Source organism: Actinomyces sp. oral taxon 170 str. F0386 (assembly GCF_000195595.1).
Taxonomy (GTDB): Bacteria; Actinomycetota; Actinomycetes; order Actinomycetales; family Actinomycetaceae; genus Actinomyces.
Window position 1 is genome coordinate 230,028 of sequence record NZ_GL882544.1, and the last position, 113,117, is coordinate 343,144.

Below are 113,117 nucleotides of genomic sequence, written 5' to 3' on the forward strand. Positions count from 1 at the left end.
CTCTTTCCTCCTCCAGCCTGTCCTCTGATGCACTTGCGAACGACGTCGTACGTCTCGAACCGCTGACTCCCGAGCACGTTCCCGGACTGCAGCTGGCCGCCGAGGCGGCTGCGACGAGCCCCTTCGCCACGGTGCCGACGCCGGAGACGGTCGAGGACTACGTGGCCCGCAGCCTGGCCCGTCGGGACACGGGTACCTACGTGCCTTTCGCGCAGGTGGAGGTCACCACTGGTCGCGTCGTCGGGCACACCGCGTACCTGACGCCGCGGTGGATGCCGGATGGGCGGCTCTTCGCGGTCGAGATCGGCTCCTCCTGGCTCTCGCCGGCGGTTCGCGGTACCGCCGTCAACCCGGCCGCCAAGCTCCTGCTTCTCGCGCAGGCTCTTGAGGAGTGGGGCGTGGACCGTGTGGACATCAAGACCGATGCGCGCAACGAGGTGGCTCGCGGCGCGATCGAGGCGCTGGGCGTGACCTTCGAGGGGGTCCTGCGCGCCTGGCAGCCCTCGCTGGCACCCGGTGAGGAGGGGAGTACGCGCGACACGGCCATGTTCGCCATCACCCCGACGCAGTGGCCTGGAGTCAGAACCCGTCTAGTGGAACGCATCGAGAGGCGCTCCACGTCGCCGAAAGGATGAGAGGAATGACTGATCTGCGTGATCCTGCTGAGGTCTTCGCCGCGGAGATCGGCTGGCAGCCGGCGCTGGAGCGCACCGACCTGCTCGCTGACCCGGTGGCTGCGGCGCTGCGGGCACTGAAGACCTCCTCCCCCGACGGTGCGCACCTGGCCCGCCAGGCTCAGGTGGTTCCGATCGACCCGCAGTACTCCGACACCGACGCGCTCAACGCCCACTACGCTCTGGATCCCGAGGCGACCGGGAACTGCGTGCTCGTGGCCGGCAAGCGCACGGGCGAGGAGCGCATCGCCGCCTGCGTCGTGCGGGCGCCCGACTTCGCCGACGTCAACCACGTCGTCAAGAAGCGCATGGACGTGCGCAAGGCCTCGTTCCTGCCGGTGGAGCGGGCCGTGGAGATGAGCGGCATGGAGTACGGCGGGATCACGCCGGTCGGTCTGCCCGAGGACTGGAGGCTCTTCATCGACGGCGCTGTGGCGGACCGTGCCACGGTGCTCATCGGCTCGGGCGTGCGTCACTCCAAGATCCTCGTTCCTGGGGCGCTGCTGGTGGCGCTGCCGGGAGCCGAGCGCGTTGAGAACCTGGGCATGCGCCCCGCCTGAGCAGGTCCTTCAGACCGTCCAGGCGAGGCCCGGCCTCAGGTTCTCAGCCCAGGGAGTCCAGGACGATGTTGAGTCCCTCGCTCATGGTGGGGTGGGTGATGACGGCGTCGCGCACCTGCTGCCACCTCAGGCCTCCCAGCATCGCCATCTGGATGCTGGTGATGACCTCGCTGGCCTCGGCGCCGATGATGGCGGCCCCCAGCATGAGGTCGGTGTGGGCATCGATGACGATCTTGAAGAAGCCCTCGGTGCGGCCCAGGGTCTTGGCTCGAGGGACGGCGGCCGTGGGGGTCTTGGCGATGCGCACCTCGTAGCCGGCCTGGCGGGCCTCGGCCTCGGTCAGGCCCACGTGCCCGAGCTCGGGCGTGGTGAAGACGGCCCACGGGATGAGGCGCCCTGAGGTTGAGGCCTCCTTACCGGCGAAGAGGTCGCGCAGGACGCGGAAGTCGTTCCAGGAGGCGTGGGTGAACTGGGGAGTGCCGGCCACGTCCCCGGCGGCGTAGACGCCCTCGGCGGTGGTGCGCAGGTGGTCGTCGACGCGCACGAAGCCGCGCTCGGTCAGCTCCACGCCCGTGGCCTCCAGGCCGAGACCGGCGGTGACGGGGGTGCGCCCCAGGGCGACGAGCAGGTGGGAGCCGGTCGCCTCGCGCCCGTCGGCGGTGGTGACGACGATGCCGTGCCCTTCGGGGGCGGCGGCGACCTTTGAGGCGCGTGCGCCGGCCAGGACCGTGACGCCCAGGGCCTCCAGGCCGGCGGTCACCTCGGCGGCGACGTCGTCGTCCTCGCGGTCCAGGATGTGCTGCCCGGCGTGGATGATGGTGACCGGCACGCCGAGGAGGCCCATGAGGGAGGCCATCTCGACGCCGATGACGCCGCCGCCCAGGACCACGAGCCCGGTGGGCAGCTCGGGCAGGGTGAGCAGGTCCTCGCTGGTCCAGTAGCGCACGTCGGCCAGGCCCTCGATCGGGGGAACCGACGGCGTGGTGCCAGTGTTGATGAGGACCTTGGCGCCGCGTACTCGCCTCAGGCCACCGTCGTTCAGGGCGATCTCGACGGTGCGCTCCCCCACGAAACGGGCGGTGCCCCTGACGAAGTCCATGCCGGAGGCGGGGAACATCTTCTCGTGGGCGGCCACCATGCCCGCCACGACGGTCTCCTTGCGGGCACGGAAGGAGGCCAGGTCGATGCGGGCCTGGGCCAAAGCATCGGTGTCACCGTCCTGCCCGGGCAGGGTGACGCCGTAGGTGCCCGAGCCCTGGACCTCGTGGAGGACCCGGGCGGCGGAGATGAGGGTCTTGGTGGGGATGCAGGCGACATTGATGCACGTGCCGCCCACCTTGTCCCGCTCCACCATGACGACCTTGTCTCCGGCCTTGGCGCGCAGCATCGCCAGGGACTTGCCGGCCTTGCCGCCTCCGACGACGAGGAGATCGATTTCCTCGACCGGGACGTCAGCCTGGCTGAATGAATCGCTGTTGACGGTGGACTGGGACATGGATGCGCATCTCCTTCGGCGGTTGCCGGTCGGCATGATCTGGACGCCAGGGCAACGAGGAGCGAAGGCTCGCTATTCCAGCGCGACTGCGGAAGCCCTCAGCGGCGCACCGCTCACACGTGAGGAATCCTCATACGGTTGCCGTCCCTCCCAACCGGTCATTGAGTCAACTTATTCTTTTGTTCCCGCCAATAAGGCGCACCGCCCTACCGTCCACCCATCGCGGTCAGGGCAACATCCAGAGAGCCGACAAGTATGGCGAAACTCATATCAATGGGTGCATCCATGGCAAAGCCCCCGTGGACCTCGATATCCACGAAGCCGTGAAGTGACGCCCGGGTCATTCGCACCGCGTCAACCATTCGCTCATCCGGGATGCGATAGCCGGCCAGCGCCGCGGTGACGATGTCAACCGTACGTCGAGCAGCCATCGAACGCATCGGGTCCGATTCTCCTTCGAGCGTCTCCACGGGGGCCTGAGTCATCGGGTAGAGCCCGGGGTGCTCATGAGCGAAGGCCCGGTAGGCATTGGCCAGGGCCTGCAGTGCGTCACGTCCAGCTCTCCCCATAACGGAGGCCGCCAGGCAGTCGGCGAGCTCCCCCACTGCCCGCACGGAGACCTGCTGAACCAGGTCACTCATACCTGCAACGTGCTTGTACAGGCTCGGGGGTGCGACTCCGAGATCTGCGGCCAGACGGCTCAGGGACAGCACCTCGAGTCCGTCGGCATCGACGATCTGCGCCGCCCGCTCCACCACACGTTCGGTACTCAGTCCTGCTCTCGGCATCTTGCTCTCCTTACCTCTCCCCCGCCGGCCTCGGCGCAGCGTTGTCAGCGACGACACGCCGGATGAAGTCGACCACGCGCGGCCCGACGACGTCGGGACGCTCCAGCATCGGGGCATGTCCTGCGCCGGGAACCATCATGACCTCTCCCGAACCTTCACCAACGGCACGAGCCGCCCAGGCGGCCTCGGCAACCGGGTCCCTCCAGTCGGGATCCACCTGCCCCATGACCACGAGGGACGGGCAGCCAACCTTTTCCAGCCATGGGGCAACCACGCGATGGTCGGTGCGGGTCGTGGCCCAGAAGGCCCGCCAGCGCCCCGAACGGCGCAGTAGACCGGCCAAATGGGCGGCTCGCTGCCGGGCGTCAGGCAGACCGGGCCACAGACGGGCCGAGTAGCTGCGCCACACGGCCGGCCCCCAGGGGCGCAGCAGCGCGATCCCAAGCATGGTGCGCTGCACGAGAGTCTTGACTCGACTCTGCGGCCCACGCAGAAAGGGGCAGACGAGCACGAGCCCGCACACCAGGTCGGGGCGGCGCCCGGCTGCGATCACCGCAGCAGCCCCGGACATGGAGGCTCCTACGACGACGGCGGAGCCGGCGTCGAGAGCCTCGATCAGGGCAATGAGGTCGGATGCTGTGGCCTCGTCACCATAAGCGGTGAAGGTTGCCGAGCTGTCCCCGTGACCGCGCAGGTCCGCAGTGACAACGCGGAAGCCCGCCTCGCTCAGGGACTGCGCCAGCGGTGCGTAGACGTCCCGCACGTCCCCCATGGCCGGTGAGCAGACGACGAGCGGCCGACTCGCTGCAGCCGATCCAGCACCTGCACCGACAGGCTCATGCACCTCGTAGGCGATGGTGCCGCCCGGCACCCCAAGTTGGCTAATAGTCATAGCTATAAAGTTACTGACATTCACGCCCGAGGGCAAGTACTCCTTGCACAGCCGCTCAAGATCAAGAACAGTGCACTCGAGACCTCATCGACACTGCACGAGCACCCTTCTCAACACACCAACCACACCTGGAGGTCACCAAGTTGACCAATTGGCAAGAGACAACTGCGACAATTGCCGCAGGTCTGAGCCCGCAGCCGGTCGAGTGACTCGACGATGAGGACGATGAAACGGTCGTCGACCGCCCCTGATCATATCCAAGAAGAACATGGTTCCACAGCCGGCGAGGAAGTCGGAGTACATCTTGAAATACACCACGAAGTAGTCCGAGAAAGAGCGGCTAACCTCGTGGCCGCGATAAGGAATCCCATGAGCGACGCCTGAGACTCCCTGAGTTACTCGCCTCTCACGATAACCCCGACCAACTAACAGCTCGAAGGACCCCTATGTGCGACGACCCTAGGTGGTCGCACTTTTCAGCACTGGCACACAAACCTGCCTTGAAGGGCACAGAATAGGTCACACAGACACTGCAGAGGAGTAGACCACCCGCAAGAGATGACAAAGTTGATCATATTCCGCATCAGAGAGACCACGAAAAAATTTCGCCCGAGACGGAGCTAACATAATCTGGACAGTGTCGAGCAGATCAGCTCCCTCAACACTCAATCTAATCTGTTTCACGCGACGATCCTCCAACGCAGGCGCCACCTCAACGAGACCTCGATCAGTTAGAGAAGCTACAACAGGAACGATGTTGCGAGGATCACTTCCAACGTGGATCGCAAGATCTCGCTGTCGAACCATCACCCCGTCAGCAAGAGTTGCAAGAATCGCGAACTCAGCCTGAGTGAGCCCAACATCTCGCAACAAAGACCCCCACTCCTTCTCAACCATACCCCCCAATCGCGAGATCAGGAACCCGGCCCCTTCACGAAAACTGACAAGCGACGAACGACTCGATGTGGTAGACATGTTTCATGTCTACCACGATCAGCACTCACGACGTCACCCTCGACGACCGCGTCTTCCGTATCCTTCGCGCTGGAGACCCTTGCGCGCCCACTATAATTTTTCTTCACGGGTGGCCGCAGGACAGCACAGCCTGGAAAGATATTCTCCTTCTGGCCGCTCACGACTATCAATGCATAGCAGTGGACCTACCTGGTATCGGCGCTTCAAAAACAACAGGACCCTGCGGCAGTAAGGTCTTGCTGGCACGACAAATCCACGACTTCCTCGAATACCTAGGCCTGGAGAATGCCGCTATGGTCGGTCACGACGTTGGAGGCATGATCACCTTCTCCTACCTACGAGAGTTCGGAGACCTGACCAAAGCCGTCATCATGAACACAGTGATTCCTGGAATTGCGCCATGGGATGATGTCATCAGAATTCCCTGGTTATGGCATTTCGCCTTTCACTCCATCCCAGACCTACCAGAACAGGTCACCGTAAATAATCTGCCAGCATACTTCGACTACTTTTACGACACAACGAGCGCCACCCCAGAGAGAATCAGCAGAGCCTCACGTAGGCAGTTCGTCTCTTCCTACCAGTCCCCTGACTCTTTGCGCCAGGGATTCGAATTCTACCGAGCACTTTGGGATGATGCCCAAGAGAACGCAACATCAAGTGATGTGATTAACATTCCATTACTTTATTTACGAGGCGACCAAGAACACGGGGACATCAACACCTACATTGCCGGTTTCAAACAAGCAGGGTTGACCAATATTCAAAGTGCCCTCGTACCTGGATCAGGACATTTCACCTTACAGGAAAATCCTGCAGATACCTGGAGTGCTATCCGAAACTTCCTCTACGGGTAGAAACGCCATGCGTCTCACATCCTTATTCACCCCGAGCGAGGCTGCGCAGCACGTACTGCAGGATGCCGCCGTGGCGGAAGTAGTCGGCCTCGCCAGGGGTATCGATGCGCACGACGGCGTCGAAGGAGATCACCGAGCCGTCGGTCTTCTCGGCCCTGACGGCGACGGTGTGCGGGGTGGTGCCCTCGTTGAGCGCTGTCAGGCCCGTGATGAAGAAGATCTCAGTGCCGTCCAGACCGAGCGACTCAGCGCTCTGCCCTGCCGGGAACTGGAGGGGCACCACGCCCATGCCGATGAGGTTGGAGCGGTGGATGCGCTCGAAGGACTCGGCGATGACGGCCTTGACACCCAGCAGGGCCGTGCCCTTGGCGGCCCAGTCGCGTGAGGATCCCGAGCCGTACTCCTTGCCGCCCAGGACCACCAGCGGGATGCCGGCCGCTTGGTAGGCCTGGGAGGCGTCGAAGATCGACTCCTGCTCGCCGGTGAGGAGGTTGCGGGTGTAGCCGCCCTCGACACCGTCGAGCAGCCGGTTGCGCAGGCGGATGTTGGCGAAGGTGCCGCGGATCATGACCTCGTGGTTGCCGCGGCGCGATCCGTAGGAGTTGAAGTCCGCGCGGGCCACGCCGTGCTCGGCCAGGTAGCGGCCGGCCGGGGAGTCGGCCTTGATGGCACCGGCCGGGGAGATGTGGTCGGTAGTCACCGAGTCGCCCAGCAGCGCGAGCACCCGGGCACCCTCGATATCAGTGACCGGGGTGAGCTCCATGGTCAGGCCCTCGAAGAAGGGGGCCTTGCGCACATAGGTGGACTCCTCGTCCCAGGCGAAGGTGTCCCCCTCGGGAGTGTCCAGGCCCTGCCAGCGCTCGTCCCCGGCGAAGACGTCGGCGTAGTCGCGCGTGTACATCTCGCGGTCAATGGTGGCGTCGATGACGGCCTGGACCTCGGTGGGGTCGGGCCAGATGTCGGACAGGAAGACGTCACGCCCCTCGGGGTCCTGCCCCAACGGCTCGGTGGCGAAGTCGATGTCCATGGTCCCGGCCAGGGCGTAGGCGATGACCAGCGGCGGGGAGGCCAGGTAGTTCATCTTGACGTCGGGGTTGATGCGCCCCTCGAAATTGCGGTTGCCCGAGAGCACCGAGACCACGGCGAGGTCGGCGTCGTTGACCGCCTGGGAGACCTCGGCCGGCAGCGGCCCGGAGTTGCCGATGCAGGTGGCGCAGCCGTAGCCGACGACATTGAAGCCCAGCTCGTTGAGGGCCGGCCACAGTCCGGCCTTCTCGTAGTAGTCGGTGACGACCTGGCTGCCCGGGGCGGTGGAGGTCTTCACCCAGGGCTTGGAGCGCAGGCCCCGGGCCACGGCGTTGCGGGCGAGCAGACCGGCGGCCATCATCACCGAGGGGTTGGAGGTATTGGTGCACGACGTGATCGAGGCGATGGCGACGTGCCCGTGGTCCAGCTCGGTGGCGGTGCCGTCGGCCATGGTCACCGGCGTCGGCTTGGAGGACTGGGAGGCGTAGGTGGGCAGGACCTCCTGGAAGGACTCCTTGGCCCCTGACAGGACGATGCGGTCCTGGGGGCGCTTGGGGCCGGCGATCGAGGGCACCACCGTGGACAGGTCCAGCTCGAGGTACTCGGAGTAGACGGGCTCGCGGGACGGGTCGTGCCACATGCCCTGGGCCTTGGTGTAGGCCTCCACGAGGCGCACCCGCTCCTCGGAGCGGCCGGTCAGGCGCAGGTAGTCCAGGGTGACGTCATCGATTGGGAAGATCGCGGCGGTGGAGCCGAACTCAGGGCTCATGTTGCCGATAGTGGCACGGTTGGCCAGCGGCACCTCGGCAACGCCCTCGCCGTAGAACTCGACGAACTTGCCCACCACCCCGTGGGTGCGCAGCATCTCGGTGATGGTCAGGACCACGTCGGTGGCGGTGGCGCCGGCGGGGATGGCTCCGGAGAGCTTGAAACCCACGACCTTGGGGATGAGCATGGAGACGGGCTGGCCCAGCATGGCGGCCTCGGCCTCGATGCCGCCCACGCCCCAGCCCAGGACGCCCAGGCCGTTGACCATAGTGGTGTGGGAGTCGGTGCCCACGCAGGTGTCGGGGTAGGCCTGGGTGACGCCGTCGGCCTCGTGGGTGAAGACGATGCGGGCCAGGTACTCGATGTTGACCTGGTGGACGATACCGGTGCCCGGCGGGACGACGCGGAAGTTGGACAGTGCTCCCTGTCCCCAGCGCAGGAACTGGTAGCGCTCGGCGTTGCGCTCGTACTCGCGCTCCTTGTTGCGCTCCAGGGAGCCGGGAAGGCCGAAGGAGTCGATCTGCACGGAGTGGTCGATGACCATTTCGGCGGGGTTGAGGGGGTTGATGACCTCTGGGTCGCCGCCGAGGTCGGCGACCGCCTCACGCATAGTGGCCAGGTCGACGATGCAGGGAACACCGGTGAAGTCCTGCATGACGACGCGAGCCGGGGTGAACTGGATCTCCGTGTCCGGATCAGCGATGGGATCCCAGGAGGCCAGGGCGCGCACATGGTCGGCGGTGATGTTGGCGCCGTCCTCGGTGCGCAGCAGGTTCTCGGCCAGCACCTTGAGGCTGTAGGGCAGCCGTTCCAGGCCGGGAACGGCGTCAAGGCGGTAGATCTCGTAGTCGCGGCCGTCGACGTCGAGGATGGAGCGGGAGTGGAAGGTGTCGAGGCTTGTCAACGTCGTTCCTGTTCTGCACAAGGGGGCGGGCCGCCAAGCGCCCGCGGGGTGCGGGAGCCGGCCTGCCCGGTCAGGCCGCGACACACGCTAGACGAAGCTCCGTCATCCCGCGTCAACATGCCGCAGGGTCTGAAGGATCCCCGGCAGGGTACCGATCGCGCTGCCGGGCCCGCCGCGGGGGCGGAGCCGATTAACGTGCGGTCACCCGTACCTATCGCCGGCCGGGGCTCCGCGCTCACGCAGGGCCGGGCTTCCAGTGCGCCAGGTGCAGCGCGCCGGAATCGTCCAGGTCCATGACCCAGAAGGCGGACCCCTGCTCTCCCAGGGCGGAGTCAATGGCCACGACCGCACCCGGGCGGGCCTCCAACGGAACCGACCACAGCTCCTCACCCGAGGTGTGCTCCGCCCTGTAGCCCGCGTCGTTCATTCTCTCCCGCGGCATGAACGCACGGACCGCGACCGCTGTCCCGTCGTCGTCGACCCCCACCCGCATCCTCCTGCCGGCCTCAGTGTCGACGGCGAAGACCCCCTCCCGGGGCCCGATACGACGGAAGTCCACCAGCACCAGGTTGTACTCGCCGCTGTCCAGGTCGTAGCGGTCCGATAGCCCGATGGAAACCTCATTGCCTTCGTAGTCGAGCGTCAGTGACGCCGCACCCGGGTCGTCGATCCCAGTGCACCACCTCTCCGAGCAGCCACGGGGCTCCAGGCAGACGAGCTCACTCCTGTCGCCGTAGCCGGGCACGACGGTCACGACGACGCCCTCACCGGCCACCAGGTTGACCGCCCGGGATACCGCCTCGGGCGCCCTCCTCACCTCACCGGTCCCCAGATCCACAGCACCCGCATTGGTCCACACCAATCCACGCGACACGCCCCCGGCCACCACGCCCTGAGGAGCCTCCAACACCACCGACCAACGCACCCGCTCATCGGCACGCTCAAGCGCACACACCCCTGCCCCCGCCTGAACCACCACACAGTCGTCATCCTCATGCACCAGCTTGGGCATCTCCGCAAAATCCTGGCGGGACGAACTGAGCCCCTCAGGACCGTCGTCGTCGAGGTAGTCCCCGCTTAAGGAACCGGTGAACCGCAGCCCCGTGTCCGTCCGCCAGCTCGCCGCAGTCGCCGTCTCCCACAGACGACCGTCCACGTCATCACGATCGTTGCGAATCTTGGTCTCAACCCCCGGATCTTGCCCTGGCCGAGGACAGGAACCACCACTATCCCGGCGGAGCACCACGCCGGCACCGCCGAGCGCGACTAGCCCCGCAAGCGCACGACGACTCACCACCATGGAACTCATGGCGTCACGATGAACGCAGAACCGTGCCGGGGTCTATGGAGATATCTCCCCGGCGGCCGGAACCCGTGGGCGGCCGCGCGGGCCCGAGAAAACTGCGCACACCCAAGCATCCGATCAGCAAATATACCAATACGGCAACGCAATGGTTACAAAACGTAAATGGTACGCCCGCCGTTGGAGTCAACATCATAGTATCCCGACGAATTCCTGCACTTCCCCCAAAACACAGGAACATCCCCATCAAGACGGAGATAAAGAATGCACTTACAGCACCTCTCTGTGCATCGCAAGCACGTGGCGACTCTGCTCGCCGGCGTACTGCTGATCGCACTGGGTAGCTTTGCTGCGCTAGTGGCACCTCGTGCGAGCGCGGATCAGAATACCGGGGTGAAGGTTTCCTTCAGTCCTCTCATCCTGGCGGACAAGGATGGAACGGAGTTTCCGGGCAAGCCTGCGCACCTCGAGGACCCGGTTCGCATGAAGTTCGCCTGGGACGCATCTACCGCCAATCCACAGCCGGGCGAGTCCTTCAGCATCGGTCTTCCGGCGGAGTACCGGTACCGTGAGATCGGTCGACACGACGATCTTGTTCTCGGGAACGGCACCAAGGTGGGCGACTGCGTCACGACCACCGAGACCCTCACCTGCACCTTCAACGCCTCGATCAGCGCCGCCACCGAGCTCAAGGGCTCGGGAAACCAGATGATCGTGGCCCAGAAGGTGACCCAGGACAACAAGACCACCTTCGACGCCAACGGCACCAAGGTCGAGGTCTTCCACCCCAACAACGAGCGGATTCTACCTATCGCATGGGTTGAGAAGGACCTTGGCAAGTACGCCAACTCCCTCAAGCGCGAGTCCAGCAGCCTGACCTGGCACATCCAGTTCAGTGGTACGACCATCGCCAACCACCTGAAAGCGGAGGCGGGTAGCGTCAACAGCGTCACCTTCAACGACGTCTCCGGGGGCGGGCAGAAACTCAACCCGGATCTCGGCTCCTGGTACGTGCGGGTCAACCCCGAGGAGTTCGGCGGTGGCGCCGACGGTTACTTCGACGTCGCCAAGGCCGATGGCACAGCCATGAACACCGACCACGGAAAGTTCGTCCTGAAGCCGACCATCGGCGCCGACGGGACCACTGCGTCCATCACCCTGTCCCGTACGGACGGCAACTTCGCCAAGAACGCGAACTACGAGATCGTCTACCAGTCCCTGGCCGAGGGCGGCAAGATCGTCCCAGGCAAGGTCTACACCAACAGCGCCACCCTGAACGGCGGTAAGAACACCACGGTGTCCGCTCAGATGGCCTACAAGGACCCGATCTCCTACGACGTGCAGCTGACGCAGGGATTCGGATCCTTCGGGGTCAAGAAGTACGTCACCGGCGCCCACCAGAATGACGTCCCTGCGGACACCAAGGTCCGTGTGAACGTCTCCTACGAGCTTCCCAACGGCACGACCGAGGCCGACTACCCGTCCTGGGCCAAGAAGCCGGCGTCGAACCCCTACACCGTTGAGGTGGCTGCGGGCCAGCAGCAGGCCGGGGATACCCTGCGCGAGTTCCCCAAGGGAACCAAGATCACGCTGACGGAGGACACGTCCGCAGCAGCCCTTCCCGGGGCCCTTGGCTGGGGAGGCAAGACCTTCTCCGTCAACGGTACTGAGACGCAGGAGACCGCGACGTTCTCGGTCGATTCCTCCGTGCAGGCTGTGGGCCTGTACAACGAGGTCATTCAGAAGACCGGTTCCTTCTCCGTCGTGAAGAAGGTCGAGGGAAGCAACAAGGAGGCTTTCTCCAAGGAGACTTTCCAGATCGCCTACACGTGTGAGAACGGCTCTGAGGGAACCCTTGACGTGAAGGGCGACGGCACGCCCGTCAACGGCCCGTCCGTACCGGTAGGTACCAACTGCGAGGTCACCGAGAAGGAGAAGCAGGCTGACGGCGGCGCTGAGCGCGAGGGCTACACGGTCGACACCAAGATCGACAACGGAGCCTTCACGATCAAGGAGGGCGCTGCCAGCGCCACCCTTGTCACGGTGACCAACACCTATTCGGAGGTCCCGAAGCCCACGCCGACGCCGACCCCCACCGAGGAGCCCACGCCGACGCCCACTCCCACCGAGGAGCCCACGCCGACGCCGACCCCCACCGAGGAGCCCACGCCGACGCCCACCCCCACCGAGGTCCCCGCGCCCGGTACCTCGGCCAGCGCGCCATCGGGCAATGGCGGCAGCAACCTGGCAAGTACTGGTACCAGTGCCATGCCGGTGGTCGCGGCCGTTGCCACCCTCCTGGCAACGGGATATGTGATCCTGGCAGTCCGTCGTCGCGCATCGTGACCGATCACCGGCTGACTAGGCTCCTTCCCGGAGCATAAGATGGGCCCCAGTCCTTCACGGACTGGGGCCCATCTCCATGACCTCAGGCTCTGTCAAGCACGGCGATCGTCTCGAAGTGGTGCGTGTGCGGGAACATGTCCAGCGCGCTCATGGCACCCAGGCCGTAGCCGGAGCGCAGAAGGGTTCCCAGGTCCCTAGCCAGGGCCGCCGGGTCACAGGCCACCAGGACGATTCGCTCGGCCCCGAGGGCGGCGACGGCCTCAATGACCTCACGACCGGCACCCTGGCGCGGCGGGTCGAGGACGACGACGTCGGGGCGGCCTGCGGAGAAGGAGCCTGCAAGCTCGCGCACCGAGCGGGCGCTCACGCGTCCGGCAGCCAGGCGGGCGCCGGGATGCTCGTGCAGGGTGCGGCGGGCGTCGCGGACGGCCTGCTCACTGCCCTCCAGGGAGAGGACCTGTCCGCCGCTGCCCACGAGGGCGGCCAGCGGCAGGGTGAACAGACCGGCCCCCGAGTAGAGCTCTAGGACGCGACTGCCCGCGGCCCGTTCGAGGTTCTCCCCCAGAGCGGCGCGCACGACGCGCTCGACCAGGACCCTAGGGGCATCGACGTGGACCTGCCAGAAGCCCCCGGCGTGGACGGAGTAGGTCAGCTCCCCCAGGCCCAGGGCCGAGGCGTCAACGATCTCCTGGACGCGGCGCCGCCCGGTGCTGCGCGCCTGAGCGGTCAGAAGCCGGTCGTCGAGCAGGACCACGGGCTCGCCGCCGCTGGGGGCGATGGCCTCGATGCGCATGCCGGGCCGGTAGTGGGCGCGCCAGCGGGAGCGCTCCAACAGGCCGATCTCGGTGATGGCGAGCACGGCCAGGGGCAGGCGGTGAAGGGGCAGGACCGTCCCGGAGCGGAAGGCGTGCATGCCGGGCTCACCGTCGTCGGTGACCGTCAGGCTCACGCGGGTGCGGGTGGCGGTTCCGGCCAGGGCGCGCCTGCGGGAGCTAGTGGATGCCTGGGCGGCGACGTCGGTGGGCATCGGCTCGATCGGCACAGCGGCCCCGGCGGAGGCCTCGGGCAGGGAGGCGACGGCATCAGCCACCTCCTGCCCGCCGATCCGGCTCAGGCAGTCGGCCAGGACCCAGCGCTTCCAGGTGCGCTGGGCGTCCAGGGCGACGTGGGCGAGTTCTCCCCCACCCACGCCCGCGGGGCCGGCCTCGGGCCAGACGGACTCGACGCGGTCAGGGGAGGCCTGGAGGATCTCGACGGCGTCGGCCCGCCAGGTCCGCGATGTCATCTCGGTCAGCCGGGCCCGCACCGTCTCACCGGGCAGGGCGTGGCGCACGAAGACGACACGGCCGGCCGGGTCGTCCACGGGCCGGGCCACGCAGTGCCCACCGTGCGCCGGGGACCCCACTGCCAAGATGAGCTCCTGGGGCCGCCCGCGGCCGAGAAAGGGCTGATCGCTGGACTGCGAGGTCATCGGGTCTCCTGGTGGTCGGTGCCGGCACCACCGGCATCGGTACTGCTGAGGTGGCTGAGGTGATCGTCGACGTGTCGGCGCATGGCGACGTCGGCGTCGAGGATGCCTTCGGCGGTGCGTGCACGCACGCCGTGGTGGAAGTGCCGCTGACCGGGAAGGCCCAGCTGCCAGGGCACGGAGGCGACGACGACGCCGGGGGTGAACAGCAGGACGGTCTTGAGGCGCAGGGCGGTCTGGTTGTGGAGGATCTGCTCCCACCAGTGACGCACGATGTACTCGGGCAGGAAGACGACGACGAGGTCGCGGGGCGACTCCCGACGCACTGAGCGCACATAGTTGATGACCGGGCGGGTGATGTCCCGGTAGGGCGAGTCCAGGACCGTCAGCGGCACTGCGATGTCGGCCTCCTCCCAGGCGTCCAGGAGATGCTCAGCGCTACCGTCACCGGTGTCTACGGTCAGGGCCTCCAGGGCGGTCGGGTGGGTCGACTGGGCGTAGGTCAGGGCCCGCAGCGTCGGTTGGTGGAGGCGTGAGGCCAGGACGATCGCGTGGACGTGGGCCGGCAGGACGCGCGCGTCGTGGAGGTCGGAGATGGCCACCTCCTCGCTGACTCGCCGGTAGTGGCGGCGGATCCGGTTCATCACCAGGTAGAGCAGCGCCATGATGGTCAGGGTGATCCAGGCGCCGCGGGTGAGCTTGGTGAGCAGGACGATGACGAGGACCGTCCCGGTTCCCAGGACGCCGATGGCGTTGATGAACCGGGCGCGGTGCATGCGCGAGCGGGCCTTGGAGTCAGTGGCGATGGTGAGCTCGCGCGTCCAGTGGCGCACCATGCCCACCTGGGAGAGCGTGAAGGAGATGAAGACGCCCACGATGTAGAGCTGGATGAGGCGGGTCGTGTTGGCCTCGAAGCCGATGAGGAAGGCCACGGCCCCCAGCCACAGGACGATGATGCCGTTGGAGAAGGCCAGGCGGTCACCGCGCTGGGAGAGCTGGCGGGGCAGGAACTCGTCTCGGGCCAGGACGCTGGCCAGGACCGGGAAGCCGTTGAAGGCGGTGTTGGCGGCCAGGACCAGGATGAGGCCGGTGACGGCGGCAACCAGGTAGAACATAGGCCGGAAGCCGGAGAAGACGGTGGCGGCGATCTGTCCGATCGCGGGATCCTGGTGGTAGCCGTCTCCAACCGGGACACCGTTGCGCAGGAGCTGGTGGGCCGGGTCCTCCACCATGCGCACGCCGACGGCACCGGCCAGGTGGATGACGCTCATGAGCATCAGGGTGGCGATGGCGCCCAGGAGCAGCAGAGTGGTGGCCGCATTGCGGGACTTGGGACGCTGGAAGCTGGGGACGCCGTTGGAGATCGCCTCCACGCCGGTCAGGGCCGCGCAGCCTGAGGAGAAGGCCCGCAGAACCAGGAACCCTCCGGCCAGGCCGGTCAGACCCTGCTCCCAGCCGGAGTGGGTGACGACCTCGAGGCCGGCCGACTCGGCCTGTCCGAGTGTCCCGGTCAACTCCTGGATGAGGCCGACAACGGCCATGATGCCGATGACGCCCATGTACAGGTAGGTGGGAATGGCGAAGGCCCGACCCGACTCGCGTGATCCGCGCATGTTGAGCACGGCCAGGACGGTGACGACGGCGACGGCGATCTCCACCTTGTAGGGGACCAGCGCGGGCAGGGCGGCAGCCAGGTAGGCGGTGCCGGAGGAGACGGAGACCGCGACGGTCAGGACGTAGTCGCTCAGTAGGGCCGAGGCCACCAGGAGGCCGGCGTGGGAGCCGAGGTTGGCCGAGACCACCTCGTAGTCTCCACCGCCTGACGGATAGGCGTAGACGGTCTGACGGTAAGAGGCCACCACCACCACGAGAACCCCGACGACGGCCAGGGCGACCCACGGCGACAACGACGTGGCGGCGACTCCGGCCACGGCCAGGGTGATGAGGACCTCATCAGGGGCGTAGCCGACGGAGGACAGGGCGTCGGAGGCGAATACCGGAAGGGCGATCCTCTTGGGTAGGAGCGTCTCGCCCAGGGCTCCGCTGGGGACGGGACGGCCAACGAGAAGCCGCTTGATGCGGTCTGCGAAGTCACGCACGTCTCCAGATGTTACGTCCGCGGCCCGACAACGGAGTACCGTCGTCCTCGTGCACTTCGTCATCATGGGTTGTGGTCGCGTCGGAGCGTCCATGGCCGTACAGCTCGACCGCATGGGGCACTCGGTGTCCGTCATCGACCGTTCCTCGGACTCCTTCCGCCGTCTGCCCTCGGACTTCAACGGCCGCAAGGTCAAGGGAGTCGGTTTCGACCGCGACGCCTTGGAGCAGGCCGGCATCGACGAGGCCTACGCCTTCGTCGCCGTGTCCAACGGGGACAACTCGAACATCGTGGCTGCGCGCGTGGCCCGGGAGAGCTTCGGCGTGGACAACGTCGTGGCCCGGATCTACGACTCTCGCCGGGCCGACGTCTACGAGCGTCTGGGCATCCCCACGGTGGCCACCGTGCGTCAGACAGCCGATCAGATGATGCGCCGGATCCTCCCCGGCTCCAGCGCCCGTGAGCTCGAGGACCCCTCGGGCACGGTCGCCCTCATCCAGCCCAGTGCCTCCCCTCAGTGGGTGGGCACGACGATCGGAACGCTCGAGGACCGACTGGGGGTGCGTGTCGCCTGGATCTCACGTGATGCCACCGCTCTGCTGCCGGAGTCCGCCACCGTCATCCAGGAGCACGATCGTCTGCACCTGGCGGTGAGCACCGACCGCATCGGCCAGGTGCGCCGCGCGCTGTCCCACGCCCCGACCCAGGAGGTCTGAGCCATGCAGATCGTGATTGCCGGAGCCGGATCAGTGGGCCGTTCCATCGCCCGCGAGCTCATCAGCCACGGCCACGAGGTCACACTCGTCGACCGCTCCGCCGAGGCCATGCGCATCGCCTCGGTGCCGGAGGCCGACTGGCAGCTGGCGGACGCCTGTGACATCGAGGCCCTCGAGCGCGCCGGAGCCGAGAGCTGTGACGTCATCGTGGCCGCTACCGGTGACGACAAGGCCAACCTGGTCATCTCCCTGCTGGCCAAGACCGAGTACGGGGTGCCCCGTACCGTCGCCCGGGTCAACAACCCCAAGAGCGAGTGGCTCTTCGATGAGACCTGGGGGGTGGACGTGGCCGTATCGACACCTCGCTTCATGACGGCGCTGGTGGAGGAGGCCGTCAGCGTGGGCAGCCTGGTGAGCATCTTCCACTTCCACCAGTCTGGCGCCTCCATGCATGAGCTGACCCTGCCGGAGGACTCGCCGGTCATCGGCGAGCTCGTCTCCGACATCGAGCTGCCGCCCCACACAGTGCTGGTCGCGATCCTGCGCGACTACCGACCCATCACGCCGGACCGCGACGAGCGCTTCGAACGCGGGGACGAGCTCATCTTCCTCACAGCGCGCGAAGGAGAGTCCGGCCTGGAGGAGCTGCTCCTCATCTTCACATGACCATCAGCCGCTCTCACCGGCTCTGAGCCGGGGCTACTGCTCGGCACGGGTCAGTGCCGGTCAGTGTCAGTGCCTTCCTCAGCCTGAGCGATCCGGTTGGGGGCGACCAGTAGCCAGATGAACCACAGGGTCACGGCGTACAGCGGCACCCCCAGGATGAGACGGGCGGCGCCCAGATAGGACACGGCGTGCTCACCCGCAAGGTAGAGAGGCACCTCCACGATGAGCCTCAGGGCGAACAGCAGCGTCAGGACCCAGGTGCCGGCGTGGTAGCGGCGCCTCACGTTGCGCAGGGCCGGTTCGGTGCGCCAGGCGGACGGGCGTGCAGCGGGATCGTCACCGGTCCCCTCAGACTCCTTCGACTCCCCGGACTCCCCCGGATCTGCGGGCTCATTGGCAACCCGGTGCCACAAGGTCATGAGGGCTCCCACGATCGGCCAGCCGATGAGCAGGGAGACCAGGCAGACGACTAGCCAGGCGGCGTTGATCATGAGGCCGGCGGCGTAGAAGTTGGAGGCCTCACCACTGCGCCAGGCCCACAGGGCCGAGATGAGGACCAGCACGATCCCACTCACGACCTGGGCCGGCGACTGTCGCTGCACCAAGCGGGCCACGAGGCCGACGGCGCTGACGGCCAGTGAGGCGGCCAGGGCTGCCGCCAGGGCGGTGGGCCGCACCGCCATCACGAGGACGAACACGAGGGTGGGAACGACGGACTCGAGGATACCGCGCCAGCCGCCCACTGCGGCCATGGCGTCGAAACGCTCGGAGTCTATGGCGCCCAGACCCGTGCGGGTGGTATCAGCAGAACGGCCGCTCATTCGTCAGTCCTTCTTCCCCTGAGGTCGCTAGCGGTTGCTACTGCCCCGGTCCCAGCAGCTGGTACGCGGGGTTGTGGATCTGCTGGCGATGGATGCCGTCAGCGACCCGGCCCTCGGCCAGCAGGTGGGCGCCCGGTTTGATGCCGGCGATACGTCGCCGGCCCCACCACACCAGATCAATGCTGCCGGTGCCATCGTAGAGCTGCCCGACGAGAATGGGCTTGTCCTGGCTGGAACGGTAGGTGACCGCCTGCAGAACACCTGAGACTCGGGCCCGTTGACGCGACGCCAAAGACCCGATCGGGTCAGTGCCCCGGCGGCTGGCGGAGCGCTCCTCGTCCTCTGCCTCCAGGTGCTCGCGGCTGGTGCGCAGCGACTTGGACAGCCGCCTCAGTCGGGCGGACAGAGCCGGCATCTAACGCACTTCGGCGATGGTCGGGCCGGGGGCCAGCGGGTCGATGCCGGGCAGGTCCTCGGCCTCGGGGCCGGCCACGGCTCCGGGCGCGTGCAGCGGCAGGATCTCCCTGGGAGGGCGGGCCTGGCCGTCGCGAACGACGACGACGCCGCGCAGCACCTCCCGCAGCGCCTGGGCAGACTGCTCGGAGGAGGCGGCATGCCCCTGGAGGACACCTCGCAGGAACCAGCGGGGGCCGTCGATCCCCAGGAATCTGATCGTGCCGGTCGTCGTGGTGCCGTCAGGGCCTCGCATGGGCAGGTGGGCGACCAGCTCGGTGCCGTACTCCCCGTAGCTCTCCTCATAGCGGGCACCGTTTCCGGCGAGCTCATCGGCGATGTCGCCTCGCAGCTCGTCCCATATGCCGGCGGTGCGCGGTGCGGCGAAGGCACGCAGCTCGAGCGCAGAGCCGCCCAGCGCGAGGACAACGGCGGTGACGGTACCGTCAGGGGCCTGCTCCATGCGCAGCTGCATCCCATCAACGGCCGGGATCTGCAGCGACCCCAGGTCGATGCGGGGCACGTCCTCCTGGTCGGCGGGCAGCTCGCTGAGGTCCCAGGGACCGGAGGCTGCGGACTCGTCGGGGTCGTCGACGTCAGCCCCGGTGTCGCGCTCGAGGGCGAAGTCGTCGATATCAGTGGATGCGTCGTCACGGCGGCGCGAGAACAGTCCCATGGGGTTCTCCTGAGTTGTGATAGGAGCGTCAGCCGGCGCAGTCGGCGCACACCGGAAGACCGGTCGCCTCGTCGACGAAGGCCAGCTGACTGCGGTGGTGAACGAGGAAGCACTCCGAGCAGGTGAACTCGTCCTCGAGCTGGGGAACGACATGAACGCTCAGCTCCTCACGGGACAGGTCCGCTCCGGGCAGCTCGAAGCCTTCAGCCGCCTCGTTCTCGTCCTCCTCGATCGCGGCGGAGGACTGGTCCTTCTGCCGTGAGGTCAGCTCCTCGATGGAATCGGCCTCGGGCTCGTCATCATTCTTGCGCGGGGCGTCGTAGTCGGTCGCCATGGCCTCGTCACTCTTTCTGTCGACGGCTCTCGGGTGACCTCCGGAAGGCGGGAGTCGAGTCGCGCACGCGTCACTGGCGTCGCGGCGACGATCGGTACATCCGTCCCGGAAGGCACGCGCACAATAGCACCGACAGGCGGCTCGTCAAGCCAAATCGCCCGACGAAAGAGCACAGTTCGCTTGCAGTGCGCTCAGCCCAGGGGATTCACGAGGGTATTCACACGTGCTTCACATGTGGCACACCGCTGCGCCTCCCACGGCTTGACGTCTGCGGATGGCAGGCTGTGAAACATAGTGGAGCATATCGTGCTGACATCGGGATGAAGGAGGCCCCGCCCATGGTCGAACTCGAGCTGCTGGGTGCCAACGGTGACACGATTGTCATGACAGACGAGGACGGCGAGCGCTACAGCATCGTCGTCGACGACGCCCTCAGGGCCGCGGTACGCCGAGACCGTGGAGCGATTGTGCCCCCCTCGGGGACGACGACCGAGGGACCGGCACCCCTGCGTCCCCGCCAGCTCCAGGCGTACATGCGTGCCGGCGCCACCGCGGCCGAGGTCGCGATCAGCACGGGCATGGACGTGGAGCACGTACGCCGCTTCGAGGGACCAGTGCTCGCAGAGCGTCAGTGGGCCGTCTCGCAGGCCCAGTCCTGCCGCATCGGCTGGGAGAAGGACTCCCCCCTGCTCGGTGAGCTGGTGGTGGACCGGCTGGCCACCCGAGGCGTCGATCCCTCCAGCCTGGAGTGGGACGCGCTGCGCGAGGGCCGCGACCCCTGGCTCATCATGGTGACCTTCGTGCAGTCCGCCGAGGAGAAGCAGGCGCGCTGGTCACTGGACCTGACAGCCCGAGCGGTGCACGCTCTGGATGACGAGGCGCGCTGGCTCACGGAGGCGGGAGCGGGATCCAAGCGCCCTGCCGTCTTCGACCAGGACTCGAAGGCCCCCGGAGCCTCGGCCACTGCTCCGTCAGCCCAGTCGGGGAGCTCACCCGTCACCGCCGGCTCTCCCAGCACAGGCGTGGTGTCGGCCGTCTCCGCTCCGGCCGCCGTCTCTGCTGAGCCTGCGGGTCTGGCTGTCGAGATGCCCGCCGGGATGCTGCCGGTGCGGGAGTACTCCCGCCCCACAGGTGGGGCCATGTCGGCGGATGACACCGACGCGCTGCTGGCAGATTTGGCCTCCAGCCGGGGCCGACGAGTCGAGGTCGAGGTCCCCCGCGATGACGGCATGGATGACTTCCTCGGGCCGGAGCAGAGCGACGAGGACGCCTTCACCGATCCTCACGGCATCGACTACACCAGCAGCCCGGAAAGCCCCGAGGTTCCCTCTCCCCCGGCCAGAGGGATTGAGGAGCACCGTACCGAGGCCCGCCGTGCCGAGGCGGCCGACGAGTCCTTGGAGCAGGCTGCGGGTCTGAGCGCCCAGGTCTACTCCATGTCGGAGCGTCGACGTCTACACACAGGCAACCACCCGGCCGGGAGCAGGCTGGTGACGGCCTCCAGCGCACCCTCCGCAGCGCCGTCGGCTCCGAGCCCCGCCGTGGAGCGGGTACCGGTGGGGAGTCAGGCTCCTGCGGGTGCGGACAGTCCTACTGAGCCGGTGCCGGAGATCCCCATGCCCTCGCGCTCAGAGGTCGTCGCCAAGGCCTCGCCGGGAGCGTCGGCCGCCCAAGGAGCGGGCACGCAGGAGCCACTGCCCGACATGCCCAGGACGACCACCCCGGCCAAGAAGAAGTCGCGTCGGCGCTCGCGCCGTTCCGTGCCCTCCTGGGACGAGATCGTCTTCGGTGCCAGGCCCGAGTAGCCGGATCGCGCACAGAGTCCACAGGGTCCGGAGCCTCTCAGAACGCTTGGGCTCTCGGAGCTCCGGGCCGCGTCAGGCCTCGGTGACCAGCAGCGGCACCTCGGTCTCCGCCGTTGTGAAGGAGCCGTGGACGCCAGTCATGGAGATGGCCGACTCGGAGTGGACCCTGGGGTCCACGAGCACCCAGGTGCCGGCCATGGCTACGACGACGTCACCGACCACGCCTCGCGCCCGTGCCCTGAGAGCCCCCAGATGCTCGGCGGCCTGCTCGCGGGTGCCGATCCACGCCGCCCGCTCCCCCAGTACGTCACGGTACCGGCGGGCCACCTCCGCGGCGAGGTCGGCGTCTCCGTCGGCAACGTGCAGGTGCGTCAGGCGGGGCTCGCCGGCCACGGCGACGACGTCGCGCGCGAGCTCGCGGTGGGCGCTCAGGTCGATACGGTGGTCGGCATCGGTATCGACCATGCCGTGATCAGCACTCAAAATGAGTCTTGTGCCAGCGGGGACTCGGCGGACCAACTCGGCCATAGCGGCGTCGAGGCGCTCGAGCTGGGCCAGCCACTGCGCACTGAGCCAGCCGTGCCTGTGGCCAGTCTTGTCCAGCTCGCCGACATAGAGGTAGACCAGGGGTGTTCCACGGCGCAGGGCGCTCGCGGCCAGGCCGGGCCGGTCCTCCATGCGGTCGGCCCCCAGGTGCTCGGTGCCCCGCAGGGCTGCCTCGGTCAGGCCGGAACCGGCGAAGCGGGCCGGCCCGATGCTCACCGCGCTTCCTGCCGGGAGGCGCTCGAAGATCGTGGGAATGTCCTGCCAGGTCCGGGGGCTGGGGACGCCATCACCCTTCCAGGTGATGAGACTGAGGACCTGGTCGGAGCGGGGGGCCGTTGAAGCGGGAAGAGTAGGCCCCAGATGGGGCTTGAGCACCGAGTAGCCGACCATGCCGGTGGTGCCGGGCAGGGCGGAGGTTCCCAGCATGGTCAGGGCCGCAGCCGTCGTCGAAGGACGACAGGTGAGGATCCCGGCGCCGTCATTGCCGTCGCTGTTGTCCTGCTGAGCCAGCCAGCGTCGCAGAGTGGGGGTGTGCCCGCGACGCTGACGGAGCATCTCCAGGCCCAGCCCGTCCACGAGGACGACAACGGTTCCGGGGCTACCGTCGGGAGCCTCGCCGGGGCCGTCACCCACCTTGATCCCCCAGCTGCGGGCGACCAGACGGGCCTGGGAGTCGGAGACGACTGAATCAGCGACGACGTCGCTGTCGCACTCGATGTCGCCGAGGGTCAGCCCGGCACTGACAGCGCCAACCGCCAGGACGTAGCGCAGAGCCGGTTCCTGGACGGGTTTCGAAGCGGAAATCGGCGAGGTTTCCTCGGCAGCGGTCTGGAGCCTCATTACCGGTGCCGTCACAGGGAGGCGGCGCGGGCCGTCATCTGCGAGAGCCGGCTGGCGAAGGTCTCGGCCCGGGCCAGGGCCGCCGCTCCCTCGACGCCCGCGGCCACACGGATGACGACGTCGTCGGGTACGGAGACGCCGGTCATGCCGTGGTCGGCCTGGCAGTCGGGATCCCCGCAGGTGGCCGGTTCCATGTCGATGCGGCGCACCGATCCCCAGGAGACCGCGATCGTCATCTCGGTCAAGGTGCCGCCTCCCTGGGCGGGATCGGACACGCCCCGGGTCAGAGCCATGGAGCGGATGCGGCTGAGCGGAACGGCCTCGCTGGTGGCCAGGGCGCCGGGGCTGCCGTCGTCACGAGGGGCGTCGTCGACGTGGACGATGATGAGGCGGGTCGAGGTCAGGGACAGGACGGTCAGGTGCCGGTGGACGGCCTCGGCGAAGGTGGTCTCAGCCTGGACCATGCCGGAGATGATCTCCTCCTCGCCCGAGGCCAGCCGGAGGGTGTCGAGCACCAGCTCGGGATAGTAGCCGGCGAGCTCCACCTGCTGCGCCAGATCGACGGCCGCGTCCTGCAGCGCCTCAGAGGTAGCCGAGCCAGGGGCCGGGCTGGCGGCCGAGTTCTGGCGTGAGTGGGTCGTCATGGTCGTCATTGTGCCATCGTCGTCGAGTGCCGGTAGCCCGGCCCTGGCCTGGAGCGATCGCTCTCAGCGGGGGCGTCTGACCTGTCACGCCCGGGTGTCGTGGTTTGTTTTCGGCTCGGTTCCTCGGAGAATGCGCTCATGCCGAAGTCTGCCTCCACCCAGGCTCCTCCCCCGACCGACGGGGAGATCGTCGACCTTGACCTGTCCACGGAGATGCGTACCAGCTTCTTGGAGTACGCCTACTCCGTCATCTACGCGCGCGCCCTGCCCGACGCGCGCGACGGGCTCAAGCCGGTTCAGCGTCGCATCCTGTTCCAGATGGACCGCATGGGTCTGCGTCCCGACCGACCGCACGTGAAGTCCTCCCGGGTCGTGGGCGATGTCATGGGGCGGCTACACCCCCACGGCGACACCGCGATCTACGAGGCGCTGGTACGCCTGGCGCAGCCCTTCACGATGCGTCTGCCACTCATTGACGGGCACGGCAACTTCGGCTCCCTGGATGACGGTCCGGCGGCCCCCCGCTACACCGAGGCGCGTCTGGCCGCGTCGGCCCTGACGCTGACGGCGGACCTGGATGAGGACACGGTCGACTTCGCCCCAAACTACGACTACACACTCACCGAGCCCGAGGTGCTGCCGGCCGCCTTCCCGAACCTGCTGGTCAATGGCGCGGCAGGCATCGCGGTGGGCATGGCCACGAACATGCCGCCGCACAACCTCGTGGAGGTGGTTGCCGCTGCCCGGCACCTGCTGACCCACCCGGAGGCGAGCCTGGAGGAGCTCATGGCCTTCGTGCCGGGGCCGGATCTGCCCGCCGGTGGCATGATCGTGGGCCTGGACGGGATCCGGGAGGCCTACCGCGTGGGACGCGGCAAGTTCCTCACGCGGGCCACCGCCCACGTGGAGTCCGTCTCCCCACGCCGCAAGGGCATCGTGGTCACTGAGCTGCCCTACATGGTGGGGCCCGAGAAGATCATCGCCCGGATCAAGGAGGCGGTGGGATCCAAGAAGCTCCAGGGCATCACCGACGTCGCGGACCTGACCGACCGCAGGCACGGAACCCGCCTGGTCATCAGCGTCAAGAACGGTTACAACCCCGAGGCCGTCCTGGCCCAGCTCTACAAGCACACGCCGCTGGAGGACTCCTTCGGCATCAACAACGTCTCCCTCGTGGACGGCCAGCCCCACACCCTGGGGCTGCGCGAGCTGCTGGAGGTGTTCGTGCGCCACCGTCTCACGGTGGTCACCCGGCGCACCCGGTTCCGCCTAGGCAAGCGCCGCGAGCGCGCCCACCTGGTGGACGGCCTGCTCATCGCCATCCTCGACATTGACGAGGTCATCGCCGTCATCCGCTCCTCCGACGACGCCGCCACGGCGCGCTCTCGGCTCATGCAGGTCTTCGACCTCACCGAGCCGCAGGCCAGCTACATCCTCGAGCTCCAGCTGCGCCGGCTCACGAAGTTCTCGGTTATCGAGCTGGAGAAGGAGCGCGACGAGCTGGCCCGGGAGATCGAGGCCCTCGAGGCGATCCTGGCCGACGAGGTCCTGCTGCGGCGCGTGGTCTCCCGTGAGCTGGCGGCCGTGGCCGAGCAGTTCGGCACCTCGCGGCGCACGGTGCTGCTGGAGACATCCGGCGAGCGTGTGACGTCGTCGGCCAGCGTCGCGCCGCCCGAGGACGACGCCTCGGGGGCCACCGGTGGCAGTACGGTCAAGCAGGCCAAAGCCTCCGCAGAGCCGATGACGCTCATGCCGGGTTCGTCCCCGGTCCCGCTGACCGTTCCCGACGACCCGTGCCGGGTGATGCTCTCGGCGACCGGCCTGGTGGCGCGCACCCCTGGCGCTGAGCCGGTCGCCCGCACCGGTGGGCGCCGGCCCCATGACGCCCTGACGTCTCAGGTGGCGACCACGGCGCGTGGGCGGATCGGTGCGGTCACCGACACGGGGCGGCTGGTGCTGCTCGATGTCGTCTCCACCTCGGAGGTGCCCCGCACAGAGGAGGCTCCGGGGCTGGCCGGTGCGACTCAGGTGCGCCAGCTGGTGGACACCGAGCCCGAGGAGAAGGTGGTGGGGCTGGTCCCGGTGGGCTCGGCCGACAACCCACCGATCGTTCTGGCCACGGCCGACGGTGTCATCAAGCGGGTCAAGCCCGGTGATGAGCCCAGGAACGCCGAGAGCTGGGAGGTCATCTCCCTGTCCGACGACGACCGGGTGGTCTTCGCCGGCACCGCGAGGGATACGGACTTCCTGGCCCTGGTGACCTCTGACGCCCAGCTGTTGCGGTTCCAGGCCGCCAAGGTGCGCCCGCAGGGCCGGGGCGCCGGTGGCATGGCGGGGATCTCGCTGCGCGAGGGCGCCCGGGTCATCGCCGGTGCGGCAGTTCCCGAGGATCTGCTGGCCGAGGCCGTGGTGGTGACGGTGGCCGGGTCCGAGAGCTCGCTTCCGGGCACCGGCGGTGGCAGTGTCAAAGTGACCCCGTTGGACCGGTACCCGGCCAAGGGACGGGCCACGGGCGGGGTGCGTTCCCACCGCTTCCTGCGCGGTGAGGACGAGCTGGTGGCCGCCTGGGTGGGAGTGGCGCCGGCGCGGGCGCTGCGCGAGGGCGGTAAGCCGGTCGCGCTGCCGGAGGCCGACGAGCGGCGCGACGGCTCCGGCTCACCACTGCCCTCCCCCATCATCGGCATCGGCTGAGCGGGTCGGACCTGGGCGGAGCGCCCCGGAAAACCGTCCGTGAACATGCCGGATGTGCCTAGAGTGACTCATGGCTGATCGACCGCCCGCAGACCTGCTGCTCAGGGACGTGCGTATCGTCCCCTTCCGTTCCCGCACCGAGCTGGGCAGGCTCCGTCGCGGCGGCTGGGGCCCGGGTCTCTTAGACGTTCCGCTCTGCCCGGGCGAGCCCGTGGACGTGCGCGTGGAGACCGGCCGCGTCGTCGAGGTGGGGCGGGGGCTGAGCACATATGGAACGCAGGTGCTTCAGGCCGGTGGCGCCTTCCTCATCCCAGGCCTGTGGGACGCCCACGCCCACCTGGACATGGAGGCGGCGCGCTCGGCTCGCATCGACACGCTGGCCACCGGCAGCGCCGAGGAGGCCCTGGAGCTGGTGGCCCAAGCGCTACGGGATCTGCCTGCGGGGTCGCGGCCGGCCACGATCCAGGGCTTTGGGCACCGCCTGTCCAACTGGCCTCGGGTGCCCACTGTGGCCGAGCTCGATGCCGTCACCGGTGAGATCCCCACGCTGCTCATCTCCGGGGACGTGCACTCAGGGTGGCTGAACTCGGCGGCGCTGCGTATCTTCGGTCTGCCGCAGGCCAGCGCCCAGGAGCTGGGGGCGCCGATGAAGGAGGATCCCTGGTTCGCTCTGCTGGACCGGCTCGATGAGGTCCCGGGCACGCGCGAGCTGCGCGAGTCCGGCTATCGGCAGGTCCTGGCCGACATGCTGGCCCGAGGGGTGACCGGGGTAGTCGACATGAGCTGGTCGGAGGATCCCGACGACTGGCCGAGGCGTCTGCAGGCCATGGCGGCTCAGGGCGTCCTTCCCGAGGCGCTGCCCCGCATCCGCATCGCGGTCTACCGCGACAAGCTGGAGCACTGGATCACCCGGGGCCTGCGCACCGGGACCGAGATGGCGGGCTCGCCGCACCTGCCCGATGGCTCCCCGGTACTGGTTCAAGGTCCGCTCAAGGTGATCGCCGACGGGTCGATGGGCTCGGGCAGCGCGCACATGTGCGAGCCCTACCCGGCCGAGCTGGGTCTGGAGCACGCCTGCGGCGTGGTCAATATCGACCGGGCCGAGCTCACCGATCTCATGGCCCGGGCCGGGCGGCAGGGTTACGAGATGGCCATCCACGCCATCGGGGACGCGGCTGTCGACGACGTCGCCGCCGCCTTCGCGAGCTCGGGGGCCGTCGGGCGCCTGGAGCACGCCCAGCTGCTGCCCGCCGACGCCCTCAATGACCCTGACGGTGCTCTTAGGCGCCTTGTGGCCTGCGGCGTTGAGCTGTCGGTTCAGCCGGCCCACCTCATCGACGACTGGGCGGCGGTGGGCCGGGTATGGCCGGGGCTGGAGGAGCGCACCTACGCGTTTGCGGACATGGTGGCCGCGGGGGCTCTGCTGCAGCTGGGATCGGATGCCCCGGTGGCGCCGCTGGACCCGTGGCTGGCGATGTCGGCGGCTGTCGGGCGCAGGACGCCGGACGGCTCGGTATGGTCGCCCGCTCAGCGGCTCACGGCCGAGGAGGCTCTGGCGGCCAGTGTCGACGGTGCCGACCCGGTGGCGGTGGGTTCACCGGCCGACCTGGTACTCCTGGCCGAGGACCCTCTGCGTCTCGGGGCCGAGGCGCTGGCCCGGGTGAGGCCTCTGGCCACGATCGTGGCCGGCGCCGTGGCCCACCAGCGGGCCTGAACCGCCCGGGTCGACGCTGGGTAGGCTGCTCAGACGTCGAGGGCGTAGAGGATGGTGCCGCGGGTGGGGACGTAGCCCAGGGACTGATACAGGTCGACGGCGCCGCTGGGGTTGTCGGTGTCGACGCCGGCGGCGGCGTACTCCATGCCGTCGGCCGCGTAGGCTCGCATGGCGGCCACGAGCAGCGCGGGCCCGATCCGGCGGTGGCGGTAGTCGCTGAGGACCCCGAGCACGTCGGTGTACCCCTCGCGCCAGCCCAGGGCCTCCCAGTCCTGCTCGTAGCGGCCAGAGCGCAGGTATCCGGCCACGCGGGCCCGGTCCCCGGAGCGGTCCATGGCCACGAAGCTCCACTGCGGGGCGAAGTAGGCGCTGCCTGCGGTCCAGTCCTCCGGGGTGATGTTCTCGGCCTTCCAGGTCTCGGCCATGGCCTGGTCGTAGGCGCGCCGAACATCGCTGTCGATCTCGGGGATCCACGGATCGATGGTGATGAACCCGTCCACGTCCACCTCGGGGATCTCGTCGCCGAGGAAGCGGCGCACCTCACGGTACCAGCGCATCGGTTCGAACCCCATGTCCTTGAGGTGTCCCTGCATGCGCTCGTCGTCCTCCATGACGGTGGTGACCACGTGTGCGGGAACCTGAGCAGCGCTCCGCCCCGGGACGGAACCGGCCCGCTCGGCACCCACGAGGTGGCGGGCCCGCTCGGCCTGCCAGTGCAAGAGGGCGCGGCCGATGCCGCGCTTGCGCAAGGCCGGGTCCACGGTGCCGGTCATGGAGGCGTAGATCTCGCCGGCCGGGCGCAGCCGTACCAGTCCGAAGGCGCGCATGATGCCGTCGGTGTCGCGGCCGGCGACCCCGGAGTAGGTGGGGTCGAGGAAGTACTCGGCTGTCTCCTGCTCGCTGGTGCGGTAGGGAGGGTTGTCGACCTCCTCGGCCCGGGCGATGAGCGCGGCCAGCTCGTGGTTGTCCTCCGGGCCCAGCGGCCGCCAGGACAGCTCGCGTGACAACGCCGAGCGGGGCCCCGGGCGCAGGATGGGCCACGGTGAGGAGCCCGCCCGGCGGATGCCGTAACCGGGTGCCATAGCGCACCTCCCTCATGAGGACGAAGAATGACGATCAGTCAACGAGTACCTGCCTCGGCCTCTGACGGGCCGTGACGCGAAGGCTACCGAGACTACCTGAAGGAGCTGTCGAACCTCCGATCGTTGGTCAGGCGTCGATGCGCTCGCGATCAACGTCACGGGCGCCCTCGACGATGAAGTCGCGGCGGGGCTCGACCGACGAACCCATGAGAAGCTCAAAAATGGATTCGGCCTCCATGACCTGGGCCTCGTCCCCCAGCGTGATGCGCCGCAGAGTGCGGTGCTGGGGCTCCATGGTGGTCTCGGCGAGCTGGTGGGCGTCCATCTCCCCCAAGCCCTTGTAGCGCTGGGGCTCCTTGAAGCTGCGGCCCGAGCGCTCCAGGCGGCGCAAGGTGGTGATGAGCTCCTCGTCGGAGTAGGTGTAGATGATCTCCTTCTTGCGCCGCCCCGAACCGGACACCTCGATGCGGTGCAGGGGCGGGACGGCGGCGAAGACCCGCCCCGCCTCGATCATGGGACGCATGTAACGGAAGAAGAGAGTCAGCAGGAGGGTGCGGATGTGGGCGCCGTCGACGTCGGCGTCGGTCATGAGAATGACCTTGCCGTAGCGGGCGGACTCGAGGTCGAAGGTGCGTCCGCTACCGGCACCGACCACTTGGATGATGGCCGAGCACTCGACGTTGCGCAGCATGTCGGCCTGGGAGGCCTTCTGCACGTTGAGGATCTTGCCGCGGATAGGCAACAACGCCTGGAACTCGGAGTTGCGCGCGTTCTTGGCGGTGCCCAGGGCGGAGTCGCCCTCAACGATGAACAGCTCGGAGGCGGCGACGTCGTCACTGCGGCAGTCGGCGAGCTTGGCCGGCAGGGAGGAGGTCTCCAGGGCGGTCTTGCGACGGGTGATCTCCTTGTGCAGCCGGGCCGAGACACGGGCGCGCATCTCGCCGACGATCTTCTCCTCCAGAGCGCGCGCCTGGGTCTTGAGGTCCCGCTTGGAGGAGGTCAGCAGGGTGGTGAGCTCGCGCTCGACCACCTTGGAGACGATCTGTCGCACGGGCCCGGTGCCCAGGACCTCCTTGGTCTGGCCCTCGAACTGGGGCTCCGGCACGCGCACCGTGATGACGGCGGTCAGGCCCGCCATGATGTCGTCCTTCTCGACCCGGCCGTCCTTGGAGGTGATCTTCAGGGCCCGGGAGTCGGCCTCGATGCGCTTGCGCAGCACCTTGGTGAGAGCCTGCTCGAAGCCGGTCAGGTGGGTGCCGCCCATGGGGGTGGCGATGATGTTGACGAAGGAGCGCTCGGTGGTCTCGTACCCGATCCCCCAGCGCAGGGCGACGTCGACGGTGCAGGTGCGCTCGACCTCCACGGGTCGCAGGTGTCCGCTGGCGCGGTCGAGCTGCTGGACGGTCTCGGTGTAGGTGCCCTCGCCGGTGAGGCGGAAGGTGTCGGTCACCGAGCCGTCGGAGGCCAGGAAGTCGACGAAGTCGGCCGTGCCTCCCAGGGCCTGGAAGACCTCGACGCCGTCATCGTCTCCGGTATCGAACAGGTCGCCGCGGTTCTCAGTGGCGTTCTTCGCGGCCGCCCGCAAGGTGACCTCGTGGACGGCGTCATCGGTCTCCCCGGCGTCGGCGGCGGGTGTGTTGGAGGCGGCGATGGCCTCGGCCTCGGGGCGCTTGTCCTCCAGGCGCAGGGTGAGTCCGGGCACGAGGAAACTGGTCTGGCGCAGCCGGGCGCGCAGGGCGGCGGCGTCGTACTCGGTGGGGCGGGGGAAGATCTGGGGGTCGGCCCAGTAGCGCACGCGGGTGCCGGAGACGCCGCGGCGCACCTTGCCGATGACGCGCAGCTCGGAGGCCTTGGTGAACTCGGTGAAGGGCGAGGAGGGACCGCGCCCGGAGGAGTCGTCGAAGATACCGGGCTCACCGCGGTGGAAGCTCATGGCGTAGGTCTTGCCGCCACGGTCGACCTCGACGTCCATGCGCTCGGCCAGGGCGTTAACGACGGAGGCGCCCACGCCGTGAAGACCGCCGGCAGCACCGTAGGACCCGCCTCCGAACTTCCCGCCGGCGTGCAGCTTGGTGTAGACGAGCTCGACGCCGGTCAGGCCGGAGGAGGGCTCGATGTCGACGGGCACGCCACGCCCGTTGTCGCGCACCTCGATGGAGCCGTCGTCGTGAACGGTCACCGAGATGTCGTCACCGTGTCCCTCGAGGGCCTCGTCGACGGCGTTGTCGACGATCTCCCACACGCAGTGCATGAGGCCGCGCTGGTCGGTGGAGCCGATGTACATTCCCGGGCGCTTGCGCACGGCCTCGAGCCCCTCCAGGACGGAGAGGTGGCGGGCGGAGTAGTCGCCCCGGCTGGTCTTGTTCTCGGATGACGGCACGCTGGGAATCTAGCCGATCAGCGCCGCCAGCGCCTCGTGCCCCGCCGTGAGGAGGCGTGTGGCGTCATACGTCATGCAACCGCAGAGCTCCCCAATGCCACTGGGCCACTCACGTCACAGGAGCGGGAGCGCGGGGCACACCCGGGCGCTGCCGATACCGCGGTCCGCCTTGCCCAGCCGGAAGCGCACCCGCCGCTTGAGCACAGTGCCTGAGACGGCCCGTCCGCCCACCAGGCCCTCGGCCGGGAAGAGCGTGAAGGTCCACCGCTCGGCGTAGTCGGAGTCGGGGACGAGGCCGGGCGAGCACTGCAGGAGGCGTGCGCCCCAGACCTGACGGGTCATGAGGGTGCGGGTATCGACGCCATCGACCTCGAAGCGCTCGGCGGAGGCACCGGTGATGTCCTCATAGCTTCCCGCGGAGATACCGTACTGGCCGACGACGCCGACCACCACCGCCCAACCGTCCCGCTCCAGCGTGAGTCCGTTGACGTCACCGAGCCTCGCTCCCTCCCCCAGGGCCGGATCGACGAGATCGTCGACCAGGTCAGGCTGCTGGCCACGACGGATATCAGGGTCGATGGCGCCCCGGGTGTCGAGCCGGTCGATCGCCGGGATCGTGAGCAGTCCGTAGTCGACGTCGTCGGCGAAGCGGAAGGAGGCGAAGTGCTCGCGCAGATGGGTCACCGCGCGCGCTGCCCGCTCCCAGCGGCTGCCGGTGCTCCCGCTGCGCCCCGTGCTCTCGTCCAGGCACTCGGCCACCACCTGAGCGGGCGGCCGCAGACCTTTGGCCTCCAGCGCCTGGAACAGGGCCGTGTTGGTTACCCAGCCCGAGCGTTCAAGGCGCGCGATCTCACGATCGCGGAACTCCTGCACCACCGACATCCTGACTGCTCCTCTCCCGAGCTTCCAGCCGTTGGCAAACCGCCGGTACCGCCTCCAGCATTCACCTGATCGGTCGGCCTCACGGTGAGGTGAGCCATGGCGGCGGTGCGCCGTGGGCGAAAGCGCGTGCGCCTCAGGCGGAAACGGCTCTTTCGGACGGTCGGAAGCACCTGCGTCATGATGCAATGCGGGCCATGAGCACAACCGGAATCTCGACCGCCGCACAGGCGGTGACCACCCTGGACGAGCAGACCACCTCTGCCGCCGACTCCACCAAGCGCCCACTGACCACCGCCGACCGCTGCGACGTCTGCGACGCGCAGGCCTATGTCCGAGTTGTCATGCTGACCGGCGAGCTCTTCTTCTGCGGTCACCACGCCCGTCAGCACGGTGAGAAGCTCAAGGAGGTCGCACTGCTGTTCCAGGACGAGACCGCGAGCCTGACCGCCGGCAACTGACGTGGACTTTTTCACGGAAATCCACGCCATCGTTCACTGAGTATCACTGCCGGTTCCCACCAGCCGCCGCTTATCCTCACTTCTGAGGCCCTGCCCCCAGTTCCCGCCCCGAGTCTCCCAGGCACAGAGCCTTACGCTGATCCAGCATCCCACCCGCTCCCAACCAGGCTCGACGAAGCCGCGTGACTCCCGAAGGAACTGTCTGTGAAACGCCCTATCCGCGCCCTGGCCATCTCTATCCTGCTTGTCTCCTGCGGTGCGCTGGCACTGACCGGCTGCTCAGGATCCTCCGGCTCTGGCGCGTCCGCCTCGGCGCACACCGCCCCGGCGGACGCGAAGGCCACCGGTCCTGTGGTCATCATCGACCTGCGCTCAGCCGAGGAGTACAAGCAGGGGCACCTGGAGGGAGCCGTCAACTACGACTTCTCCTCCGGCGACTTCTCCAAGGAGATCTCGGGACTGGACCGTAATTCCCAGTACCAGATCTATGGGACGGACGACCAGCCCAAGATGGCCAGTGCCGTCATGCGCAATGCCGGCTTCCCCAGCGTCACCGACCTGGGGACCCTCGACGCCGCCAAGAACACCACCGGCGCCAAGGTCATCACCGACTGACGCCCGTCGCCCCGGAGGCGAGCTCGGGCGGCCTCGTCCCAATCGCTCATAGAAGCGGCAGCTCCTCCAGGAGGCGGGCGAGATAAACGACCTGCCGGGGCACGTACTCGGCGATCGTCAGGCCGACGACGTCGGCCGCCCGCCCCAGATCCCTGGCCACGCGGTTGGTCTGGGTCACGCTCAGGCCGCCGCGATCGTAGCCCAGTCCCAGCCGGACCTCGTCGGCGTCCACGGTGTCGACGTCCAGATGGACGGCTACGCGGCTGCACCCGGTGGTCTCCAACCATTTCAGCAGGGGCGTCGTCGAGTCGCGCAGGTCGGCCGGGCCGAAGGCGTGCAGCCCCCACTTGGCGATGTTCGGGTAGTCGTCCTCGGTCCAGGAGTGCAGGCCCGCCAGGGCCAGGCGACTCGGGGAGACGAAGGCCGCCAGCTCATCCATCACCTCGACGTCACCGGTACCGATGATGTGGGAGACCGCCATGGCATGGTAACCGGGGTACTGGGAGTGCGAGGTGCCGATGTCAGGGTGGGAGTCGATCCAGACGACGGCCAGATCGTCTCCGTAACGGGCGGCGAGCTCAGTGAAGGGGACGACGGAAACAGCGCAGTCCCCGCCCAGGGTGAGGATCCTGGGAGCATCGTGCCGGGCGATCGCCTCGCGGGCGTCACGGATCCCAGCCAGGATCTGGGCGCGCGACTCCATGCCGTCGGTGACGAGCACCTCCTCGCCGATAGGCCCGTCGCTGACGGGAACGATCTCTGTGGGACCGGCGTGCTCGGGCAGGAGCGCTGTCAGCACCCGGGTTCCCAGTGCGTAGACGCGCCGCGCCTCCCCGTAGGGCAGCTCGGGCAGTAGGCTCCGCACCGAGGACTCCCCCGCCCCCTGCCACTGGGGCCAGACGAGGCGGAGGGTGTCGGACTGGGCGAGGGCAGTGCGTGCGTGAACCATCTCAGTACTCCCGGGCGAAGACGTCTCCCGGTCCTCAGTCTACGAGCCCGGGCTGTGCGCCACCCGAGTCGGTCCTGAGCCGCACGGGCAGAAGTGCCCGGTGGGAGCAGTCACGACCGCGGAAGAATCTCAGAAGGCTTCATCTGAAAGACTCAGGCCTCGCTCTGGCACTCGGCAGGGACGGGTTTCACCATGGGCAGCGGCCAACCGAGCCGAGGAGACGAGTAGGAGAATCGCCGTGGACCAACAGCTAAAGGCCAAGGCCGGCCTCGGCCGCTCTCTGACTGTCAGCGCCCTGACTGCTGCGACCGCAGGTGCGGTGTGATTCCGCTTCCCTTCCTCGGGGTACCGCTGTCCTTTATCGCCCTCGTCATGGGCGTCGCGCACCTGCGCAGCTCGAGCCAGTATAGGCGACCGGCGTGGGCGGCCGTGGTGATCGCCTCGGTGACGCTGGTCGCGACACTCGTACTCGCCATGACTCTTCTGGCCGTTAGAACGGAGCCCACGACAACGACACCGCGGCAACCGGTTCCAGTGCGGACCGCACCGTCGGCTTCGGAAAACAGCCGAGGCTGAGGCCCGGTCTCATCAGTCCCCGGCGGTCGCGTCCAGCATGGTCTTAACGGCCTCGGTGAAGTAGGGACCTCGGTTCACGCCTCCCTGAGACCGCCACAGGGCGGTCACCGACCGCACGTAGCCGAGCCCAGTGGCCTCGTCGTACCGGTAGAGCCAGGGTCCTCCCGAGGCACCCTTACCGAAGTCGCATCCCTCGGTCCTCACTTTGCCCTCCGACTCCTCCGTGGTCCTGACGCAGGAGTAGATGGTGCCGCGGCCGTCGGGGGTTGTCTTGTTGGTGGGGTATCCGAAGATCGTGGCCTGGAAGACGTAACTGCCTCCCCAAGCCAGACCGTGGCCGCCTACGACGTCGACGACCGGCTTGTTCGCGTCTCCGCCATTGTTGAGCGTGGCGTAGGCGACGTCGTTGCTGTAGTCGGTCTGATCGGCTCGCCAGCCGTCAGAGGTGCGCATCGACCGGATCGTCCAGACTCCCACCGGGTCCGGGTCGGCCTGGGTGCGGTCGTAGTCGGGGACGAAGACCGCGTCCTTCGCCCAGCCGTTCGCGGAGCTGTAGACGCAGTGGGCCGCAGTGATGATCACACTCTTGGACGGAGTATTGAGGACCGAGGCGCTGCAGTAGGCGTTGTCAGGGTCGTAGCCGTTGAAGAACAACTTCCCCTTGGCCCTGGCCGGCGGGGTCGCACCTCCGTCGGCAGCCGGGGCAACGGGCTCAGTCGTTCCGGCCGGATCCGTCGAGCTGAAGCTGTCGCCGCCGTTCTCAGCGGCCACCGGCTGCTCCTGAGCAGAATCATCAGCCGCGTCGGCGTCCAAGGGCTTGGCTGCGGCCATGCGCTCGTGCGTCCAGTACCTCAGAACATCCTGGTCCGCCTCATGACTTACCTCGGCCGCCGGCCGCTCATCGGGGATCGGCTCGGCGTTCTTACCGAAGCTGGTGGGCGCGGTCACCGCTGTCGAGGACGCGCTGGAAGCTTCACCTCCGGCCTGTGGGGACTCGGCAGCATGGGTCGAGGTGGCCAGTGGCGACAGCGGAAGAAGCCCTGTTACCGCTAGCATGAGGACCGCAACCAGTGCGGCGTAGCCGCGTGAAGAAAGGGAAGAGTTTGTCATGGGTTGACTCCTGTGGAGGCGGATGCGCTGTTCGGCAGCGGACACACGCTCCGCCTCGTTTCAGCAGGTGCACCGCAGTGAGATCAGGTCGCCGACGACAACCACATAATTTACCATCCAGTTCTAATCCAGGCTCGGTAAAAATGGTGCACTGGTCCGTGTCCGTGCCCGATGCCCAGGGCGTCGGCGTGCTCGATGGCCCCGGTGAGGTAGTCCTTGGCGTCCCGCACCGCCTCCAGCCAGGTCGCCCGGCGCGGTCGCAGCGAGGCGATCGCTGAGGACAGCGTGCAGCCCGTGCCATGGGTGTTGCTCGTAGTGACCCTGCGACCGTGCAGGATCTCGACGGCGCCGGCATCGGCGTAGACGTCAATGGCCTCACTCGTGCTGCCCGAGTCGTCTGCGTCCCCGGTGAGGTGGCCACCCTTGACCAGCACCCGCCGCGCCCCCAGGTCCAGCAGGCGCCGCGCCTGGGTGCGCAGCTCCCCGAGGGTCGCAGCGGGCTCCTCGCTCAGCAGGACGGCCGCCTCGTGAAGGTTAGGAGTGATGAGTTCGGCTTTGGCGCACAGACGGCGCACGGCGCCGACCGCCTTCTTATCCAGGAGACGGTCTCCGGAGGTGGCGACCATGACCGGGTCGAGCACCGTGCGGGAGAGCCCGGGAAGGTACTCCCCCACGGCGTCGGCCAGCTCAGCCGTGGCAAGCATGCCGATCTTCGTGGCATCGGGGACGATGTCATCCAGTAGCGTGTCCAGCTGGAGACGGACGAAGTCGACCGGCACGGCGTGTACACCGGCCACACCGCGCGTCGACTGGGCAGTCAACGCCGTGATGACACTCGTCGCGTAGGCACCGAGGGCGCTCATGGCCTTCATGTCGGCCTGAATGCCGGCGCCACCGCTGGGATCTGAGCCGGCGATAGTCAAGGCGGTCGCGGTTGCCGAACGCTGCTGGCTCATCGCCGACCTCCTTCGTCCCAGGCACGGTGCAGGTCGGCGGCGACGCTCCTGGGGTCCTCGGCCGTGCAGATGGCTGATACGACGGCGGCACCGGCCAGACCACCCGCCCGGAGGGCCGGCAGGTCGCTGACCGTAATGCCGCCAATGGCCACAGCAGGCAGATCGGTCAAGGCAGCCATGCGCGCCACGCCGTTCACCCCCAGGCTCTTCGGGGCGTCGGCCTTGGTGGCGGTGAGGTGAACGACGCCGATGCCGACGTGGTCGCAGGCGCCCTGCTCCTGGGCGGTGCACAGCTCGTCGGGAGTCGCGGCCGACAGCCCGAGGTAGGCGTCCTCCCCGACGAGACGGCGTGCGATGCGAGCGGGCAGGTCCGACTGGCCGAGGTGTACCCCGGCCACGGACGCTCCCTGATCACGCGCCGCCAGGAAGATGTCGACGCGGTCGTTGACGATGACGGGGACCTGATCACCGACCACCTCGGCCACCTCCAGCACCTGAGTCAGGAAGAGTCCGCCGTCGGCCCCCTTGGCGCGCAGCTGAACGCAGGTGACTCCGCCGTCGACAGCGGCCTCAACGGTGGCCAGGACGTCTCTGCCGCGCGAGCGGCACTGGCCCTCATCGGTGATGAGGTAAACCGACAAGTCCGGCACGGCCCTCATACCAGCCCTCCCTGCGCGGCGGTGGTCGCCCCGGTAGCACTGACGCTGACGTTCTGCAGGTCCTGCACCTCAAGGGTGTACAGGGCGTCGAGGAAGGCCGGCGGGAAGGATCCGGGGCCGGTTGATCGAGCCTCCGCGCGCTCGGCAGCAGCGCTGTAGACGGCGTGCGCAGCGACAACAGCGCTCACGTCACCCAGACCCTCCTTCCGCCCCGCCCCGAGAAAGGCCGCGACCACCGCACCCAGAGCGCAGCCCCCGCCGGTCATCCGAGTCAGTAGCGCGGAGCCACCCTGAATATGGACGACGCTCTCGCCGTCGGTGACCAGGTCGACGGGCCCGGAGACGGCGACGACGCAGCCGTGGCTGCGGGCCAGGTCGCAGGCCGGATCGAGCGCCGCGGCGACGTCGTCGGCGGTCTCGACGCCCCGCCCACCGCTGCCGTCACCGGCCAGAGCCAGGATCTCCGAGGCATTGCCCCGTACGACGCTCGGTCCCCGGCTGAGGAGCTCATGGGCCAGCGCAGTGCGGTGCGTCAGCATGCCGATGGCCACCGGGTCGAGGACCCACGGCGTGCCCGCGTCAGCCGCCGCAGCCACGGCCTCGCGGGCGGCGTCCCGCTGCTCGGGCTGAGGCGTGCCGAGGTTGATGAGCAGCGTGGAGGCGACGCGGGCAAAAGGGCCCGCCTCTCCCGTGATGTCCACCATGGCCGGCGCCGCGCCCAGAGCCAGGAGAACGTTAGCGGTGATGTTGGTGACCACCGTGTTGGTGATGCAGGAGACCAGCGGGGCGTGGCGGCGTACCGCCTCAAGCGCCGCTGGGGTAGACATGCCCCAGTGCATGTGACATCCCTTCGTCAGTACTAGCTGGACAGGTTCGACGGGTGTGTTCTCAGCCATGTGGCACCCCGTGTCACGATCGAGACACTAGCACCGACGGCGTCGGCCCCGGAACCCTGATGGTTCCGGGGCCGACGCCGTTGAGATGAGCGAGCCGGTACTGCTGGTCCGCTCAGTCCAGGTAGTCGCGCAAGACCTGGCTGCGCGAGGGGTGGCGCAGCTTGGACATGGTCTTGGACTCGATCTGGCGGATGCGCTCGCGAGTGACTCCGTAGACCTTGCCGATCTCGTCGAGGGTCTTGGGCTGGCCGTCGGTCAGGCCGAAGCGCATGGAGACCACACCGGCCTCGCGCTCCGAGAGAGTGTCCAGCACGGCGTGAAGCTGCTCTTGGAGAAGGGTGAAGCTCACCGCGTCAGCCGGAACCACGGCCTCGGAGTCCTCAATGAGGTCACCGAACTCGGAGTCCCCGTCCTCGCCCAGGGGCGTGTGCAGGGAGATCGGCTCGCGCCCGTACTTCTGGACCTCGACCACCTTCTCCGGGGTCATGTCCAGCTCGACGGCCAGCTCCTCAGGGGTGGGCTCGCGCCCCAGGTCCTGGAGCATCTGGCGCTGCACGCGGGCGAGCTTGTTGATGACCTCGACCATGTGCACCGGGATGCGGATGGTGCGAGCCTGGTCCGCCATGGCACGGGTGATGGCCTGGCGGATCCACCAGGTGGCGTAGGTGGAGAACTTGAAGCCCTTGGTGTAGTCGAACTTCTCCACGGCGCGGATGAGGCCCAGGTTACCCTCCTGGATGAGGTCCAGGAAGAGCATGCCGCGGCCCGTGTAGCGCTTGGCCAGAGAGACCACCAGTCGCAGGTTGGCCTCCAGCAGGTGGTTCTTGGCCCTCTGGCCGTCCTGAGCCACCCAGTGCAGCTCGCGGCGCAGCTTGGCCGGCAGGTCGTTACCCTCCTCGGCCAGGCGGTGCTCGGCGTAGAGACCGGCCTCGATGCGCTTGGCGAGCTCGACCTCCTGCTCGGCGTTCAGCAGCGCGACCTTACCGATCTGCTTGAGGTAGTCCTTGACCGGGTCCGCGGTGGCGCCGGCGGTGACGACCCGCTGAGCGGGCTCGTCACCCTCGTCGGAGTCGGAGACGGTGAAGGAGCCGTCCTTGTCCTGGGACTTGCCGCGCTTGCCGGACTTCTTGGAGGAGGCCTTCTCCGCCTCCTCCCGGCGCATACGCTCGAGCTCACCGGTCAGGGCCGCAATCGAGGGCTGCATCTTGATGCCCTTGATGACCCAGCCGCGGAAGATGTAACCATTCTGGGCCAGGTAGTCGCGCGCCACCATGGGGGCGGAGTCGCCGATGACGAACCGGGGCACCGGGCCGTGGCCGTAGGGCGCCAGGGTGATGGGCTCCTCCAGGGTGCCGTGGCCGGCGATCTCCAAGTTCTCCACAATCGTGCGCGAGCGCACAAAGAGCGTCGCCCCGGGAGCCAGGCGGACGCCTTTGAGCGAGGCGGGGTTGTTGAAGGGACTGCGCTTGGAGCCGTCGCCGTTCTCCTCCAGACTCACGTCCAGGTAGTAGTCGCGCAGCTCAGGGGCGGGGCCGTCATCCTCCTGAACGGCATGCGCACCGTCCTCATCATCCTCGTCCTCATCAGAGTCCTCGTCGTCATCCTCGTCGGAGTCGTCATAGTCCTCATCGTCGTAGTCGGAGTCGTCGGCGTCGTCGTCTCCTTCGTCGTCGAGGTCGAAGTCCTCGTCGTCGAGCGCGGTCTCGTCGACGTCGTCAGTGAGCTCGGCGCGGGAGCGCGTCACTGTGGAAGAAGCCACGGAGTTCCTTTCGCGTGGGCGGGCGGACAGCCGGCGGCGGGGTATGGGGCCCCGTCCCGGCACAGCAGACAACCCCAGAATTGTAGCGTTTATTCCCCAGCAACTTCGCACTGGCGACTTAGTATGACCTAACCTTGATGGCGGTCGGCTCCATACCGCCGAAAGCGATGCCTGATACCGCAGCCGTCCCCCTCCTGCGTCTACCCTGGCGGTCATGAGCGCGCTGCCAGCGGCCCTGAGCCGTGTCCGTCCCGCCGTCGAGCACCGTCTGGAGGAGGTTCTGGCCGGCTGCCACCGACGCTGGGAGGAGCTGGAGCAGGCTGCGCCGGAGCTGCTCAAGGCCGCTGACAGTGTGCTCGGCGGGGGCAAGCGCATGCGCGCCGTGCTGGGCGCCGTCGGCTGCACCATCCTGAGCGCCCCGGAGCACCGGAACAAGGAGCTCACCGGTGCAAGCGCCGTCCACCTGGGGGCGGCGCTCGAGCTCTACCAGGCCAGCGCCCTGGTCCATGACGATCTCATGGACGGGGCCAGCACCCGGCGGGGTCTTCCCGCGGCGCACCACGCCTTCGCCTGGGAGCACGAGACCCGCGGCTGGCTGGGGCACTCGCGGGCGTTCGGCTCCAACGGGGCCATCCTACTCGGCGATCTCCTGCTGTCACTGGCGGGCGAGGAGATGAGTGCTCTGGCGCAGGCGCATACCTCCTCTGGCTGCGGGGACGAAGCAGTCGGGCACGCCCGGGCCGCCTTCGATGCCATGACCACGGAGGTGGCCCTGGGCCAGTACCTCGACGTGCGCAGCGAGAACCTGCCGTTGCCCTGGGGTCAGGACCCGGCGGCCGCCGCGCAACGGATGCGCGATGACGCCCTGTCGGTCGTACGCCACAAGTCGGCACGGTACTCGGTGCGCCACCCGTTGCTCATCGGGGCTCTCCTGGCCGGGATGGCCCCAAGCAGCCCGACCGCCAAGCACCTGGCCGAGTTCGGCGAGGAGATCGGCATCGCCTTCCAGCTGCGCGACGACGAGCTCGGCGTCTTCGGCTCTCCGCGGGTCACCGGCAAGCCGGCGGGAGACGATCTGCGTGAGGGCAAGCGCACAGTCCTGCTGGCTCTGGCCTGGGGGCGCTGTGACGACACCGGCCGAAAACTGCTCGGGAGCGTCCTGGCCAATACCGAGACCACGTCGAACCAGATCGCTGAGGCGTCTGCGCTCATCGAGGACTGCGGCGCGCGCGCCGTGCATGAGGAGATCATCGCCACCCACCGTGACGCCGGGGTCAGAGCGCTGGGACGACTCAGGGACGAGGGCGTGGTGAGTACTGCATCATTGGAGGACCTGGTGGAGCTGGCGGATCTGCTGACGCACCGAGACTCATGACATAGCGGACGAAACAGGCAGAACCCAGCAGAGAGGCAGTACGACCCGTCCGCATCGGTGAGCGGCTGTCACTGCGCCGTTGGCACCGTAGAATCGCGTTCGTGGTCACGGATCCCCTCATCGGTCGGCTGGTCGACTCTCGCTACGAGATCGTCGACCGCCTTGCGCGCGGTGGCATGGCCACCGTCTACCGCGCCCACGACCGTCGCCTGGACCGGACCGTGGCGCTTAAGCTCATGCACGCCCATTTGGCGGACTCTCCCGACTTCGTCTCACGCTTCCGCCGTGAGGCGCGGGCGGCGGCCAGGCTGTCCAACCCGGGCGTCGTGGCGGTCTACGACCAGGGCAGCCTCGACGGAGTGGCCTACCTCGTCATGGAGTACGTCGAGGGGCCCACACTGCGCGACCTCATCACTGCGGGCCCGCTGTCCGTCAAGGAGGCCCTGGGGTTGGTGGCCCAGCTGCTGCGACCGCTCGGGGCCGCCCATCGGGCCGGGCTGGTGCATCGCGACATCAAGCCGGAGAACGTCCTGCTGCCCTCGGACGGCTCGGTGGCCAAGGTGGCCGACTTCGGTCTGGCCCGGGCGGTCACGGAGGTGACGCAGACGACGACGGGCAACGTACTGGGCACGGTCGCCTACCTGGCGCCCGAGCTCATCACCTCGGGCGACTCCACGTCCCGGGCCGATGTCTTCTCCGCCGGGGTGGTCCTCTACGAGCTCCTCACTGGCGAGCAGCCCTTCACCGCGGACTCCCCTATCCAGATCGCCTTCCGCAACGTTCACGAGGACGTGCCTCTGCCCTCCGCACTGGTCCCCGACATGCCGGCCGACGTCGACGAGCTCGTGGCGACCATGACGCGCCGCGAGCCCCAGGAGCGTCCTGCCGACGCCGATGAGGCGCTGGCGCTGCTGCGCAACGTCGTCGACGAGCTCACCGACTCCGAGCTCGCCGTGCGCCGCGGCGGTGGGACTGGCTCGATCCGAACCCAGGAGGTCATGACGGCCAATGCCCAGGCCGCCCGCTCCGCTATCGACAACGAGCCTCAGGACGATGACGACGCACCCTCCGACGAGGAGTCTTCCTCGCTCGCCGGTATGCGCACCGTCTCGCTGCCCATCGGCTCCATCGGCCCGGATGCCAAGGGCAGGACACGCGCGCTGTCGCGCAAGACGCTGGCGGCCGATACCCAGAAGACCACCGCCGTCCCCACCCGAGGGAAGGGCGTCGGCGGCCTCAACCGTCGTACCGCCGTCATCGTCGGGCTGCTGGCCGTGGCCGGAACCGGAGCGGGTGCTACCTGGTATCTGACGGCGGGTCCAGGGCGGCGGGTTCCCGTGCCCAACATCATCGGCATGTCTCAGGACGAGGCGCAGCTCGCCCTGGAGAAGCAGGGGCTCGACTGGGGCGCTCCGGCGCGGACCTACTCCGACACGGTTCCGGCCGGACACGTCGTCTCCTGTCAGCCGAAGGTCGGCCGGAAGGTGGGGCTCGGCCAGGCAGTCACTGCCGTCATCTCCCGGGGCGTGGAGACCAAGACCGTGCCTGACGTGGTCGGAAAGACCAAGGACCAGGCCGGTGCCGCGATCAAGGGAGCGGGTCTGACCCTGGGGGACGTCACCGAGGACTACTCCGCCAGTGTCGCCCAGGGCAAGGTGATCTCCTCCGACCCCAAGGCTGGCAAGGTCATTGAGCACACCGCAAAGGTCTCGATTGTGGTCTCCAAGGGCAAGGAGCCGGCCACGATCCCCGATGTGACGGGTAAGAGCGAGGACGACGCCAAGAAGGCCCTCGAGGACGCCGGCCTCAAGAAGGGAAAAGTCAGCCAGGACTACTCCGACTCCGTGGCCAAGGGACGGGTCATCTCCTCCTCCCCCATCGCCGGGGCCTCGGGCTACTACAAGGGCGACTCGGTGGACCTGACCGTGTCCAAAGGGCCCGAGAAGGTGACTGTCCCCGATGTGACGGGTAAGAGCGAGGACGACGCCAAGAAGGCCCTCGAGGACGCCGGCCTCAAGGTGACGGTCAACAAGCGCCTGGGCGGCCCGTTCGGGACCGTGCGCTCCACCGATCCCGCAGCGGGTTCCAGCGTCAAGCCGGATTCCAAGGTCACCATCAATATCTTCTGACGGTGGCGACCGGCCCGTGAGGCCCGGGCCGGGTTCGGGCCGTGCCGCGCCTCTGGCCGGCGAGGCGGGCAGGCTCCTGGCCGGGGCCTTCAGCCCTTGAGCATCTCGGCGATCTCGAAGGCGACCTCGAGGGACTGCTGGTGGTTGAGGCGTGGATCGACGAGGGTCTCGTAGTGCTCGGCCAGGCCAGCCTCGTCGATGTGCTCGCCTCCGCCGAGGACCTCGGTGACGTCGTCGCCGGTGAGCTCGACGTGGATGCCACCCGGGGCGGTGCCCAGGGAGCGGTGGACCTCGAAGAAGCCGCGGATCTCATCGAGAATCGTCTCAAAACGACGGGTCTTGTAGCCGTTGTCCGAGGTGATGGTGTTGCCGTGCATGGGGTCGGTGATCCAGGTGACGGGTCGGCCGTCGGCGCGCACTGCCTCGACCAGTGCCGGAAGGGCATCGCGGATGCGGTCGGCGCCCATGCGGGTGATGAGGGACAGACGCCCGGGTACGCTGTCGGGGTTGAGCCGGTCCATGAGCCGGACCACGTCGTCGGGAGACGTGGTGGGGCCGACCTTGACGCCCACGGGGTTGTGGACGCCGGCGAGGATCGCCACGTGGGCACCGTCGGCCTCGCGGGTGCGCTCCCCCACCCAGAGCATGTGGGCGGAGGTGTCGTAGAGGCGCCCGGTACGGGAGTCCTCGCGGATCATGGCGTCCTCGTACTCCAGGAGGAGGGCCTCGTGCGCGGCGTAGAAGTCGACCTGGCGCAGGGCGTCGAAGTCGACGCCGGCAGCCTCCATGAAGCGCATGGCCCGGTCGATCTCCTCGGCGAAGGACTCGAAGCGCTTGTAGGCGGGGTTGGCGGTGAAGCCGCGGTTCCAGGAGTGGACCTCACGCAGGTCCGCGTAACCGCCCATCGTGAAGGCGCGGATGAGGTTGAGGGTGGTGCCCGAGCGCAGGTAGGCGTCCAGCATGCGCGCGGGGTCGGGGATGCGGGCCTCGGGGGTGAACTCGTGGCCGTTGACGGAGTCACCGCGGAAGGCGGGCAGGGTGACCTCACCACGGGTCTCGGTGTCCGAGCTGCGGGGCTTGGCATACTGGCCGGCCATACGGCCGACCTTGACCACGGGCGTGGAGGCACCGTAGGTCAGGACCGCCGCCATCTGGAGGATGGTCTGGACCTTGAGGCGGATGTTATCAGCCGTGTTGTGGGCGAAGGACTCAGCGCAGTCCCCGCCCATGAGGACGAAGGCCTCTCCCATACTGGCCTGGGCGATGAGATCGCGTAGAGAGTCAACCTCTCCGGCGAAGACGAGCGGAGGCCGACGGCGCAGGTCAGCCACCACGCCGACCAGCGCGGCCTCATCAGGGTAGGCGGGCTGCTGCAGGGCGGGCAGGTGACGCCAGGTAGAGGCCTGGACGTCCGTGCGGGCGGCGGAGAGCTCGTTCATCACGCCCGTCAGCATAGGCCAGCCGGGAGTATGCCCCGGAATCGGCGCCGCATCGCGAAACGAGTGGGGACGCTCTCAGCGTGGCCGCACTTCACCCTAGGAGAGATCCATCTCTCCATATTTTCTCGGGTAACGAATTCCCCGGTCCAGGAACCGGTTGTCAGCAAGTCTAGGAGCTATCTCAGAACAGAACCAATCACCCTCGAGTGAAGCGCGTTTGAGCAGAACATCAAGGACAACTAAAATGCAATACACAGATCTTGGATCGAACTTACCGTATTCTCGTCCTATCCGCTTCCTAGCCTTTCTTCCGCCGGGAAGCGCTGGCGCATCAAGCACGGAGTGATTCCAGATCCTTGCATGATGAGCTATGCGGTTACGCAGATACACGAGCGATTTAATTTGACCAGGAAGAATTGATTTCGACACATTTATCGAACCGGCAATATCATTGAGTACTCCAGAGTCAACAGAGGCTTCGACGCAGCGAGACAAGACACCAAACGAGAGAACTTCAGCCGCAACCCACACTGGAAGATCACGGTATGCGTCGACAGTGAAGACTCCATGACCATCGACCTCGCGATCATCGCGGTAGCGGCCAACGAATGCCTCTTTGCTCCGGTTGAGGTCTCGTAGAACATGGGCACCGACATCTGAGCGATCTATGCCTGAAGGAGAGGCAAGTCCCTCACCTCGCACAAGATTCCACCCCGACCCCACACGCTCTCCGTAGAAGTATGAAAATCTGGTTCGAAGAAGGATCTCAAAACGCCTTATCGCAGCAAATACGACGTCCGCAACCTCACCCTCCTTGCGATATACATCTTCGATGACATCTACATGCACACCCCCGAGGAACCGATCATCACCATACATCGGATCCTTCTGCCAGTAACGGAAGTAACCCGAAAAACGATAATAACTGACCTCAGAAAGAAAACGCTCACAAGCGTCGGCATTAGCAACAACAAGACCTCGTTCTTGAAGTCGAGAAACTTGTTCCTGGTAGCTCAACCACTCTTTAGCCATACCCACTCCAAAGGAAAAGGCCCCGGCCTAGTCTGCCTCATGACGAGGCCTGGCCGGGGGGCGATTGCCTTGAGTATAGCAACATAGGAGTCTCATGTCATGCGGCGCGCGTCTCGAAGTTGCGCCCCCGTCAGACGGACACTCATTCAGTCGCACAGAAAACTCGCCTTCGAGGTCAGTGATGTTCCTCATGTCACTGACCTCGAAGGCGAGCGCACCACATGACGCGAACTCAGCCTCAGTGCTCGGGGGCGACCTCGGTGGGCTCGACCTTCTGCCCCAGGTCGGCCATGAGGTCGGTGAACCAGCCCTGGGTGATGTCGAAGGGCTTGGCGCCGGCGATGCGCGGGAAGGCGATCGCGGTGAGCTCGTCGTTGTTCTCCTCGTCCTGGCCGATGACGCCGGACTCGCCGCGCAGGGCGCAGTCGACGGCCAGATCGCACATCTTCTTGATGAGGGCCAGGTCCTCGGCGTTGGCGTGGGCGGCACGCGAGTAGTAGCCGGACTTCTGGACCATGACCTTCTCAGCGCCGATGAGCTCGGCGAACTGCTTGGCGAACCACTGGCCGGGGTTGATGGTGTCGAGCTTGACGTGGCCGAAGGGGTCGCGCTGGACCTCCTGGCCGGCGGCCTCCATTTCCGCGATGATCTCGGGGACGCCGGCGCCCTCGGACAGGAAGATGTTGACGTTGCCCTGCTCGTCCATGATGGCCTTGAGGCGCTCGGCCTCGGCGGCGATGGCGAGCTTCATCTCGGGGACGAAGACGGCGTGGACGTCCCAGCGCTCCTTGGTCAGGCCGAGGGAGGGGGCCCACTGCTTGGTCTGGAGCAGGTCGTGGTAGCGGCGGGCGGTCTCGGCGGTGAGGTAGCCGCAGTTGCGGCCCATGCACTCGTGGACGATGAGCATGCGGGGGTTGGAGCGGTGCTCGCCGATGACGTTGAAGGCGAAGCCGGCGCCCTCGTCGGCCGCGGTCCAGGCGCCCAGGGACTGGCGGATCGGGACGACGTCGTTGTCGATGGTCTTGGGCAGGCCGACGACGGTGAGCTCGTAGTCGTTCTCGTGGAGGTAGGCGGCCAGGTCGGCGGCGGTGGTGTTGGTGTCGTCACCACCGATGGTGTGCAGGACGTCGACGCCGTCCTTGCGCAGCTGCTCGGCGGCGAACTCCAGGGGGTTGACGCCCTCCTCGACGAGGCCGCGCTCGACGAGGTTCTTGGCGTTGGTGAGCTTGACGCGGGAGTTGCCGATCGGGGACCCGCCGAAGTCGCGCAGGATGCCGGCGTTCTTGCGGGCCTCGTCGTCGATGACGATGTAGTTGCCGGTGAGCAGGCCGTGGTAGCCGTACTGGTAGGCGATGATCTCGACCTCGGGAGCGACCTGCGTGTAGCGCTCGATGAGGTCGCCGACGGCGGCGGACAGACAGGGGGCGAAACCGCCAGCGGTGAGCAGGGCGACGCGACGAATCGACATCGGGAACCTTTCGGGTTGTGGGTACTCGGGGTCAGCGCCCCGGCCGGATCGTGCGGCACGGGCCGCACCGGGCGTCAGTCTACGTGCCATCGGCAGCGGCAGACAGAGACCGGAAGAACAGATTCAGGAAGGCCGGAGAATCGCTCGGCGCCGGCCGTCACTCGGCGCCGGGCTCAGCCTCGTCGTCGGAGGCCTTGTCCTTCTTCTTGTCCTTGCCGCTCTTGTCCTCGGGCGGCTCGGGCACAGAGACCTCGGGGGCGGGGCGGCCACCGGGCGCGGCCACGGGGGCGGCCGAGGGCCGGGCCTGCGCCTGGGCGGCGAGCATCTCGGTGACGACCTCGTCGGCGGTCTTCTTGTCCGTATCCATGGCCTTCTTGACGTCGGCGGCGTAGAGGTCCACGTACTCCTGACCGGAGAGGGCCATGAGGGCGTACATGATCTCGTCGGTGATGGAGCGCAGTACGAAGCGGTCGTTCTCCAGGCCCTTGTAGCGGGAGAAGTCCAGCGGCTCGCCGATGACGATGCCGACGCGGTGGCGGGTGGAGGGGATGGACTTGCCGATCGGCTGGGCCAGGTTGGATCCGATCATGGCCACGGGCACCACGGGGGCTCCGGTGGCCAGGGCGATGCGGGCCACGCCGGTCTTGCCGCGGTAGAGGCGCCCATCGGGGCTGCGCGTGCCCTCGGGGTAGATGCCGAAGAGCTGCCCCGAGCGCAGGCGGTCGATGCCGGCCTGAAGCGCCGCCTGGGAGGCCTTGCCGCCGGAGCGGTCCACGGGGATGGTGCCGACGGTCTTCATGAAGTTCTTCACCGCCCAGCCCTTGACGCCCTTGCCGGTGAAGTAGTCGGCCTTGCCGATGAAGGCGACCTCGCGATCCACCAGCAGCGGCAGGAAGAAGGAGTCAATGACCGCCAGGTGGTTGGAGGCCAGGATCGCCGCACCCTCGGTGGGAATGTTCTCCTCACCGCGGATCCAGGGCTGATAGAGCATCTCCAGGGCCGGGCCGACTGTTGCCTTGATGGGTCCGTATCCCACTCGGGGCCTCCTGTGATCTGCTGGCTGGGCGGCCACCACACGGTCCTGCACCATCGGAGACGGACGGCACCGGAGCCGGCGGTGCCGCTCGGGTATGGGGATGATTCTAGGGGGCTTGCCACCCTGCTCGCACCGACTTCCCGCCCGGTGAAGACGATGCGTGTCACTGCCATCATCTAGCCTGCGACTGTGAGCACCGTCGGGACCCAGGTGTCCTTCGCCGACATGGGCACGCCCCTGAAGCGGGCGACCTTCGTCGTCGTGGACCTGGAGACCACCGGCGGGGCACCGGGCGCGCAGGCGCTCACCGAGATCGGGGCCGTCAAGGCGCGCGGCGGGCAGGTGCTGACGGACTTCTTCACCCTGGTCAATCCCGGGGTGGCGATCCCCGCCCAGATCACCATGCTCACCGGCATCACCAACGCGATGGTGGCCGGAGCACCCGGCGTGCGCACCTGCGTGGAGGCGTTCCTGGACTGGGCGGATCTGCTGGCCGGCGACGTCGTCCTCGTGGCGCACAACGCCCGCTTCGACGTCGGGCACCTGCGCGGCGCGGCAGCGGCCCTGGGCCTGGAGTGGCCCGAGCCCCGCGTGCTGGACACGCTGGCGCTGGCCCGCAAGGCCTGGACACGCAGCGAGGTGCCCAACCACAAGCTGGGGACGCTGGCCGCCTTCGTGGGTTCCCAGACCCGCCCCACGCACCGGGCGCTGGATGACGCATGCGCCACCGTGGACGTGCTGCACGCGGCCCTGGAGGTCATGGCACCGCTCGGCGTCACGCACCTGGAGGACCTGGCCACCGCCTCCGACCCCGTCCCGGTCAGGCGCCGTGCCAAGAGCCGCCTGGCCGACGACCTGCCCAGCAGCCCAGGTATCTACCAGTTCCGCTCGGCGGCCGACCAGGTGCTCTACGTGGGCAGCGCCGTGGACCTCAGGCGCCGGGTGCGCTCCTACTTCACCGCCGCGGAGAAGCGCAGCAAGGTGGCGCAGATGCTGGACACCACCGTGAGCGTGCGACACATCGCCACACCCACGCTCATTGAGGCGCGGGTGCGTGAGCTGCGGATGATCGCCGAGCTCGACCCGCCGGTCAACCGCCGCTCCCGGGCACCGCGCCGCCAGCCCTGGCTCCACCTGACCGGAGGCACAGGTCCAGGAGTCGAGCCTCGACTGGCGCTGACGACCGTGCTGCCCACTGAGGAGGCCGGCCACGCGATCGGACCCTTCGCCTCGCGCAGCCGGGGGCAGGAGGCCCTGCGTGCCGCCGAGTCGGTGCTGCGCCTGCGTCGCTGGGACGGGCACGAGCTGCGTCGGGTCCGCACGGACGACGCCCCGGCCGAGCCGGAGGAGGCGCTGGCCTGTCTGTCGGGCACGGTCGACCTGGTGGCCGCTCCCCTGCTGGAGCGCATCGCGACGTTGTCCCGGGCCGAGCGCTACGAGGAGGCCGGGACCTGGACGGACCGCCTGCGCTGCCTGCTGCGCGGGGCGGCACGCGCCGAGCGGGTACGGCCGCTGCTGGCCTGCCCGCATCTCATGGCGGCCAGGCGGCGAGAGGGCGGCGGATGGGAGCTGGTAGTGGTGCGCTGGGGTGTGTTGGCCGGCTCCATGACGACCGCTCCGGGAGCCGACCCGCGTCCCGCCGTCGAGCTGCTGCGCGCCAGCGCCCGGGTCGTCGACAAGCCCGACCACGTCGGACAGGTCGCGAGCATTGAGGAGACGAGTCTGCTGGCCGACTGGGTCCTGGACACCGGCGCTCGCATCGTCGAGGTCGACGGCGACGCCACGGTGCTCACATGGCCGGTTGGCGCGGCGGCCCGCCACCACAAGGTCCTGGCCTCCGAGAACTGACGGCCTTTTCCCTTGTAGGCTCCGTGAGATGAGATCGAGCCATGTGTTGTCGGCCTACAGCGCGCGTGCTGAGGAGTACGCAGCGGCTCTTGGCCGCATGGCAGCGACCGCGGAAGCGGATCGCGAGCTCATCGCCCGGTGGGCGCGCGGATGCCGAGGACGGATCGTCGACGCGGGATGCGGCCCTGGGCACTGGACCGCCTATCTCCATGACCTGGGCCTCGAGGTCGAAGGGGTGGACCCGGTCGAGAGATTCGTCAAGATCGCCCGCGAGCAGCACCCGCACGTGACGTATCGGCAGGGTTCCTTTGCCGGGTTACCGGCAGGGTCCTACGGGGCCGTCTTGGCCTGGTACTCCCTCATTCACCTCCCGCCCCAGAACCTGTCGGAGACGCTTGCGTCCCTGAGAGACAGCCTCATGCCACAAGGCGACCTGCTCGTCGGGTTCTTCGCCGGGGACCGGATCGAGGAGTTCCCCCACGCGGTTGCCCCGGCCTACTACTGGCCACCACGGACCCTGGCCTCGCTTCTGGAGCACAGCGGATTCGAGGTCCTGGACGTGGAGCACCGCCGTGCCCCCGGTGCACGCGACCACGGCAGCATCTCCTGCCGCACGATGTAGATGTAGAGGCCGCTTCAGCGCACTCAAGCTCAGCCGGCGGGGGCGACAGTGCCGCGGCGGGCGGTGAGTGCCTTGGCGACACCCTCCTGGAGGCTCAGCGGGTCCAGGGGCCGGGGCACGACGACCTCGGCCTTGGCCCAGGCGGCCAGCCAGTCGTCCTGGGGCCGGGCGGTCAGCAGCACAACCGCAGGACGCTCATCGAGCTCGGTGAACAACTCGTGGGCCAGCCCCATGCCGCCGAGCTTCTTGGCCTCGGCGTCCAGGACGAGCGCGTCGAAAGGCGGCTGGCCCTTCTTCTCACGGTCCTTGATGGCCATACGCACACCTTCGGCCGTGGCTGCCTCGGTCCAGGTCACCAGCGGCAGCCCCTTGGCCGGTCGGCGCCCGACGCCGTCGACGACCTCCTGACGCACGGTGGCGTCGTCGGAGAAGATGAGGAGCTCGAGGCGGGTGGAAGCAGCCTGGTCAGTCATGGGGGATCCTTCGTGGACGGGTGCGGACAGCGGTGTTTCCGCGGTCAGTGTAATCACACAGAAGCCATCTATCCGTCTTCCAGCCCCCACGTCTAGCATGAACCGTGTTCAGGACTTCAGTCCTACGGGCCCTGCTAATATGGGACTGGAGCCATCTCACCCACCGAAAGGCAGTCCTCGATGGCCGTGTACACCCTTCCCGAGCTCCCCTACGACTACGCCGCCCTGGAGCCCCACATCTCCGGCAGGATCATGGAGCTCCACCACGACAAGCACCACGCCGCCTACGTCGCCGGCGCCAACGCCGCCCTGGAGGCCCTGACCGCAGCCCGTGAAGCCGGCGACCTGGGCGCGATCAACTTGTGGGAGAAGAACCTCGCCTTCAACCTGGGCGGGCACACCAACCACTCCATCTTCTGGAAGAACCTCTCCCCTCATGGCGGCGGCCAGCCCGAGGGCGAGCTCGCCGAGGCCATCAAGGACTCCTTCGGCTCCTTTGAGAAGTTCCAGGCGCAGTTCACCGCCGCCGCGCTGGGTATCCAGGGCTCGGGCTGGGCGGTGCTCGCCTACGACTCGATCTCCGGTGGGCTCGTCATCTTCCAGCTCTTCGACCAGCAGGGCAACGTGCCCGTGGGCACCATCCCGCTGTTCATGGTGGATATGTGGGAGCACGCCTTCTACCTCGACTACCTCAACGTCAAGGCCGACTACGTCAAGGCAGTCTGGAACATCGCCAACTGGCAGGACGTCGCCGAGCGTCTGGCCGACGCCGTCGCCAAGGCCCAGGGGCTCATCGTTCGCTGATACTCGGCCCTGGTAGAGCGCTGCGCAACATTGTGGCCCGCACCCTGAAAGGGGGTGCGGGCCACGACTGTGTCTGGCCGGTGCCAAAGCGGCTCGTGCTAGAGGACCTTCTCAACATCCATGACGTAGGCCGACGCCGGGGCCCCCTGCTGCTGACCGACCGCCTGGGTCGGGGGCAGAAGGACAACGACCCTGGATCCCTCCGGCACACCAATCAGCCCCGGTAGCGACTGCTGGGCCTGGGCCATGTTGAGCGACTCGGCGGCCTGCTGCTCCCAGGTGTTGGAGGGGTGGGAGCCGTCCCAGTAGCTCCCGGCCACGTTCATCATGATCGAGGAGGTCTCCGTGACGGCGGGGCCGGTTCCCCGGGCCAGAACGATGACCTCGGACTGCGTCGGCTGCGCGGCATCGGCGCCGATGGAGAGTGTCGCCGGCTGGCCGAGCTCCCCACTGACCGTGAGGCCGCGCTCACTGACAGCCTCCTCACCCTCCATCGTCGCCGTGGCCGAGGCGCCGGAGACCTTACTGCTGGCGCCGTCGACGATCTCGACGACGAACACGAGTGTCCCGGCCGGGTTCTGCTGCTTCTGGGCGCCGCCGGCCTGTGCGGCCTGAGCGTCCTGGGCCGCCTTGTTGCCGTAGGCGAGCTCGGGGGGAATCGACATGAGCACCCGGTCACCCACATGGTGCCCGGCAAGGCCGCACTTCCATCCCTGAATGACGTTCCCCAGGGAGAAGGCCACCGGGGCACCGCTCTTGAAGGAGGTGTCGAAGGGGTCGGTTCCGTCCCACTGCCAGCCCGTGTAGTTGGCCTTGACCGCACCACCGGCGTCGATCTCGGCCCCCGTCCCCTGCGTCAGCGTCTTGACGGTGAGGTTCTTGGGCGCTTGGGCGTCTTTCTTCCAGGTCACGGTGGGTTGCGTACCGGCGTCGCCGCCGATGGTCGGCAGCGACTCGGAGTCGGAGTCGATCGTCAGGGTCGAGCAGTCCACGGGCGCCGTGGCCGCCGGAACCGGGGTCTCAGAGGCAGAGGCCTTAGAGGACGAGGACGACCCCGAGCAGCCGGCCAGTGCGAGGCAGGCGGCCGCGGCCAGGACGGTCAGGCTGAGGGGTGTACGGCGCACATGGGCTCCTTGCTTGCAGGGAAGGATCCGTGAGGACGGGATCCGGAGGGATCAATCAGTGGAAGGACTCTCCGCAGGCGCAGCTTCCGGCGGCGTTGGGATTGTCGATGGTGAAGCCCTGCTTCTCGATGCTGTCGGCGAAGTCGATGGTGGCACCCGACAGGTAGGGCACGCTCATACGGTCGACGACGACCTCGACGCTGTCCATCTCACCGCCCCCGGTGGGGAAGGCGCGCACTGCGTCACCGTCCAGGAGACGCTCATCGAAGTAGAGCTGGTAGACCAGGCCGGAGCAGCCTCCGGGCTGGACGGCCACGCGCAGGCGCAGGTCATCACGCCCCTCCTGGGCCAGGAGGCTGGCGACCTTCGCAGCGGCGGTCTCGGTGAGGATGACCTCGTGCTCAGGGGTCTCGGTGTCGGCGGGGTTGGTCAGGGCGGTCTCTGCCATGGTCATCTCCTGGTTTCTGTGCGGCACATCGAGTGACGATGCCTGTGTGGTGACGGTTCTCTGCAGCGGTTCTCAAGACGAGAACCACCAGGTTTCACCGGAGCCAACGCTCCAGTTATACGTCTTGTTCCTGGTGACAACCCTACGCGGTCCCCACCGCAAGGCCTCAGTGACGGGACTCACTGTGTCTGTGCTCCTTTCCAGGCTCGCCGGACCTGTCCAGGACGTCGCGGCTCACTCCCCGGCTCAGGCCAGGGCCACCAGCTCGAGGTACTCTGGCCCCCACAGGTCCTCGTCGCCGTCGGGCAGCAGAAGGACCCGGTCGGGGTTCAGGGCCTCGACGGCGCCCTCGTCGTGGGTGACCAGGACGACCGCGCCGGTGAAGGTGCCAAGAGCCCCGAGGATCTCCTCCCGGCTGGCGGGATCGAGGTTGTTCGTGGGCTCGTCCAGCAGCAGGACGTTGGCGCTGGAGACCACGAGCATCGCCAGGGCCAGGCGGGTCTTCTCCCCGCCGGAGAGGACTCGGGCGGGCTTGTCGGCGTCCGAGCCGGAGAAGAGGAAGGAGCCCAGGACGCTGCGCACCTGGGTGTCGTCCATGCCGGGCGCGGCACGGCGCAGGTTCTCCACGACCGTCAGGCCGGTGTCGATGGTCTCGTGCTCCTGGGCGTAGTAACCGATCTTGAGGCCGTGGCCGGGAATGACCTCGCCGGAGTCAGGCTCCTCCACGCCACCGAGCAGGCGCAGGAGCGTCGTCTTGCCGGCACCGTTGAGGCCCAGTACCACCACCCGGCTGCCGCGGTCGATGGCCAGGTCCACTCCGGCGAAGACCTCCAAAGAACCGTAGGCCTTGGACAGCCCGGCGGCGCGCAGCGGGGTCTTGCCGCAAGGGGCGGGGTCGGGGAAGCGCAGGTGGGCGACCTTCTCCACGGCGGCCTCGTCCTCCAGATCGGCCATGAGGCGCTCGGCGCGCTTGAGCATCTGCTGGGCGGCCACGGCCTTGGTGGCCTTGGCCCGCATCTTCTCCCCCTGGGCGCGCAGAGCCGCGGCCTTCTTCTCGGCACTGGCCCGCTCACGACGGCGCCGGTGCTCGTCATCGGCACGCTGCTTGAGGTAGGCGTCCCAGCCCAGGTGGTAGACGTCCAGGACCCCGCGGCCGGCGTCGAGGTACATGACCTGGTTGACGGTGTCGCGCAGGAGCTCGACGTCGTGGCTGATGACGATGAAGCCCCCGGCGTAGGAGCGCAGGTGGTCGCGCAGCCACAGGATCGAGTCGTGGTCGAGGTGGTTGGTGGGCTCATCGAGCAGCAGCGTGTCGGGCTGCTGGAACAGGACGCGGGAGAGCTCGACCCGACGGCGTTGACCGCCCGAGAGCGTGCCGATGGGTTGGTCGAGGACGCGGTCGGGCAGCCCCAGGGCAGCACTGATGCGAGCGGCCTCCGAGGCGGCCGCGTAGCCGCCGGCCATGGTGAACTCGTGGTCCAGGCGCGTGTAGCGGTCCAGGGCCTTGGCCTGGGCCTCCCCTTCGGTGACGGCGATGCGTTCCTCGGCCTTGCGGATGCGGGCCAGGAGGGCATCGATGCCGCGGGCGGACAGGATCCGGTCTCGGGCGATCTCGCTCAGGTCCCCGACCTTGGTGTCCTGGGGAAGGTAACCCACTGAGCTGGTACACGTGATCGTGCCCTCGTGCTCGACGGCCTCCAGGCCGTGGCGCTCATCGGCATCATTGACGGCACGTCCGGCCCCCTGGGCCACGGAGGTGGCGGCGAGCAGCTTGGTCATGGTGGTCTTGCCTGCGCCGTTACGGCCCACGAGGCCGATGCGCATCCCCTTGTCGACCCGGAAGCCGGCGTGGGCGACGAGCTGGCGGGCACCGATACGCATGGTGAGGTCCTGGACATTGATCACGCGCGCCATGGTACGGGGCCGGCGTCGTCAACCGCCGAGGCGGGTCTATCAGTCCCACCACATCCACCAGCCGACGGCGCCGCCGGCCCACTCGGGCCGGGTCCGCACGATGTCATCCGGGATGCCTTGGGCGTCGAGCTCGTAGCGCTGCTTGACCCGGTCCCACAGCGCGGAGCACTGACAGGCCCTGCTGTGCTCCGCGAAGACCTCATAACCCTGCAGGTCGGGATCGGCGACCCACAGTGCCTCGGTGCACAGGCGCTCGTCATCGCGTTGGGGGCCGATCCCGTAGCCTGATAGGCGCACCCGCCCGTCCGCGCCGGCACAGGCGGTCAGCATCGACTTCAGGGACGGGGAGAGGTTCTGGCGGTCGGCCAGTGCCGGGACTGGGATGCGAGCGAGCAGGTCGGCCGCTGTGGCGGCGTCCATCCCGCGGAACGATACGTAGTCGCTTACCGGGGCACCGACGGCGTCCGTGCGCAGCGGTGTCTCCTCCGGCAGGCAGCGCGGGGCATCGAGCCAGGGCTCAAGCAGGCGCCACAGGCCGATGCGCACCGTCCAACCCGGTGGACCGTACAGCCGCTGCGAGTCGGGAACGCCCAACAAGGGGAGGTCAGGAGATGCAGCAGGCGGCAGAGTGGTTGTGGGTGGGTGAACCGGAACGGATGATGCTGTCATGGGTGTCAGGGACATCTGAGCGCTCATATCGGGCTCCTTCGCTTGAGGCGGGTCGGTGTCTCCCAAGCGTGAGAGAACCACTCCACCGGCGCATTCGTTGGTCTGGACACCTGTGCGCAAAAAGGGTCTCATCTGCATCAACATGAATCGGTGGATTCCGGAGCACCACGAGCTGACGGGCGTCGATGATCTCGAGCGGCACCGGCCGGATGGACTGTTGCCTTTCAGATATGAGCCGTCAGGCAGTAGCCTCTTCCTCAAGCACCTCGCTGCGCCCGCGCGGCGCAGGAGGTGTCAGATCCCCCACCACCGGGAGCGAGCTCACCGAGGACCCGGAGCGCACCGGCGTGCACCCGCCGTCGTCGTTCGTCTCGCTCAGTAGGAAAGGGCCCGAATGGCAACTACGACCTCAACCCCTGAGGCAATCCTCGACGCCGTCGGCGGCGCCGATAACATCATCCATTTCACCCACTGCGCCACCCGGCTGCGCTTCGAGCTCAAGGACGCCTCCGGCGTCAACAAGGCGACCGTCGAGGCCATCCCGGGTGTCATGGGCGCCGTCCCCCAGTCCGGGGACCGCTACCAGATCGTCATCGGTGGTGCCGTACAGAGCGTGTACGACGAGATCAACAGCCTTCCGGCGATGAAGAGCCAGAGCGGCTCCTCCGGTTCCGGCTCAGGTGAGTCCGACGCCGACATCAAGGCCGCCGCCCGAGCCAAGGCCCGTGGCAAGAACGCCATGGTCGACGCCTTCTTCGAGTACCTCTCGGACTCCTTCCGTCCCCTGCTGCCGGTGCTGCTCGGCGCCTCGCTCATCATCGCCGGTCTTGCGGTACTGGATGCGTTCGGCGTCATCAATGCCAGTGATCCGAACCTGACGGCCGCGGACAAGCCCGCCGCACAGGTCTTCGCTGAGGCCATGTACAAGTCGGTGTTCCACTTCCTGCCCATCATGGTGGCCTACAACGCCGCCAAGAAGCTCAACATCGACCCCTGGGTCGGCGCCGCGGTCATGGCGGCGCTGATGACGCCTCCATTCCTTGACCTCAGCAAGGCACTGGGAACGACATGCACCCACAACGCCACGTTGAACAAGGACCTGTGTGTCGCGCATATCGCGGGCGTTCCCATGCAGCTCAACGACTACAGCGGTCAGGTCTTCGTTCCCCTCATGATGGTGGCCATCCTGGCCCTGGTCTACAAGGGTCTGGCCAAGCTCATTCCCGCCAACGTGCAGATGGTGTTCGTTCCGTTCTTCTCCTTCATCATCATGATGCCGGTGACGGCCTTCATCATCGGTCCAGCAGGTATCTGGGTCGGTACAGGCCTGGGTTCCGGACTGGCGTGGCTCAACACGAGCGCCCCGATCGTCTTCGCGATCGTCATCCCCCTGCTCTACCCGTTCCTGGTGCCGCTGGGTCTGCACTGGCCGCTCAACGCCATCATGCTGGCCAACATCAGCTCGCTGGGCTACGACTTCATCCAGGGCCCCATGGGCTCGTGGAACTTCGCCTGCTTCGGCGCCACCGCCGGTGTGCTGGTCCTGGCCATTCGTGACAAGGACAAGGTCATGCGTCAGACGGCCTCCGGCGCCCTGGCCGCCGGCCTCTTCGGCGGCATCTCCGAGCCGAGCCTCTACGGTATCCACCTGCGCTTCAAGCGCATCTACCCGCGTCTGCTGGCCGGCTGTCTCGTGGGCGGTCTCATCACCGGTATCGGCGGCGGTATCAAGGCCTCTACCTTCGTGTTCAGCTCGCTGCTGAGCATCCCGGTCTTCACCCCCATGGCTCTGTACGGCATCGCCATCGCGGCGGCCTTCGCCACCTCGATGTCCCTCATCATTCTCACGGACTACCGCACCAAGGAGGAGCGGGCCGAGGCCCGTGCGGCCGCGGCCGCCGCCGAGACCGCCGAGGTCTCTGCATCCGCCCCGGCTGAGGTCGCCGAGGAGCCCGAGGCCGACAGCACCACCTCGGCTGCTGCTACTACTGAGGAGGGCGACCGGACCGCGAAGGCCCCCACGCCCAAGCCGGCCCTCGTGCCTGGCGCGGTCACCGAGATCGCCTCGCCGCTCAAGGCCACGACCATGGACCTGGACAAGGTCCCCGACCCGGTGTTCTCCTCGGGCGCCGTCGGCCAGGGCGTGGGTCTGGAGCCCGAGGGTGACATCGTCGTCACGGCTCCGGCGGACGGCACCGTCGTCGTGGCCCCCTCCTCGGGTCACGCCTTCGGCATCACCCTGGACAATGGCGTGGAGATCCTCATCCACGTGGGTCTGGACACCGTCAATCTGGAGGGCAAGGGCTTCGACGTCAAGGTCTCCCAGGGCGACCGCGTCAGCGAGGGCCAGGAGCTCGTCCGCGTGGACCGTTCCGTCATCGAGCAGGCCGGTTACCCGCTGACCACGCCGGTGCTCATCACCAACACCGCCTCCTTCGCCTCGGTCGAGGTCGTCGGCGGCGACGCGGTGGAGCCCGGTGAGGCACTCATCAAGGTCACCGCGCCCGAGGCCTGAGCCTCACATGACACCGCCGACCTGATCGACCGCTGATACGACGTCGGGGCCGGGTCCGTAAGCTTACGGACCCGGCCCCGACGCGTTGTTGGCCGTCACCGCCGGCGCTGAGCCAGTGGCAGCTCAGAGCCGGGTCACGGCAGCCGCAGCGCCCAGAATGCCACGGCCGCCGCAGCAGCCACGTTGAGGGAGTCAACTGCCCCGGCCATCGGAATGCGCACCACCTCGTCGGCCTCAGCGATGGTCCGGTGGGACAGCCCATCGCCTTCCTTCCCCAGGACGACGGCGACCTGCGAGCCCGGGTCCGTACAGACCGGTGAGGCCGCGAGCTCGTCCAGCGCCACCGAGTTCTCCGACAGGGCCAGCGCGGCCACGGTGAAGCCCTGCGCGTGGAGCTCGTCCATGGCGGGCCAGCGCTCGATCCGGGTCCAGAGGACCTGGAAGACGGTGCCCATGGAGACGCGCACGCTGCGCCGGTAGAGCGGGTCCGCGCAGCGCGGGGTGACCAGGACGGCGTCGATCCCCAGGGCCGCTGCGCTGCGGAAGGCTGCCCCCACATTCGTGTGATCCACCAGGTCCTCCAGGATGGCGACTCGCCTGGCACCCGCTCCCCCGCGCGCGGCCGAAAGCAGCTCGGGGACGCTGGCGAGCTCGGGCCGGTTCATGGCGGCCAGCGCCCCGCGGTGCAGGTGAAACCCGGTGATGGACTCCAGCACCTCCTCGGGGGCGACGAAGACAGGTACGTCCCCGCCGTCATCGCGTCCTGCGCAGCCGGTCGCCGAGGCGATGACCGGACGCATCTCATCGAGGTGGCGCGGGGCCATGAGGAAGGAGCGCGGGGCGTGCCCCGCGGCGACGGCCCGCGTGATGACCTTGGAGGACTCGGCCATGTACAGGCCGCGCCGGGTCTCCAGCCGGCGGCGCAGCGCCACGTCCGTCAGCCGGGTGTAGTCCGCCAGGCGCTCGTCGGCACCGTCGTCCAGCTCAATGATCATCGCTCGTCACCTTCTGGGTCTGTCCCCGCTCAGCACAGCAGTACGGCGGGAAGAATAGGTCGATCGTCGTGGATCGCCTACTCCTCCCGCCACAGCACGTGCCGCCTGGGGGCTTTCGGACTCCCAGCGGCGTCAGGACGGTCGGATCACGCCCCGTAAGGTCCCTGGGGCGCCCCGGGAGGCGTGCCGTATCCGGGCTGGGCCTGAATGCCGTACCCGCCGCGCGGGGGCACGGTGCCGGGTTGACCGGTCTGCTGCTCATCGGGAGCGGCCGCCTGGCTGCCGTGCGAGGAGTGAGTCCCCTCGACGCCGTCGGAGGTCGGAACGGTGACGGTCGGTCCTCCATCCGCCTCATCAGCGGGAGCCTTCGGGGCACCACTCCCCCTGGGTGCGGGCTCCTCACTGGCCTCCTGGGAGGCCGACTCGACCTCACCGCGTGCCTGGGCGAGGGCCTCCTCGGGGGCCTGGAGGCTGGTGCTGGCCAGGTCCGAGGCGATGCCCAGGTCGAGCTCGCTGCCCGAGAGGTCAACACCGGGGCCGGAGTCGCCGTCGTCAGAGCCGTTCGAGCCGCCACCGGGGCCCCCGTCCTTGCCGCCGCCCAGGGCTCCGGCGATCCCGTCAAGGGCCGCGGTGAACTCGGTGGGTACGATCCACATCTTGGAGGAGGAGCCGTTGGCGATCTTGGGCAGGGTCTGGAGGTACTGGTAGGCCAGCAGCTTGGAGTCTGCGTTACCGCGGTGGATGGCGTCGAAGACCTGGAGGATGGCGCGCGACTCACCCTGGGCCTTGAGGATCGCGGACTGCGCCTGACCCTCGGCGCGCAGGATCGCGGACTGCTTGTCGCCCTCGGCCGTGAGGATCTGGGACTGCTTGACACCCTCGGCCGTGAGGATCGCGGCGCGGCGATCGCGCTCGGCGCGCATCTGCTGCTCCATAGAGCCCTGAATGGAGGCGGGCGGGTCGATGGACTTCAGCTCGACGCTGTTGACGCGGATTCCCCAGCGGCCGGTGGCCTGGTCCAGGACGCCGCGCAGCTGTCCGTTGATCTGGTCTCGGCTGGTCAGCGTCTGCTCCAGGTCCATGGAGCCCACGACGTTGCGCAGTGTGGTGACCGTCAGCTGCTCGATGGCCTGCAGGTAGTTGGAGATCTCGTAGGTGGCGCGTGTCGGGTCGGTGATCTGGTAGTAGACCACCGAGTCGATGCTCACCACCAGGTTGTCGGAGGTGATGACCGGCTGGGGCGGGAAGGAGACGACCTGCTCACGCAGATCCATGACGTTGCGCACCCGGTCGACGAAGGGCACCAGGAAGTGCATTCCGGCGGTGTAGGCCGCCTGGAAACGGCCCAGGCGCTCAACGATGATCGCGGTGCTCTGCTTGACGATCCGCACCGCCCGGAAGATGGCGACGATGACCAGTACGGCCACGAGAAGCAAGATGACGGAGATGACGGGCACGAGTTTCCTCCTGCAGGGTTGAACGGGTGGTCAGGACGGCTGTGTGCCGGCCGAGGGAGCTGAAGGCTAGAGGGTACGGGGAAGCGGATGTGATGCTGACGACGACACCGAACGATGCCAACACAGTAGGACACCGCGAACCGGGTCGAAGCCGCTGCGGATCTCTTGAGCGGGTACCGGTGTCAGGACGCGGAGGCGTCGGCGGGCGTGGTCGCCGGGGCGACGACGGCCACGGCACCGTCGATCTCAGTGACGGTGACGCGAGCACCGGCCTCCAGGCGGGTGCCACCCCCTTGAGCGTCGGGGGCCAGACGGGCGCTCCACTCCTCTCCGCCCAGGCGGACCCGGCCACCGCCGTCGTCCACCGCGGTGATGGTGGTGGCGGACCTGCCAATGAGGGCATCGACGTTGGTCTTCATCTGCGGAGTGGTGGCCGCCAGGCGACGCTTGGCCCAGGGCCGCACGGCGAAGAACAGCAGGGTGGAGATGCAGGCGAAAACGACCACCTGGGCCCACGGGGGACCGCCGAGGAAGGCCGTCAGGCCGCCCCCCAGTGCACCGCCGGCGATCATGAGGAAGGTAAGGTCAGCCGTCACCGTCTCGACGACGATGAGGAGCAGAGCCCCTCCGATCCAGAACAGCCATTCCATAAGAGCCTCCAGATGAGTGCGGTGAGTGAGTGTGTGGTCTGGTGCGCGTCGGGGCGGTGCGGTTCAGGCCGATGCCTGCGCTCGGAGCGGGTCAGCCCCGGGCCTCGGCGACTCGCTTCCCGTGAGCGGTGCGCCGGCCTCGTGCGGTGTAACGGCCGCGGTCGTGGGTGACCTCCAGCGGCATGTCGAAGGTCGCGCTGATCGTGTCCTCGGTGAGGACCTGCTCCAACGGGCCGGAGCCTACGACCTGCCCCTGCCGCAGCGTGAGCGCGTGGGTGAAGCCCTCTGGAATCTCCTCGAGGTGGTGGGTCACCAGAACCATGGAGGGCGAGTCCGGCGAGGAGATGATCTCGGTGAGGGCCGCCAGGAGCTGCTCGCGGCTGGCCAGATCCAGTCCTGAGGCAGGCTCGTCGAGGAAGAGCATCTCCGGGTCCGGCATAAGGGCACGGGCCAGCTCGACGCGCTTGCGCTCCCCGGAGGACAGCGTCCCCCAGAGACGGTCGGCAAGGTGGCCGGCGCCCAGAGCGCCCAGCAGGGCGTGGGCACGTTCGACGTCGAAGTCGTCGTACTCCTCGCGCCAGCGACCGATACGTCCGTAGGAGGCCGACAGGACCACGCCCATCACTTTCTCGCCGTCCTGGACGCTGGCGGCCAGGGCGGAGGACAGCAGACCGATGCGGGGGTGGAGCTCGGAGACGTCCACTCGCCCGAGCCGCTCGGAGAGGATGTTCACCGCCCCGGAGGAGGGGAAGAGCCTGGCCGAGGCGATCCTGGCGATCGTGGTCTTGCCCGCACCGTTGGGTCCCAGCAGCACCCAGTGCTGTCCCTCCTCCACGGTCCAGCTGACGTGGTTGAGGATCTGGTGGCTGCCGCGGTGCAGCGAGACGTCGTCGAGGTGCAGGACATTGGTCATGAGCCGATCCTATCGTGCCACGGATGTCACACCCGGCAGATGCGGGCAGCAGAACGGCAACCGGGACGTGACCGGAGAGTGCCTGCTTCTCATCCGCTTCCCGTCGGGGACCGGGCCACGGCGCCGCCGTTCACTATGGTGGTGCCTCATGGATCCCCTCACTGCGCCCGTGAGCATCGTGCTGGCTCTGTGGGCACCGGTTCCCTCCTCCCACGGACTGTCGCTCATTCAGGGACCCGACGGCGTCCACGACGTCATCGGCAGCACCACCAGCAGCAGCGCCGGCGGGTCCCCGGGCAGCTCTGGTGCCGAAGGTTTCGAGCACATCGGTCTGGAGCGCTGGCTCACCGGTGCCCGCCCGCTCAGCCGGGTGACCGCGGTCCTGCCCTCACCGGCCGACGGCACCGGCACCTGGGGGATCCTCCCCGACATCGAGGAGGGCGTCGTCGTCGAGGGGGCGCCCGGGAAGGTCCTGCTCGTGCCCGAGGGCTCCGGCACCTCCGTGACCTGGCGCGCCGAGCCAGTGGCCGGCCCGTTGCCGCCGATGGACGCGGGGCACGCTCGCAGGCAGGTGCACGCGGCCACCGAGGAGGCGATCGAGGCACTCATCGAGCTCGACCTGGCCCGCGAGCGCCCGGAGATGGCCGATACCCTCAACGACCTGCTCACGGCCGTGATGGACCCGCGTCTCATCCCGCCCTGGCTCTCGGCTCGCAACCGGGAGCTGCTGGAGCGCTCGCTGCGGCTGGCGGGCGTCTGCGAGCTGGCTCTGGACGACGACGGTGCGGCCACGACGGCGCTTCAGGTCCGGCGGCGATCCGACGTCCTGCGACCGCTGCTGGCGGTCGCACGCCACGGCGCCGCAGCGGCCACCGAGTGGTGGGCGGGCAGCCGGCCATGAAGAACTGAGGAAGAACCGCACCACTCGGCGACGTGTGAGTCAGCCCTGAGTCAGGACCCAGTTGTAGACGTCCATGGTGCGTTGGGCGATGGCCTCCCAGGCGAAGTGCTCCTCGACGCGACGCCGGGCGGCCTGGCCCATGGTCCTGGCGGCCTCGGTGTCGGTGACCAGGGTGGTGAGGCGCTCGGCCAGGTCGGCCTCGAAGCGGGCCGGGTCGATGGGAGTGCCGGTGCCGTCTTGGACCTGCTCGATGGGGACCAGGAGGCCTGTCTCGCCGTCGACGATGACGTCGGGGATGCCACCGGTGGCTGAGCCGACGACCGGCAGGCCCACAGCCATGGCCTCGAGGTTGACGATGCCCAGGGGCTCGTAGACCGAGGGGCACACGAAGACGTCGGAGGCGGCCAGCACGGCGATGAGCTCGGGGCGCGGCAGCATCTCCTCGATCCAGACCACACCGGTGCGCTTCTCGCGCAGGCGGGCCACGAGGCCCTCGACCTCGGTCTTGATCTCGGGGGTGTCGGGGGCGCCGGCGCACAGGATGACCTGGACATCGGCCGGCAGCTGCTCGCAGGCGCGCAGGAGGTGGGGCAGCCCCTTCTGGCGGGTGATGCGGCCGACGAACACGACGGCGGGGCGGTCGGGGTCGATACCGAGGCGCTGAAGGGTAGCGGCTGCCTGGGCGTCGGCGTCCTCGCCCTGCGGGTGCCTCCAGGCCTCGAGGTCGATGCCGTTGTGGACGACCTTGACGCGCTCGGGGTCGATGGCGGGGTAGGAGCGCAGGATGTCCTCGCGCATGCCGTTGGACACGGCGATGATGCCGGATGCTCCCTCGTAGGCGGTCTTCTCCGCCCAGGAGGACAGGGCGTAGCCGCCGCCGAGCTGCTCGGCCTTCCAAGGGCGCAGGGGTTCGAGGGAGTGGGCGCTGATGACGTGGGGGACTCCGTGGAGGAGCCCGGCCAGGTGCCCGGCGAGGTTGGCGTACCAGGTGTGAGAGTGGACGAGGTCGGTTCCCTCGGTGCCCTGGGCCATCTCCAGGTCGACGCCGAAGGTGCGCAGGGCGGCGTTGGCACTGTCGAGCTCGGCGATCTCGGGGTAGCCGGTGACGCCGTCGTCGGCGCCCTCGGTGCCGGGCTCGCGGGGGCCGCCGAAGGCGTGGACGCGGACGTCGGCCAGCGGGCGCAGGACCTTGGCCAGCTCGTTGACGTGAACTCCGGCGCCGCCGTAGATGAAGGGCGGGTACTCCTTGGTCAGCAGGTCGACCCTCATGGGTGTGCCTCTCCTCTGTCTGCTGGATGGACTGACCGCGCCTTCCTCGGCGCAGGACGGGCGCCCGCGGTGGGTCGGGCGCCACACCCGACGGTATACGCACGCGCCTCGCAGTGGGACCGTTACAGGTCAGTGGTTTGCGCTGAGTCATCCCTGTGAGCCGCATGGAGAGGCCGCCTGGGCCAGGACTAGATCGAAGGTCCGCGTCGATGCAGGATCGGCCCGAATTGTGATCTGTTTGGCCCCATAAGTCTCTCAAGCAACGTAAGGTGGGCCACATGGCTCAACCTCGCGTTCTCGCAATCGTCCTCGCTGGTGGCGAGGGCAAGCGTCTCATGCCCCTGACCGTCGACCGTGCCAAGCCCGCCGTTCCCTTCGGCGGCATCTACCGGCTCATCGACTTCTCCTTGTCCAACATGATCAACTCGGGCTTCCTCAAGGTCGTGGTGCTCACTCAGTACAAGTCCCACTCACTGGACCGCCACATCTCCAAGACCTGGCGCATGTCCGACATGCTGGGCAACTACATCGCCCCGGTGCCGGCTCAGCAGCGCGTGGGCAAGCACTGGTTCCTGGGGAGCGCCGACGCGATCTACCAGTCGCTCAACCTGCTCGACGACGAGCGGCCCGACTACGTGGTCATCACTGGTGCGGACAACATCTACCGGATGGACTTCTCCCAGATGCTGGACCACCACATCGCCTCCGGGCTGCCCTGCACCGTGGCGGGCATCCGTCAACCCCGGGCGCTGGCCGACCAGTTCGGCGTCATCGAGACCGACCCGACTGACCGGGGCAGGATCAAGGCCTTCGTCGAGAAGCCCAAGGAGACCCCGGGGCTGCCGGACTCCCCCGATGAGGTCCTGGCCTCGATGGGCAACTACATCATGAACTCCGACGCGCTCCTGGAGGCCGTCACGGTGGACGCCGCCGACGAGTCCTCCAAGCACGACATGGGCGGCAGCATCGTGCCCTGGTTCGTCAACCAGGGCACGGCCGGTGTCTACGACTTCAAGGACAACGACGTGCCCGGCTCCTCCGAGCGCGACCGCGACTACTGGCGTGACGTGGGTACCGTGGACGCCTTCTTCGACGCCCACCAGGACCTCATCTCGGTGACGCCCGTGTTCAACCTGTACAACGATCGCTGGCCGCTGTTCGCCGGCTATCAGGCGGCCATGCCGCCGGCCAAGTTCGTCTACGGACACCACGAGCGCCTGGGGCACGCGGTCGACTCGATCGTCTCGCCGGGCGTCATCGTCTCCGGCGGTGAGGTGATCTCCTCGGTCCTGTCCCCCGGCGTGCGAGTCAACTCCTGGTCCTCGGTGCGCGAGTCCGTCCTCATGGACGGAGCGGAGGTCGGCCGCAACACTGTGGTCAACCGCGCGATCCTGGACAAGTACGTCCGGGTGGAGGAGGGGGCCATGGTGGGGATCGACCCCGAGCACGATCGCGAGCGCGGCTTCACCGTGACAGAGTCTGGTATCACGGTGGTGGCCAAGGGGCAGCTCGTCACCCGCTGACCCGGGCGATGCTCATCGCCGGCCTTCAGCCACATCCTCCGTGCATCCACTGCTCGCTGCGCCGTCACCTGGTTCCTCCGGGCGACGGCGCGGTCGTGGAGGCGATTAGCATGACGCCATGAGCGCTACCTCCCCCGCCTTCGCAGGTTCCGTCAGCGGCGCGCTGAGCGGTGGCCCCCTGATCACCGAGGGGCCCGGTCTGCTGGTCATGGACGTGGACTCCACCCTGATCGAGCAGGAGGTCATCGAATTGATCGCCGAGCGTGCCGGGACCCGTGAGCAGGTCGCTGAGGTCACGGCCCGGGCGATGCGTGGGGAGCTGGACTTCGCCGCCTCGCTGCGCGAGCGGGTGGCGACGCTGGCCGGTGTCTCCGAGGACGTCTTCGCCGAGGTTCTCGCCGAGGTGCGCCCCACGGCGGGGGCGGTCGAGCTCATTGAGGCCCTGCACGCGCGCGGCTGCCGGGTGGGGGTCGTCTCCGGGGGCTTCGAGGAAGTCGTGGTGCCCCTGGCCGAGCGGCTGGGTATCGACCATGTGGCGGCCAACCGCCTGGAGGTGGACGGCGGTGTGCTCACCGGCCGGGTGCTGGGGCGGATCGTGGACCGCCAGGAGAAGGTCCACTGCCTGCGCACCTGGGCCGAGCAGGATGGGGTGCCCATGGAGCGCACGATCGCCGTCGGGGACGGGGCCAACGACCTGGGGATGCTGGCGGCCGCGGGGCTGGGGGTGGCGTTCTGCGCCAAGCCGGTCGTCGTCGAGCAGGCCGACGCCGCTGTCCACGTTCGCGACCTGCGGGCTGTTCTCCAGCTGATCGGGGCTGGCCGGGCCCCATCGGCGCGGGCCGGGCTCAGTCGCGCTTGCGGGCGGTGAAGATCTCGCGGATCCGAGCGCTCCTCGGCTCCAGCTCCGCCCAGCCGCAAGGCACGTCGATGATGACGGCGGTGGCCGTGGGGACGCCGAAGGAGATCTGCGAGGCCAGGTCGTCGTCGGTGTCGTGGAGGATGTGGGCCAGGACGGAGATCGTGGGCTCGTGGCCGACGACGACGACCGTGCTCGCGTTACCGCCCTCCTCGGCCAGAACCCGCAGGATGCCGTTGGGGCCCAGGTTGTAGATCTCCTCGCGCACCACGGTGTCGGTGGGCTCGAGGCGGTCGCGCAGGGGGCGGGCGGTCTCGCGGGCGCGGGCGGCCGGGGAGACCAGGAGCAGGTCGGTGGTCTCCAGGCGCTTGCGCAGCTCTTTGGCCAGCAGGCCGGCGAGGGCGGTGCCCTTGGAGGTCAGTGGGCGCTCCAGGTCGGTGGAGGCGTCGTGTGAGGCCTTGGAGTGGCGGACGAGGACGAGCCTGCGCGTGGGATCCGTTGTCACGGCTCTACCCTACGGCACCGTGGGGGCGCTGACACGGCTCCTGCACGGTTGTAGCAAGGTTCTGGGCCCAGCTCTTCCACCGGCTTCCGTGCCGATCATCCGACGACGCACGCTCCGCCGTCGGCGTGGATGGTCTGCCCGGTGGTGGCGGGCATCCAGGTGGACAGCAGGGCGACAGCGCTGCGGGCCACCGCGGTGGCGTCGGCGGTGTCCCACCCCAGTGGGGCGGCCTCGCTCCAGCGTCGGGACAGTGCTTCGAAGTCGGGGATGGCGCCGGCCGCGGTGGTACGCAAAGGGCCTGATGAGATGGCGTTGACCCGCACGCCGCGTCCTCCGAGCTCGACGGCGAGGGCGCGCACTGCGGCCTCCAGCGCCGCCTTGAGAGGCCCCATCCACCCGTAACCGGGGTGGACGCGGGCACTGTCAAAGGTCAGGGTCACGACGCTGCTGCCCCGCCCCAGGAGCGGGGAGGCGGCGTCGACGAGGGCCGGCAGGGAGGCCGCCGAGATGGTGAAGGCCCGCTCAAGGCTGCGCATCCGCTCCGCGCGCCCGGTGTCCTCGGGAAGCAGGACCTGCCCCAGTAGGTCAAGGTCGGCGCGGGCTATGGAGTGCACCAGGCCGTCCAGGCGGGTCACGCCCAGCTCTTCCAGGGCCGGCGCCAGGGCGGACGGGGAGTCGGCCTCGGCCACGTCCAGGGCCACCACCGGATCGATCAGGCCCAGGTTGCGGGCGACCGAGCGCGTGGCCGCCAGGGTGCGGGGGTGGCCGGTCAGCAGGACACGGGCACCCTGCTGGGCGGCGACCTCAGCGATACGGGTGGCGATCGAGCTGGGCCTCAGCGCACCGGTGACCAGTACCGTGCGGGCGCTGAGCAGGCCCTCGGGAGGGTTCATGCTCCTTATCGTCCCATGCCCATGCCGCCGTCGACTCCGAGGATCGCACCGGTGACATAGGAGGCCGCCGGGGAGGCCAGGAAGATGACGGGGCCCGCGATGTCGGCGACGTCGGCGAAGCGCCCCAGAGGGATCTGCTCGAGGTAGGAGGTGCGGATGTGATCGGGCAGGGAGGCGGTCATCGCGGTGGTGACGAAGCCGGGGGCCACGGCGTTGACCGTGATGCCTCGCGGTGCCAGCTCTCGGGCCAGGGAGCGGGTCAGCCCCTCCACCCCGCCCTTGGCGGCACCGTAGGCGGACAGGCCCACGCCTCCCCGGGCGGCGATGGCCGAGGAGACCAGGACGATGCGGCCCCTACGGGCCCGCATCATGGCCGGTGTCACGGCGCGCACCGTGTTGAAGGTGCCGGTCAGGTCCGCTGAGATGACCTCGTCCCACATCTGGGAGGAGGTGCGGGCGGCCAGGGACTCCCGGTTGATGCCGGCCGAGGCCACGAGAACCTCGATGGGGCCGTGGGCCTCGGTGGCGGCACTGAGGGCCTGAGTCAGGGCGTCGGGGTCGGTGACGTCGGCGGCCAGGGCCAGGGCGCCGTCGGAGGCCTCACCGGAGCGGGAGATACCGGCGACCCGGTCGCCCTGTGCGAGGAACGCCTTCGCGACCGCCTCCCCGATTCCTCGGGAGGCTCCGGTCACGACGACGGAACGTGATATCGACGACTCAGTCTCTTCGTTCATCAGCACAAGCACACAAGGTAACGCGCGAGAGCATTCATCATCAGTAATTCGTCACGCGCCGATCTCTATCCAACTGTGTTATTTCTTTCACAGACTGTCCGGGCTCGGTGTCCTCGCGGCTCACTCCACGTGTGGATCGGTACCCGAGTGCCGACCGTATGCCAGCATGGCGGGGTGACGACGACCGAGACCGCGCCCTCCTCCCACGATGCCGGAACCTCCGAGCGCTCGCCCGTACCGCTGCGCATCGGGGCGCTGGAGGTGCCCACCCCGGTCGAGCTCGCCCCTATGGCCGGCGTCACCAATGCCTCCTTCCGCCGCCTGTGCCGGGAGATGGCCGAGGCGACCATGCCTAAGGCGCTGGCACCCGCTTCCTCCGGCCCGGTCGCAGCGCCCGACGGCGGCCTGCTGGCCCCAGCGGGCCTGTACGTCACCGAGATGGTCACCACCCGGGCCCTGGTGGAGCGCAACGAGCGTACCCTGGCGATGGTGCGCACCGACCCGGCCGAGCGGGTGCGCTCCATCCAGCTCTACGGGGTCGATCCGGCCACAGTGGGGGCCGCTGTGCGGATCCTGGTCGAGGAGGACCTGGCCGACCACATTGACCTGAACTTCGGTTGCCCGGTGCCCAAGGTGACGCGCAAGGGCGGTGGGGCGGCGCTGCCGTGGAAGCGAGACCTGCTCGCAGCCATCCTCACCGAGGCGGTGCGCGCCAGCGAGGCGGCCTGTCGCGCCGCCGGGCGGGCGCGGGAGGTGCCGGTGACCATGAAGATGCGCCTGGGGATCGACGAGGAGCACGAGACTTTCCTCGCCGCCGCCCGGACCGCCGAGAACGCGGGGATCGCGGCGGTGGCCCTGCACGCCCGCAGCGCGCGCCAGCACTACTCCGGACAGGCACGTTGGGAGGAGATCGCTCGGCTCAAGGAGGCGACCGACCTGCCGGTGCTCGGCAACGGGGACATCTGGCTGGGCGACGACGCGGTGCGCATGATGGAGACCACCGGCTGCGACGGCGTCGTCGTGGGTCGCGGCTGCCAGGGGCGGCCCTGGCTGTTCGCCGACATCGTGGCCGCCATGCACGGCTCGAGCATGCGCACCCGCCCGGACCTGGATGCCGTCATCGAGGTGATCCGCCGTCACGGGCGCATGTTGGCCGCCGAGATGGGCGAGGACCGCGGCGTGCGTGACCTGCGCAAGCACGTGGGCTGGTACCTCAAGGGCTACCCGGTTGGCGGCGCCGCACGCGCCGACCTCATGGGGATCAGGTCCCTGGCCGACCTCGACGCCGGCCTGGAACGGATGCGCTCGCGCCTGCCGGAGGACGTCGACTACCCCGGCGACATCGTCGAGGGTCCCAGAGGCCGAGCCGGCAGCCCCAAGGCCCCTCGCCTGCCCGATGGCTGGCTGGACTCCCCCGTCCTGGACGAGGCCCACCGCGAGATGCTCAGCCAGGCCGAGTCCGACGTCTCCGTCTCCGGAGGCTGAGACTGCCGTCCCACCGCGCCCCAGGTCAGTCGTCGGCTATTCGTCCAGGACCGGGGTGACGCGGCACAGGGCCGCCGCGATCGCCGTCGTCGCCGGGATCGCCAGGACCAGGCCGATGGAGGAGATGAGGGTGCGCACGATCTCCTCGGCGATCTCGCCCGAGAGCATGGTGTCCAGCACCGCGCGGTCCATGAGGGCCGCGGCCAGGATGAGCGGCAGTGCCGTTCCGGCGTAGGCGAAGGCCAGGGTGTAGACGGTCGAGGCGATGTGGTCCCGGCCGATCCTCATCCCACCAGTGAACAGGCGCGTGCGCGACAGCAGCGGGTTGGCTGCGTGCAGCTCCCACACCGAGGAGGCCTGGGTGATGGTGACGTCGTTGAGCACGCCGAGCCCCGCGATCACCATGCCGCAGGTCAGCAGCGTCTGCAGGTCGATACTCGCACGGGAGGCCAGCAGGCGGGCCGTCTCGTCAACGTCCCCGGTCAGGTGGGCGGCGCCGGTCCCCCACAGGGCGAGCAGCACCGTGAGCACGATACCGGCCACCGTGCCCAGCAGGGCCGTCGTGGTGCGGATGGACACGCCGTGGGCCACGTAGACGGCGGCGAGCATCATCGCCATCGACCCGACCAGCGTCACCGCCAGCGGGTGGGAGCCGGACAGGAGCGCGGGGATCATGAAGAAGGCGAGCACACCGGTGGCCACCAGCAGGCCCAGGACGCTCAGGACGCCCTTGCGCCCGGCCACGGCGACGACGAGCACGAGGTAGACGATCGCCAGCGCGCCGACCGGCAGCTGGCGCTGGTAGTCGATGAAGGAGTAGGGGGAGCCGGACAGGATGGCCTGCGGCGAGTAGAGCACCACGAGCCGGTCACCGGTATGGGCGAGCCTGCGGGGCTCACCGACCAGCTGGACCGGCATGACCAGGCCCTTGCCCTCGCCCTCGGTGACGCGTGCGCACACGTGTCCCTTGGCGAAGTCCTCCTGCTTGACACCGTTGACCTCCGTCAGGGCGCTCACGGCGCTCTGACAGCTCGACAGGTCCGTGGAGGTGATGGTGGCCTTGCCCACCGAGCCGCCCTCGGCGGTGAAGGAGCGCGAACCGATCAGCGAGCTCTTGCCCGGCCAGAGCACGAACAGCCCGATGACGGTGGCCAGCACCAGGGCTCCGACAATGACGCCGAGCACGATCTTGACCCGGCGGGCCTCGCCCGCATCCAGGTCGAGAGGGCCGGAGGAGTGGCTGTGTCCGCTGTGGTGGCCAGTCGGCTCTGCCTGCGGCTCGGGAAGGCCCTCGGCGCGGAGAGGCTCGTTGCTCGGGGAGGTCGAGTTGGTGCTCACCGTCCCATCATGCCCGCCCCACGCCTCTGAGGTGAGCCAGGGACACGGGGCGCGGCTACGAGCGTGGGGCCGGGTCCAGGGGCTCAAGCCCCTCAGCGTCGTCAGCAGCCGATGAGGCGCTCAGCCAGGTAGCGCTCCACGCCCTCGAGCGGGATGCGCTCCTGGGTCATGGTGTCGCGCTCACGCACGGTGACCGCGCCGTCCTCGGGCGAGTCGAAGTCGTAGGTGAGGCAGAAGGGCGTGCCCACCTCGTCCTGGCGGCGGTAGCGGCGGCCCACCGCGCCGGCGTCGTCGTAGTCCACGTTCCAGGAGCGGCGCAGGCGAGCGGCCAGCTCCTTGGCCGGCCCGGTCAGCTCCTCCTTGCGGCTCAGCGGCAGGACGGCCGCCTTGACCGGGGCGATGCGCGGGTCGAGCCTGAGGACGATGCGCTTGTCCACCCCGCCCTTGGTGTTGGGGGCCTCGTCCTCGGTGTAGGCCTCCACGAGGAAGGCCATGAGCGAACGGGTCAGGCCCGCCGAGGGCTCGATGACGTAGGGGATCCAGCGCTCGGAGCGGGTCTGGTCGAAGTAGGACAGGTCCTTGCCGGAGTGCTCGGCGTGGGTGGACAGGTCGAAGTCGGTGCGGTTGGCGATGCCCTCGAGCTCGCCCCACTCCGAGCCGGCGAAGCCGAAGCGGTACTCCAGGTCCACGGTGCGCTTGGAGTAGTGGGAGAGCTTCTCAGCGGGGTGCTCGTAGAGGCGCAGGTTGCCCTCGCTGATGCCCAGGTCCGTGTACCAGGCCTTGCGGTAGTCGATCCAGTACTGGTGCCACTCCTCGTCCGTTCCCGGCTCGCAGAAGAACTCCAGCTCCATCTGCTCGAACTCGCGGGTGCGGAAGATGAAGTTTCCCGGCGTGATCTCGTTGCGGAAGGACTTGCCCACCTGGCCGATACCGAAGGGCGGCTTCTTGCGGGCCGCGCTCATGACGGCGGCGAAGTTGACGAAGATTCCCTGAGCCGTCTCGGGGCGCAGGTAGTGCAGACCGGACTCGTCGTCGACCGGCCCCAGGTAGGTCTTGAGCAGGCCGGAGAAGGCCTTGGGCTCGGTGAACCGGCCGCGGGTGCCGCAGCTAGGGCAGGCGACCTGCTCCAGGCTCACCGTGGATGGGTCCTCGATGCCGTGCTTGGCGGCGTAGGTCTCCTGGAGCTCGTCCTCACGCAGGCGCTTGTGGCAGGACTGGCACTCGATGAGCGGGTCGGTGAAGGCCTGGACGTGCCCGGAGGCGACCCACACCTCGCGCGGCAGAATGACCGAGGAGTCAAGTCCGACGACGTCGTCGCGCGAGCGGACCATGTACTGCCACCACTGGCGCTTGATGTTCTCCTTGAGCTCGACGCCCAGCGGCCCGTAGTCCCAGGCCGAGCGGGTTCCGCCGTAGATCTCGCCGCAGGGGAAGACGAACCCACGACGTTTGGCGAGGTTGATGACGGCGTCAAGGCGTGAAGAGGAGGATGCCAACGGAGTGCTCCTTCAGGAGTGATCGTGGTCCCGCCTGGTTGGTGGGGACGAGTGGGGACAGTCTAGGCGGCGGACCGTCATATGTCGGTGAGGGGCCCGTCGCACCACGCCCCGGCGGCGCGCCCTCCCCAGCGGCCCCGTAAACCGGTCCCCAGCAGCGCACACGCGGACTCACCGGGGTTTGACGCATGACGCCACACAGTATGAGAATGATTCGCATGAGTGTTTCACGGACTCGTTCCCTTCATCTCCGTCGCATCGTGGCGCTCGGAGCCACCCTGTTCCTGGCTGCCGGCATGAGCGCGTGCAGCGCCCTGAAGAACGACAGCTCGTCGGACTCCTCCGCCCACACGATCGCACCGGGTAAGACCCTGACGGTCTCGACGTCCTTCTACCCGATCCAGTACCTGGCGGAGGCCATTGGCGGCAACCTCGTCAAGGTCTCCTCCGTGACCCCCTCCAATGTGGAGCCGCACGACTTCGAGCTCTCCGGCAAGGAGACCGCCGAGCTGGGTAAGGCCGACCTCATCGCCTACGTCCCCGGCTTCCAGCCCTCCCTGGACAAGGCCGTCAAGGAGGTCGGCTCCGGCCCCACGGTGGTCGATCTGAGCAAGCCGGCCAACCTCGTCCACCACGAGGGGGTTGAGGAGGAGCACGAGCACGGTGACGAGGCCTCCGGTGACGCCTCCGCAGCGGCGACTGACGCCGCCACCTCGGAGTCCAGCGAGGCCGGACACGATGAGCACAGTCATGCCGAGGGCGGCGAGGAGCACGGCAGCGACCTCGACCCGCACTTCTGGCTGGACCCGCAGCGCATGATCTCGGCGGCCGAGACCCTCGAGGCCTCCTTCGCCAAGATCGACCCGGCCAACGCCAACGACTACAAGGCCGGGCTCGACAAGCTCAAGACGGCGCTGACCAACCTGGACACGCAGTACAGCACTGGCCTGTCCACCTGCCAGCGCACCACCTTCGTCACCTCTCACGCGGCCTTCGGCTACATGGCCGACCGTTACAAGCTGACCCAGGCCTCCATCTCCGGCATCGACCCGGAGACCGAGCCCAGTCCCGCCGAGCTGGCCAATATCAAGTCGGTGGTCCAGAGTACGGGAACGACGACGATCTTCACTGAGGAGCTCGTCTCCCCCACCACCGCCCAGGCGATCGCCGCGGAGACCGGAGCGGAGACCAATGTCCTCAGTCCCCTGGAGTCCAAGCCCGATCGGGGCGACTACACCGACGCCATGACCACCAACCTGGATCGGCTCAAGATCGCCCTGGCCTGCCAGTAGAGTCAGGCTCGGGCGGCCACCCAGCGACCCATCCAGCCGACGTTCAACCAGATCGGCATGATCACACCGGTATGACCTCACCACCTTCATCATCATCGTCTCCGACGACGCCGTCCGGATCACCCCGGGCGGCGTCGTCCGCGCTCGCCATCAGGGTCCGGGACCTCAGGGTCGTCCTTGGGGCCTCCCTCATCCTGGACGACGTGAGTCTCGCGGTGGGCGGCGGCGAGTCCGTGGCGCTGCTGGGCGCCAACGGCTCGGGCAAGTCCACCCTGGTCAAGGCCGTCCTGGGGCTGGTGCCCCCGGCCAGCGGCAGCATCGAGGTGCTGGGCACACCCACGACCCGGCGTCACAGAGTCCCCTGGCAGCGCATCGGCTACGTCCCCCAACGGATCGGTGCGGGCTCGGGTGTTCCTGCCACGGCTCTGGAGGTGGTGCGCTCCGGGCTCCTGGGACCGCGCCGTCCCTGGGCGGACCGGGGCCGCACGGCCAAACGGAAGGCCATGGCCGCGCTCGACGCCGTCGGACTGGCCCACCGGGCCGGTGACCACGTCCAGGTCTTCTCCGGCGGACAGGCCCAAAGGGTCCTCATCGCCCGGGCCCTGGTCCGCTCTCCCGAGCTGCTCATCCTCGATGAGCCCCTGGCCGGGATCGACCGCGCCAGCCGGGAGTCCCTGGCCATGATTCTGCAGGGTCTGCGCGCGCAGGGGCTGACCCTGGTCACTGTCCTCCACGAGATGGGTGAGCTCGCCGACGTCGTCCAACGGGCGATCCTCCTGCAGGACGGCCGACTCGTCGCCGACGGGCCGGCCGCCGAGGTGGCCCGCCTGCGCGACGGCAGAGTCGGTGTCTCTGTCAGCGGTGGTGGCTACTGGGACCACGGCGACCACCACCCGGACGCCGGCGGCCCTCCCGCGCACCACGCCCCCGTCCTCGACCACCGGCTGCCTGAGGCGCGGCCCAGTACCGGCAGGAGCACCCGGCCATGATCGAGTTCGTCTCCGACATGCTCGCCAGCCCCCTCATGCAGCGGGCCTTCATCGTGGCGGTCCTGGTGGGGCTGGCCGCACCGGTGGTGGGCACCTACCTGGTTCAGCGGGGTCTGGCGCTGCTGGGCGATGGGATCGGGCACATCGCCCTGACCGGTATCGCCCTGGGCTGGCTGGCCGGGGCCGCCGCCAACGTCACCCCCCATGACGCGTGGGCCGTGCCCGGGGCGATCGTCGTCAGCGTGCTGGGCGCCGTGACCATCGAGGTCATCCGCGCCAGCGGCCGTACCCGCGGTGACGTGGCTCTGGCGATCCTGTTCTACGGGGGCATTGCCGGGGGTGTCATCCTCATCCGCCTGGCCGGCGGCACGACGACGAACCTCAACTCCTACCTGTTCGGCTCGATCTCCACGGTCTCGGTCTCCGACGCCTGGTTCACCATTGCCCTGGCGACCCTGGTCCTTCTGGTGGGGCTGGGGCTGCGTGGGCCGCTGTTCGCCTTGTGCCATGACGAGGAGTTCGCCCGTGCCTGCGGGCTGCCCACAAGCGCTCTCAACGTCCTGGTGGCGGTGGTTGCGGCGCTGACTGTCTCGGTGTCGATGCGGGTGGTGGGTGCTCTGTTGGTCTCCGCGGTCATGATCGTGCCGGTGGCCATCGCCCAGCTCGTCTCGCACTCCTTCGCCCGCACCATGTACCTGGCGATGGGACTGGGAGTGGTGGCCTGCGTGTCCGGTTTAACGATCACCTACCTGGTGGCGGCCTCCCCCGGCGCCATGATCGTGGTACTCCTGGTAGGGGGGTATGCCGTCGTCGCCCTCCTGGCTGGACTGTGGCAGATCGTCAGCCGCGCCCGACGGCACCACATCACCTCAGGAGGTAGACCATGAGCGCAAGCAGCCAGACGCAGCGGCCCCGTGCCACGCGCCAACGCGCTGCCGTTGCCGATATCCTGGCGCGCACCGACGAGTTCCGCTCGGCCCAGCAGATCCACTCCGCCCTGGAGGCCGAGGGCACCAAGGTGGGGTTGGCCACCGTCTACCGCAACCTGCAGACCCTGGCGGAGGCCGGCGCGGTGGACCAGGTGCGCAGCGCCGAGGGCGAGGTCCTCTACCGGGCCTGTGAGGGGCAGGAGCACCACCACCATATCGTGTGCCGCCGTTGCGGCTATACCGTGGAGGTCGCCGGCGGCGAACTGGAGGGGTGGATCCGGCGGGTCTCGGCCCAGCAGGGCTTCACCCAGATGGAGCACACCGCGGAGTTCTTCGGCCTGTGCGCCACCTGCTCGGCCCAGGAGAGCGCCTAAGACACCTCGCAGGGCTGAGCCCGAGCCAGCTGGCGAACCGGCTCCGCCGGCCTGCTACTTACTGCTCGTCGTCCTCCGGAGTCTCGTCGTCCTGCGGGACCCCGACCTCACCGGGTTCCTCGTGCAGCACCTTGTCCACGGCGCCGCCGTAGCGGCGCTCGCGCCCGGCGTAGACCTCGCAGGCCCTCCACAGCTCGGTGCGGTTGAAGTCGGGCCAGGCCAGGGGTGAGAAGTAGAGCTCGGCGTAGGAGGAGGACCACATGAGGAAGTTGGAGGTGCGCTGCTCGTCTCCGGTGCGGATGAACAGGTCCACGTCCCTCATAGTGGGTGAGTACAGGTAGCGCTGGATGATCTTCTCGTTGATGGAGGAGGCCTTGAGCCGGCCGGCGGCGACGTCCTCGGCGATGGCGCGGGTGGCGTCGGCGATCTCGGCGCGTCCGCCGTAGTTGATGCACAGGTTGAGGACCAGTCCCGTGTTGTGGGCGGTGAGGCGCTCGGCCTCGCGCAGCTCGCGCAGCACGGACCTCCACAGGCGCGGGGTGCGCCCGACCCAGCGCACCTTGACGTTCCAGGAGTGGAGGATGTCGCGCTGGGCACGCAGGACCTTGCGGGCGAAGCCCATGATGAAGCGGACCTCACCCGGTGAGCGCCGCCAGTTCTCGGTGGAGAAGGCGTAGGCGCTCAGCTCGCTCACGCCGATCTCGACGGCGCCGGCGACGACGTCGAGCAGGTTGGCCTCCCCCACCCGGTGCCCCTCGGTGCGGGGCAGGCCACGGGCGTTGGCCCAACGCCCGTTGCCGTCCATGACGACGGCCACGTGCTGTGGTAGGGATGCCGATGGGAGCAACGGTGGTGTGAGGCCCGGGCGGTGCAGGGGCGGGGCCTCGTCGACCGTCATGTCCCGGGTCACGCCTGCTGCCGCGTCTCTCATGGCGTCTGTCATGATCATGCCCTTTCCACCAGTGCGAGGGAGCGCAGGCGCCGCTCCAGGTACCAGGTCGTGTATGCCGAGACGAGCCCAGAGGCCTGCGAGCGCTCGCGCTGGCCCGAGACGTCGGCCACGCCCCAGTCCCCGGAGAGCAGAGCGCCCAGGAGCACCATTGTGACCGGCTCGACCTCGACGGCGCCGGCCGACCGGCAGGACTCGCACACCGCACCGCCGACCTGCACGTGGAAGGCCCGGTGGGGTCCTGGCGCGCCGCACAGGGCGCAGTCGTAGCACGATGGCGCCCAGCCGCCCAGGGCCAGGGCGCGCAGCAGGTAGGAGTCCAGGATGAGTCCGGGCGCGTGGCGCCGGTGCGCCATGGCGGCCAGGGCCCCGGCCAGCAGCAGGTACTGCTGGGGGCTGGCCTCGGTGCCCAGGTCGCCGTTGTCGGCGCTGAGGCGCTCGGCGGTCTCCACCATGGTCGAGGCGCAGGTGAACATGGCGTAGTCGGCGCAGACGGCCCGGCCGAAGGGGTCGATGATCTCGGCCTGGGTGACGACGTCGAGGTTACGTCCGGCGTGGAGCTGGACGTCGACCATGGAGAAGGGCTCCAGGCGCGCACCGAAGCGGGAGCTGGTGCGGCGCACGCCCTTGGCCACGGCGCGCACCTGGCCGTGGTGGCGGGTGAGCATCACGATGATGCGGTCGGCCTCGCCCAGCTTGTAGGTGCGCAGGACGATCGCCTCGTCCCGGTACAGCCTGCTCGTCACGGACGCAGTCTCTCACGCTCCCTCAGCGCAGAGCGCGGTTGAGGGCGGAGATGACGGCCTTGAAGGAGGAGGTGGTGATGGAGGGGTCGATGCCCACGCCCCACAGGATCTGACCGCCCACCTCGCACTCCACGTAGCTGGCCGCTTGAGCGTCGTGGCCCTCGCTCAGTGCGTGCTCGGCGTAGTCGAGGATCCGCACACCCAGGCCAGTGCTCTCCAGGGCGGTGACGAAGGCGTCCAGTGGCCCGTTGCCAGTGGCGGTCAGGTGCTTCTCCTGACCGCCGTCGACCAGGGTCACGGTGAGGGTGGAGTCCTCGTCGTCGCCGGCGGAGGTCAGAGTGGCTCCCCGCAGCTCGAAGCGTCCCCAGCGGCTGAGCTCGGCCTCGGGCGCGGCCGTGGCCGGCAGGTACTCGTCGGCGAAGATCGACCACAGGCGGGCGCCGTCGACCTCGCCGCCGTAGGTGTCGGTGTGGCGCTGAACGATGTGGGAGAACTCGATCTGGAGGCGGCGCGGCAGCTCGAGCTTGCGGGTGGTGCCCAGCAGGTAGGCGACCCCGCCCTTGCCGGACTGGGAGTTGACGCGCACGACCGCCTCGTAGGAGCGGCCCACGTCGTGGGGATCGATGGGCAGGTAGGGCATGGACCAGGGCACGGCGATCTCGGCGTCGGCCTCCGAGAGCCCCTCGGATCTCGCGGTGTCGACCTGCTTGGCGCGCGCGGCGAAGCCCTTCTTGATGGCGTCCTGGTGGGAGCCCGAGAAGGAGGTGTAGACGAGCTCGCCGGCGTAAGGGGTGCGCGGGGGCACGTCCATGCCGGTGGCCCGCTCGACGATGCGGCGGACCTCGTCGATGTCGGACAGGTCGAGCATGGGGTCGATGCCCTGGCTGAAGAGGTTGAGGGCCAGGGTCACCAGGTCCACGTTGCCGGGGCGCTCGCCGTGGCCGAACAGGCAGCCCTCGACGCGGTCGGCACCGGCCATGAGGCCGAGCTCGGCAGTGGCCACGCCCGAGCCGCGGTCATTGTGGTTGTGCAGGGACAGGCACACGGCGTCGCGGCGGGGAAGGTTGCGGCTCATCCACTCGATCTGGTCGGCGTAGACGTTGGGGGTGGCGCGCTCGACGGTGGAGGGCAGGTTGAGGATGATCTCGCGGTCCTCCTCGGGCTGCCACACGTCCATGACGGCCCGGCAGACCTCGAGGCTGTAGTCGAGCTCGGTGTCCACGAAGAACTCCGGGGAGTACTCAAAGCCGAAGATCGTGTCCTCATCCAGGACCTTCTCGGCGCGGGCCATGATCTGGCGGGTGCCGTCAACGGCCAGCTCGCGGATCTGGTCGCGGTCCATGCGGAAGACGACGTCACGGAAGATGGGCGACAGGGCGTTGTAGAGGTGGACGGTGGCCCGGGGGATGCCGACGCAGGCGTCCAGGGTGCGGTCGATGAGCTCGCCACGCGACTGGGTGAGCACCGAGATGGTGACGTCCTCGGGGATCGCACCGTCGTCCACCAGGGAGCGCACGAAGTCGTAGTCGGTCTGAGAGGCGGCCGGGAAGCCGATCTCGATCTCCTTGAAGCCCATGTTCACGAGCAGGTCGAAGACGGCGCGCTTGGCCTGGGGACCCATGGGCTCGATGAGGGACTGGTTGCCGTCGCGCAGGTCCGTGCTCAGCCAGCGGGGGGCGGTGGTGATGCGTTTGTCCGGCCAGGTGCGGTCGGGCAGGTCGATGGTGACGACGTCGAGGAAGGGCCGGTACTTGGCAAACGGCATGCCGGAGGGCTGCTGGGGGGCGGGGCGGGCGTTACGCATCGGGGTTCTCCTGGGATCAGGTGCTTCGTGGTTCCGACGGCGGTTCCGGCGAGAGCCCGGAGGGCTCCGGGGGAACTCTGGGAAGCAGAGAGGCGCGGTCGGGAACGTGGCCGAGCAGGACGAGTCAGCCGCGGTCGGGGTGCCGGCCTGTCAGGCCCCGCCGCGGCGACTAAGCAGGAGGCTCACCTGGAGGCCTAGAGTCGCTCGCACGGTGTAAACCCTACCCCGATGACGACCCGTCGTCAGGTAAGGCGGCCGCGCGAGACCGCAGTGTGAGACGACCGCCGCGGCGCTCATCCACACAGCACATCCCTTGATCCGACGAAGACCAACACCATGTTGTAGCATGGCTACTATATTCAGTTGTGCTTCTACTCAGGAAGGTTTGTGTGATGTCTCCAGTCATCACGACGGAGAACCTCGAGTTCTCCTACGGGGACACCCCGGTCCTGCGCGGCATCGACCTGTCGGTCGAGGCCGGAGAGGTCGTCTGCCTGCTCGGCCCCAACGGCGTGGGCAAGACGACCCTGGTGGAGAACCTGCTGGGGTCCCTCACCCCGACGAGCGGCAGGGTGCGCATGCTCGGTACCGATCCGCGCCGGGCGGGCGCCGACTTCTGGGTAAGAGTCGGGCTGGTGCAGCAGAGCTGGACCGATCACGCCAAGTGGCGGGTGAGGGACCAGCTGGAGTGGATCCGCTCGGTCCAGCTGACGGCGGCGAGCCGGGTGAGCGGCGTCGAAGAGGTGCTCGACGCCGTCGGGCTCAGCGAGAAGGCCGACTCCCGGCTGTCGAGGCTCTCCGGCGGGCAGCGGCGCACCATCGACTTCGCGGCAGCCCTCATGGCCTCTCCCGAACTCCTCGTCCTGGACGAGCCGACCACAGGCCTGGACCCGGTCTCGAAGGCGCGCCTGCACGACCTCATCCTGGCCCGGGTCGACGACGACGCCACGATCGTCATGACCACCCATGACCTGGCCGAGGCAGAACGCCTGGCCTCTCGGGTGCTCATCATGAACGAGGGGCGGATCATTGCCGACGGCACGGTCACGGCGCTGCGCGAGAGTCTCGACCGCGGCGCTGAGATCACCTGGGTCCAGGAAGGCACCCGGCATGTCCACACCACCCACTCCCCCGAGCGCTTCATCAAGGAGCTCAACCTCGACATCGTCACCGGACTCACCATCACCCGTCCCACCTTGGAGGAGACCTACCTCTCCCTCGTCAGCAAGGAGGCCCGAGCATGAGCATTCGCACCGCCCAGGCAGTTCTACGTGCAGCCTCCCGACAGGCGGCCACGGACCTGCGAGCAGGCCTTGTCGGCATGAGCGTCGCGCTACTGGCTTCCGTGAGCGCCATCGTGCTGGCCAGCAGGAGCACCCAGGTGACCGACGGTGCCCACGCGGCCTTCGGCCCTATGTTCCTCTCCAGCAGCATCGGCACCATCAGCTGCTTTATCACCCTGCAGATCGCCGGTGAGACTTACACCGACCGTATCGGCGGCGCCCTACTGCGGGTGCGCGTCCTCCCCCACGGCCCGCTGACGTGGGCGATCGGTAAGACGATGTCCTCGATCACTCAGACCGTCATCTTCCAGGGCGCCGCTCTTCTCGGGGGAGCACTCTTCGTTGACGCTCTTCCTCTGAGCACGTCCCAGGTGCTGGCATGCCTGCCGCTCATGGTGCTGTCGGCCATCGCAACGGCTCCACTGGGCTTCCTCGTAGGCGCCTTCATCAGAGGCGTCTACAGCTTCATGGTCTCCTACCTGCCCATCTTCGCACTCATGGGGACGAGCGGTTTCTTCATGCCCATGGACCGCCTCCCGCCCTGGGTCCAGGCGGTTCAACTGACTCTGCCGACGTACTGGTCGGGGCACCTGACCCGATGGGCGCTGATGGGTGACCCCGCGTGGGAGGTGGGCAGCGTCTTCTCCCCGGTGCTCGCCGTCGGGGTCCTGGCGGCCTGGACAGTTCTCGGCTTCGCGGGGGCGTCGTTCGTCGTGCGGCGCAGCTTCCGCAAGGAGACGATCGGTAGTCTGGTGCGCGTGCAGTCCACTATTCGCTCCCAGTCCGGCCTGTGACCGTGTCCGACGACGTCGTCCACAACCGGATCGCGGTCCTGCGCGCCGACCGCAGGGTGAGCCGCCGCGAGCTCGCCGAGGCGCTCGGCGTCCACTACCAGACGGTGGGCTACCTCGAGCGCGGGGAGTACGCCCCCTCGCTGCACCTGGCCCTGCGCATCGCCCGCTACTTCGACGTGCCCGTGGAGTCGGTCTTCTCCCTCGAGGAGTTCCCCCGCCTGACGTGAGGCGCCGCCCCCGCCCTCACGCTCTCCCCCGCGGACCGGCCGTCACCTGAGGTGCTATCGGCCTTGATTCCGGCGATGATCCGGTCGAGGCCGTAGTCGAGCTCGTACCCCTGCCCATCATCGAGGGCCCCGACCTTGAGCACCTGCGCCATGGTGGCCAGACCATCGGCTTCGAGACGGGTCAGGAGCCAGTTCGCCGATGCACTGCGGCGCGCATCGTGCACCACGGCCGTCAGAGAGCGCTTCAGCACGGCGACGGTGCGCACATGTCCGTCGATGAGCAGCGCAGCATTGAGTCGCTCCTGGAGATCAAGTCCCGCACCGGCGAGCACCCGAAGGACTGCCTCCATCCATCGCAGACGATGCGGCCCGGTTGGCATGCCGTGGACCGGGGTGTCCAGGAGCCAGGGATGCGCGTCATAGCGGGCGTAGATGGCCAGCGCCCAACGGCGCAGTCCGTCCGACCAGTCCTCAGAAGGATCCGAAAGGACCGGAGGCGGCCCGAAGCCGACATCGACCATGGCGGCGATGACCTCATCCCGGGAGCTGATGTGCCGGTACGCCGCCATTGTGCTCACGCCCAGGCGCTGGGCGAGCTTGCGCACCGACACGCCTTCCAGGCCTTCGTCGTCCGCGAGCGCGACACCCGTAAGAACGATCTTGCCGATGTCCAGCCCTTTGCCCTCCTCCCGTTCTTCCGCCGCTTCGGATGCATCAACTTCCCAGAGCCACCGCACCCACTTGGGCGGGACGTCCGAATCGGTGTGCGCCACTTTCCCTCCTCGTCCACTGGGGATCGGATTGCTCCGACCACAACACATGCGTACAGTGTACTCATGATCAGCGTGTACGGCGTACACATCTCAGAGTCATGAGAGGGCAACAGCATGAAGAACGAGGAAAACTCCCCGGACCGAGGCGCCACAAGGTCGCGCGCCTTCGCCACCACCGTGCTCATGGTGGCGACATTCATGGATCTGATGGACTCGACGATCACCAACGTCGCACTGCCTACGATCGGCAAGGACCTCCATGCGACACCGGAACAGCTGGAGTGGACTCTCGCCGGTTACGTCATCGCATTCGCGACGCTACTTCTCACGGGCGGTCGACTGGGCGATGTCTTCGGGCACCGGCGCATCTTCGTGATCGGAATGGTGGGATTCACCCTCGCTTCCCTCGGGGCGGCACTGTCGCAGACAGGCGACCTGCTCGTCGCGGCCCGCATGCTTCAGGGCGGGTTCGCCGGGATCATGGTGCCCCAGGTGCTCTCCAGCGTGCAGGTGATGTTCGCACCGGAGGAGCGCGCCCCTGTGCTGGGCATCATTGGAGCGCTGAGCTCGCTGGGGGCCATTGGGGGACTGATCCTCGGTGGTTGGCTTGTCACGGCTGACCTTCTGGGTATGGGCTGGCGCAGCATCTTCCTCGTGAACGTGCCAGTCGGAGTCGTGCTTGTCGCCGCGGCGCTCCTGTTCGTACCGAGGAGTCGTTCGGAGCATCCGCTCAGGCCCGATCTGGCCGGGGTGCTGCTGGGCGGTCTCGGCGTCTTCCTGGTCGTCTTCCCGCTCACCGACGGCCGCGCCGCGGGGTGGGCGTGGTGGATCTGGGCCATGCTGACGGCGGCTCCTCTCGTCATCGCCGCCTTCACGTGGCAGCAGAGGCGCATGTTCAAGGCTCACGGATCCCCGCTGCTGCCGCTCCCGTTGTTTCGCGATCGAGGCTTTGCGAGCGGACAGCTGGTGCAGGTGCTCTCATCGATCGGCAACGGCGGGTACGTGCTCATCCTGCTGTACTACGTTCAGAGCGCACTCGGCTTCACCGCATTGGCGGCGGGGCTCACGCTTCTGCCTTTCGCACTGGGCTCCATAGTGGCCACGCCCTTGGCGATCCTCGCCACGAGGCGGATCGGCAAGTGGGCCGTGCTGCTCGGCGGGCTAGTGCAGGCAGCTGCGCTGACCTGGGTCTTGTGGACGATCTGGACCGCCGGAGCATCCCTGACGGGCTGGGACCTCACCGCCCCGCTGGCGCTGACGGGGGTCGGGCTGATGACCCTCATCATGCCGCTCACGAGTATCACGCTTGAGTCGGTACCCACCCAGGACGCCGGAGCGGCATCCGGCACCCTGACCACCTCCGGTCAGATCGGTATGGTGCTCGGAGTCGCTCTTGCCGGGACCGTGTTCTTCGGGATCCTTCAGGACACGGCTGACGCCTGCGACGCCGTCACAACCGCTCTGTGGGTGCCTATCGTCGCGTACGGACTAGCCGGCCTTGCCTCAGTGACGATGCCTGGTCGCACCAAGGCGTTGCCGCAGGACGCATAGGCCCTGTCCCCGTCCCACCCTCCCCGGTCCCTTGCGATATGGAAGCCGGGTGGTGCCCTCCCGATCGGGAGGGCACCACCCGGCTGATCGGTCCTGTCACTCGGTCCCGATCCGGCGCCGCAGCGCCGGCCGACCTACAGGAGTCCCTCGGCCAGGTCGAGCGGGGTACCGAAGCGGTGGTTGGTGATGGCCACCGCCTGCTCGCGCAGGAAGGGCAGGAGCTCGGAGTGCGGGCAGGCCGTCACGGCGCCCGTGTACAGGGCGATGTCGGGGCTGCCGCTGGTCACCCGGCTGGCGTGGCTCCAGCGTGCGGCCGAGTCCTCCTCACGTGGGCCGATGACGCGCACACGAGTGCCTAGGCCTCCAGAGGCGGCCATCTCGGCCAGGCGGATGTCCCAGGCTCCCTGGTCCTCAACCGTCACCTGGACGCCGGCCGCCAGCAGCGCGTTCTGCAGCGGCTGGAGCAGACGGTCTGCCACCGAAAGGCTGATGAAACCTCCGGCGCGCACGCCGGCCGCCATGACGCGCACGACGTCGACCAGTTCAGTTCCCGCCCCGGCGCGCACGACGACGTCGACGGGGCGGTAGCGCAGGATGTTGCGCTCGCAGGCCAGGCCCGTCACGTCACGGTTGGCGCCGTAGGCGGTCCGCCAGGCGGAGGCGTCGGCCACCAGGGCGCGGCGCAGCTCGGCCAGGTCGGCCTCACCCAACTGACCGCTGACGGCGTCGCAGAGGCTCGCCACGCGCGGGTCGAGGGCGGAGGTCCCCTGGTCGCCCGGGCCACCGGGCACCCCCTTGTCCTTGCCGCGGACGGGCTCGACCTCGCCGAGGCCCAGCAGGTAGGAGGGGCCGCCCGCCTTGGTGGTGGATCCGATGGCCGAGCGCTTCCAGCCGCCGAAGGGCTGGCGGCGCACGATCGCCCCGGTGATGCCGCGGTTGACGTAGATGTTCCCGGCCTGGATCGAGTCAAGCCAGACGGCGAGCTCGGCCGAGTCGAGGGTCTGGAGTCCTGAGGTGAGTCCGTAGTCGACGGCGTTGACCGCCTCGATGGCCTCCTGAAGCGTATCCACGCGCATCACGCCGATGACGGGGGCGAAGTACTCGGTGAGGTGGAACTCGCTGCCGGGCACAACTCCGGCACGGATACCCGGTGTCCACAGCCCGTCACCGAGGTAGCGGGGCTTGAGCACCCAGTGCTCGCCAGGTCCTAGGGTGGTCAGGCCGCGCACGGCCTTCTCGTCGTCGGGTACGACGACAGGCCCCATCTGGGAGTCCAGCGACAGGGGCAGGCGCACCCGCAGGGAGGCGGTGGCGTCCACGAGCTGGCGGGCGATGCGCTCGGAGGTGCCGGCCGAGGAGACCAGGACCAGCAGGGAGGAGGCCGAGCACTTCTGACCGGCGTGGGCGAAGGCCGAGTAGACGGCGTCACGCACGGCGATATCGGGGTCGGCCGAGGGAGTGACGATGATGGCGTTCTTGCCGCTGGTCTCCCCCAGCAGGTGCATGTCCGGCCTCCAGGAGCGGAAGAGGCGGGCGGTGTCGTAGGAGCCGGTGAGGACCACCCGGTCGACGCCCTTGTGGGTCACCAGGTGGCGGGAGACGTCGCCGTCGTCCAGCGGAGCGAGCACCACGAGGTCCTCGGGGATCCCGGCGTCATGGAAGGCGCGCACGAGCTCGGCGGCGCAGCGCTTGGCGGGCGGGGCGGGCTTGAGGATGACGGCGCTGCCTGCCGCCAGGGCCGCGGCCACGCCCCCGGTGGGGATCGCCAGTGGGAAGTTCCAGGGCGAGGCAACCACGGTAACGTCCACCGGGGTGAAACGCGCCCCGACCATATGCTCGCTATCGTGCAGGAGCAGCGAGGACTCGGCGTAGTGGTGGCAGAAGTCGATGGCCTCGCTGACCTCGGGGTCGGACTGGTCAATGGTCTTGCCGACCTCGGAGCCGGCGACCTCGATGAGCTCGGCGCGCCGGGCAGCCAGGACATCGCCGACCCGGTGCAGGGCAGCGGCCCGCTCGGCCGGGTCCAGGGACTGCCAGACGACGGCCGCCTCGGCCGTGGCGGCCACGAGGGTGTCCACCGCGGCATTCGTGGCCAGACGGGCGGCCCCGGCCTCCACCTCGGCCATGCCCCGCGTGGAGCCCGGGATAGCGGCGGCGATGTCCCGGGCCCACTGGCGGTTGGCGGCCAGGGCGGGATCGGAGTCCGGCTCGGAGACGAAGCGGCGGTGTGCGCGCTCCTCCAGGGTGCCGGTCTCCTCGGGCACGCCGGCCTCCCGCTCGGCCAGGCGGTCCTGGCGGCGGTTGGGCTCGGGCACCGGGGCGTCCGGGTCGAGATCGGCCAGGGCGGCCAAGAAGCGGTCGCGCTCGCGGTCGAAGACCGCCTCGTCAGCGGCCAGGTCGAAGACGCCGGACATGAAGTTCTCGGGTGCTGCGTTCTCCTCCAGGCGGCGCACCAGGTAGGAGATGGCGACGTCGAACTCGTGGGGGTCGACGACGGGCACGTAGAGCAGGAGGTGGCCGGTATCACGGCGCACGACCTCCTGCAGACCGGTGGCCATCCCGGAGAGCATCTCGAACTCGACGCTGTCCTCGACGCCGCGCGCGGCACGCAGCTCGAAGGCGAAGGCGATGTCGAAGAGGTTCTGACCGGCCACTCCCAGACGGATGTTGCGGGTGCGCTCGGGCGTCATCGCCCAGGAGAGCATGCGCTTGTAGTTGGTGTCGGTGGCCTGCTTGGAGGGCCAGGTAGTCAGCTCCCAGCCGTGGATCTCTGCGTCGACCTTCTCCATGGACAGGTTGGCGCCCTTGACGATGCGGACCTTGACGCGCGAGCCGCCGGAGGCGACGCGCTTGGCGGCCCACTCCTGGAGGCGCTGCATGGCGCCCAGGGAGTCGGGCAGGTATGCCTGCAGGACGATGCCGGCCTCGTAGCCGCGCATGTCCTCCTGGTCGAGGATCGCGGTGAAGACCGCGATGGTCAGGTCGAGGTCCTTGTAGTCCTCCATGTCCAGGTTGAGGAAGGTGCCGTGGTCGCGGGCCAGGCGGTAGAGGGGCAGGAGGGCCTGGACGCCGTGGGCGACGACCTCCTCGAAGCCCCAGGGGTTGTGGGGGCCGGTGACGGCGGAGACCTTGACCGAGACGTAGTCGACGTCCTCACGAGTGACCAGGCGGGAGACCTCGGCCAGGCGGCGGGCGGCCTCCTTCTCCCCCAGGACGGCCTCGCCCAGGAGGTTGACGTTGAGGCGGTTTCCGCCCTTGCGCAGGCGGGCGAGCGCCGGGCCCAGTCCCTTGTCGGTGGCGTCGACGACGAGGTCGCCGACGATCTCCCGGAAGACCCTCCGGGCGATGGCCGTGACCGTGCGCGGGGCGAGACGGGAGGCCGTCGACCCCAGCCCCATGGCCCCAGCGAGGGCGGGAGGAAGAAAGTCTGTGCGGCCCGAGGACAGGCGCTTGAGGGCGTCGCCGGCGACGTCGAGGTCCGTGGGACGCACGACGTCGTCGACGAAGCGGGTGGTGAAGGTCAGGCCGTCGGGGTCGGCGAGGATTCGGGACAGGAGCTTGGCCGAGCGGGGTGTGGGTTCGGAGGCCGACTCGTCAGCCCACCGGCGCGCTCGGGCGACGGCCTTCTCCCCGAGTTCCCACAGGTCATCGGGGCAGCGGCGCCTTTCAGTGGGCGCGTCAGTGCGTTGGGGCGGGCTGGGAACGGCGGTGTTCGGCATGCGTGGGCCTCCAGGCTCGGATCGGTATCAGACACTTATAGTGTGCGGTACAACACCCTCTACGCGCGACCGATTCGCAGCACGAGCCGCCGGCATTCCGCAAGACACTTAGGTCCTAAGCAAGCGTTAGGCGAGTCCCACGCCGGTCCGTCGTCACCCGCGGTGTTCCCGCAGGGGCGGCGGCGGGTCCGGGCCTTCCCCTGTGGGAGACCGGGAATCCTAGAACCCGAGGCGGGCCAGGGCCTTGGGGTCGGACTGCCAGTCCTTGGCGGTGCGCACGTGCAGATCGAGGTAGACCTTGCGGCCCAGCAGCTTCTCGATGCCCTTGCGGGCGGTGACGCCCACCTCCTTGAGGCGCCGGCCGCCCTTGCCGATGACGATGGCCTTCTGGGAGTCGCGCTCGACGACGAGGCTCACGCGCACCTGGAGGCGCCCGCCCACCCCCTTGATGCGGCCGACCTCGCGCTCGTCGTCGGGGTCGGCGATCTCGTCGACGACGACGGCCAGGGAGTGGGGCAGCTCGTCGCGCACGCCCTCCAGGGCGGCCTCGCGCACGAGCTCGGCGATCATGACCTGCTGGGGTTCGTCGGTGATCTCGCCCGTGGGGTACAGCGGCGGGGACAGCGGCATGTGCTTCAGCAGGACCTCCTCGAGGACGTCGATCTGCTCGTTGCGCTGGGCTGAGACCGGCACGATGTCGGCCCACTCCCCCAACTGGTCGACGGCCAGGAGCTGGGCGGCCAGAGCCTCGCGGGTGACGGTGTCCGCCTTGGTGACCACGGCGACCACGGGGGTGCGCAGCTCGGCGAGGTCTCGGGTGATGAAGCGGTCGCCCGGGCCGATCTTCTCGTTGGCGGGGATGCAGAAGACGACGACGTCGACGTCGGTGAGGGTCTCGCGCACCAGGTCGTTGAGGCGCTTGCCCAGCAGGGTGCGGGGGCGGTGGAGGCCGGGGGTGTCGACCAGGACGATCTGCGCCTTCTCCTTATGGATGACGCCGCGCACGTTGTGGCGGGTGGTCTGGGGGCGCCCGGAGGTGATGGCGATCTTGGCACCGACCAAGGCGTTGGTGAGGGTGGACTTGCCGGCGTTGGGACGGCCCACGATGCAGGCGAAGCCGGCGCGGAAGTCCTCGGGGAAGCCGGGGACGACGATCTCGGCACGGGCCGAATCCGCAGAGTCTGCGGGCTCGTCCGCGTCGTCCTCCTCGTCCAGGATCGGGAAGCCGTCTGCATCCAGCCGGGCTGTGACGTCGGAGTCGCCGTCCTCGGCTCCGGGCTCGTCCTCGTCGTCGACCTCCTCCTCATCGGGATCGGTCAACGGGTTGGGACCGTCCATGAGCTCGGCGTCGGAGGGAAAACGGAAGCCGGCCGGGGCGGGGCCGGGCTCAGGCATGACGAGAGGTTCGGCCGAGAGCGCCTCGGCGGCTTCCTCGGGCGCCTGGGGCTGGTCGTCGCGGGCTGCGGGGGCGGAGCGATCGGCGGTGTCAGTCATCGGGGTCCTCTTCGGGGGTGGGTGTGCGGGAGGCGAGAATGGTGGAGACCTGTCGGCGGCGGCCGGCGGTCTCCTCGGCCAGGAGGTGGACGCCCTGGATGTCTCCGGCGGCGCCGGGCAGGGGGACGCGGCCGATGGCCTTGGTGAGCAGGCCGCCGGCGGTGTCGACGTCGTCGTCGTCGATCTCGAGGTCGAAGAGCTCGCCGAGCTCGTCCAGGGCGAGCCGGGCGGGGACACGGTAGGTGCCGGGGGCGACCTCGACGACCTCGGGCAGCTCGGGGTCGTGCTCGTCGGTGAGCTCGCCGACGACCTCCTCCAGGAGGTCCTCCATGGTGACGAGCCCGGCGGTGCCGCCGTACTCGTCGACGGCCAGGGCCATGTGGAAGCGGCCGGTCTGCATCTCGCGCAGGAGGTCGTCGGCGGGTTTCGTCTCAGGGACGTACTCGGCCTCGCGGACGAACCCGGCCACGGCGAGTTCCTCGTGCTCGGGGTGGGCGGCCAGGCGGCGCAGGACGTCCTTGAGGTAGAGGATGCCGCGCACGTCGTCGGCGTCCTCCCCGATGACGGGCACACGGGAGTAGCCGGAGCGGATGAACAGGCGCATGGCGGCGGAGGCGGGCTTGTGGGCGTCGATGGTGACCATGTCGGTGCGCGGGACCATGACCTCGCGCACGAGGGTCTGGCCGAGCTCGACGACGGAGCGCATCATCTCGCGGTCCTCGTCCTCGATGGTGTCGGTCTCGCCGATCTCGTCGATCATCTCGCGCAGGTCCTCGTTGACGGCCTCGCGGGTCTCGGCGTCGGTGGGGGCGGCCTCGGTGCGGCGGGTGCGGGAGAGGAGGCGGCGCTGCGGGGCGCCCAGGACGTCGACCCAGGTGAGCAGGCGGCCCAGGGCCAGGAGGGTGCCGGCGGGGTTGCGTCGGCCGTAGGTTCGTGGGGAGAAGCCGACGACGACGCCCAGCAGGATGATGTTGGCCAGCAGGGCCAGGGCCAGGACCTGCCACCAGGCGCGCACGAGCCCGGAGGCGGCCAGGGTGATGAGGACGGCGGCGAGCATGTCGACGGCGACGCGGGCGACGCTGAGGGAGGCCAGGACCCGGGTGCGGTGCTCGGCGAGGCGGCGGACCCGGGCGGCGCCGCGGCGGCCCTCCTCGACGAGGTCGTCGGCGGCGGCTCGGGTGAAGCGCAGCAGGGCGGACTCGCCGGCCGAGAGCAGGGCGCCCAGAGCCAGGACGATCACCGCGCAGGCGATGAGCGCGGCGGTGGGGATACCGGTCACGCGGGTCTCACTTGCCGCGCTCGGCCAGGAAGGTCAGCAGGAGGCGGCGCTGGAGGTCGAACATCTCCTTCTTCTCCTCGGGCTCGGCATGGTCGTAGCCCAGGAGGTGGAGGATGCCGTGGACGGTGAGCAGGAGCATCTCCTCGACCGCGGAGTGCCCGGCGGCCAGGGCCTGCTTGGCGGCGACCTGCGGGCACAGGACGATGTCGCCCAGGGTCCCGGCGGGGGTGGGTGAGTCGGCCGAACCGGGGCGCAGCTCGTCCATGGGGAAGCTCATGACGTCGGTGGGGCCGGGCAGGTCGAGCCAGCGCACGTGGAGCTCTTCCATGGGCTCGGGGTCGATGAACATGATGTTGAGCTCGGCGGCGGGGCTGACGTGCATGGCGGTCAGGACGTGGTCGGCGAGGTCCGCGAACTCGGCGGCGTCGATGACGGTGGTGGTCTCGTTGATGACCTCAGTGGTCATGCGGGTTCCTCTCCGAGTGGGGCCGGGCGGGGCGGTTGCTGCTCCCCCGACGGTACTGGCTGTTGCGACCTCTGCGGCCAGGGAGACCGGCGGGTCGGGTGGCGGCGTCCTGGGCGGCGGACTCGGCGTCGTGGCGGGCATAGGCCTCGATGATGCGGCCCACGAGGCGGTGGCGCACGACGTCGGCCGATCCGAGCTCGCAGAAGCTGATGCCCTCGACCCCGGCGAGGATCCTGCGCACGACGATGAGGCCGGACTCGCGTCCGCCGGGCAGGTCGACCTGGGAGATGTCACCGGTGACGACCATGCGCGAGCCAAAGCCGAGGCGGGTGAGGAACATCTTCATCTGCTCGGGGCTGGTGTTCTGGGCCTCGTCGAGGATGACGAAGGCGTCATTGAGGGTGCGTCCGCGCATGTAGGCCAGGGGCGCGACCTCGATGGTGCCGGCGGCCATGAGGCGGGGCAGGGCCTCGGGCTCGAGCATATCGTGGAGGGCGTCGTAGAGGGGCCGCAGGTAGGGGTCGATCTTGTCGGTGAGGCTGCCGGGCAGGAAGCCGAGGTTCTCGCCGGCCTCGACGGCGGGGCGGGTGAGGATGATGCGCGAGACGCGCTTGCGGGCCAGGGCGTCGACGGCCTTGGCCATGGCCAGGTAGGTCTTGCCGGTGCCGGCGGGGCCGATGCCGAAGGTGATGGTGGATTCCTCGATGGCGTCGGTGTAGGCCTTCTGGCCGAGGGACTTGGGGCGGATAGTGCGGCCGTGGGAGGTGAGGATGTCGTCGGTGAGGACCTCGGTGGGGCGGGTGGAGGTCTCCAGCAGGCCGATGGCGCGCTCGACGGCGTCCGCGGTCAGGGGCGTGCCGGTGCGGGCGACGTCGATGAGCTCGGAGAGCAGAACGACGACGGTGTCGACGCGGGCGGCGGGGCCGGAGACGGTGACGGCGGTGCCGCGCACGTGGATGTCGACGTCGGTGAAGCCCTTCTCGATGGCGCGCAGGACCTCATCCCGGGCGCCCAGGAGGGTCACCGGCGCGACGTCCTCGGGCAGGGTGAGGGTGCGGACCACGGTGGAATCGGGGGTGGCGGACTCCGGATGAGTGGTGGCCGAGTTGACTGATGAGACGGTCGGGGCTGTGGAACCTGCCGGGATTGAGGAGCTGGCGGTTGAGGAGGTCATCGTCGGCGAACCGGCTGCTGCGGTGGGCGGTGTCGTCATCACTGTCGATCCTAGATGATTGGCCCCAGAGACGCCGAGGGCACGTCACCTCGGGCCTACTCGCACGCCGACATCACAAGATGCCATGGTTCGTCATCTGGACCGGCCGGGCCGATCGACGTTTTTCCGGCTCAATTCTCCAGTCCGATGTCTGCGCCTCGGATCAGCTAGTGTTGCCTTGTAGTCGGCCCTGGGCGCGAAATGCGGCGAGGCCCGAACCAGTAACGTCTTTCGAGGATTCGTATGACTGACTACCTCACCCTTGGAAATGACGGCCGACTCGTAGACCGCGAAGACAAGACTCTGGAGCTCAAGCAGGATCTCAGTTCGCCCACAGGGCCGCTGCGCACCTTCGGGGAAGGTAGCGTCTGAAAGCGACTCGACGCGCCGAGACTGGCCGTAGTCGGTGACGGACTTCGAGATCGGCGCCAGCAGCACAGTCATCCGCAGCCGCCAGACAGAGCCACTGCTATCCGGGGAGCTGCCGGCGTGGGGGAAGAGGGCAGACCACCTGTGCGAGTACGTGCTGGACCGTGGTGTCGATGTCCGTGTTCGCACGGATGCTCCGATTGCCACGTGGCCCCAGTAGCCTCTGCTCGTCCGCTCGGTACAGGTCCGTCAGACTCTGCGCAATGTGCGAAGCGAAGCCGGCCTTCATCAGGGCGTCCATCCAACCGGGCTCAGGGATCGGCATGACCTCAAGCGGCTTGCCCAGGGCATCACTCAGCGACCTGGCAACCTGACGCTCGGTGTACTCCGGGCCCACGATGTCCACAGCCTCACTGGACCGTGTATCCGCCAGCAGCTCCTGGACCGCGATCGCCGCGATGTCACAGGTGGCCACCATGGGCAGGGGCGTGTCCGCACTTGAGGCGAAAACGGGGAAGACCCCCTCGCGCAGGACTACTCCGAGGACATCCCCGAACTTCTCCTGGAAGTGCCCCGGGCGCAGTGCAGTCAAGGTGGTGCCCGTCTGTGCAAGCGCCTGTTCCATGTGGTGCAGGCCCAGAATCGGCCCAGTGCCTTCGGCTAGATCCGCGCCGCCGGAGGAGAGCATCACAGTATGGCGAACGTCGGAGTCCTTGACCGCGTTGGAAACCGCCCCCACCACTTCTGCGGCGTACTGGTCCAGGTCCGGCACGGAAAGGTCGAAGGGCATCATGGCGAAGAACGCTTTTGCGCCGTTCAGGGCCTCGGTGAGCTTCTGGCCGTCTCGTAGGTCCATGACCACAGCTTCAGCCCCTCGGGAGGTCCAATCGGCAGCCGCATCTGGACGACGGACGACAGCACGGACGGGGTGGCCGGAATCGAGTAGGTCGCCGGCAACGGCTGAACCGATGCGACCGCTGGCTCCAGAGATGACGTACATGGTGACTCCTGTTCTCTATGGTCGATCCTTCTCAGAAAGGTGCGCTGTACTCCGAACGATCCGTGTCTGGCCGCGCCGGTCGACCGATCCCGCCGGTCGCCGCCGGTTGGAGAAGATGTTCATGGCAGTTCCAACGCCCAGTCCCACAGCACCCAGGAGTGAGAGAACGGCTCGCACGCTGTTTGCGGAGGTCCATTCGTCCAGGTAGATGTGCCAGACCCGGGCCCCTTCAACAGTCCCCGCTACCACGTCGGCCAGGCGGTTGTTGCGCGGAACGTTGTAGACGATGGTCAGCACCCAGCCCGCCAGATACAGAACGCCTCCTGCAGCGGAGATCTGGTCTCCGACGACCCGATCCTTCTTATGCAAGTTGTGCACCACGGTCCACGCGCTGGCGATCGCTGTGCCAAAGAAGAAGGTCGTGAATGGCACCTGCACGGCAGTGCGGTTGAACTTCTGCATAGTCTCGATCGCCTCAGCGTCCGGCAACGAATCCAGCCAAGGCATCACCCTGGCCGAGAAGTTGGCGTAGACGCCACCGACAACGGCGGAACCGACTGCGCCGCATGCGGACACAATGTTGTTCAGTGACATGACTCTCTATCCTCCGAGGAACTGAGGTGGCAACCGAGACCGGGCAGCGCTTCTCCGATCGCTGCTCGGTTACCCCCATTCCATCGGCGAGGCATCCACAGCTCCATGGGGCGGCGGCTCACCCGCATACGACGTCGGCTCGGACAGCCCTTAGACTTCAGACATATGGACCTGCTGGAGGACTTCCTGGCCCAGCCTCACGCTCGCGACGCGTTCCTGCTGCGCGTGGTCATGGGGCGTCCCTGGTCATTGTCGGTGGAGGATGAGGCGCCGCTGACCATCATCCCCGTGCTCAGCGGCGGAGGATGGATCACTGCGGACGGATCGCGCCCGCACCGATTCGAGGCCGGTGAAGTCCTCGTGGTGCGCTCTCCCACGGCCTACACCCTGAGATCGGGCCAGGACCACGATGGCGGTGTCAGGATTGGGGCCGGTCAGGTCTGCTCAGGCCCGGACGGCCGTGACCTGTCCGAAGAGCTGAGTACCGGGATCCGTACGTGGGGCAATGATCCACAGGGCGAGGACCAGCTGCTGGTGGGCACCTACCGGCACCACTCCGAATTGGGGCGACTGATGCTGCAGTCCCTGCCGCCGTGGTTCCTGGTGAACGCCCCTGACCCGGAACTGGTCAGTCTGTTGAACCGCGAGACCGTCCACGACGGGTTTGCGCAATCCAGTGTTCTGGACAGGCTCCTGGACGTCCTGCTGGTCACCACGCTGCGTGCCTGGATCAGCGCCGGGGCGCAGAACCATGTCACTCTCCTCTCCGCTCCCCGGGACGACGTGGTACGCAGGGCCACGGAGGCGGTGCAGGCAGCCCCCTCGCGAGAGTGGACAGTGGAGTCGCTGGCGGCTCTAGCAGGCGTCTCCAGGGCCTCTCTCACGAGGCGCTTCAATGCCACGCTCGGCGTCTCCCCCATGACCTACGTGACCCAGTGGCGGTTGGCGACGGCCGCCGATCTCCTGGATCGCAGCGATGCCACCTTGTCCGCCATTGCCCACCAGGTGGGGTACGCCAGCCCTTTCAGCTTCTCCTCAGCGTTCAAAAGCCGATACGGCCTGAGTCCCCGCGACTTCCGCGCCGCGGCCGCCACTTCACGTACCCACTAACCACTTCCCACCGGTGTTGATGACCTGGGCAGGCACGGATGGTTAGTATGCTTGTGAATAACTCCCATGGTCTTCTCTCACATCAGCATGGCAAGAGTCCCACCGACGAGCAGCGCCAGCCCCACAAGGTAGCGCCTGCCGACAACCTCCCGCAGGACGAGGGCTGAGAAGAGGACGGTGACCAGCACGCTCAGCTTGTCGATGGGGACGACCACACTGGCAGGGCCGTCCTGGAGCGCTCGGTAGTAGCAGAGCCAGGAGGCGCAGGTAGCAACCCCGGAGGCGAGGACAAAACCAAGTTCACCACGCGGGACGGTACGAACCTCGTGGAGTTTCCCGGTGACGGCGACCATCACCCAGGCCATCACCAGGACCACCCCCGTGCGGATCGCGGTGCCGAGGTTGGATTCCACCCCTGTGATGCCGGCCTTGCCGAGGATCGCGGTGAGCGCGGCGAAGAAGGCTGAGCCGAGCGCATAGAGCAGCCAGCCTCCGCCGTTGTGCACGGCCCGAGGCAGGCCGCGCAGGTCATCGGCGTCGAGCATCAACAACGTCCCGGCCGCGATGAGCACAACCCCGAACGCCCCGATGAGGCTCACCCTCTCCCCCAGGAAGATGAGGGCGAGTAGCACCGTCAGCACCGTGCTCAGCTTGTCGATCGGGACCACCTTGCTGACACTGCCGAGCTGGAGCGCCTTGAAGTAGCACAGCCAGGAGGCCCCTGTCGCCAGCCCAGAGAGCACCAGCAGTCCGGTGCTGTGGGCATCGAGGTGGGCCAGCTCGGCCTGCGAGCCGACGATGAGCACCATGCCCCAGGCGCCCGCCAGCACTACGACAGTGCGCAGCGCCGTCGCCACGGTCGAGTCAGTGGTACGGATCCCCTCCTTGGCCAGGACGGCGGTGATGCCGGCAAAAAGTGCTGAGCCGCAGGCGAGGATAATCCACATAAGGCAACCCTAACCCCGTTCGACACCACTGCACGTCGGGCGCGAAGGCCCTTGCCCTCGCTCCTGCCGTTGCAGGCTCCTCCCGGTTCAGCGGGTCTTGCGCGGCACGGTGGAGGCCGCCACCCCCAGGACCACCAGACCGAAGCAGACCAGGTAGATCAGGTACCGGAAGAAATCGTCGGAGGGCTCGCTGGCCGTCGTGAGCTCGGTGACGGCGTCGACCGCCCAGCTCATGGGCAGAGCGTCACCAACCACCTCCAGGGCGCGCGGCAGCTGGTCGCGGCTGACCAGGAGACCACACAGGAACAGCTGGGGCGCGATGACCACCGGCATGAACTGGACGGCCTGGAACTCGGTGCGCGCGAAGGCCGAGACCAGCAGCCCCAGGGACACCCCGACGAAGGCGTCGACCAGGGCGGTGAGCACCACCCACCCCCAGGCGGCGGAGATGTCCACGTCCAGTCCCCATGCGGCCACGGCGCACAGGATGAGGGACTGGATGACGGCGGTCAGCGCGAAGGCAGTGGCGTAGCCGAACAGGAGGTCGGCCCGATGGATCGGGGTGGTCCACAGCCGCTCCAGGGTTCCGCTGACGCGTTCACGCAGCATGGCGACGCTGGTGACCAGGAACATGACCGTCGTCGGCAGAATCGCCATCATGGAGACGGCGATATGGTTGAACAGCAGGTCCGCGCCGGGGTAGTCGCGGTAGACGAAGTACAGCAGGGTCAGCAGCGCGGCGGGCACGATCGCGATGAGGCCGACCGTGCGCCGGTCGGCGCGCAGCTGGGTGAGAATGCGGCGAGTGGTGGCCAGGTAAGTGCGCAGATGCATCAGCGCTGCTATCCCTTCTGCTCGGGCTGGCTCTCGGAGTCGGCGATAACGGCCAGGAAGGCGGCATCGACCGTGTCCGCCCCGGTGCTGGCCAGGAGGTCCTTGGCCGTGGTGGTGGCCAGGATGCGGCCCTGGCGCATGAGGAGGACCTGGTCGCAGCGGAAGGCCTCGTCCATGACGTGGCTGGAGACCAGGAGGCTGGCGCCACGCTCGGCCAGAGCATGGAAGGTGGCCCACAGCTCCTCGCGGGTGACGGGGTCCAGGCCGACGGTCGGTTCGTCCATGACGAGCAGGTCCGGGTCGGCCACGAGCGCGCAGGCCAGGCTCACGCGCCCGGCCTCACCACCGGAGTAGGTGGACACGGGCCGGTCCGCCAGGACGGTGAGCCCGACGACGTCGAGGACCTCATCCAGGTCGCGGGCCCGGCTGCCGGCCAGGGAGGCGAAGTAGCGCAGGTTCTGGCGGGCCGTCAGGTCGGTGTAGACGGCCTGATCCTGGGTGACGTAGCCGACCCGGCCGCGCACTGCGGCAGCGCCGGGGGCATGCCCGAGGACCTCGACCTGCCCGCGGTAGCGCTGAACCCCGACAACGGTGCGCATGAGGGTGGTCTTGCCGCAGCCCGAGGGGCCGAGCAGACCGGTGATGGTACCGGGCGCCAGGCTCAGGTCCAGGCCGTGGAGGATCTCCTTATGCCCGCGCGTCACGCGCAGGTCCGTCGTGGTGACGGCCAACGGCGCCGAAGCAGCTGCGGAGTGAGGGCTTGAGTCGTGCGATCGGTTGCTGGCCCCCGACTCCCGGGGTGCGTCTCCTTCATCGCTTTTCATCATATGATGAATATAGGTCGACGGCGACCTGCTGTCCAGGGCCTGGAGCTGGAAACTGTCCGCATGGGACGACTTTGAACGCCCCTTCAGCCAGGACAGTTCACATCTGTGCAGGTCAGAGCGGCTTAGCTTGGTTCCAAGCCGGAAATGCGGCTTCAAAGTCGTCCCATACGGACAAAACTCGCCTCGGAGACCTCAACCGATCTCAGCGATCAGGCTGGATTAGCGACGTCGGGCAGGTCGCCGAAGGCGTAGCGCTGGATGGTGGGGCCAACGAGCGCGGCGGCCGCCTCGACGTCGAGGCCGGCGATGTGGTCCATGCGGGCGACCCAGCGGGCCAGGCCGAGTCCGATGATCTGGCTGGCGATGAGCTGGGCGCGCAGCTGGGGACGGTCGGGGCAGAAGTGGGAGACGATTGGCGAGAGGATCCCGGTGGCGATGAAGTCGCGGAAGGGCTCGATGTCACTCCCCTGGCCGAGCGCGGCATGGATGACCGCCGTGAAGCGGTCTGCACCAGCCTCGTCCCACAGGCTGATGACGGCACGCACGATTCCCTCCCCCAGCTGCTCGGGCTCGAGCTCGGTGATAGAGGCCGCTCGGTGCACGAGGTTGGCGTCGACCCCGGCGGTCGACTCGATGACGGCCTTGGCGAAGAGCGTGGCACGGTCCGGGAAGTAGTGGTGGACCAGGGCCGGGTCGACGCCGGCGTCGCGCGCGATGCCGCGCAGGGAGGTCTGATAGCCGTCGCGGGCGAAGGCGGTGCGGGCCGCCGCCAGGATGGCCTCACGCGTGTCCGGGCTGCCCGCCGGCCGCCGCCCCCGCGGACTCATCGCTCACTCGTCTCGCTCATAGTCAGAGCATGCCTGCGATCCACCTCGTTGGGAAGCAGCCGCGCTACACCTCCCATGCACCACACGGCCCGCAACGTGCAGGCAGAGGAGCACGCATGGGTACCTACAAGGCGGGGAGAACCGAACCGCTCGTGCGCCTCACTCCCACAGGCCACTGGCGTGGGCGAGGACGGCCAGAGCGACGGGACCGGCTGAGGCGGTGCGCATGACGTGGGGGCCCAGCCGCACCGTCATCGCTCCGGCCGCCTCCAGGGCCGCCGTCTCCTCGGGGCTGATACCGCCCTCGGGCCCCACAACGACGGCCAGCACCAGCGACGCCTCTCCGGACGCGGGAAGCCGCACCGACTCCATCGCGTTACTGATCGGAGTCATGGCCTCCTCGTGCAGGACCAGCACCACTCCCCCGCCACGAACCGTCTGCCCCACCCAGTCGACCAGCCTCCGGGTGTCCCGAGCCTCATCGACCTCGGGCACGCGGGCCCGCCGGGCCTGCTTAGCGGCCTGGAGGGCGGTCGCCTGCCAGCGCTGACGCCCCTTGGCCTGCTTGGCCGCCTGCCAGATGGACACACAGCGCTCTGCCTGCCAGGGCAGCACCAGCCCCATCCCGACCTCGGTGGCGGTCTCCACGGCCTGCTCATCGCGCCCGCCCTTGGCCAGGGCCTGAACAAGGGTGAGCCGCAGCGACGGCTCCGGCTCCTCGACACGTTCCAGGACCCGCACGGCCAAGCAGTCCTTGGCGCCGCCGACGCCGGCCCCGGTCACCTCGCACAGCAAGCGCAGGCCCACACCGTCGACCAGGTCCACACGCTCCTCGGCACGCAGACGCTTGACGGTTACGGCATGGCGGGCCTCGGGGCCGGTGAGCATGAGGACGGTACCGGACGTGGCCGATACGGCGGCGTCGGCGGGCTCGATGGTCTCGGGCGTGAAGAGGAAGACGGGTGCGGTCACGCCCCCAGCCTACGGGCGGTGTCGAACCGGTGGCCGCCGGTGCTAGCGTCGGCAAACATGACCGAGCCTTCAGCCGCCTCCCGCTCCCCGCAGTCGTCTTCTGCACCCACCTACGCCACCGCTGTCACAGTGGAGGACTTCCGCCACAACCTGGCCGCCGTCCATGCCCGGATCGACGCCGCTGCTGAGCGCGCCGGCCGGGACGCCGCCGAGATCCGCCTGCTGCCCGTCTCCAAGACCGTCCCCGAGGAGCGCCTGCGCACCGCTTTCGCCGCGGGCATCACCCAGATGGGTGAGAACAAGGTCCAGGAGGCCCAGCGCAAGAGCGAGAACCTGGCGGACCTGGGCATCTCCTGGTCGGTGATCGGCCACCTGCAGACGAACAAGGCCAAGAACGTGGCCGCCTTCGCCGACGAGTTCCAGGCCTTGGACTCCCTGCGCCTGGCCGGGGCCCTCGACCGGCGGCTCCAGGCGGCCGGGCGAGGCCTGGACGTCTACGTGCAGGTCAACTCCTCGGGCGAGCCCAGCAAGTTCGGGCTGGAGCCGGACGATGTCGCCGACTTCCTGACGGCGCTACCGGCCTACTCCTCACTGCAGGTGCGCGGACTCATGACCCTGGCCGCCAACACCAGCGAGGAGGCACGAGTGCGTGAGTGCTTCCGCATCATGCGCCGGCTGCGCGATGCCGCCCTCCAGGCGGGAACCGTCGGCGACGGGCTGCTGTCGATGGGGATGAGCGGGGACTTCGAGGCCGCCATCGAGGGCGGCTCCACCTGCGTGCGAGTGGGCCAGGCGATCTTCGGGGCCCGAGCCACCCCCGATTCCTACTACTGGCCCGAGTCGCCTCAGGCCGACCAGCCGCACGCCAGCAGCCGAACAGCGGACCGTGGGCCGCACCTCCGGTAGCGCTCAGCGCCCGGAGAAGCGCTCCTTGAGCTTGTCCATGACGCTGGAGTCGCGTACGGGCTCGACGTCGTCCTCCCCGCGCAGGCGGGCCAGCTCGGTCAGCAGCTCGCGCTGGCGGTCGTCCAGGCGCGTGGGGGTCTCCACGACGATGGACACGTGCAGGTCCCCACGGCCCTTGCGGCGCAGACGCCCCACGCCCAGGCCGTCGAGGACGACCTCGTCGCCGGGCTGGCTACCGGCCTTGACGGTGACGTTCTGCTCGCCGTCAAGGGTCTGCAGCGGGAAGACGGCGCCCAGGGCGGCCGCGGTCATGGGCACGCGCAACTCGGTGTAGAGGTCGTCGCCGTCGCGCTCGAGGAACTCGTGCGGCTTCTCGTGGATCTCCAGGTAGAGGTCGCCGTTGGGGCCGCCGGCCGGGCCGGCCTCGCCGCGCCCGGACATGCGGATGCGGGTGCCGGTGGACACTCCGGCGGGGATGGAGACCTCCAGGTCCTGGCGCGCGCGGGTGCGCCCCTCACCGGAGCAGTCCTTGCAAGGGGTGACGATGACGGTGCCGTAGCCCTGGCAGCCCGGGCACGGCGAGGAGGTCATCACCTGGCCCAGGAGGGTACGGGTCATGCGCTGGACGTTGCCGACGCCGTTGCACTGGGAGCAGGTGACCGGTTCGGTGCCGGGGGCGCAGCAGGAGCCCTCGCATGCGGTGCAGGTGACGTAGGTGTCGATCGGGATGGTGCGGGTCGCCCCGAAGGCGACGTCGGAGAGCTCGACGTCCACGGCCACGAGCGAGTCCTGGCCACGCCGGGCCCGGGAGGCCGGTCCGCGGGAGGCCGCTCCCCCACCGAAGAAGGACTGGAAGATGCCGCCCAGGTCGCCGAAGTCGGCGCCGGGGAACCCGCCACCGAATCCCGCCCCGCCGCGCACGGCGTCCTCCCCGCCCAGGTCGTACATCTGGCGCTTGTCGGCGTCGGAGAGGACCTCGTAGGCGGTGGAGACCTCCTTGAACTCCTCCTCGTGGCCGGGGCCGGCGACGTCGGGGTGCAGCTGGCGGGCCTTCTTGCGGTAGGCCCTCTTGATCTCCTCGGGGCTGGCGTCTCGGCTGACGCCGAGGACCTCGTAGTAGTTGCTCACTGCGTTCTTCCTTTACGGCTACGACTTTTGCGGTGGTTGTCTGGTGACGTGCTTGACTGAGTCGCTCTGGGACCGGCCTGGGCCGGCCGGTTCTCACGTCTCCGGTGGGGACAGGAACCTGGACAGGTAGCGGGCCACGGCCCGCACGGCGGTCATGGTGGCCGGGTAGTCCATACGGGTGGGGCCGATGACGCCGAGGTGGGCAACGGCCTCACCGGTTCCCGGCCCGTAGGTGGTGGTGACGACGGAGGCCTCGGCCAGGGCGTCGTCGTTGTTCTCCGAGCCGATGCTCACGCGCATTGGGTTCTCACCAGTGGGGGCGTCGTCGGCGGTGAACAGGCGCAGCAGGACGACCTGCTCCTCAATAGCGTCCAGGAGTGGACCTAGGGAGGAGAAGTCCGGCGTGGAACGTGCCAGGTTGGCGGTGCCGGCGACGACGAGCCGTTCCTCGGCGTCAGGGCGCAGCGCGGCGACGAGCTCGTCGGCCACGGCCTCGAGCAGGAGCCGCTCGTCGGCGGGAGCCTGCTCGGCCAAGGCGGCCAGGATGGGGGCGACGTCGGCGGCGCGGCGGCCCACGAGGGAGCCGTTGAGGCGGGTGCGCAAGCGCTCCAGGGCGAGGGGGTCGACGACGTCGGTGACGTCGAAGGCTCCGTCGTGGCGGGGACTCGTCCCGGCTCGGGATCTGAGGGTCACGGTGCGCTGGTCGACGCGGCCGGTATCGGTGATGATGACCAGCAGGACGCGCTCGGGCCCCAAGGCCACGAGCTCGAGGTGCTGGAGGGCCGCGTACCTGAGGCTGGGGTACTCGACGACGGCGAGCTGGCCGGTCAGCTGGGCCAGGGCCCGTACGGTGCGGGCCACGACCTGCTCCAGGTCAACCGCTCCGGACAGCAGAGCGGTGATGGCGGCGCGCTCGGGGACGGACAGGGGCTTGATGCGGGCGACCTCGTCGACGAAGAGACGGTAGCCCTTCTGAGTGGGGACGCGCCCGGCCGATGTGTGCGGCTGGTGGATGTAGCCCTCGTCCTCCAGGGCCGCCATGTCGTTGCGGATGGTGGCTGGGGAGACGCCCAGGCGGTAGCGCTCCACGAGGGCCTTGGACCCCACGGGCTCGCGCGTGCGCACGTAGTCGGTGACGATGGCGGACAGGACCTTAAGTCGTCGGTCGTTGGCCATGGGTCCTCCTCCCCCTCGTCAGTACCGGGTCACGATCGTCGCGGTGCCAGTGCCAATCAAGTGCTGGTCTGGTGCTGGCGCAGTGCTGTGGTGCGGCTGCTGGCCGCGCACCAGCGAGCGATTAGCACTCACCCCGCGTGAGTGCCATCCTACGCCGTGGCCCGGCGGGTCCAACGCCACTGGGCCGTGAGTTTCCCCTACCGTGCCGAGGGTGAACACGCCCGCCCCGTACCGTTCCCCCGTTCCCGGCTCAACCGCTGCCCGCCGCGCCGCACTGAGGGCCCGCGTCGGGGCCGAACAGAAGCAGCAGGCTCAAGGGGCTTCAGCCGGCTCACGCTCTCGCGGCAGCGTCCCCTCCACGGCGGACGCGGTCGGATCCAAGCCTGCACCCCGGCAGCCCTCGTCGAGCGACCGCTACGGCGGAGACGTTCTATCTGCGAACCCACACCGCACGGGACCACATGCGGTGCGTCCGGAGTCGGTGCACGTACCGGTGACGCCCGGTCTGGTGGTCGAGGACCGCCAGACAGGGTTCGTCGGCGCCGCAGTGGCGGTGGAGAAGTCCGGCGGCCAGCACGTCGTAGTCCTGGAAGACCGTCACGGCACGCGGCGCGGTTTTGCCTTGGGGCCGGGGTTTTGGATCGAGGGACGCCCGGTCATTCTGGACCCGCCCGTGGCGCGAAAACGCACACCCACCGGCCCGGTCAGCCTCGCAGGGAGGCGGTTGACGGCGTCGGGCTCCTACGCAGTCGAGGGCGAGCGGGCCAGGGTGGCGCGTGCCTCGCGCATCTGGGTGGAGGGCAAGCACGATGCCGAGCTGGTGGAGAAGGTGTGGGGCGACGACCTGCGCCATGAGGGCGTCGTAGTCCTCATGCTCGACGGCGTCGACAATCTTGAGGAGGTCATGGCCGAGTTCGGCCCGGCCCCCGAGCGACGGGCCGGCGTCCTCGTGGACCACCTGGTGGCCGGTTCCAAGGAGTCGCGGATCGCCAAGCGCGTGGCCGAGATGCCCGGTGGGGAGAACGTGCTGGTCCTCGGTCACCCGTACGTGGACGTGTGGCAGGCGGTCAAACCCGCCCGAGTGGGGCTGGAGCGCTGGCCGGATATCCCGCGGGGCACCGATATCAAGCACGGCACCCTGGAGGCGCTCGGTTGGCCGCACGCCACCCAGGCCGATGTCGCCCGGGGCTGGCAGCGCATCCTGGCGACGGTGCGCTCCTACAAGGACCTCGAGCCGAGCCTGCTGGGCCGGATGGAGGAGCTCATCGACTTCGTCACGGCACCAGGCACGCGCTGAGCCCCTCCAACCGTCTGGCGGCTGGAAGGGCTCAGCGGGAGTGAGGAGCCGATAGGCAGCTCAGTCCTTATCGCCTTCGGTCTGGTCGGCCAGAGCCAGGCGGCGGGACTGGGACAGCAGAAGGGCGTCGCGGCCCAGGAGCGCAACGGTGAGCACAGCGCCCAGGGCCTTCCACAGGGCACCCGGGGCGATGAAGAGCAGGACCATGGCCGCGATGACAGGCACCAGGTGCTTCATGGCGCGTCCTACGTAGCCACCGAAGCTGGGCATCTCGACGCCGTCGGACTCGGCAACGGACTTGACCATGAAGTTCGGGCCGTTGCCGATGTAGGTGATGGCGCCGCACAGGACGGCCCCCAGCGAGATGGACACGAGGTAGAGCTCGGGGACCCCGGCCACGGTGTCGCCGCCGGGATGGGTGACCTGCCCGGCCATCTCGAAAAAGGTGGCGTAGGTGGGGGCGTTGTCCAGGACGGAGGAGAGCCCGCCGGTGAAGACGAAGAAGGTGACCTCGTTGAGAGGCAGCGAGGCGGCCACCTCGTCGAGGTAGTGCAGGGCCGGGATCATGGTGAGGAAGATGCCGATGAACAGGATGGCGACCTCGGCGATCGGGCCCCAGGTGAACTGGTTGTCCTTGAAACGGGCCTCGCGGCTTCCCAGGAAGTAGGAACCGGCCGCGGCAGCGAGCATGATGAGCTCGCGCACGGGGATCCAGTTGCTCAGGACGGCGTGGCCATTCTCTATGGCGTGGACGTCAATGGACGGGGCGAAGGCGACGGCGGCGATGATGACGGCGAAGAAGACGAAGTTGAGCGCGCCCTTCAGACCGAGGGGCTCGATCTCGGTGTCGTCGTCGTGCACGGCCTGGGCGGGCTCCTGGGAGTAGTAGTAGGAGTCCAGAGCGTAGTAGCTCACCAGCAGCATGATGTTGACGAAGAGGTACTCGCGCAGGAGGTTGAAGGTCCAGGTGAAGGGCACGCCCCGCAGGAAGCCCAGGAACAGGGGCGGGTCGCCCAGGGGGGTGAGCAGACCGCCGCAGTTGGCGACGATGAAGATCGTGTACAGCACCGTGTGCACCCGGTAGCGACGCTCCTTGTTGGTGGCCAGCAGGGGCCGGATGAGGAGCATGGCAGCGCCGGTGGTGCCCACGAAGGAGGCGATGACCCCGCCGATGGCCAGAAAGACGGTGTTGTTACGAGGCGTGGCGCGGATGTCGCCCTTGAGGAAGATGCCTCCGGAGACCACGAACAGAGACAGCAGGAGACAGATGAACTGGAAGTACTCCACCACTGCGGCGAAGACGACCTGCCAGCCGCCGAGGACCCACATCCATGCGGCCACCGGTACGCCCAGACCCACGGCGACGAGCAGCTGGCTGGAGTGCCTCTCCCACCAGTGGGCCGTGGCCGGAATCAGCGGCAGGACGGCGATACAGGCGAGCATGCCTGCAAAGGGCAGGACGGACCACCACTCAAGATGCACGGCGACTTCCTTACAGAATCGGGGCTGTTCACGTCACCATACCGCCCCGTGCAGTGGTTTCCCCGGTGAGGCCCTGTGGTCTCTCGTGCTGAGACCGGACATCGGACCGACGGCGGAGCAAGAGGTCGCCTGGCGCAGATCCAGCCGGTCAGGACGTTTCGGGCCTGCTCAGCCAGGGTGGCGATGGCGCCCTCGGAGTCGTTGCCTCAGGGGACGTGGTGGAAGCTGCCGCCTCCGGCAGTGGTGAAGGTCTCGCGGTTGAGCTGGTTGATCTTCTCGAGGGCCTCCAGGCAGTCGGAGAAGAAGCCGGGACGGATGATGGCGTCTGTCAACGTCAGCTCCCGCTCTAGCCGAGCCGCCCCACCGCGGTCCCGCGCCCCGCAGGCCAAGGCGTGCGGGGCGCAAGCAGGAACAGATTCAACGGGGGCAGCTCAGCGGACGACGTCGTAACCCTGGATGCGCACGTAGGAGTAGCCGGTCATGAGCACTGCCAGCGGGACCGTCACAAGCCAGCCGAAGACTGTGATTCCGCCGACGATGTAGAGGCCGGCGCCGGTCAGGGCGAAGGGCAGGAGCTCACCGACATGGCTGGACAAAATGTTCCAGGAGGCCCCCATTCCCGCAATGCCATCCACCCCCTTGTCCACGGTGAAGTAGACGGAGTAGTAGAAGAGGAAGAGCACGATGAACGCCGGAAAGCCACACAAGAGCGCTGCGGGAATCATGGCGACATAACTCAAGAAAGCAGCCAAAAGACCTGCAATAACGTTCGGGAACGAGAAAAGGTCATTCCACTCAAGCGGGCGCCCGGTAGCCACCTTAAGCGACATATTGGCCGTCACCATGGGGGCGAACAAACTAGCCGCAGCGGAGATATATCCACCAAACGGGACACCGAATCCAACACCGTACTCCTGGCCATTGAGGGTGACATGAAAATTAAAGCCACCCAGCAAGGACAGAGTACTCCACACACCGATTCCGGCAACAAGAATGAGCGCGTTGTCCTTGAACTTCGACCAGGCCCAGGACAGGCCGTCACCGACGCTCATCGGCACGCCACCCATGGCACCCCCTGGGTAGGGCGGCATCCCTCCTCCGGCATCCATGCCGGGCTGAGGACCGTAACCCGGGGCCGCACCGACCTGGGGACCGTAGCCCGGAGCACCTCCCGGCTGGGGGCCGTAACCGGCTTGCTGATTGCTGCCAGGCTGATCTCCGTAGCCGGGTTGCGGACCGTATCCCGGAGCGGCACCTGCCTGCGGATTGCCACCGTAGCCGGGCTGCACCCCGTAGCCCGGGACACCTCCACCTTGAGGGTTGTGGCCGGACTGGGAACCGTCGCCTGGATATCCTGGATACTGCGGAGTAGTCATTCAGGCAGGATGTCACCGCCCCCTGAAATCCTCCTGGATACGCTCCGACTGAGGGAGATCTTGAGCCACCCGAAGCCGGTCGACGACCACAATGACCTCCCTCCTGCTCCAGGCCATATTCTCCAGCCCACCATCCCGCGACGTCAGCATCATTCCTCGAGTGCAGCGATGCAGGCCGACAGCGCCTCTTGCACTGCACGCAACTGGGACTCACTGAGCGGTGAAATCATGACCCGCTCAATCTCCACCGTCACCCTCGACGCCTCCTTGAGAAGGCTCCGCCCCTCGGGGGTGAGCTGCAGAGGCAGCGCACGACCGGAAGGCGCCTGGGCTGCACGCTGAGCCAGACCTCGATCCACCAGGGTTCGCAGGAGCGTGCTCATGGTCTGACGGGTCACGAAGGCCTCTCGGGCGAGCTCGGAGGTCGAGGCTCCCGGAGCGCGACTGAGCAGCTCGAGGCAGAGGTACTGGGGAGCACTCAGCCCTAGAGGACGGAGCGCCTCATCCATGCGCGCTCGCAGCGTGGCCTGGATCCGCTTGAGCTGGTAGCCGAGGAACTTCCTGGGGTCGTCTTGACTCATGACAGTATTCTGACATATTCTCAATATGTCAGAAACCTGACATATATTGTGTGAGAGGAGATCTTCATGACCGTCACCGGCCCCGACTTCATCGCCCTGCAGGTGAGCGACCTCGAGCGTTCCGCGGAGTTCTACGAGAACGCCCTGGGACTGCGACGCGCCCCGGCCTCACCTCCTGGCGCCGTCCTCTTCGCCACAACGCCGATCCCCTTCGCGGTGCGCGAGCCCCTGCCCGGAGTTGATCTCTCCGAGGCTCCCCGTCCCGGTCTCGGGGTGGCGCTCTGGCTGCACTGCGACGCGGTTCAGGAGCTGCACGACTCGCTCGAGGCCTCAGGAGCTGCGATCCTGGCCGATCCCGCTCCCAGCCCCTTCGGCCTGACGTTCACCTTCGCCGATCCGGACGGCTACGCCATGACCGTTCACGAGAAGGGGTCGTAACCAGAGCCGTTCACGCCGGCGAGTGACCGAGTGAGCACTGGCGGCCACACCGGCCACTCGTCGGCATGCAGGCCGAACCCGACACGACAGGAAGAAAGGACAACACGATGAGGTACTGGCTTGGCATCGCTTCAAAGGATCATGTGGCTCTGGGCGTGGCCGACGGGTTCTGCCAGCTGTGCCACGGCAAGAAGGCACCACTTCAACGTATGCGACGAGGCGACTACATCCTCTACTACTCGCCGAAGCAGGAGTTCAGGTCGAACCACCCCTGCCAGGCGATCACCGCCTGCGGAGTGGTCGCTGGAGACGGGGTCTACCGGCACGAGATGTTTCCCGGTTTTGTTCCGTATCGACGCGACATCAAGTGGCAGACTCCGGTCCGCGAGGTGCCGCTTGACGTCCTGCGCACCCTGCCGGGCTGGAGCGACGTAGCACCAAAACTGCGTTTTGGTCATGTGGAGCTGCCACCCGAGCTGTTCCAGGCGATCCAGGAGTACATGCTGTCGGACGACGAAAGCGCTCAAGCGTCTGCACCCTCCCAGACACGTCTGATGCTGCCCTAGATGGCGGGCGCTCAAGACGGCCATCGCCGGTATCCGACGTCCGCCTTCATCTCTTCAACGGTTCCCACCGCTGTGCGAGGGCTGATCCTGGTACGGCGACAGAGGCCGGGAGTACCCCGCCTGCTGCGACATCTGCTTTTGAGCCAGACGGACGGCACGGCAGGGATTCCTCCGGTTGTGGATGCAACGTTTTTCCATCCACCCGGCGCTTGGATCGACGAGCACAGACTCACTGGGTCAGGGCACGGGTGACGGTGTCTGCCATGAGGCGGCCGCGCAGGGTGAGGACCGCCCGGCCCTTCGAGGCAGCGCCGTCATCGAGGAGCCCATCGGCTACGAGACCCGCCACCACGGGCACCAGGTGCGACGGAGTGGCGCCGACGTCATCGAGCGGGCCGTCTGACGGGCCGCTGAGGCTCGCCAGCGCGATGCCCTCTCGCAGGCGGATGCTCAGCATGATCCGCTCCAGCTCACGGGAACCGGCGTCGATGACCTCGTGCCCGGCCACGGGCAGGTGGCCGGTGGAGATCTGCCCGGCCCAGGCGACCGGGTGCTTGGTGTTCCACAGGCGCACGTCGCCCAGGTGGGAGTGGGCTCCAGGCCCGCCGCCCCACCAGTCCCAGTCGAGCCAGTAGGCCTGGTTGTGGCGGCACTCGGCGCCCGGACGCGCCCAGTTGGAGATCTCGTACCACTCGTAGCCGGCCTGGCGCAGGGAGGCGTCGGCCATCTCGTATTTGGTGGCCTCGTCGTCATCCTCGGGCATCGGCAGCTCGCCACGGCGGACCTGACTCCACATCCTGGTGCCCTCCTCGATGACCAGGGCGTAGACGCTCACGTGGTCCGGGCCGATCTGGGTCACCGCGTCCAGGGAGCGTTGCCAGTCCTCCAGGGACTCCCCTGGCGCCCCGTAGATGAGGTCCAGGGAGGTGCTGAGGCCCGCCCGCCGTGCCCAGTCCACCACGCGCGGCACCCGGGCGGGCTCGTGGGTGCGCTCCAGGACCTTCAGCACGTGGGGCACGGCCGACTGCATCCCGAAAGAGACCCGGGTGAAGCCACCTTCCGCCAGGGCGGCCAGCCCCGCCTCGTCCACGGAGTCGGGGTTGGCCTCCGTGGTCACCTCCGCGTCCGGTGCAAGGCCGAAGCACTCGCGCACGAGGTCCAGCATGGTCACCAGGTCGGAGGCGGGCAGCATGGTAGGTGTTCCCCCACCCACGAAGACGGTCTGGGCCGGGCGTACCGGCAGGCCCGCAGAGTCCATGGCGCTGCGTGCAGCGCGCAACTCGCCGGCGAGCGTGCCCACGAAGTCCTTGGCCGAGGCGCCCTGCCCCATGGTCAGGTTCGTGTAGGTGTTGAAGTCGCAGTAGCCGCAACGCACCCGACAGTAGGGCACGTGAAGGTACACCGAGAACGGGCGCTCGCTCCCATTCGGCGCGGGCGCGACCGCCTGCTGCGGCAGCTCCCCCATGCCTGGCAGGGGCGAGCCCACCGGCTGTGCCGGACTCATGCGTTTCCGCCTCGATCCTCGGCCCGCTCGCCGTCCTCCAGGACACCGGCCGGGACGACTCGCTCACCTCTGGCGGGCTCGCCCGTGCGGGCCGCGATCTGGGCGCACACGGTCATAAGCACCAGAACCCCCGTCACCATGGCGAAAGGGGCCACCCAGCCCCCGCTGCGCTCATGGACCCAGCCCATCACCACGGGTCCCACCGCGGCCACGCAGTAGCCGGTTGTCTGGATGACAGCGGTGGTCCGACGGTTCTCGTCGACCGATTCCGAGCGGCGGATGACCAAGGTGAACAGGGCGGCGAAGAATGCTCCCTGCGCGATGCCGGAGAGCATGCAGGGCACCAGCCAGTAGCCGGGAGCCACCGCGAGGCAGATCGGCAGCGTCAACCAGCAGGCGCAGATGACACCGAGTACCCGGCCGGCCGGCCACCGCAGTGCCTCGAACATCACCGGGACCAGCAGGGGCCCCACGATTCCCAGCAGGGAGAACACGGAGGCGGCCACGCCCGCGCCGGCCTCGCTCATGGCGAGCTCGTCGACCAGGGCCGTGGGCAGCCATCCCGCGATCGCGTAGTAGGAGAAGGTCTGGGCGGCGAAGGCCACGGCCATCACCCAGGTCAGGGGGCGTTTCCAGACGGCGGGGCCGGACGACGTCGGACGGACCAGGGCTCTCTCCGTCACCCAGGAGGACATGCCCGATCGCTCCCGCAGGCTCTGCCGGGGTGTCTGGCTGCCGGGAGGGAAGACCCACAGCCACATGGCGCCGGCCAGCAGGACCGGGACCGCGGTCCAGGCCGCGGCCGAGCCCTGCCAGCCGATGACAAGGGCCAGTGGCACGGCCAGGGCCGTGGCGGCGGTGACGATGACGTTGCAGGTTGACGAGTACAGGCCGGTCATCAGCGCCGTGCGGTGCCAGAAGTCGCGGCCGATGACCATGGGAGCCACCAGGTTGCCCACCGTCAGACCCGCCCCGATGATGACGGTTCCGGCGAAGGCCGCCCAGGTC

The 113,117-nt window shown here is 68.4% G+C and carries 100 protein-coding genes, 1 pseudogene and 1 riboswitch (2 of these 102 cut by a window edge); of the genes and pseudogenes, 35 read left to right on the top strand and 66 right to left on the bottom strand.

The window, feature by feature from the left end; genetic code table 11:
• Together HMPREF9056_RS09060 and HMPREF9056_RS09065 are read left to right on the top strand one after the other, a co-directional pair.
• Positions 1 to 635 carry the 3' portion of a GNAT family N-acetyltransferase gene (locus HMPREF9056_RS09060; protein ID WP_009404683.1) on the top strand. The gene continues 19 nt to the left of window position 1, outside the view, so the window shows 635 of its 654 coding nt (coding positions 20–654); its start codon lies beyond the left edge, outside the window; the stop codon is at positions 633 to 635.
• Between the two features lie 5 nt (positions 636 to 640).
• Positions 641 to 1,234: a YbaK/EbsC family protein gene (locus HMPREF9056_RS09065; RefSeq protein WP_009404684.1), complete on the top strand. Its 594-nt coding sequence runs from the start codon at positions 641 to 643 to the stop codon at positions 1,232 to 1,234.
• Positions 1,235 to 1,277: 43 nt separating this feature from the next.
• On the opposite strand, the gene HMPREF9056_RS09070 is transcribed toward HMPREF9056_RS09065, so the two are convergent.
• The 4 genes from HMPREF9056_RS09070 to HMPREF9056_RS15010 form a co-directional block, all read right to left on the bottom strand.
• Positions 1,278 to 2,729 (bottom strand): NAD(P)/FAD-dependent oxidoreductase, encoded by a 1,452-nt coding sequence (locus HMPREF9056_RS09070; protein ID WP_009404689.1) that lies wholly within the window; start codon positions 2,727 to 2,729, stop codon positions 1,278 to 1,280.
• 206 nt (positions 2,730 to 2,935) lie between these two features.
• Positions 2,936 to 3,517: a TetR/AcrR family transcriptional regulator gene (locus tag HMPREF9056_RS09075; protein ID WP_034514342.1), complete on the bottom strand. Its 582-nt coding sequence runs from the start codon at positions 3,515 to 3,517 to the stop codon at positions 2,936 to 2,938.
• A 10-nt stretch (positions 3,518 to 3,527) separates the two neighbouring features.
• Positions 3,528 to 4,409 carry an alpha/beta fold hydrolase gene (locus tag HMPREF9056_RS09080; RefSeq protein WP_034514343.1) on the bottom strand — a complete coding sequence of 294 codons (882 nt, stop codon included), beginning with the start codon at positions 4,407 to 4,409 and terminating at the stop codon, positions 3,528 to 3,530.
• Positions 4,410 to 4,928: 519 nt separating this feature from the next.
• On the bottom strand, positions 4,929 to 5,384 hold the full coding sequence (locus tag HMPREF9056_RS15010; protein ID WP_087942239.1) for a MarR family transcriptional regulator: 456 nt from the start codon (positions 5,382 to 5,384) through the stop codon (positions 4,929 to 4,931).
• A 5-nt stretch (positions 5,385 to 5,389) separates the two neighbouring features.
• On the opposite strand from HMPREF9056_RS15010, the gene HMPREF9056_RS13745 reads away from it, so the two are divergent.
• Positions 5,390 to 6,241 carry an alpha/beta fold hydrolase gene (locus HMPREF9056_RS13745; RefSeq protein ID WP_087942240.1) on the top strand — a complete coding sequence of 284 codons (852 nt, stop codon included), beginning with the start codon at positions 5,390 to 5,392 and terminating at the stop codon, positions 6,239 to 6,241.
• 22 nt (positions 6,242 to 6,263) lie between these two features.
• Here the strand turns inward: HMPREF9056_RS13745 and acnA are convergent, their stop codons facing one another.
• Both acnA and HMPREF9056_RS09090 read right to left on the bottom strand, forming a co-directional pair.
• Positions 6,264 to 8,939 carry an aconitate hydratase AcnA gene (gene acnA / locus HMPREF9056_RS09085; protein ID WP_009404699.1) on the bottom strand — a complete coding sequence of 892 codons (2,676 nt, stop codon included), beginning with the start codon at positions 8,937 to 8,939 and terminating at the stop codon, positions 6,264 to 6,266.
• Between the two features lie 235 nt (positions 8,940 to 9,174).
• The gene (locus tag HMPREF9056_RS09090) at positions 9,175 to 10,095 is read right to left on the bottom strand and encodes a hypothetical protein (protein ID WP_009404701.1); all 921 of its coding nucleotides are present in this window, start codon (positions 10,093 to 10,095) and stop codon (positions 9,175 to 9,177) included.
• 540 nt (positions 10,096 to 10,635) lie between these two features.
• On the opposite strand from HMPREF9056_RS09090, the gene HMPREF9056_RS09095 reads away from it, so the two are divergent.
• On the top strand, positions 10,636 to 12,588 hold the full coding sequence (locus HMPREF9056_RS09095; RefSeq protein ID WP_253269999.1) for a DUF5979 domain-containing protein: 1,953 nt from the start codon (positions 10,636 to 10,638) through the stop codon (positions 12,586 to 12,588).
• Positions 12,589 to 12,670: 82 nt separating this feature from the next.
• Here the strand turns inward: HMPREF9056_RS09095 and HMPREF9056_RS09100 are convergent, their stop codons facing one another.
• Together HMPREF9056_RS09100 and HMPREF9056_RS09105 are read right to left on the bottom strand one after the other, a co-directional pair.
• Entirely contained in the window at positions 12,671 to 14,059 is a 1,389-nt protein-coding gene (locus tag HMPREF9056_RS09100; RefSeq protein ID WP_009404710.1) for a class I SAM-dependent RNA methyltransferase, read from the bottom strand.
• Positions 14,056 to 16,155 (bottom strand): APC family permease, encoded by a 2,100-nt coding sequence (locus HMPREF9056_RS09105; protein WP_034514345.1) that lies wholly within the window; start codon positions 16,153 to 16,155, stop codon positions 14,056 to 14,058. The genes HMPREF9056_RS09100 and HMPREF9056_RS09105 overlap by 4 nt, the downstream gene beginning before the upstream one ends.
• A 91-nt stretch (positions 16,156 to 16,246) precedes the next feature.
• Between HMPREF9056_RS09105 and HMPREF9056_RS09110 the strand changes: the two genes are divergently transcribed.
• Together HMPREF9056_RS09110 and HMPREF9056_RS09115 are read left to right on the top strand one after the other, a co-directional pair.
• Entirely contained in the window at positions 16,247 to 16,870 is a 624-nt protein-coding gene (locus tag HMPREF9056_RS09110) for a TrkA family potassium uptake protein (RefSeq protein ID WP_009404713.1), read from the top strand.
• A gap of 3 nt (positions 16,871 to 16,873) precedes the next feature.
• Complete coding sequence (locus HMPREF9056_RS09115; protein ID WP_009404715.1) at positions 16,874 to 17,536, top strand: TrkA family potassium uptake protein; 663 nt, start codon at positions 16,874 to 16,876, stop codon at positions 17,534 to 17,536.
• Between the two features lie 50 nt (positions 17,537 to 17,586).
• Here the strand turns inward: HMPREF9056_RS09115 and HMPREF9056_RS09120 are convergent, their stop codons facing one another.
• Genes HMPREF9056_RS09120 through HMPREF9056_RS09135 form a run of 4 tightly spaced genes read right to left on the bottom strand, consistent with a single transcriptional unit; the run spans position 17,587 to position 19,820 of the window.
• Positions 17,587 to 18,357, bottom strand: a complete 771-nt coding sequence (locus HMPREF9056_RS09120) for a DUF3159 domain-containing protein (protein WP_009404716.1) — start codon at positions 18,355 to 18,357, stop codon at positions 17,587 to 17,589.
• 37 nt (positions 18,358 to 18,394) lie between these two features.
• Positions 18,395 to 18,772 carry an OB-fold nucleic acid binding domain-containing protein gene (locus HMPREF9056_RS09125; RefSeq protein WP_009404717.1) on the bottom strand — a complete coding sequence of 126 codons (378 nt, stop codon included), beginning with the start codon at positions 18,770 to 18,772 and terminating at the stop codon, positions 18,395 to 18,397.
• Positions 18,773 to 19,486, bottom strand: coding sequence for a DUF3710 domain-containing protein (locus HMPREF9056_RS09130; protein ID WP_009404718.1), 714 nt, complete (start codon positions 19,484 to 19,486; stop codon positions 18,773 to 18,775).
• A gap of 28 nt (positions 19,487 to 19,514) precedes the next feature.
• Positions 19,515 to 19,820 carry a DUF4193 domain-containing protein gene (locus HMPREF9056_RS09135; protein WP_004565030.1) on the bottom strand — a complete coding sequence of 102 codons (306 nt, stop codon included), beginning with the start codon at positions 19,818 to 19,820 and terminating at the stop codon, positions 19,515 to 19,517.
• 338 nt (positions 19,821 to 20,158) lie between these two features.
• Here HMPREF9056_RS09135 and sepH point away from each other — a divergent pair, with 338 nt between their 5' ends.
• Positions 20,159 to 21,625: a septation protein SepH gene (gene sepH, locus HMPREF9056_RS09140; RefSeq protein WP_034514347.1), complete on the top strand. Its 1,467-nt coding sequence runs from the start codon at positions 20,159 to 20,161 to the stop codon at positions 21,623 to 21,625.
• Between the two features lie 72 nt (positions 21,626 to 21,697).
• Here sepH and HMPREF9056_RS09145 read toward each other — a convergent pair whose 3' ends face one another.
• Entirely contained in the window at positions 21,698 to 23,011 is a 1,314-nt protein-coding gene (locus HMPREF9056_RS09145; protein ID WP_009404720.1) for an alkaline phosphatase family protein, read from the bottom strand.
• A gap of 11 nt (positions 23,012 to 23,022) precedes the next feature.
• Positions 23,023 to 23,655: a DUF5998 family protein gene (locus HMPREF9056_RS09150; RefSeq protein WP_050793032.1), complete on the bottom strand. Its 633-nt coding sequence runs from the start codon at positions 23,653 to 23,655 to the stop codon at positions 23,023 to 23,025.
• 138 nt (positions 23,656 to 23,793) lie between these two features.
• Between HMPREF9056_RS09150 and HMPREF9056_RS09155 the strand changes: the two genes are divergently transcribed.
• Together HMPREF9056_RS09155 and HMPREF9056_RS09160 are read left to right on the top strand one after the other, a co-directional pair.
• On the top strand, positions 23,794 to 26,346 hold the full coding sequence (locus tag HMPREF9056_RS09155) for a DNA topoisomerase (ATP-hydrolyzing) subunit A (protein ID WP_009404723.1): 2,553 nt from the start codon (positions 23,794 to 23,796) through the stop codon (positions 26,344 to 26,346).
• A 70-nt stretch (positions 26,347 to 26,416) separates the two neighbouring features.
• Positions 26,417 to 28,060 carry an amidohydrolase gene (locus HMPREF9056_RS09160; protein ID WP_009404724.1) on the top strand — a complete coding sequence of 548 codons (1,644 nt, stop codon included), beginning with the start codon at positions 26,417 to 26,419 and terminating at the stop codon, positions 28,058 to 28,060.
• A 29-nt stretch (positions 28,061 to 28,089) separates the two neighbouring features.
• Here the strand turns inward: HMPREF9056_RS09160 and HMPREF9056_RS09165 are convergent, their stop codons facing one another.
• From HMPREF9056_RS09165 to HMPREF9056_RS09175, 3 genes are all read right to left on the bottom strand, one after another.
• Positions 28,090 to 29,142, bottom strand: coding sequence for a GNAT family N-acetyltransferase (locus tag HMPREF9056_RS09165; RefSeq protein WP_009404725.1), 1,053 nt, complete (start codon positions 29,140 to 29,142; stop codon positions 28,090 to 28,092).
• Between the two features lie 127 nt (positions 29,143 to 29,269).
• On the bottom strand, positions 29,270 to 31,522 hold the full coding sequence (locus HMPREF9056_RS09170) for a type IIA DNA topoisomerase subunit B (protein ID WP_009404726.1): 2,253 nt from the start codon (positions 31,520 to 31,522) through the stop codon (positions 29,270 to 29,272).
• Between the two features lie 114 nt (positions 31,523 to 31,636).
• A complete protein-coding gene (locus HMPREF9056_RS09175; protein WP_009404727.1) occupies positions 31,637 to 32,404 on the bottom strand; it encodes a hypothetical protein in 768 nt (255 codons plus the stop codon).
• A 185-nt stretch (positions 32,405 to 32,589) separates the two neighbouring features.
• On the opposite strand from HMPREF9056_RS09175, the gene HMPREF9056_RS09180 reads away from it, so the two are divergent.
• Entirely contained in the window at positions 32,590 to 32,862 is a 273-nt protein-coding gene (locus HMPREF9056_RS09180; protein ID WP_009404728.1) for a hypothetical protein, read from the top strand.
• Between the two features lie 204 nt (positions 32,863 to 33,066).
• Positions 33,067 to 33,477 carry a rhodanese-like domain-containing protein gene (locus tag HMPREF9056_RS09185; protein ID WP_034514349.1) on the top strand — a complete coding sequence of 137 codons (411 nt, stop codon included), beginning with the start codon at positions 33,067 to 33,069 and terminating at the stop codon, positions 33,475 to 33,477.
• 46 nt (positions 33,478 to 33,523) lie between these two features.
• Here HMPREF9056_RS09185 and HMPREF9056_RS09190 read toward each other — a convergent pair whose 3' ends face one another.
• The 6 genes from HMPREF9056_RS09190 to HMPREF9056_RS14720 form a co-directional block, all read right to left on the bottom strand.
• A complete protein-coding gene (locus HMPREF9056_RS09190) occupies positions 33,524 to 34,426 on the bottom strand; it encodes an arginase family protein (protein ID WP_009404730.1) in 903 nt (300 codons plus the stop codon).
• A gap of 588 nt (positions 34,427 to 35,014) precedes the next feature.
• Positions 35,015 to 36,112, bottom strand: a complete 1,098-nt coding sequence (locus HMPREF9056_RS09200; RefSeq protein WP_050793033.1) for a serine protease — start codon at positions 36,110 to 36,112, stop codon at positions 35,015 to 35,017.
• 110 nt (positions 36,113 to 36,222) lie between these two features.
• Positions 36,223 to 37,068, bottom strand: a complete 846-nt coding sequence (gene thiD / locus HMPREF9056_RS09205) for a bifunctional hydroxymethylpyrimidine kinase/phosphomethylpyrimidine kinase (RefSeq protein ID WP_009404734.1) — start codon at positions 37,066 to 37,068, stop codon at positions 36,223 to 36,225.
• On the bottom strand, positions 37,065 to 37,727 hold the full coding sequence (gene thiE / locus HMPREF9056_RS09210; protein ID WP_009404735.1) for a thiamine phosphate synthase: 663 nt from the start codon (positions 37,725 to 37,727) through the stop codon (positions 37,065 to 37,067). Before thiE ends, thiD begins: the two co-directional genes overlap by 4 nt.
• Positions 37,724 to 38,554, bottom strand: a complete 831-nt coding sequence (gene thiM, locus HMPREF9056_RS09215) for a hydroxyethylthiazole kinase (RefSeq protein WP_034514404.1) — start codon at positions 38,552 to 38,554, stop codon at positions 37,724 to 37,726. The genes thiE and thiM overlap by 4 nt, the downstream gene beginning before the upstream one ends.
• Position 38,555: 1 nt before the next feature.
• Positions 38,556 to 38,644: riboswitch (TPP riboswitch) on the bottom strand.
• Between the two features lie 91 nt (positions 38,645 to 38,735).
• Positions 38,736 to 40,382 (bottom strand): RNA polymerase sigma factor, encoded by a 1,647-nt coding sequence (locus tag HMPREF9056_RS14720; protein ID WP_034514351.1) that lies wholly within the window; start codon positions 40,380 to 40,382, stop codon positions 38,736 to 38,738.
• 214 nt (positions 40,383 to 40,596) lie between these two features.
• On the opposite strand from HMPREF9056_RS14720, the gene HMPREF9056_RS09225 reads away from it, so the two are divergent.
• Together HMPREF9056_RS09225 and pknB are read left to right on the top strand one after the other, a co-directional pair.
• Positions 40,597 to 41,757: a polyprenyl synthetase family protein gene (locus HMPREF9056_RS09225; protein WP_009404738.1), complete on the top strand. Its 1,161-nt coding sequence runs from the start codon at positions 40,597 to 40,599 to the stop codon at positions 41,755 to 41,757.
• A 101-nt stretch (positions 41,758 to 41,858) separates the two neighbouring features.
• Positions 41,859 to 43,886 carry a Stk1 family PASTA domain-containing Ser/Thr kinase gene (pknB, locus tag HMPREF9056_RS09230; protein WP_009404739.1) on the top strand — a complete coding sequence of 676 codons (2,028 nt, stop codon included), beginning with the start codon at positions 41,859 to 41,861 and terminating at the stop codon, positions 43,884 to 43,886.
• Positions 43,887 to 43,975: 89 nt separating this feature from the next.
• Here the strand turns inward: pknB and HMPREF9056_RS09235 are convergent, their stop codons facing one another.
• The 4 genes from HMPREF9056_RS09235 to HMPREF9056_RS09250 all read right to left on the bottom strand — a co-directional run bounded on the left by HMPREF9056_RS09235 (position 43,976) and on the right by HMPREF9056_RS09250 (position 48,861).
• A complete protein-coding gene (locus HMPREF9056_RS09235; RefSeq protein ID WP_253270006.1) occupies positions 43,976 to 45,325 on the bottom strand; it encodes a class II 3-deoxy-7-phosphoheptulonate synthase in 1,350 nt (449 codons plus the stop codon).
• 96 nt (positions 45,326 to 45,421) lie between these two features.
• Entirely contained in the window at positions 45,422 to 46,357 is a 936-nt protein-coding gene (locus HMPREF9056_RS13755; RefSeq protein ID WP_087942242.1) for an Abi family protein, read from the bottom strand.
• Between the two features lie 238 nt (positions 46,358 to 46,595).
• Positions 46,596 to 47,825 (bottom strand): pyrophosphate--fructose-6-phosphate 1-phosphotransferase, encoded by a 1,230-nt coding sequence (locus HMPREF9056_RS09245; protein ID WP_009404743.1) that lies wholly within the window; start codon positions 47,823 to 47,825, stop codon positions 46,596 to 46,598.
• A gap of 157 nt (positions 47,826 to 47,982) precedes the next feature.
• Positions 47,983 to 48,861, bottom strand: a complete 879-nt coding sequence (locus HMPREF9056_RS09250; protein ID WP_034514353.1) for a 1-acyl-sn-glycerol-3-phosphate acyltransferase — start codon at positions 48,859 to 48,861, stop codon at positions 47,983 to 47,985.
• A gap of 189 nt (positions 48,862 to 49,050) precedes the next feature.
• On the opposite strand from HMPREF9056_RS09250, the gene HMPREF9056_RS09255 reads away from it, so the two are divergent.
• A complete protein-coding gene (locus tag HMPREF9056_RS09255) occupies positions 49,051 to 50,709 on the top strand; it encodes a DEDD exonuclease domain-containing protein (protein ID WP_009404746.1) in 1,659 nt (552 codons plus the stop codon).
• Between the two features lie 28 nt (positions 50,710 to 50,737).
• Positions 50,738 to 51,331, top strand: coding sequence for a bifunctional 2-polyprenyl-6-hydroxyphenol methylase/3-demethylubiquinol 3-O-methyltransferase UbiG (locus tag HMPREF9056_RS09260; protein WP_009404747.1), 594 nt, complete (start codon positions 50,738 to 50,740; stop codon positions 51,329 to 51,331).
• Between the two features lie 29 nt (positions 51,332 to 51,360).
• Here HMPREF9056_RS09260 and HMPREF9056_RS09265 read toward each other — a convergent pair whose 3' ends face one another.
• Positions 51,361 to 51,804: a hypothetical protein gene (locus HMPREF9056_RS09265; RefSeq protein WP_009404748.1), complete on the bottom strand. Its 444-nt coding sequence runs from the start codon at positions 51,802 to 51,804 to the stop codon at positions 51,361 to 51,363.
• A 180-nt stretch (positions 51,805 to 51,984) separates the two neighbouring features.
• On the opposite strand from HMPREF9056_RS09265, the gene HMPREF9056_RS09270 reads away from it, so the two are divergent.
• Positions 51,985 to 52,608: a superoxide dismutase gene (locus tag HMPREF9056_RS09270; RefSeq protein ID WP_009404749.1), complete on the top strand. Its 624-nt coding sequence runs from the start codon at positions 51,985 to 51,987 to the stop codon at positions 52,606 to 52,608.
• A gap of 98 nt (positions 52,609 to 52,706) precedes the next feature.
• On the opposite strand, the gene HMPREF9056_RS09275 is transcribed toward HMPREF9056_RS09270, so the two are convergent.
• The 4 genes from HMPREF9056_RS09275 to HMPREF9056_RS09290 all read right to left on the bottom strand — a co-directional run bounded on the left by HMPREF9056_RS09275 (position 52,707) and on the right by HMPREF9056_RS09290 (position 56,790).
• Entirely contained in the window at positions 52,707 to 53,732 is a 1,026-nt protein-coding gene (locus HMPREF9056_RS09275) for an FKBP-type peptidyl-prolyl cis-trans isomerase (RefSeq protein ID WP_009404750.1), read from the bottom strand.
• 55 nt (positions 53,733 to 53,787) lie between these two features.
• On the bottom strand, positions 53,788 to 54,180 hold the full coding sequence (locus HMPREF9056_RS09280; RefSeq protein ID WP_034514354.1) for an iron-sulfur cluster assembly accessory protein: 393 nt from the start codon (positions 54,178 to 54,180) through the stop codon (positions 53,788 to 53,790).
• Positions 54,181 to 54,426: 246 nt separating this feature from the next.
• Positions 54,427 to 56,085, bottom strand: coding sequence for an ABC-F family ATP-binding cassette domain-containing protein (locus tag HMPREF9056_RS09285; RefSeq protein ID WP_172635259.1), 1,659 nt, complete (start codon positions 56,083 to 56,085; stop codon positions 54,427 to 54,429).
• Positions 56,086 to 56,133: 48 nt separating this feature from the next.
• Entirely contained in the window at positions 56,134 to 56,790 is a 657-nt protein-coding gene (locus HMPREF9056_RS09290; protein ID WP_034514355.1) for a hypothetical protein, read from the bottom strand.
• Between the two features lie 367 nt (positions 56,791 to 57,157).
• Here HMPREF9056_RS09290 and HMPREF9056_RS09295 point away from each other — a divergent pair, with 367 nt between their 5' ends.
• Entirely contained in the window at positions 57,158 to 59,278 is a 2,121-nt protein-coding gene (locus HMPREF9056_RS09295) for a glucose PTS transporter subunit IIA (protein ID WP_009404755.1), read from the top strand.
• 134 nt (positions 59,279 to 59,412) lie between these two features.
• On the opposite strand, the gene HMPREF9056_RS09300 is transcribed toward HMPREF9056_RS09295, so the two are convergent.
• From HMPREF9056_RS09300 to HMPREF9056_RS09315, 4 genes are all read right to left on the bottom strand, one after another.
• Positions 59,413 to 60,273 carry an RNA methyltransferase gene (locus HMPREF9056_RS09300; protein ID WP_009404756.1) on the bottom strand — a complete coding sequence of 287 codons (861 nt, stop codon included), beginning with the start codon at positions 60,271 to 60,273 and terminating at the stop codon, positions 59,413 to 59,415.
• A gap of 146 nt (positions 60,274 to 60,419) precedes the next feature.
• Positions 60,420 to 61,730, bottom strand: a complete 1,311-nt coding sequence (locus HMPREF9056_RS09305; RefSeq protein WP_009404757.1) for an SPFH domain-containing protein — start codon at positions 61,728 to 61,730, stop codon at positions 60,420 to 60,422.
• A 182-nt stretch (positions 61,731 to 61,912) separates the two neighbouring features.
• Entirely contained in the window at positions 61,913 to 62,380 is a 468-nt protein-coding gene (locus tag HMPREF9056_RS09310; RefSeq protein WP_009404758.1) for an NfeD family protein, read from the bottom strand.
• A gap of 91 nt (positions 62,381 to 62,471) precedes the next feature.
• Positions 62,472 to 63,293, bottom strand: coding sequence for an ABC transporter ATP-binding protein (locus HMPREF9056_RS09315; RefSeq protein ID WP_009404759.1), 822 nt, complete (start codon positions 63,291 to 63,293; stop codon positions 62,472 to 62,474).
• 148 nt (positions 63,294 to 63,441) lie between these two features.
• Between HMPREF9056_RS09315 and HMPREF9056_RS09320 the strand changes: the two genes are divergently transcribed.
• Complete coding sequence (locus HMPREF9056_RS09320) at positions 63,442 to 64,194, top strand: hypothetical protein (protein ID WP_009404760.1); 753 nt, start codon at positions 63,442 to 63,444, stop codon at positions 64,192 to 64,194.
• Positions 64,195 to 64,233: 39 nt separating this feature from the next.
• On the opposite strand, the gene glgA is transcribed toward HMPREF9056_RS09320, so the two are convergent.
• Positions 64,234 to 65,463 carry a glycogen synthase gene (gene glgA / locus HMPREF9056_RS09325; protein WP_009404761.1) on the bottom strand — a complete coding sequence of 410 codons (1,230 nt, stop codon included), beginning with the start codon at positions 65,461 to 65,463 and terminating at the stop codon, positions 64,234 to 64,236.
• 278 nt (positions 65,464 to 65,741) lie between these two features.
• On the opposite strand from glgA, the gene HMPREF9056_RS09330 reads away from it, so the two are divergent.
• Together HMPREF9056_RS09330 and serB are read left to right on the top strand one after the other, a co-directional pair.
• Positions 65,742 to 66,986, top strand: a complete 1,245-nt coding sequence (locus HMPREF9056_RS09330; RefSeq protein WP_009404762.1) for a glucose-1-phosphate adenylyltransferase — start codon at positions 65,742 to 65,744, stop codon at positions 66,984 to 66,986.
• 118 nt (positions 66,987 to 67,104) lie between these two features.
• Positions 67,105 to 67,854 (top strand): phosphoserine phosphatase SerB, encoded by a 750-nt coding sequence (gene serB, locus HMPREF9056_RS09335; RefSeq protein ID WP_009404763.1) that lies wholly within the window; start codon positions 67,105 to 67,107, stop codon positions 67,852 to 67,854.
• Here serB and HMPREF9056_RS09340 read toward each other — a convergent pair.
• The 3 genes from HMPREF9056_RS09340 to HMPREF9056_RS09350 form a co-directional block, all read right to left on the bottom strand.
• Positions 67,832 to 68,347: a histidine phosphatase family protein gene (locus HMPREF9056_RS09340; RefSeq protein WP_009404764.1), complete on the bottom strand. Its 516-nt coding sequence runs from the start codon at positions 68,345 to 68,347 to the stop codon at positions 67,832 to 67,834. The genes serB and HMPREF9056_RS09340 overlap by 23 nt on opposite strands.
• Positions 68,348 to 68,442: 95 nt before the next feature.
• Positions 68,443 to 69,240 (bottom strand): SDR family oxidoreductase, encoded by a 798-nt coding sequence (locus tag HMPREF9056_RS09345; RefSeq protein WP_009404765.1) that lies wholly within the window; start codon positions 69,238 to 69,240, stop codon positions 68,443 to 68,445.
• Positions 69,241 to 69,245: 5 nt separating this feature from the next.
• Entirely contained in the window at positions 69,246 to 69,974 is a 729-nt protein-coding gene (locus HMPREF9056_RS09350; RefSeq protein ID WP_009404766.1) for an SDR family oxidoreductase, read from the bottom strand.
• Positions 69,975 to 70,148: 174 nt separating this feature from the next.
• Here HMPREF9056_RS09350 and dusB point away from each other — a divergent pair, with 174 nt between their 5' ends.
• Complete coding sequence (gene dusB / locus HMPREF9056_RS09355) at positions 70,149 to 71,459, top strand: tRNA dihydrouridine synthase DusB (RefSeq protein ID WP_009404767.1); 1,311 nt, start codon at positions 70,149 to 70,151, stop codon at positions 71,457 to 71,459.
• 36 nt (positions 71,460 to 71,495) lie between these two features.
• On the opposite strand, the gene HMPREF9056_RS09360 is transcribed toward dusB, so the two are convergent.
• Positions 71,496 to 72,797 (bottom strand): YibE/F family protein, encoded by a 1,302-nt coding sequence (locus tag HMPREF9056_RS09360; protein WP_009404768.1) that lies wholly within the window; start codon positions 72,795 to 72,797, stop codon positions 71,496 to 71,498.
• A 101-nt stretch (positions 72,798 to 72,898) separates the two neighbouring features.
• Positions 72,899 to 74,293 carry a glycine--tRNA ligase gene (locus HMPREF9056_RS09365; RefSeq protein WP_009404769.1) on the bottom strand — a complete coding sequence of 465 codons (1,395 nt, stop codon included), beginning with the start codon at positions 74,291 to 74,293 and terminating at the stop codon, positions 72,899 to 72,901.
• Positions 74,294 to 74,511: 218 nt separating this feature from the next.
• Here HMPREF9056_RS09365 and HMPREF9056_RS09370 point away from each other — a divergent pair, with 218 nt between their 5' ends.
• The 4 genes from HMPREF9056_RS09370 (at position 74,512) to HMPREF9056_RS09385 (ending at position 77,877) form a co-directional block, all read left to right on the top strand.
• Positions 74,512 to 75,585 (top strand): metal ABC transporter substrate-binding protein, encoded by a 1,074-nt coding sequence (locus HMPREF9056_RS09370; RefSeq protein WP_034514358.1) that lies wholly within the window; start codon positions 74,512 to 74,514, stop codon positions 75,583 to 75,585.
• A gap of 71 nt (positions 75,586 to 75,656) precedes the next feature.
• A complete protein-coding gene (locus tag HMPREF9056_RS09375) occupies positions 75,657 to 76,574 on the top strand; it encodes a metal ABC transporter ATP-binding protein (RefSeq protein ID WP_034514359.1) in 918 nt (305 codons plus the stop codon).
• The gene (locus HMPREF9056_RS09380; protein WP_009404773.1) at positions 76,571 to 77,461 is read left to right on the top strand and encodes a metal ABC transporter permease; all 891 of its coding nucleotides are present in this window, start codon (positions 76,571 to 76,573) and stop codon (positions 77,459 to 77,461) included. Before HMPREF9056_RS09375 ends, HMPREF9056_RS09380 begins: the two co-directional genes overlap by 4 nt.
• Positions 77,458 to 77,877 (top strand): Fur family transcriptional regulator, encoded by a 420-nt coding sequence (locus tag HMPREF9056_RS09385; protein WP_009404774.1) that lies wholly within the window; start codon positions 77,458 to 77,460, stop codon positions 77,875 to 77,877. The genes HMPREF9056_RS09380 and HMPREF9056_RS09385 overlap by 4 nt, the downstream gene beginning before the upstream one ends.
• Before the next feature lie 58 nt (positions 77,878 to 77,935).
• On the opposite strand, the gene uppS is transcribed toward HMPREF9056_RS09385, so the two are convergent.
• The 3 genes from uppS to leuA are packed head-to-tail and all read right to left on the bottom strand — an operon-like array spanning position 77,936 to position 81,376.
• Positions 77,936 to 78,820 carry a polyprenyl diphosphate synthase gene (gene uppS, locus HMPREF9056_RS09390; protein WP_253270007.1) on the bottom strand — a complete coding sequence of 295 codons (885 nt, stop codon included), beginning with the start codon at positions 78,818 to 78,820 and terminating at the stop codon, positions 77,936 to 77,938.
• A 2-nt stretch (positions 78,821 to 78,822) separates the two neighbouring features.
• Entirely contained in the window at positions 78,823 to 79,572 is a 750-nt protein-coding gene (gene recO / locus HMPREF9056_RS09395; protein ID WP_009404776.1) for a DNA repair protein RecO, read from the bottom strand.
• A 22-nt stretch (positions 79,573 to 79,594) separates the two neighbouring features.
• The gene (leuA, locus tag HMPREF9056_RS09400) at positions 79,595 to 81,376 is read right to left on the bottom strand and encodes a 2-isopropylmalate synthase (protein ID WP_009404777.1); all 1,782 of its coding nucleotides are present in this window, start codon (positions 81,374 to 81,376) and stop codon (positions 79,595 to 79,597) included.
• 392 nt (positions 81,377 to 81,768) lie between these two features.
• Between leuA and HMPREF9056_RS09405 the strand changes: the two genes are divergently transcribed.
• The 3 genes from HMPREF9056_RS09405 to HMPREF9056_RS09415 are packed head-to-tail and all read left to right on the top strand — an operon-like array spanning position 81,769 to position 83,680.
• Positions 81,769 to 82,620, top strand: a complete 852-nt coding sequence (locus HMPREF9056_RS09405; protein ID WP_009404779.1) for an ABC transporter ATP-binding protein — start codon at positions 81,769 to 81,771, stop codon at positions 82,618 to 82,620.
• Entirely contained in the window at positions 82,617 to 83,453 is an 837-nt protein-coding gene (locus tag HMPREF9056_RS09410) for an ABC transporter permease (protein WP_034514360.1), read from the top strand. Before HMPREF9056_RS09405 ends, HMPREF9056_RS09410 begins: the two co-directional genes overlap by 4 nt.
• A complete protein-coding gene (locus HMPREF9056_RS09415; protein ID WP_034514361.1) occupies positions 83,450 to 83,680 on the top strand; it encodes a helix-turn-helix transcriptional regulator in 231 nt (76 codons plus the stop codon). The genes HMPREF9056_RS09410 and HMPREF9056_RS09415 overlap by 4 nt, the downstream gene beginning before the upstream one ends.
• Here HMPREF9056_RS09415 and HMPREF9056_RS09420 read toward each other — a convergent pair.
• Positions 83,620 to 84,453, bottom strand: a complete 834-nt coding sequence (locus HMPREF9056_RS09420) for a TetR/AcrR family transcriptional regulator (protein WP_009404781.1) — start codon at positions 84,451 to 84,453, stop codon at positions 83,620 to 83,622. The genes HMPREF9056_RS09415 and HMPREF9056_RS09420 overlap by 61 nt on opposite strands.
• 114 nt (positions 84,454 to 84,567) lie before the next feature.
• Here HMPREF9056_RS09420 and HMPREF9056_RS09425 point away from each other — a divergent pair, with 114 nt between their 5' ends.
• Positions 84,568 to 86,004, top strand: a complete 1,437-nt coding sequence (locus tag HMPREF9056_RS09425; protein ID WP_009404782.1) for an MFS transporter — start codon at positions 84,568 to 84,570, stop codon at positions 86,002 to 86,004.
• Between the two features lie 134 nt (positions 86,005 to 86,138).
• Here HMPREF9056_RS09425 and HMPREF9056_RS09430 read toward each other — a convergent pair whose 3' ends face one another.
• The 5 genes from HMPREF9056_RS09430 to HMPREF9056_RS09450 form a co-directional block, all read right to left on the bottom strand.
• Entirely contained in the window at positions 86,139 to 89,723 is a 3,585-nt protein-coding gene (locus HMPREF9056_RS09430; protein ID WP_009404783.1) for a bifunctional proline dehydrogenase/L-glutamate gamma-semialdehyde dehydrogenase, read from the bottom strand.
• Positions 89,724 to 89,942: 219 nt separating this feature from the next.
• Positions 89,943 to 91,217 (bottom strand): GTPase Era, encoded by a 1,275-nt coding sequence (era, locus tag HMPREF9056_RS09435; protein ID WP_009404784.1) that lies wholly within the window; start codon positions 91,215 to 91,217, stop codon positions 89,943 to 89,945.
• The gene (locus HMPREF9056_RS09440) at positions 91,210 to 92,496 is read right to left on the bottom strand and encodes a hemolysin family protein (RefSeq protein ID WP_009404785.1); all 1,287 of its coding nucleotides are present in this window, start codon (positions 92,494 to 92,496) and stop codon (positions 91,210 to 91,212) included. Before HMPREF9056_RS09440 ends, era begins: the two co-directional genes overlap by 8 nt.
• Before the next feature lie 7 nt (positions 92,497 to 92,503).
• A complete protein-coding gene (gene ybeY / locus HMPREF9056_RS09445; RefSeq protein ID WP_009233916.1) occupies positions 92,504 to 92,962 on the bottom strand; it encodes an rRNA maturation RNase YbeY in 459 nt (152 codons plus the stop codon).
• Positions 92,952 to 94,025, bottom strand: coding sequence for a PhoH family protein (locus tag HMPREF9056_RS09450; protein ID WP_009404786.1), 1,074 nt, complete (start codon positions 94,023 to 94,025; stop codon positions 92,952 to 92,954). The genes ybeY and HMPREF9056_RS09450 overlap by 11 nt, the downstream gene beginning before the upstream one ends.
• 393 nt (positions 94,026 to 94,418) lie before the next feature.
• On the opposite strand from HMPREF9056_RS09450, the gene HMPREF9056_RS14905 reads away from it, so the two are divergent.
• On the top strand, positions 94,419 to 94,547 hold the full coding sequence (locus tag HMPREF9056_RS14905) for a hypothetical protein (RefSeq protein ID WP_009404788.1): 129 nt from the start codon (positions 94,419 to 94,421) through the stop codon (positions 94,545 to 94,547).
• Between the two features lie 97 nt (positions 94,548 to 94,644).
• On the opposite strand, the gene HMPREF9056_RS09455 is transcribed toward HMPREF9056_RS14905, so the two are convergent.
• Together HMPREF9056_RS09455 and HMPREF9056_RS09460 are read right to left on the bottom strand one after the other, a co-directional pair.
• Complete coding sequence (locus HMPREF9056_RS09455; RefSeq protein ID WP_050793035.1) at positions 94,645 to 95,544, bottom strand: NAD(P)H-binding protein; 900 nt, start codon at positions 95,542 to 95,544, stop codon at positions 94,645 to 94,647.
• A gap of 15 nt (positions 95,545 to 95,559) precedes the next feature.
• Positions 95,560 to 96,138, bottom strand: coding sequence for a DUF1772 domain-containing protein (locus tag HMPREF9056_RS09460; RefSeq protein ID WP_009404790.1), 579 nt, complete (start codon positions 96,136 to 96,138; stop codon positions 95,560 to 95,562).
• 165 nt (positions 96,139 to 96,303) lie between these two features.
• Here HMPREF9056_RS09460 and HMPREF9056_RS09465 point away from each other — a divergent pair, with 165 nt between their 5' ends.
• A complete protein-coding gene (locus tag HMPREF9056_RS09465) occupies positions 96,304 to 97,248 on the top strand; it encodes an AraC family transcriptional regulator (protein ID WP_009404791.1) in 945 nt (314 codons plus the stop codon).
• Positions 97,249 to 97,325: 77 nt separating this feature from the next.
• Here HMPREF9056_RS09465 and HMPREF9056_RS09470 read toward each other — a convergent pair whose 3' ends face one another.
• From HMPREF9056_RS09470 to HMPREF9056_RS09490, 5 genes are all read right to left on the bottom strand, one after another.
• On the bottom strand, positions 97,326 to 98,195 hold the full coding sequence (locus HMPREF9056_RS09470; protein WP_009404792.1) for an EamA family transporter: 870 nt from the start codon (positions 98,193 to 98,195) through the stop codon (positions 97,326 to 97,328).
• Between the two features lie 87 nt (positions 98,196 to 98,282).
• Positions 98,283 to 99,029, bottom strand: a complete 747-nt coding sequence (locus HMPREF9056_RS09475) for an ABC transporter permease (RefSeq protein ID WP_009404793.1) — start codon at positions 99,027 to 99,029, stop codon at positions 98,283 to 98,285.
• 8 nt (positions 99,030 to 99,037) lie between these two features.
• Positions 99,038 to 99,856 carry an ABC transporter ATP-binding protein gene (locus HMPREF9056_RS09480; RefSeq protein WP_172635260.1) on the bottom strand — a complete coding sequence of 273 codons (819 nt, stop codon included), beginning with the start codon at positions 99,854 to 99,856 and terminating at the stop codon, positions 99,038 to 99,040.
• Between the two features lie 209 nt (positions 99,857 to 100,065).
• Entirely contained in the window at positions 100,066 to 100,683 is a 618-nt protein-coding gene (locus tag HMPREF9056_RS09485) for a TetR/AcrR family transcriptional regulator (protein WP_009404796.1), read from the bottom strand.
• 159 nt (positions 100,684 to 100,842) lie between these two features.
• A complete protein-coding gene (locus HMPREF9056_RS09490) occupies positions 100,843 to 101,655 on the bottom strand; it encodes a 16S rRNA (uracil(1498)-N(3))-methyltransferase (RefSeq protein WP_009404797.1) in 813 nt (270 codons plus the stop codon).
• Between the two features lie 57 nt (positions 101,656 to 101,712).
• Between HMPREF9056_RS09490 and HMPREF9056_RS09495 the strand changes: the two genes are divergently transcribed.
• On the top strand, positions 101,713 to 102,561 hold the full coding sequence (locus HMPREF9056_RS09495; RefSeq protein WP_050793036.1) for a YggS family pyridoxal phosphate-dependent enzyme: 849 nt from the start codon (positions 101,713 to 101,715) through the stop codon (positions 102,559 to 102,561).
• A gap of 3 nt (positions 102,562 to 102,564) precedes the next feature.
• Here HMPREF9056_RS09495 and dnaJ read toward each other — a convergent pair whose 3' ends face one another.
• Positions 102,565 to 103,689: a molecular chaperone DnaJ gene (gene dnaJ / locus HMPREF9056_RS09500; protein WP_009404799.1), complete on the bottom strand. Its 1,125-nt coding sequence runs from the start codon at positions 103,687 to 103,689 to the stop codon at positions 102,565 to 102,567.
• Positions 103,690 to 103,782: 93 nt separating this feature from the next.
• On the bottom strand, positions 103,783 to 104,865 hold the full coding sequence (gene hrcA / locus HMPREF9056_RS09505) for a heat-inducible transcriptional repressor HrcA (protein ID WP_009404800.1): 1,083 nt from the start codon (positions 104,863 to 104,865) through the stop codon (positions 103,783 to 103,785).
• A 202-nt stretch (positions 104,866 to 105,067) separates the two neighbouring features.
• Between hrcA and HMPREF9056_RS09510 the strand changes: the two genes are divergently transcribed.
• Complete coding sequence (locus HMPREF9056_RS09510) at positions 105,068 to 106,162, top strand: DUF3097 domain-containing protein (RefSeq protein ID WP_034514362.1); 1,095 nt, start codon at positions 105,068 to 105,070, stop codon at positions 106,160 to 106,162.
• A 60-nt stretch (positions 106,163 to 106,222) separates the two neighbouring features.
• Here HMPREF9056_RS09510 and HMPREF9056_RS09515 read toward each other — a convergent pair whose 3' ends face one another.
• From HMPREF9056_RS09515 to HMPREF9056_RS09525, 4 genes and pseudogenes are all read right to left on the bottom strand, one after another.
• Positions 106,223 to 107,644, bottom strand: coding sequence for a sodium:proton antiporter (locus HMPREF9056_RS09515; protein WP_034514363.1), 1,422 nt, complete (start codon positions 107,642 to 107,644; stop codon positions 106,223 to 106,225).
• A gap of 137 nt (positions 107,645 to 107,781) precedes the next feature.
• Positions 107,782 to 107,964 (bottom strand): annotated as a pseudogene (locus tag HMPREF9056_RS13760) (ferrochelatase); the annotation flags it as partial.
• Positions 107,965 to 108,075: 111 nt separating this feature from the next.
• Positions 108,076 to 109,020 carry a hypothetical protein gene (locus HMPREF9056_RS14910; protein ID WP_301280248.1) on the bottom strand — a complete coding sequence of 315 codons (945 nt, stop codon included), beginning with the start codon at positions 109,018 to 109,020 and terminating at the stop codon, positions 108,076 to 108,078.
• A 149-nt stretch (positions 109,021 to 109,169) separates the two neighbouring features.
• Entirely contained in the window at positions 109,170 to 109,601 is a 432-nt protein-coding gene (locus tag HMPREF9056_RS09525) for a MarR family winged helix-turn-helix transcriptional regulator (protein WP_009404806.1), read from the bottom strand.
• A gap of 66 nt (positions 109,602 to 109,667) precedes the next feature.
• On the opposite strand from HMPREF9056_RS09525, the gene HMPREF9056_RS09530 reads away from it, so the two are divergent.
• Both HMPREF9056_RS09530 and HMPREF9056_RS09535 read left to right on the top strand, forming a co-directional pair.
• Positions 109,668 to 110,039, top strand: a complete 372-nt coding sequence (locus HMPREF9056_RS09530) for a VOC family protein (RefSeq protein ID WP_009404807.1) — start codon at positions 109,668 to 109,670, stop codon at positions 110,037 to 110,039.
• A gap of 65 nt (positions 110,040 to 110,104) precedes the next feature.
• The gene (locus tag HMPREF9056_RS09535; protein ID WP_009404808.1) at positions 110,105 to 110,605 is read left to right on the top strand and encodes an EVE domain-containing protein; all 501 of its coding nucleotides are present in this window, start codon (positions 110,105 to 110,107) and stop codon (positions 110,603 to 110,605) included.
• 229 nt (positions 110,606 to 110,834) lie between these two features.
• On the opposite strand, the gene hemW is transcribed toward HMPREF9056_RS09535, so the two are convergent.
• Entirely contained in the window at positions 110,835 to 112,109 is a 1,275-nt protein-coding gene (gene hemW / locus HMPREF9056_RS09540) for a radical SAM family heme chaperone HemW (protein WP_087942243.1), read from the bottom strand.
• On the bottom strand, positions 112,106 to 113,117 hold the 3' portion of the coding sequence (locus HMPREF9056_RS09545) for a CynX/NimT family MFS transporter (protein ID WP_034514364.1). Its footprint extends 302 nt past the window's final position; only the last 1,012 of its 1,314 coding nucleotides appear in the window; its start codon lies beyond the right edge, outside the window; the stop codon is at positions 112,106 to 112,108. Before HMPREF9056_RS09545 ends, hemW begins: the two co-directional genes overlap by 4 nt.

Bases quoted from the DNA above. Each gene is read 5' to 3' on its own strand.
- HMPREF9056_RS09065 (WP_009404684.1), top strand. From the start codon at position 641: ATGACTGATCTGCGTGATCCTGCTGAGGTCTTCGCCGCGGAGATCGGC.
- HMPREF9056_RS09070 (WP_009404689.1), bottom strand. From the start codon at position 2,729: ATGTCCCAGTCCACCGTCAACAGCGATTCATTCAGCCAGGCTGACGTC.
- HMPREF9056_RS09075 (WP_034514342.1), bottom strand. From the start codon at position 3,517: ATGCCGAGAGCAGGACTGAGTACCGAACGTGTGGTGGAGCGGGCGGCG.
- HMPREF9056_RS09080 (WP_034514343.1), bottom strand. From the start codon at position 4,409: ATGACTATTAGCCAACTTGGGGTGCCGGGCGGCACCATCGCCTACGAG.
- HMPREF9056_RS15010 (WP_087942239.1), bottom strand. From the start codon at position 5,384: ATGTCTACCACATCGAGTCGTTCGTCGCTTGTCAGTTTTCGTGAAGGG.
- HMPREF9056_RS13745 (WP_087942240.1), top strand. From the start codon at position 5,390: ATGTCTACCACGATCAGCACTCACGACGTCACCCTCGACGACCGCGTC.
- HMPREF9056_RS09100 (WP_009404710.1), bottom strand. From the start codon at position 14,059: ATGACCTCGCAGTCCAGCGATCAGCCCTTTCTCGGCCGCGGGCGGCCC.
- HMPREF9056_RS09110 (WP_009404713.1), top strand. From the start codon at position 16,247: ATGGCCGTACAGCTCGACCGCATGGGGCACTCGGTGTCCGTCATCGAC.
- HMPREF9056_RS09115 (WP_009404715.1), top strand. From the start codon at position 16,874: ATGCAGATCGTGATTGCCGGAGCCGGATCAGTGGGCCGTTCCATCGCC.
- HMPREF9056_RS09120 (WP_009404716.1), bottom strand. From the start codon at position 18,357: ATGAGCGGCCGTTCTGCTGATACCACCCGCACGGGTCTGGGCGCCATA.
- HMPREF9056_RS09125 (WP_009404717.1), bottom strand. From the start codon at position 18,772: ATGCCGGCTCTGTCCGCCCGACTGAGGCGGCTGTCCAAGTCGCTGCGC.
- HMPREF9056_RS09130 (WP_009404718.1), bottom strand. From the start codon at position 19,486: ATGGGACTGTTCTCGCGCCGCCGTGACGACGCATCCACTGATATCGAC.
- HMPREF9056_RS09135 (WP_004565030.1), bottom strand. From the start codon at position 19,820: ATGGCGACCGACTACGACGCCCCGCGCAAGAATGATGACGAGCCCGAG.
- sepH (WP_034514347.1), top strand. From the start codon at position 20,159: ATGGTCGAACTCGAGCTGCTGGGTGCCAACGGTGACACGATTGTCATG.
- HMPREF9056_RS09145 (WP_009404720.1), bottom strand. From the start codon at position 23,011: ATGAGGCTCCAGACCGCTGCCGAGGAAACCTCGCCGATTTCCGCTTCG.
- HMPREF9056_RS09150 (WP_050793032.1), bottom strand. From the start codon at position 23,655: ATGACGACCCACTCACGCCAGAACTCGGCCGCCAGCCCGGCCCCTGGC.
- HMPREF9056_RS09155 (WP_009404723.1), top strand. From the start codon at position 23,794: ATGCCGAAGTCTGCCTCCACCCAGGCTCCTCCCCCGACCGACGGGGAG.
- HMPREF9056_RS09160 (WP_009404724.1), top strand. From the start codon at position 26,417: ATGGCTGATCGACCGCCCGCAGACCTGCTGCTCAGGGACGTGCGTATC.
- HMPREF9056_RS09165 (WP_009404725.1), bottom strand. From the start codon at position 29,142: ATGGCACCCGGTTACGGCATCCGCCGGGCGGGCTCCTCACCGTGGCCC.
- HMPREF9056_RS09175 (WP_009404727.1), bottom strand. From the start codon at position 32,404: ATGTCGGTGGTGCAGGAGTTCCGCGATCGTGAGATCGCGCGCCTTGAA.
- HMPREF9056_RS09180 (WP_009404728.1), top strand. From the start codon at position 32,590: ATGCGGGCCATGAGCACAACCGGAATCTCGACCGCCGCACAGGCGGTG.
- HMPREF9056_RS09190 (WP_009404730.1), bottom strand. From the start codon at position 34,426: ATGGTTCACGCACGCACTGCCCTCGCCCAGTCCGACACCCTCCGCCTC.
- HMPREF9056_RS09200 (WP_050793033.1), bottom strand. From the start codon at position 36,112: ATGACAAACTCTTCCCTTTCTTCACGCGGCTACGCCGCACTGGTTGCG.
- thiD (WP_009404734.1), bottom strand. From the start codon at position 37,068: ATGAGCCAGCAGCGTTCGGCAACCGCGACCGCCTTGACTATCGCCGGC.
- thiE (WP_009404735.1), bottom strand. From the start codon at position 37,727: ATGAGGGCCGTGCCGGACTTGTCGGTTTACCTCATCACCGATGAGGGC.
- thiM (WP_034514404.1), bottom strand. From the start codon at position 38,554: ATGTCTACCCCAGCGGCGCTTGAGGCGGTACGCCGCCACGCCCCGCTG.
- HMPREF9056_RS09225 (WP_009404738.1), top strand. From the start codon at position 40,597: ATGAGCGCGCTGCCAGCGGCCCTGAGCCGTGTCCGTCCCGCCGTCGAG.
- HMPREF9056_RS09235 (WP_253270006.1), bottom strand. From the start codon at position 45,325: ATGAACGAGCTCTCCGCCGCCCGCACGGACGTCCAGGCCTCTACCTGG.
- HMPREF9056_RS13755 (WP_087942242.1), bottom strand. From the start codon at position 46,357: ATGGCTAAAGAGTGGTTGAGCTACCAGGAACAAGTTTCTCGACTTCAA.
- HMPREF9056_RS09245 (WP_009404743.1), bottom strand. From the start codon at position 47,825: ATGTCGATTCGTCGCGTCGCCCTGCTCACCGCTGGCGGTTTCGCCCCC.
- HMPREF9056_RS09260 (WP_009404747.1), top strand. From the start codon at position 50,738: ATGAGATCGAGCCATGTGTTGTCGGCCTACAGCGCGCGTGCTGAGGAG.
- HMPREF9056_RS09265 (WP_009404748.1), bottom strand. From the start codon at position 51,804: ATGACTGACCAGGCTGCTTCCACCCGCCTCGAGCTCCTCATCTTCTCC.
- HMPREF9056_RS09270 (WP_009404749.1), top strand. From the start codon at position 51,985: ATGGCCGTGTACACCCTTCCCGAGCTCCCCTACGACTACGCCGCCCTG.
- HMPREF9056_RS09280 (WP_034514354.1), bottom strand. From the start codon at position 54,180: ATGGCAGAGACCGCCCTGACCAACCCCGCCGACACCGAGACCCCTGAG.
- HMPREF9056_RS09290 (WP_034514355.1), bottom strand. From the start codon at position 56,790: ATGAGCGCTCAGATGTCCCTGACACCCATGACAGCATCATCCGTTCCG.
- HMPREF9056_RS09295 (WP_009404755.1), top strand. From the start codon at position 57,158: ATGGCAACTACGACCTCAACCCCTGAGGCAATCCTCGACGCCGTCGGC.
- HMPREF9056_RS09300 (WP_009404756.1), bottom strand. From the start codon at position 60,273: ATGATCATTGAGCTGGACGACGGTGCCGACGAGCGCCTGGCGGACTAC.
- HMPREF9056_RS09310 (WP_009404758.1), bottom strand. From the start codon at position 62,380: ATGGAATGGCTGTTCTGGATCGGAGGGGCTCTGCTCCTCATCGTCGTC.
- HMPREF9056_RS09315 (WP_009404759.1), bottom strand. From the start codon at position 63,293: ATGACCAATGTCCTGCACCTCGACGACGTCTCGCTGCACCGCGGCAGC.
- HMPREF9056_RS09320 (WP_009404760.1), top strand. From the start codon at position 63,442: ATGGATCCCCTCACTGCGCCCGTGAGCATCGTGCTGGCTCTGTGGGCA.
- glgA (WP_009404761.1), bottom strand. From the start codon at position 65,463: ATGAGGGTCGACCTGCTGACCAAGGAGTACCCGCCCTTCATCTACGGC.
- HMPREF9056_RS09330 (WP_009404762.1), top strand. From the start codon at position 65,742: ATGGCTCAACCTCGCGTTCTCGCAATCGTCCTCGCTGGTGGCGAGGGC.
- serB (WP_009404763.1), top strand. From the start codon at position 67,105: ATGAGCGCTACCTCCCCCGCCTTCGCAGGTTCCGTCAGCGGCGCGCTG.
- HMPREF9056_RS09345 (WP_009404765.1), bottom strand. From the start codon at position 69,240: ATGAACCCTCCCGAGGGCCTGCTCAGCGCCCGCACGGTACTGGTCACC.
- HMPREF9056_RS09350 (WP_009404766.1), bottom strand. From the start codon at position 69,974: ATGAACGAAGAGACTGAGTCGTCGATATCACGTTCCGTCGTCGTGACC.
- HMPREF9056_RS09370 (WP_034514358.1), top strand. From the start codon at position 74,512: ATGAGTGTTTCACGGACTCGTTCCCTTCATCTCCGTCGCATCGTGGCG.
- HMPREF9056_RS09375 (WP_034514359.1), top strand. From the start codon at position 75,657: ATGACCTCACCACCTTCATCATCATCGTCTCCGACGACGCCGTCCGGA.
- HMPREF9056_RS09380 (WP_009404773.1), top strand. From the start codon at position 76,571: ATGATCGAGTTCGTCTCCGACATGCTCGCCAGCCCCCTCATGCAGCGG.
- HMPREF9056_RS09385 (WP_009404774.1), top strand. From the start codon at position 77,458: ATGAGCGCAAGCAGCCAGACGCAGCGGCCCCGTGCCACGCGCCAACGC.
- uppS (WP_253270007.1), bottom strand. From the start codon at position 78,820: ATGACAGACGCCATGAGAGACGCGGCAGCAGGCGTGACCCGGGACATG.
- leuA (WP_009404777.1), bottom strand. From the start codon at position 81,376: ATGCGTAACGCCCGCCCCGCCCCCCAGCAGCCCTCCGGCATGCCGTTT.
- HMPREF9056_RS09405 (WP_009404779.1), top strand. From the start codon at position 81,769: ATGTCTCCAGTCATCACGACGGAGAACCTCGAGTTCTCCTACGGGGAC.
- HMPREF9056_RS09410 (WP_034514360.1), top strand. From the start codon at position 82,617: ATGAGCATTCGCACCGCCCAGGCAGTTCTACGTGCAGCCTCCCGACAG.
- HMPREF9056_RS09425 (WP_009404782.1), top strand. From the start codon at position 84,568: ATGAAGAACGAGGAAAACTCCCCGGACCGAGGCGCCACAAGGTCGCGC.
- HMPREF9056_RS09430 (WP_009404783.1), bottom strand. From the start codon at position 89,723: ATGCCGAACACCGCCGTTCCCAGCCCGCCCCAACGCACTGACGCGCCC.
- era (WP_009404784.1), bottom strand. From the start codon at position 91,217: ATGACTGACACCGCCGATCGCTCCGCCCCCGCAGCCCGCGACGACCAG.
- ybeY (WP_009233916.1), bottom strand. From the start codon at position 92,962: ATGACCACTGAGGTCATCAACGAGACCACCACCGTCATCGACGCCGCC.
- HMPREF9056_RS14905 (WP_009404788.1), top strand. From the start codon at position 94,419: ATGACTGACTACCTCACCCTTGGAAATGACGGCCGACTCGTAGACCGC.
- HMPREF9056_RS09455 (WP_050793035.1), bottom strand. From the start codon at position 95,544: ATGTACGTCATCTCTGGAGCCAGCGGTCGCATCGGTTCAGCCGTTGCC.
- HMPREF9056_RS09460 (WP_009404790.1), bottom strand. From the start codon at position 96,138: ATGTCACTGAACAACATTGTGTCCGCATGCGGCGCAGTCGGTTCCGCC.
- HMPREF9056_RS09465 (WP_009404791.1), top strand. From the start codon at position 96,304: ATGGACCTGCTGGAGGACTTCCTGGCCCAGCCTCACGCTCGCGACGCG.
- HMPREF9056_RS09470 (WP_009404792.1), bottom strand. From the start codon at position 98,195: ATGTGGATTATCCTCGCCTGCGGCTCAGCACTTTTTGCCGGCATCACC.
- HMPREF9056_RS09475 (WP_009404793.1), bottom strand. From the start codon at position 99,029: ATGCATCTGCGCACTTACCTGGCCACCACTCGCCGCATTCTCACCCAG.
- HMPREF9056_RS09480 (WP_172635260.1), bottom strand. From the start codon at position 99,856: ATGATGAAAAGCGATGAAGGAGACGCACCCCGGGAGTCGGGGGCCAGC.
- HMPREF9056_RS09485 (WP_009404796.1), bottom strand. From the start codon at position 100,683: ATGAGTCCGCGGGGGCGGCGGCCGGCGGGCAGCCCGGACACGCGTGAG.
- HMPREF9056_RS09495 (WP_050793036.1), top strand. From the start codon at position 101,713: ATGACCGAGCCTTCAGCCGCCTCCCGCTCCCCGCAGTCGTCTTCTGCA.
- hrcA (WP_009404800.1), bottom strand. From the start codon at position 104,865: ATGGCCAACGACCGACGACTTAAGGTCCTGTCCGCCATCGTCACCGAC.
- HMPREF9056_RS14910 (WP_301280248.1), bottom strand. From the start codon at position 109,020: ATGACTACTCCGCAGTATCCAGGATATCCAGGCGACGGTTCCCAGTCC.
- HMPREF9056_RS09525 (WP_009404806.1), bottom strand. From the start codon at position 109,601: ATGAGTCAAGACGACCCCAGGAAGTTCCTCGGCTACCAGCTCAAGCGG.
- HMPREF9056_RS09530 (WP_009404807.1), top strand. From the start codon at position 109,668: ATGACCGTCACCGGCCCCGACTTCATCGCCCTGCAGGTGAGCGACCTC.
- HMPREF9056_RS09535 (WP_009404808.1), top strand. From the start codon at position 110,105: ATGCAGGCCGAACCCGACACGACAGGAAGAAAGGACAACACGATGAGG.
- hemW (WP_087942243.1), bottom strand. From the start codon at position 112,109: ATGAGTCCGGCACAGCCGGTGGGCTCGCCCCTGCCAGGCATGGGGGAG.